Here is an 82,833-nt window from a genome sequence, read left to right on the forward strand (position 1 = left end):
GGGGAGGGGGCAGAACCACTCCCCCTTCCCTCAAGGGCGGAACAGGACCCCACCGGTCATGGGCGCGGGCGCACCGGTGGTGGTCGGATAGGTCAGCGGCAGGCCCTTGAGGGCGCGGGCGGCGAGAAAGCCGAAGGCGTGGGCCTCCAGCGCGTCGGCGGACCAGCCCACCTTGTCCGCCGTGCGCACCTCCGCCCCCAGCCGCGCCGCCAGCATGGCCAGCAGCGTCGGGTTGCGGGCGCCGCCGCCGGCGACGATCCAGCTTTGCGGCGGCCGGGGCAACAGCTGAACCAGCGCCGCCACGCTCGCCGCCGTGAGGGCGGTGAGCGTCGCCGCCCCGTCCTCCAGCCCCATGCCGGCAAGCCCCATGCGCTCGCCCACGAACAGGCGGAAATCGTTGCGATCCAGCGATTTCGGCGGCGGCTGGCGGAAGAAGGGGTGCTCCAGCACCTCGGCGATGCGCGTCTCGTCCACGGTGCCGCGCGCCGCCGCGCGGCCGTCCGCATCGAAGGGCACTTTCGTGCGGGCGAAGAGGAAATCGTCGATCAGCGCATTGCCCGGCCCGGTGTCGCAGGCCACAGGCGGGGCGTCACCGTCGATGACGGTGACATTGGCGACCCCGCCCACATTCAGCACCGCCACCGGATGGGGCAGCGCGAGGCGCCGCACCAGCGCACGGTGGAACACCGGCACCAGCGGCGCCCCCTGCCCGCCCGCCGCCACGTCGGCGGCGCGAAAATCCGCCATCACCGGCACGCGCAGGCTTGCCGCCAGCCGTTCCCCCGCGCCGATCTGCACCGTGAGGCGGGCGTCGGGGCGGTGGAACACGGTCTGGCCGTGGAAGCCCACGAGGTCGATGCCGGACGGGGTGAGGCGCAACTGGTCGAGAAGCTGGCGCACCGCCTGCGCGTGGAGGTCGGTGATGCGGATCTCGGCCTCGCGCAGCACGCCGGGCCGGTCGGTGCGATGGTTGAGGCCGCGCGCATCCTCCATGGCCAAAACCAGCAGCGCCCGCGTCTGCGCATCATAGGGGCAGGTGAGCGCGGCGCCGAGCCACTGCACCTCTTCGCCGTCGGTGTCGATCAGGGCGGCGTCGATGCCGTCCATGGACGTGCCGCTCATCAGGCCCACCACACGCATCCGCTCACCCCCAAAACGCGCGCCCTGTGCAATCTTGCGCCGGACCTGATACACCACCGCACCTTTCCGGCGCGTGAGCGCCCGCCCCAAGACCGATCCAAGAAACCGATCCAAAAGACCGATTGACGCGATGACCTCCCAGACCTTCCGCTCCGACTTCCTGCGCACGCTCCATGAGCGCGGCTACATCCACCAGTGCTCGGACCTCGAGCGCCTCGACGCCAAGGCCGCGGAAGGACCCATCACCGCCTATATCGGCTTCGATGCCACCGCCTCCAGCCTCCATGCCGGGCACCTGCTCTCCATCATGATGCTGCGCACGCTCCAGCGCACCGGGCACAGGCCCATCGCGCTCATGGGCGGGGGCACCACCAAGATCGGCGATCCGTCCGGCAAGGACGAGGCCCGCAAGATGCTGACCGACCAGCAGATTTCGGACAACATCGCCTCCATCCGCAAGGTGTTCGCGCGCTTTCTCGATTTCGATCGCGGCGCCATCATGGAGAACAATGCGGCCTGGCTCGACGAGCTGAAATACATCCCGCTTTTGCGCGAGGTGGGGCCGCACTTCACCATCAACCGCATGCTCACCTTCGATTCGGTGAAGCTCAGGCTGGAGCGCGAGCAGCCGCTCACCTTCCTCGAATTCAACTACATGATCCTGCAGGCCTACGACTTCGTGGAGCTGAACCGGCGCCACGGCTGCATTCTGCAGATGGGCGGCTCGGACCAGTGGGGCAACATCGTCAACGGCATGGAGCTGGGCCGGCGCATGCACGGCGCCGACCTGTTCGCCCTGACGACGCCGCTGCTCACCACCTCCTCCGGCGCCAAGATGGGCAAGACCGCCGGCGGCGCGGTGTGGCTCGATGCCGACCTGCTCTCGCCTTACGAATACTGGCAGTACTGGCGCAATGCCGGCGACGCGGACGTGGAGCGCTTCCTGAAGCTCTTCACCGAGCTGCCTTTGGACGAGATCGCCCGCCTTGCCGCCCTCGAGGGGCAGGAGATCAACCTCGCCAAGGAGGTGCTTGCCACCGAGGCCACCGCTTTGCTGCACGGCCGGGAAGCCGCGGAGAAGGCGAAGGAGACCTCCCGCGCCACCTTCGCCGACGGCGCGCTGGCCGTCGATCTGCCCACGGTGGAGGTGCCGCGCGACCGGCTGGCCGAGGGGCTCGGCGTCGCCAACGCCTTCGTGGAAGCCGGCCTCGTCGCCTCCACCAGCGAGGCGCGCCGCCAGATCAAGGGCGGCGGCCTGAAGGTGAACGACGCCGCCGTCGCCGACGAGAAGGCGACGCTCGACCTCGGCGCGCTGACGCCGGAGGGCGTGGTGAAGCTCTCGTTGGGCAAGAAGAAGCACGTGCTGCTGAAGCCGGTGTGAGGGCGGCTTCCGCGTCCCCCGACCCGGCCTGGCGCCCCCTCATCCCTCTCCTTTTTGGGGGCGAGGGGATAAGGCGGTTCTTTCCCGTCGTCATGCCCGGCCTTGTGCCGGGCATGACGACGTGCCGCTTGCCCTCCGTTTTGGAGCCTTGCGCCCAGCCCGACAGCGTGGACGGCCGGGTCAAGGCCGGCCATGACGGCCTGAAGTCTTCCTGCCCTCCGCAGGGCGGCCGGGAGCGGAGCGGCTCCCGGTCAAGGGGACCACGCACCGGCGGCCCTCCCTCCTTCGGCCACAAAGTCGCGGGATTGACGGGGCGCGGGCGCTCGGTTACGCGCCAGCCCTTCGCACAGCCTCCCGGAAAGAACGCCTGCGCCCCATGGCCGACACCGCCCTGAAACCGTCGCCCCGTATTTCCTTCGTCTCGCTGGGCTGCCCCAAGGCGCTGGTGGATAGCGAACGCATCGTCACCCGCCTGCGCGCGGAAGGCTACGAGCTGACCAAGACCCACCAGGGCGCCGACCTCGTGGTGGTGAACACCTGCGGCTTCCTCGACAGCGCCAAGGCCGAAAGCCTCAACGCCATCGGCGAGGCGCTGGCCGAGAACGGCAAGGTGGTGGTCACCGGCTGCATGGGGGCCGAGCCGGAGGAGATCCGCGCCGCCCATCCCGGCGTGCTCGCCATCACCGGCCCGCAGCAATATGAGAGCGTGCTCGCTGCCGTGCACGAGGCGGTGCCGCCGGCCCACGACCCCTTCCTCGACCTCGTGCCTGCCGAGGGCGTGAAGCTCACGCCCCGCCACTACGCCTATCTCAAGATTTCCGAGGGCTGCTCCAACCGCTGCACCTTCTGCATCATCCCCAGGCTGCGCGGCGACCTGGTCTCGCGCCCGGCGGGGGACGTGCTGCGCGAGGCCGAGCGGCTGGTGAAGGCGGGCGTGAAGGAACTGCTTGTCATCTCGCAGGACACCTCGGCCTATGGCGTGGACCTGCGCTACGCCGCCAGCCCGTGGGGCGACAGGGAGGTGGCGGCCCGCTTCCTCGATCTCGCCGGCGCGCTGGGGGACCTTGGGGCATGGGTGCGCCTGCACTATGTCTATCCCTACCCGCACGTGGATCAGGTGATGGAACTGATGGCCGCCGGCAAGGTGCTGCCCTATCTCGACATCCCCTTCCAGCATGCGAGCCCCACCGTGCTGAAGCGCATGAAGCGCCCAGCCTCGCAGGAAAAGACCCTCAACCGCATCCAGGCGTGGCGCGCGGCGGTGCCGGACCTGACCCTGCGCTCCACCTTCATCGTCGGCTTCCCCGGCGAGACCGAGGCCGAGTTCGAGGAGCTGCTCGGCTTCCTCGAAGAGGCCGAGATCGACCGCGCCGGCTGCTTCAAGTTCGAGCCGGTGCGCGGGGCCGATGCCAATGCGCTGGAAAACCCCGTCCCCGACGAGATGAAGGCCGAGCGCTACGACCGCTTCATGCGCACCCAGCAGAAGGTTTCCGCCCGGCGCCTCAAGCGCAAGGTGGGCACCCGCCAGAGCGTGATCATTGATACGGTGACCCCCGACGGCGGCATCGGCCGCACCAAGGGCGACGCGCCGGAGATCGACGGTACGGTGAAGGTGTTCGCCCGCCGCCCCCTGCGCGTGGGCGAGATCGCCACTGTGAAGATCGAGGCCGCCGGGCCCTATGACCTCTCCGGCACGGCCGTGGGGTTCTGAGGGCCGATCCGATCGCTGAACGTTCCGGACCCGCCGACCCGCCCGCCCCCCTTCACGGCGCGGGCGGGATGACCACGCCGCCGGAGAAGCCCTGTATGGTCCATTCATAGGGCGCGGCGCTGGTGCGGAAATTGCCGAGGCGCGGCGCCGCGAGGTCGAGAATATCGACGATCACGACCGTCCACATGAACATCAGCAGCACCACGAGCAAAGGCTTGCTCCTCCCCCTCAGTCCGAGCTGGTAGCCGACCGAAGCCGTGCTCAGTAGCGTCATCAGGATCAGAAGCCAGAACAGCTGGGGTGGCAGTCGCGTCTCCATGGCGAGCCGCTCGGCGGTGCTCATGTCGAACGTATCGTTGATCGCCGCCATCAGCGAGGCCGACACCGGATTGGGCTGCTCCCGGACGATGGCCGCCACGTGCCCCCATATGGTTGACTGCAACGCGCTGGTCTTCTGGTTCAGCGCATTGATCCGGGCCGTGTCGAGGCCGGCCGTCACGAAGTCCGCGCGGACCTTCGTGTACTGCTCCAGCAGGGTGGCGATCGCCTCGGCGCGGGGCGTCCCGACCGCCTTGGCCCGCAGCCAGGCGGTGCCGATGGCGTTGGCCTCGGCGAGCGTTCCCGTGCGGCGCTCGCTGAACCTTGTGTTGGCGAAGGACAGCGTCAGCGCCAGCACGAAGGCCATCAGGGCCAGCATGCCGCCGACGACCACGCCCACGCCCTCCATCTGCGTCGTCGCCCGGGCCTTCTCCCGCCGCCCCATAAAGACGCCGATCCTGTGGGCGACGAGCTGGGCCACAAGCAACAGCGCCCCGAAAGCGACAATGCTCTGCTCGGCAATTCCGGCAAGAAACGCCATCGCCCCGCCTCCCGGCCTGCCGCTCCTCGTCGCGCCCTGGGGCGCTTTCGCGATTGGCCTATTGCGGGGGCCGGTTGTCAATCAAAGTCCGGCGAGAGGGTATTTATGCACCGCGCTGCGTATCCGCCTCACGCCGGCTCGTGCGCCATGCCGGCCACCACCGCGTCGAGCAGGTCCCCGGCAGCGGCGATCTGCGCCTCCGTCACGTCGAGGGACGGCAGGAACGCCAGCACCTCGCCGATGGCGCGCACGCTCACGCCCCGCTGCCCCAGCTGTTCCGCAAGCGCCTCCGCCTCGGCGGGGCCGATGCAGACAAGGCCCTGCATCAGGCCCGTGCCAACGACGTTGCAGAACAGGTCGGTCCGGCGCCAGCGCAGGGGGGTGAGCCGGTCCTCCAGCTGCCAGCCCAGCGCCTGGATCCGCCCCTCGAAGCCGGGCGCCAGCGCCGCGGCGAGGATGTCGCGTGCGAAACCCAGCGCCTCATCGGCCACGGACGGGCGGCCATTGGGCAGCGCGCGCGCCCATTTCGCGGTGAGCACCAAGGCGGCCAGCGGCAGGCCGGCGCCCTCGCCCACCAGCATCAGATCCGGCGTCACGCCGGTCCATTCATGGGCGAAGGCCATGCCGGTGCGCCCGAGGCCGGCGTCGGTCTCGTCGAAGACCAAAGCGATGCCATATTCGTCCGCTGCCTCGCGCAGCTCGGCGAGGAAGGAGCCCGGCAGCATCTCGATGCCCGCCGCAAGCCGCACCGGGGCGACGAACAGGCCCGCCGTCCTCGGCCCGATGGCGGCGCGCACCGCGCCGATCTCGTCGGGCATGCGGCTGACCTCCGCATCGCCGGCAAATTCCGGCGGCAGCGGCGCATCCCCGGCGCAGACCAGCAATTCCCGCCGCTTGGGCCGTCCGGCGACGCGGTGCTGGGCGCGGACGGTGTCGAGGATCACCCGTCGCGCCGCGGCGGCCGAGGGCAGCAGCACCGCCGTGTCGCCGAAGGAGTGGGCGACGAGGAGGTCCACGAGCCCGCCCGCATCCGGGGCGGCCGCCTGCTCCAGAGGCGCAGGTGCCCCGACGAGACACGCGCCGGAAAAATCGACGGGCGCGGCGCCTTCCTCGGGCGGTTCTGGCGCAAGTGTGGACATGACACCTCCGGCGCCGACATCCGCCGGCGGCTTCAACGACAGCGTGCGCCCGCAGGGGGGCGGCCTCAAGCGGTCACAGCACCGCAGGGCCGGCGGCGGCCGGCCCGGCCCCTCCCCCTGCGCCGGACTGAAACCGCCCGGCTCAATCGTACTTCAGGTACGAGAAACGCAGATCGTGCTGGGGCGTGCCCTCCAGCGGAGCGTCGGGCGCAGCGCCCGGCTGCCACATCACCACCTCCTCGATCTTCTGCGCCAAAGCGAAGTCGCGCACGGTGATGCCCTTGGCGTCGTGGGACTGGAGGCGCACCTCCACCCAGGCGTAGGAGGCTGTGAGGTCGGGATGATGCCAGGCCGCCTCGGCGAGATGGCCCACGGCGTTGATCACCATAAGCGTGCCCTTCCAGCTGTTGGTCTTGTAGGTGCGACGGATCCAGCCGTCCTCCAGGCGCCAGTGGGGAAGATCCGCCTTCAGGCGGGCCTCGATCTCCTCCGGGCTGAACGTCTTCTTGCGGTCGATGGTCTGGCTTTGGGTGGTCATATGCGGTCTCCCGAAGCCGGCGCGGCGGCACGGTTGGAAACGAAACGCAGGATTGATCTGCCACAGGGCGCGGGGCGCCGGCGAATGCTGTATATCCACAACGCCGCAGGGCCCGCCGCGCCGGTGCGCGGGCCGCAGCCGATGGGAGCATCATGTCGACCCCTCTCGCCGTTTTCGTCAACATGCTCATCGTGATCGCCACGGTCGCCGCCATGGAAGGGGTGGCGTGGGCCGCGCACAAATATGTCATGCACGGCTTCGGCTGGGGCTGGCACAAGTCGCACCACGAGCCACGCGAGGGCGTGTTCGAGCGCAACGACCTTTATGCGCTGCTGTTCGCCGGCATCGCCATCGCCCTCATCTACGCGTTCCGCAATGGCGGCGCGCTGCTGTGGGTGGGCGTGGGGATGACGGTCTACGGCTTCCTCTATTTCTTCGTGCACGACGGCATCACCCACCAGCGCTGGCCATTCCGCTACGTGCCGCGCAACGGCTATCTCAAGCGCCTGGTGCAGGCCCACCGGCTGCACCACGCGGTGGAAGGCAAGGCGGGCTGCGTCTCCTTCGGCTTCATCTATGCGCCGCCGCCGGCCGCCCTGAAAGCGAAGCTGAAGAAGCTCCATGGCGGCAGTCTGAAGCACAACGAGGCGGCGGAATAGGCGCCTTCGGCCTCCTCCCGTTCCCTGCACCACACCCCCCAGACGAAAAGAGGCGGCCGAAGCCGCCTCTTTCTTTTTGTCGGGTGCCGGCGCGGCGCTCAGGCCTTCACCAGCGGCAGCTTGGGAACCGGGCTGCCGGAGCGGCCGGGGCCGCCCGACTTCGGCCCCTTCGGCCCGCTCTTGGGGCCCTTGGGGCCGGGCCGGGAGGCCTTGGCCTTGGCCGCCGGCTTGCGGCGCTTGGCCGGCTCCGGCGCGATCTTGTCCGGCTTGGGGGTGACGGGGCCCTCGGGGAACTCGAAGCCGAGCTTCGAGTCCGTGCCCTCGCCTTCCACCACCACGCGGACATGGCCGCCATTCTTCAGCGCGCCGAACAGGACGAGGTCGGCGAGGGGCGTCTTGATGTGCTCCTGGATCACGCGGGCCATGGGCCGCGCGCCCATCTGCTCGTCGTAGCCGCGATCCACCAGCCACGCGCTCGCCTCGTCGGAGAGCTCGATGGTGACATTGCGGTCCGCCAGCTGGGCCTCCAGCTGGAGCACGAACTTCTCCACCACCTGGGTGATGACCTCGGGCGGGAGATGGCCGAACGGGATCACCGCGTCGAGCCGGTTGCGGAACTCCGGCGCGAAGGTCCGGTTGATGGCCTCCGAATCGTCGCCCTCGCGCTTGGTGCGGGTGAAGCCGTAGGCGGGCTTCGCCAGATCCGCGGCGCCCGCATTGGTGGTCATGATCAGGATCACGTTGCGGAAGTCGATCTGCTTGCCGTTGTGGTCGGTGAGCTTCCCGTGGTCCATCACCTGCAGCAGGATGTTGAAGAGGTCCGGATGGGCCTTCTCGATCTCGTCCAGCAGCAGCACGCAGTGTGGGTTCTGGTCCACCCCGTCGGTGAGCAGGCCGCCCTGGTCGAAGCCCACATAGCCGGGAGGCGCGCCGATGAGGCGGCTCACGGTGTGGCGCTCCATATATTCCGACATGTCGAAGCGCAGCAGCTGCACGCCCAGGATGGAGGCGAGCTGCTTGGCCACTTCCGTCTTGCCGACGCCGGTGGGCCCGGAGAACAGGTAGGAGCCGATGGGCTTCTCCGGCTCACGCAGGCCCGCGCGGGCGAGCTTGATGGAGGCGGCGAGGGCGTCGATGGCCTTGTCCTGCCCGTAGACCACGCGCTTGAGGGTGGTGCGCAGGTTGGCCAGCACCTCGGCATCGTCCTTGGAGATGGTCTTGGGCGGGATCCGCGCCATGGTGGCGATGGTCGCCTCGATCTCCTTCAGGCCGATGGTCTTCTTGCGCTTGGCCTCGGGCAGCAGCATCTGCGCCGCGCCGCTCTCGTCGATCACGTCGATGGCCTTGTCGGGCAGCTTGCGGTCGTGGATGTAGCGGGCCGAGAGTTCCACCGCCGCCTTGATGGCGTCGTTGGTGTAGCGCAGCTTGTGGTAATCCTCGAAATAGGGCTTGAGGCCCTTGAGGATCTCGATGGCGTCGGGCACGGACGGTTCGGCCACGTCGATCTTCTGGAACCGGCGCACCAGGGCCCGGTCCTTCTCGAAATACTGGCGGTATTCCTTGTAGGTGGTCGAGCCCATGCAGCGCAGGCTGCCGGAGGCGAGCGCCGGCTTCAGAAGGTTGGACGCGTCCATGGCCCCGCCCGAGGTCGCGCCGGCACCGATGACCGTGTGGATCTCGTCGATGAACATGATGGCGTTCGGATAGGCCTCGATCTCCTTCACCACCTGCTTCAGGCGCTCCTCGAAGTCGCCGCGATAGCGGGTGCCGGCGAGCAGCGCGCCCATGTCGAGGGCGAACACGGTGGCGGTGGCCAGCACCTCCGGCACGTCGCCGTCATTGATGCGCTTGGCGAGGCCCTCGGCGATGGCGGTCTTGCCCACGCCCGGGTCGCCCACGAACAGCGGGTTGTTCTTCTGCCGGCGGCACAGCACCTGGATGGTGCGGGTGATCTCGGCGTCGCGGCCAATGAGCGGGTCGATCTTGCCCTCGTGCGCCTTCTTGTTGAGGTTCACGCAATAGGCGTCGAGCGCGTCCGCTTTCTTCTGCTTGTCGTCGCCGGACTTGGTCTCGGTCTCCTCGTCGGCGCCGCGCACGGGGCGGCTCTCGGACATGCCGGAGCGCTTGGCGATGCCGTGGGAGATGTAGTTGACCGCGTCGTACCGCGTCATGTCCTGCTCCTGCAGGAAATAGGCGGCATGGCTCTCGCGCTCGGCGAAGATGGCGACGAGCACGTTAGCCCCGGTCACCTCCTCCCGGCCGGAGGACTGCACGTGGATGACCGCGCGCTGGATGACGCGCTGGAAGCCCGCGGTGGGCTTGGAATCGTCGGAGCCGGACTGGACGAGATTCTCCAGCTCCGTGTCCACGTATTCGATGAGATTGCGACGGAGCTTCTCCATGTCGACGTTGCAGGCCCGCATGACGGCGGCGGCGTCCTGATCGTCCACCAGGGAGAGAAGCAGATGCTCGAGGGTCGCGTATTCGTGGTGGCGTTCGTTGGCGAGGGCCAGAGCGCGATGGAGCGACTGTTCGAGGCTGCGTGAGAAAGTAGGCATCGACACCTCGTTTCGCGCGTCGCTCCCGGCCCTCGGAGACCCCGCCGGCTTGAGGAACGCGTGCGCCATTCACACAAACTTCGTACCGGATGCCGCAGTGCGCAAGCCCCTCCTGCGCGGGAAAAACGCTTCCCTTAGCCGCCGCCCGTCCGCAGCACAAGACACGACCTCGCATTCCGGGCCGCGCGGAACCCGGAACATGGCCATCACGAATTGTCGCGGAAGCCCCGGTCGGCTTTGCGCCGGCTTACTTCTTCTCCATCACGCACTGGAGCGGATGCTGGTGCTTGCGGGCGAAATCCATCACCTGCGTCACCTTGGTCTCGGCGACCTCATAGGTGAAAACGCCGCACTCCCCCACACCGTGATGGTGGACGTGAAGCATGATGGTGTTCGCCTGGTCGCGGTTCTTGTTGAAGAAGCGCTCCAGCACATGCACCACGAACTCCATGGGCGTGTAGTCGTCGTTCAGCAGCAGCACCCGGTAGAGCGAGGGCCGCTTGGTTTGCGGCTTGGTGCGCGTGATGACCGCCGTGCCGGGACCCTCGCCGCCCTTGCGGGGCGGCGTGTCGGGGCCGGCCATGGCCGGTACCTGAAAATTGGAGATTGAAATATTCATCATGTCCGTCGCGCCCTGTTCCGCTGCTCCGGCCGTCGCACGGAGTTTGGCGCAGCTCCCTGAATGATGGGAATAATAGGAAACGCTCGGCCTCTTCGCCAGTGCCGCGCCGTCACGACGGCGCGCGGAGCCCTGCATGCGCGGCCGGGCGCACCTGCGCGGAGCCACCAACGACGAAGGCCCGGCACTGGGCCGGGCCTTGTGACGCAACACCTGTACGCAACTGTTACGCATCTACGCATGGCTCCCAAGGGAGCCGGCGCGCCGGGGGACGCGAGGACAACCTCCCGGCGCAACGCCCGGTACGGGCGAAATCAGTGGCCTCAGCCGGGGAACTTGAAGGCGGACTTGCCGAAGCTCGCCTCGAAGGGCTTGTAGGCTTCCTTCGCCAGCTCGGTGTAGAGCTCGCCGAGCTTGGTGGCCTGGGCCACGGCGCCTTCATAGGCCGTCTTCAGGTAGGACTGCTGGATCTCGATCGCCTGCTCGACGGTCTTGGCACCGAGCAGCTTCTCGAGGGCAGCGGTGCCCTGCTCGAAGGAGGTCTTGGTGTAGTCGGCGATTTCCACCGCGATCGCCTGGGCGCTCTTGGAGAGCGTGCCGAAGCTCTTCATGGCGGATTCGATGTTGTCCTTGCTGATCTTCTGCAGCTCTTCAGCAGTCTGAACCATTGGGAGTCCCCTTTTGCCGGCGAATGGGGCCGGCCCCGCGCAGAGTGGTTATTGCCTCCGCTCGGTTGTGGATAATATGCACTGCAGCACGCCCGTCAAGCGTTTTTGTGCACCGCACAATATGGCAACGCTGCCAGGTTTACGCCTTGGTAACTCCGCGTTTTTAGGCTCAGGACTCGGTCGCTTCCCCCAAACCTCGGTGCGACGCACAAGCCTTTCACGAGGCTCCCAGGTCACAACGGGCGCGGGAACTGGATCGGGTTTGCGACCTTGGACACGGGACAAATGTGCATGCGTAGATCGTCGGCCGGCCTCTCCTTCACCACGAAAGCCCTTGCTTTTGCGGTGCTTGCGGCGTTTTCGCTGACCGCTCCGGCGGCCGAGGCGAAGCCCCGCAAGAAGGCCCAGGTCGAGCGGTCCAAGGAGCGCTCCAAGCCGCGCTCCCGGCAGATCGCCAGTCCTCAGGACAACGACGACGCCAGCCGCTGGCGCTACGGCTCCTCCGCCATCATCGTGGACGCGAATACCGGCAAGACGCTCTACGAGGACAATGCGGACGCCCTGCGACATCCTGCCTCAGTCACCAAGATCATGACCCTTTACCTCCTGTTCGAGCAGCTGGAGGCGGGCAACCTGAAACTTGACAGCGACCTGCAGGTTTCGGCCAAGGCGGCGTCGCAGCAGCCGTCCAAGCTCGGGGTCAGGCCCGGCTCCACCATCGAGGTGGAAGACGCCATCAAGGCCCTGGTGACGCGCTCGGCCAACGACGTGGCGGTGGTGATCGCCGAGAACCTCGGCGGCACCGAATCCGAATTCGCGGAGATGATGACCCGCAAGGCGCGGGCGCTGGGCATGAGCCGCACCGTGTTCCGCAACGCCTCCGGCCTGCCCAATCCCAACCAGGTGACCACCGCGCGAGACCTCTCCATCCTCGGCCGCGCGGTGCAGGACCGCTTCCCCAAGCAGTACAAGTATTTTGCCACCCGCACCTTCTATTATCGCGGGCAGGCCATCGGCAATCACAACCGCCTGCTCGGCCGGGTGGAGGGCGTGGACGGCATCAAGACCGGCTATACCCAGGCCTCCGGCTTCAACCTCGTCACCTCGGTGAAGCGCGACGGGCGCTATCTGGTGGGCGTGGTGCTCGGCGGCTCCAGCGGCGGCTCGCGCGATGCGCGCATGACCAGCCTCATCAGCCAGAACCTGCCCGTGGCCTATGCCGGCGGGCGCACCGCGCCCAAGGTGACCGAGGTGGCCGACGCCGCCATCCCCATGGGCCGGACCGCACCCCTGCCGGTGGTGGCGCAGCGCGAGGAGGAGACGCCCCACGCGGTGGCGCCCCTGCCCAAGCCGGCCGCCGTGCAGCTCGCCGCCGCCGAGCCCGCCACCACCGCATCCATTCCGCAGGCCGCCGGCCATCAGGTGAAGCCCGGCTCGGCCGAGCCCATCCGCCCGGTGGCGGTGAAGACCGTCGCGGTCCAGCGCCCGGCGCAGGCTGCCGCCGCTGCCGCGCCGACCCCGGCCAGCTTCAGCGCCCCCGCCGGCGTGCTCGGCTATCTCGGCCCCTCCGGCGCCACCCTCTCGCCCGCGGCCTCCGCGGTCCAGGCCGTGGCCCAGGGCCAGGCGCGCGCGCCCCAGCCCGCGCCCGCACCGGTCCAGCAGGCCACGGCGCCGACCGGCAAGGACACGTCCCGTCTCGCCTCGGCGGTCGCCAGCGGCGCGTCGGAACAGGCCCTGCGCGCGGCCCGCATCGCCGCCATGGAGCCGGACGACACCTACGCCCAGGCCATACGCGCCGCCCAGCGCGCCAACGCCGCGGCCCAGAACCCGGCGCCGGTGGCCGTCGCGCCGGCCCGGCCGGTGCGCACCGCGTCCCTCGTTCCCGTGGCCGCCCCCGAGCCTGCTGCACGGCCCGCCCCGGCCAAGGCGGCCCCGGTTCCGGCCTCCGCCCATTCCGGCTGGCAGATCCAGATCGGCGCGTTCGGCGGCGAGCGGGAGGCGAGGGCCAAGCTCGATGCCGCCAAGGCGCGGGCCAGGTCCGTCCTCGGCAATGCCGATCCCTATACGGAGAAGGTGCAGAAGGGCTCGTCCGAGCTGTACCGCGCCCGCTTTGCCGGCCTGGACGAAAAGGGCGCCCGCGAAGCCTGCCGTTTACTCAAGCGTAATGACTTCGACTGTATGACCTTCAAGAATTGAAGTCATGCACGAGACTCAGCCATGCTTGCGCAAGATCACGTCCTTGGCGCGATTTATCCTCGCAGCGAGATAGCTGGATCCGCCCAGATCGGGGTGGAGCTTCTTCATCAGGGCGCGGTGCGCCGCGCGGACGGCCTCGGCCTCCGCGCCCGGCTGAAGGCCAAGGATCTCATAGGCCTCCTCCTCGGTCATCGCGTCACGGCCGGCGCTCCCGCCCGCATCGCCCATGCCCCCCGCACCCGCGTCAGCCTGAGCGTGCTCACGCCAGGCGGGCGCCCGGCGGTCGAGATAAGCTTCGAGTAGAGACAGGGACTGCGCGTCGCAGATGCGGCGCAGCGCCAGCAGCGACGGCACGTCGAGCGCGTCCAGCGCCGTGCCGGCATAAGGTCCCGCCAGGACCTGCCCCCTCATGTCCCCGCTGGACAGGTCGAGCTCCATTTCCAGCAGCGCCGTGCGCACCTTCGAGACCTGCGGCGCGCCCCGCTTGCGGAACAGGCTGCCGAGATAGCCGCCCACCCCCTGCGGATCGAGCCGGCCCAGAAGGGCGATGCCCACCGCCGCCAGCGGGATCGCGGCCGTGAACCGCCCCATCACCAGCGCTCCGGCCGCGCCCAGCAGCGCGGCATAGGCCAGCGAGCGCATGAGGATGGCCACCAGGACCTTGGGATCGGCGCGGGTCCACGTCTTCAGTCCGTAGAGGGCGAGGATCAGCAGCAGGGCGCCGGCAATCAGGCTGATCACGAAAACCACCTCACAGGTCGAACGGATTCAAGGCTCGGGCACATGGCGTTCGGAAGGCCGCCCTCAGCCGCCGAGCGCTGCGATGAGAAGGCGGGCCCCGGCGTCGCGCCGGGCGATGAGCGCCGGACGCCCGCCCGCCGCATAGGCCGCCACCGCAGAAAGCAGCTGGCGCAACTCGTCGGGCGCGCGGGCGTCGAACCGGCAATAGGCGCCGGAGGTGACATCCGCGAGGCTGCGGAACACCTCCTCCACCCGGCTGTCGCTGCCCTCCTGGAACATGAAGAGCCGCACCCCGCGTAGCGCCAGCTGCCCAGCCGCCTCCATGAGGCGGGCGGCATCCTCCTCCATGGCGTCGCCGACGAACACCGCCGCCCTGAGCCCGGAGCGCTCCGCCTCCCGCGCGAGGTGCTCCAGCACGCGATGGATCTGGGTGAGCCCGCCCTGGCAGGCGATGCGGCGCATGAGGGCGCCCAGGGTCGCCGCATCGGTCACGAAGGGCGAGGCCCGGCATTCCCCCTGCCCCCGGTAATAGACGATCTGCATGTCGAGCCCGCCATGGGCGGCGGCGGAGGCGAACATGTCGGCCTGGATGTCGCAGGCCAGCGCCCAGGTGGGCTGGCGCGATCCGGTGGCGTCGAGGGCGAAAGCAAGGCGTCCCCGCCCGTCCGCCGGCCGCGCCGGAGGCATGGCGCGGGCCGCCGCGAGGAAGCGCGCCACCGCGTCGGCGTCGGAAACCACCGGGGCTACGGTCTCCTTCGCCTTTGGCAGGTGCGCATTCTTGTCGTCGGTCTTCGCCATCGGAGCCTCTTGGTCCACACATAAGCCGCCCTGCCTGCCGAACCAAGGGGCGGGGCGGCCACGCAAGGAAACGTCAACTCAACGGTTGATGACGGGACACCGACGCCCTATCTCCTCCCGGCGCTGCCATCCGGGAGGCGGAGCCCTGGCTGCATCGGCCTCGGCGACGGCCCCGGCGCCACAGATGTTCCGGCGGGCGGCAGGAGAGGGCTGGGATCATGGCGACATTGCCGAAGGTGGTGGGGCGCGTGCGCGACCTCAGGGCACAGGTGGCGGGCTTCCGCGCGGAAGGCGCGCGCGTCGCTCTGGTGCCCACCATGGGCGCTCTTCATGCCGGCCATGTGGCGCTGGCCGAAAAGGCGCGCGAACTGGCGCCACGCACCGTGGTCTCCATCTTCGTCAACCCCACCCAGTTCGCCCCGCACGAGGACTTCTCCCAATATCCGCGTTCGCTGGAGAGCGACCTCTACAAGCTGGCGGACGTGGGGGTGGACCTCGTCTACGCCCCGACCCCCACGGAGATGTATCCCTCCGGCTTCGTTACCCGCATCGCGGTCGGCGGCCCCTCGGAAGGGCTGGAGACGGACTTCCGCCCGCATTTCTTCGGCGGCGTCGCCACCGTGGTGGGCAAGCTCTTCATCCAGTGCGCGCCGGATTACGCCGTGTTCGGCGAGAAGGACTATCAGCAACTCAAGGTGGTGACCCGCCTGTCGCGCGACCTCGACCTCGGCGTCGAGGTGGTGGGCGTGCCGACCATCCGCGAGGAGGACGGCCTCGCCCTGTCCTCCCGCAATGCCTATCTCGACGAGGAGCAGCGCAAGGTCGCCCCGGTCATCTTCACCGCCCTCAGCCGCGCCGCCGAGGCGATCCGCGCCGGCACGGCCACCGATGCGGCCCTCCTGACCGCGCGCGGCATGATCGAGGCGCTGGGGCTGAAGGTGGACTATGTGGCCGCCCGCAATGCCGAGACCCTCGCCCCCCTGAAGGAGGGGCCGGATGCCGGCCGCGAGCCCGTCCGCCTTCTCGCCGCGGCCTGGCTCGGCGAGACCCGGCTCATCGACAACATCCCGGTGTGACGGCGCGCCGCCTCACACCGCACCGATGTAGCCCGCCGCAAAGGCGATCACGACCAGGACGAGGCCAACCACCAGCACCGTCAGGACGCGCCCGGTGGCGAGGCCCTGGCGGGCCTTGACCGCCGGCTTCACCGGCGCCCCGTCCGCCGTGCGCGCGTCCGGTTCCAGGAACGCGCGCTCCTGCTCCAGTTCAGCGGGATCCTGCATCACCGCCTCCTTCCCGTTGCTCTCCCAAGAGAGAACGCGGGAACGGGGCCGGGGTTTCCGTTACAGCGGCATGAAGCCCTCAGGCCGCCGCGCGCATCCGGGCGAAGGCCTGGTCGAGGTCGGCTTTCAGGTCGGCCACGTCCTCAAGGCCGATATGCAGGCGCACCGCCGGGCCCTCCACGTCCCAATCGGTGGCCGTGCGATAGTCGCGGCAGTCGAAGGGAATGGCGAGGCTCTCGTAGCCGCCCCACGAATAGCCCATGCCGAACAGGGTCAGGCTGTCGAAGAAGGCGGCCACCGCGCGCTCCGGCACGTCCTTCAGGATGAGGCTGAACAACCCGCTGGCACCGCAGAAGTCGCGTTTCCAGATGGCGTGACCGGGATCCGAGGGTAAAGCCGGGTGCAGCACCCGCGACACTTCCGGCCGATCCTGGAGCCACTGCGCCATCTCCAGCCCCGAGCGCTGGTGCTGCGCCAGCCGCACCGCCAGCGTGCGCAGGCCCCGCGCGCCCAGCGCCGCATCGTCGGGGCTGATGGTGATGCCCATGGTGCCGTGGGTGGCGATGACCTTCTTCCACGCCGGCCCCACGGCGGAGATGGTGCCGAGATTCAGGTCGGCATGGCCGCCGATATATTTGGTGCCGGCCTGAATGGAGATGTCCACGCCGAAGGCATGGGGCTTGAAGAAAAGCGGCGTCGCCCAGGTATTGTCGATGAGGGTGGTGATGCCCCGCGCCTGCGCCACCGCCGCGATGGCCGGTACGTCCTGCATCTCGAAGCTCTGCGAGCCGGGCGATTCGAGGAAGATGGCACGGGTGTCGGCGCGGATCAGCTCGGCGATGGCGGCGCCGGCCAGCGGATCGTAATAGGTGGTCTCGACCCCGAGGCGCCTGAGCACCTGGTCGCAGAAGGTGCGCGTGGGGCGGTAGGCGGTGTCCACCATCAGCAGGTGGTCGCCCGCGCCGAGCACGGAGAGGAGCGAGATCGACACCGCGGAGAGGCCGGACGGGGTAAGGGCGATTCCATCTCCCCCTTCCAGCGCCTTCAGCGCGGCCTCGAAGCTCTCGGTGGTGGGATTGCCCCGCCGGCCATAGCTGTAGCGGCCGCGATGGTGGATGAGATCGTCGTAGGTTGCCGAAAGAACAGTCGATCCGCGCACGACCGGCGTATTCACGAAACCGTCGAAACGCCTGGGATCGCGGCCTGCATGCACGACTTTCGTCGCGGGCCTCAGGCCGGTGTCGCTGCCTGTTCCATCACCTTGCCCATGCGACATGCAAATCTCCTGTGCCGACGGTTGGCCGCGGCCGGTGTCCTGCTATTGACCCGCCCGCGCCAAGGGGCTGTGATGGGCGGGATAGACGTCTTGTGTCGCCCCGTCGAGCCTGAGCCGTCATCCCGGCGACGCGAGCGGACGGCGGGGAGAAGACAGGCGTCATCTCAGAGAAGGAACCTTCCGTGAAACGCATCCTCTTCGCAGCAGTTGGGCTTTTGTCTCTGGCGGGTGCCGTCAATGCCGCCACGCTCGACGAGGTGAAGGCGCGCGGCGCCGTCAACTGCGGCGTCTCGCAGGGCCTGCCCGGCTTCTCGAGCCCCAACGACAAGAATGAGTGGAGCGGTCTCGACGTGGACTTCTGCCGCGCCATCGCGGCGGCGATCTTCAACGATCCCACGAAAGTGAAGTTCAGCCCGCTCTCCGCCAAGGACCGCTTCACCGCGCTGACCTCCGGCGCCATTGATGTCCTGTCGCGCAACACCACCTGGACCATGTCGCGCGACACCACGCTGGGCTTCAACTTCGCCGGCGTCATCTATTATGACGGCCAGGGCTTCCTCGTGCGCAAGGCGGTGGGCCTGAAGTCGGCGAAGGAGCTGCAGGGCGCCTCGATCTGCGTGCAGACCGGCACCTCCAACGAGCTCAATGTGTCCGACTTCTTCCGGGCCAACAACATGAAGAACGGGGAGGTGATCGCGTTCGGCACCATCGACGAGACGGTGAAGGCCTATGAATCGGGCCGCTGCGACGTGTTCACCGCCGACCGCTCCCAGCTCGCCGCCGTGCGGCTCAAGCTGACCAATGCCGCCGACCACGTGATCCTGCCCGAGACCATCTCCAAGGAGCCCCTCGGCCCGCTCGTGCGCCATGGCGACGACCAGTGGTCCGACCTCGTGAAGTGGGTCTATTTCGCCCTCCTCAACGCCGAGGAGCTGGGCATCACGCAGAAGAACGTGGAAGAGCAGGTCAACTCCCAGAACCCGGACGTGAAGCGCCTTTTGGGCACGGACGGCAAGTATGGCGAGGGCATCGGCCTCACCGCCGACTGGGTGGTGCGCATCGTCAAGGCCACGGGCAATTACGGCGAGATCTACGACCGCAATGTGGGCCCGGCCACCCCGCTCGGCATTGATCGCGGGCTCAACAACCTGTGGACGAAGGGCGGCATCCAGTACGGCATGCCCGTGCGCTGATGCGCGCGAGCGGCCATCATTGAAACCACCGGTGGCGGACGCCGTGCGCGGCGCCCGCTGCCAGCAAAGATAAAAGGGCTCAAAAGCCCGCACTTTTCGGGGGTACCATGTCGGATGCTCGCCTTTCGGGGCCACCGGCGGCGTCACGCCGTCGCTGGTCGTGGACGGATCCCAAGCTGCGCTCCTCGGTGATCCAGATCGTCCTGGCGCTCATCATGGTGTGGCTGGTCTGGTCGTTCTATGCCAATGCGACGGCCAACCTCTCCCGGCTCGGCATCGCCTCCGGCTTCGGCTTCCTCGACAATCGCGCCGGCTTCGCCATCAGCCAGTCGCTCATCCCCTACAACGAATCCATGAGCTACGGCCGCGCCTTCGTGGTGGGCCTGCTGAACACCCTCCTGGTGGCCTTTCTCGGCGTCATCCTCGCCACCCTCATCGGCTTCGTGATGGGCGTCGCCCGCCTGTCGAAGAACGTGGTGATCAAGGCCCTCGCCTCCGCCTATGTGGAAGTCACCCGCAACCTGCCGCCGCTGTTCCAGATCATGTTCTGGTACCTCGCCGTGCTCTCGACCCTGCCCGGCCCGCGGCAGAGCTGGGGCTTCGGCCTGCAGCCGCTGCTCGGCTCCATCGGCTCCGGCCTGTCGGCCATCGGGCTCGGCTTCCTCGGCAACCCGCTTTCCGGCTTCGCGGCGGGCCTGTCGGCACCGTCCGTGTTCGTGAACAATCGCGGCCTCGTCCTGCCCCGTCCCATCTTCGAGGACGGCTCCATGGCCATCCTCTACGCCCTCGTGGCGGCGGTGGTGGCGAGCGTGCTCATCGGCCTGTGGGCGAAGAAGCGGCGCGAGGCGACGGGCAAGCCGTTCCCGGCATTCTGGACCGGCCTCGCCCTCATCATCGTGCTGCCGCTGGCGGCGTCCTACGCCGTGGGCAATCCCGTCAGCATCGAGACGCCGGAGCTGCGCGGCTTCAACTTCGTCGGCGGGGTTCGCGTCATCCCCGAATTCGTCTCGCTGCTTTTGGCGCTCGCCATCTATACCGGCGGCTTCATCGCCGAGATCGTGCGCTCGGGCATCCTCGCGGTCTCCAAGGGCCAGAGCGAGGCGGCACACTCCCTCGGCCTGAGGAGCGGGCCGACGCTGCGCCTCGTCATCATCCCGCAGGCCATGCGGGTGATCGTGCCGCCGCTCACCAGCCAGTATCTCAACCTCACCAAGAACTCCTCGCTGGGCGTCGCGGTGGGCTATCCGGACCTGTTCGCGGTCTTCGCCGGCACGACACTGAACCAGACCGGACAGGCCATCGAGATCATCGCGGTGACCATGGCGGTCTACCTGACCATCTCCATCGTCACGTCCATGATCATGGGCTGGTACAACAAGCGCGTCGCGCTGGTGGAGCGGTGAGATGAGCGACACCACCGCCCCCCTCTCCCGCCCCGGGGTCTCCCCGGCCCAGGCCTTCGTTTCCGCCGCCTTGCGCGAGCCGGAGCCGGCCCCGGTCTCGACCCGCGGCCCCGTGCTGTGGGTGCGCCAGCACCTGGTCGGCTCGGTGCCGCAGGTGCTCCTGACCCTGTTCGGCATCTGGCTGGTCTATGTGACCGTCCCGCCGCTCATCAAATTCTTCCTCATCGACGCGGTGTGGACCGGCACCAGCCGCGAGGCCTGCCTGCCCGAGAAGGTGGGGCGGCCCGTCGGTGCGTGCTGGCCCTTCATCTGGGCCAAGATGGACCAGCTGCTCTACGGCTTCTATCCGGCGAGCGAGCGCTGGCGCGTGAACGTGGTCTATGCCCTCGGCGCCATCCTGCTGCTGCCGCTGCTGATCCAGAAGCTGCCCGGCAAGCGCCTCAACGCCATCGCGTTCTTCGGCGTGTTCCCGGTGGTCGCCTTCGTGCTGCTCACCGGCGGCAATCTCGACATGCAGCGCTTCCTGGTCGGCTCGATCGGTTCGATCGGCTTCGGCGACCTGTTCACCTCGGGCGGCTCGGTGCAGGGCCTGCGCGCCAGCTTCTGGATCGACTTCGTCGTCTCCACGGTTATCGTCACCGCCATCGCCTTCCTGGTCTCGCGCTTCGTCGCGGGGCCGGAAGCGGGGCCGGCCGCGGCGAAGGCCACGCTCAGCATGCTCGGCCTGCTCGGCCTCATCATCTTCGCGATGGATATCGACCTCGGCCTGCCGCAGGTGGAAACCCGGCTGTGGGGCGGCCTGCTCGTGACGCTCGTGATCGCGGTCACGGGCATCACGGTGTCGCTGCCGTTCGGCATCCTTTTGGCGCTCGGGCGGCGCTCCAAGCTGCCGCTGGTGAAGGCGCTGTCCATCATCTTCATCGAGTTCTGGCGCGGCGTGCCGCTCATCACGGTGCTGTTCTTCGCCACCTACATGCTGCCCTTGTTCCTGCCCGGGCGCTTCACCATCGACGGCCTGCTCCGGGCGCTGGTGGGCGTGGCGCTGTTCGCCTCGGCCTACATGGCGGAGGTGGTGCGGGGCGGCCTCCAGGCCATCCCCAAGGGCCAGTATGAGGGCGCCATGGCGTTGGGCCTCAGGCCGGGGCTGATGATGCGCCTCGTGGTGCTGCCGCAGGCGCTGAAGATGGTGATCCCCGGCATCGTCAACAACTTCATCGGCCTGTTCAAGGACACGACGCTGGTGCTGATCGTCTCCATCTTCGACCTGCTCGGCTCCATGCGCGCGGCCTTCACCGATCCCAGCTGGGCCTCGCCCACCACACTGTTCACCGGTTTCGGCTTCGCCGGCATCATCTACTTCGTCTTCTGCTTCGGCATGTCCCGGTATTCGATGGCGCTGGAAAAGCGCCTCGACCGGGCCCAGCGTCACTGATCGAAAGGGCGACCCATGAGCACCGACCCCATCATCGCCCAGACCGAGGCCACCGCCCCGAAGATCGCCGTGGAGCTGGTCGGCGTGAACAAGTGGTACGGGGATTTCCACGTGCTGCGCGACGTGAACCTCACGGTGGAGCGCGGCGAGCGGCTGGTCATCTGCGGGCCTTCGGGCTCGGGCAAGTCCACCCTCATCCGCTGCATCAACCGGCTGGAGGAGCACCAGAAGGGCCGCATCGTCGTGGACGGCATCGAGCTGACCGACGACCTCAAGCACATCGACCAGGTGCGCCGCGAGGTGGGCATGTGCTTCCAGCACTTCAACCTGTTCCCGCACCTCACCATCCTCGAGAACTGCACACTCGCGCCCATGTGGGTGCGCAAGATGCCGAAGAAGGAGGCCGAGGACCTCGCCATGCACTTCCTCGAGAAGGTGAAGATCCCCCACCAGGCGCACAAATATCCCGGCCAGCTCTCCGGCGGCCAGCAGCAGCGCGTGGCCATCGCCCGCGCGCTCTGCATGCGTCCGCGCATCATGCTGTTCGACGAGCCCACCTCCGCCCTCGACCCCGAGATGGTGAAGGAGGTGCTCGACACCATGGTGAGCCTCGCCCATGACGGCATGACCATGCTGTGCGTGACCCACGAGATGGGTTTCGCGCGGCAGGTGGCGAACCGGGTGATCTTCATGGATGCGGGCCAGATCATCGAGATGAACGAGCCCAATGCCTTCTTCTCCAACCCGCAGCACGAGCGCACCAAGCTGTTCCTGAGCCAGATCCTGCACTGAGGAGCGGCCGGGCCGTGCGCGGCAGGGCGGGCGCGTGGCGCCTCAACGTGAAACGCGGCACCGGCGGTGACCCGGCGGAGTGCGCGCCGGCCCCTCACGACAGGGCCCGGACGGGGCCCTTGAGCGCGCCCCGCGCAGGCCCGCGACGGCATCACCCTCAACCCGCCGCGGCATCGGCGGCACCTGCCTGCCGCCAATCCCCCGGGTCGCGCGGGCCGGACGACACTGAACTCCCTCGGCCTCGCCGGCGCGCGGGCATCGGCGCGCATCCCCGCCCGTGCCGCGCTCCCGTCCCTCCGTCTCGGCTGCTGCCGCGATCGCGCTCTCGCCCCGCCAGCGACGGCCATCGGCCGGATCTCCCCCGGCCACGGGTTCGGGCCCGCCCACCAGCACCGCCGAAACTCCCCATCCAGCCGCCTCACCACCCGCTGACAGATCCGCAGCCCTTTTCCACCCAGCGCGCGGTGGCCAGCACCTGTGCCGGGAGTTGATCTTCGGACACTGATGTATTACTCAAGGACTATGAAGCGGTATTCTAGTATTGAATGCTTCTAAACTGGCCCTGAAGTCCCGATTGTGCTGACGGGCGCACCTGCTGATCTGGAGCGATTCAAAAATGAGCAGGCATGAACATGGTGGCGCCGGCCTCTTCGGCGTGCAGGTGGGTGAAGACGGAGCGGTGAGGGGCGCGCAGCGCGCCTGCCGCACCATTCCCATGACCGATACACAGCTCGACAGCCGCGACCTGTTCGCCGCCGGACGGCTCGTGACCATCACCCATGGCGAGCACACCTATCAGTTGCGCCTCACGGCCCAGAACAAGCTCATCCTCACCAAATAGCCCGTCCCCGCCCCCTGCGGCGGCACGCCGCCACGAGGCGGCCGGGCGCCGCCGCGAGGGCTCGCCCCGTGCCTTTCCTTTGCCGCCTTTGGCCTGCATCAGGGCCGCCCCCGGCGAAAGGCGCGCCGCGCGCCGATCGTCCGGCCCTTTTCGGCACGGGCGTTTCTGCTATTGTCCGCGCCGATTTCAGCGGATCCAGACAGAAGCATGGCCATCTCAGAGCCCGCGTCCAACACGCGCCGGGCGTTCGACCTCGACCTGCCCCGGCGCCTCGTTCGCCTCCTGGACGTTGCCTCGGCGCGCCATGGCCGCGCCAGCCTGCTGCTCGTGGCCGTGGCGCTTCTCGCCTTCCTGCCCGGCTTCTTCCAGCTCTCGCCCATCGACCGCGACGAGGCCCGCTTCGCGCAGGCCACCAAGCAGATGCTGGAGAGCGGCAATTTCGTGGACATCCGCTTCCACACCCAGGCCCGCCACAAGAAGCCGGTGGGCATCTACTGGCTCCAGGCCGCGACGGTGAAGGCCGGCGAGGCGGTCATCGGTCCTTCCGCGCTCTATTCCATCTGGCTCTATCGCCTGCCGTCCCTGTGCGCCGCCATCGGCGCGGTGCTGCTCACCTACTGGACCGCCCTCGCCTTCGTCACCCGCCGCGGGGCCCTCCTCGCCGGCCTGATGATGGCGGGATGCGTGCTGCTTGGGGTGGAGGCGCGCCTCGCCAAGACCGATGCGGTCCTGCTCTTCACCATCATCGCCTCCTTCGGCGCGCTGGCGCGGGCCTATATGCGTCCGGCCGCGGAGCGCGCGGGCGACCTGAAGCTCGCCGCCATCTTCTGGACTTCGCTGGCCGCCGGCATCCTCATCAAGGGGCCCATGGCGCCCCTGTTCGTGGGCCTCGCAGTGGCGGCGCTGGCGGTGGTGGAGCGCTCGGGCGGCTTCCTGAAGCCGCTGAAGCCGCTTCCGGGCCTCGCCTGGTGCCTGCTGCTGGTGCTGCCCTGGTTCGTCGCCATCTATTATGTGACCGACGGCGCCTTCTACCAGCACGCCGTGGGCGTGGACATGCTGGGCAAGGTGGCCGACGGCGCCGAGGGGCACTGGGGCCCGCCCGGTACCTATTTGCTGGCGGTGTGGGGCACCTTCTGGCCGTCCGTGGCCCTCGTCGCCATGGCCGCGCCCTTCGTCTGGCGCGCCCGGCGCGAGGAGAAGGTCCGCTTCCTGCTGTGCTGGCTGGTGCCGGGCTGGCTGGTGTTCGAGATCGCCGCCACCAAGCTCCCCCATTATGTGCTGCCGCTCTACCCCGCGCTCGCCATCCTGGTGGCGCTGGCGGTGGAGCGCGGCGCCATGGCCAAGGCGGGAAGCCGGCTCGGCGGCCTCGTCTGGCTGTGGCCGGTGCTCGCCATCGTGCTGTCGCTGGCGCTCGGCGGCGCCTATCTGTGGTTCGGCAGCGGCTTCGGCCTTGCCGCATGGCCGCTGCTCATCCTCGCCGTCGTGCTGCTGTGGAGCGCGGCGCGGGCGTTTGCGCGCGTGGGCATCGAAGGCGCGTTCCTCACTGCCTTGGTTGGGGCCCTGGTGCTGTTCATCGCGGTCTATCAGGTGATGCTGCCGCAGATGCGCGCCCTGTGGATCTCCGAGCACCTCGCCCAGGTGGCCCGCGACGAGGGCTGCCCGGCCGAGAAGATCGCCTCCTTCCCCTACCAGGAGCCGAGCCTCGTCTTCCTCGTGGGCACGAAGATCAACTACATCCTGCCCGACGCGGCGGCGGTGCTGCTGAAGCAGGGCGGCTGCGCCCTCGCCTTCATCGACACCCGCTTCATTCCCTTCTTCGAGACCAAGGCCACCGAGATCGGGCTGAAATATCACGCCGTCGGGACGCTTTCGGGCTTCACCTACAATGGCGGGCGGCAGGTGGCGATCACCGTGTTCCGCTCGGACGAGGCCGCCCCGTGACGGCTGAGGCCGCCCCCGGAGGGGTGCCGCACGCGCCGGTCCGCCATGCGATCACGCAGGCGGCCGAGGGGGTGCGGCTGCTGGTCTTCTCCATCGGGCAGGCACTGTCCTATCTCGTGCGGCGCCGGATCGGCACTCCCCTGCCCCGCCTCGGCTTCGCGGGCCGGTGGGAAATCCTCGCCTTCATCCTGCTGGCGGCAGGGCTGACGGCGGCGGCCATGATCCTGGTGGACCCGATGGTGGCAGGTCTGCGTCACAGGCTGCCGGTATGGCTTATCGTCCTGTCCGAGCGCCTCACCGATCTCGGCTTCAGCGGCGTGGTGCTGTGGCCGCTCGGCATCGGCCTCGCTTATGCGCTGCTCCTGACCCATGCGGGCGATGCCGTGACCCGGCGCATCGCCGCGAGCGTCGCCGCGCGCATCGGCTTCCTGTTCCTCGCCGTCGCGCCGGTGGGGCTCGGGGTTTCCATCTTCAAGCACATGCTCGGCCGGGCGCGGCCCCACGCCGCCCTGGCCTTGCCGGGACCCAATCCCGAGCTCACCTTCCATGTGCTGGCGTGGAAATCGAGCTTCGCCTCCTTCCCCTCGGGCCATTCAACCACCACCTTCGCCGCGGCGATGGCGTTTGCCGCGCTGTTTCCGCGCGCCCGTGCCTGGCTGCTCGCGCTCGCCGTCCCGGTGGCGGCGACGCGGGTTGCGCTCGGCTCCCATTTCCCGAGCGACGTGATCGCCGGCGCCGCTGTCGGATCGGCCTTCGCCCTGTGGATGATCCGCCTGTTCGCGGCGCGCCGGCTGGTGTTCCAGGTTGACGCCGCGGGCCGGATCGCGCCCATGGCGGGTCCATCCGCGCGCCGGCTCGGTCGCCTTGTGCCCCGCGCCGCTTTCAGCTCCGCCGTTCCAGTCGAAGAGGCGAGACCGTGACCTCTCCCGTTGCCAATGCGTCCGCGGCCCCCCGATTGTCGGTGGTCATTTCCGTGAAAGACGAGGCGGACAACGTCCTCCCGCTGATCGAGGAGATCGACCGCGCCCTCGTCGCCGAGGCGTTCGAGCTCATCTTCGTGGATGACGGCTCCACCGACGCCACCCTCGCCAACCTGCGGAAGGCGGCGCAGACGCGGCCCTATCTGCGCATCCTCGTGCACGAGAAATCCTGCGGCAAGACCGCGGGTGTCGACACCGGCGCCCGCGCGGCGCAAGGCGACATCCTGCTGCTGCTCGACGGCGACGGGCAGAACAATCCGGCCTACCTCCCCGAGATGGTGCGGGTGATGGACGAGGGCGGATCGCGCATTGGCATGGTCCAGGGCGAGCGGCAGGGGCGCAAGGACACGCGCTTCAAGCGCTTCCAGTCGCGCCTCGCCAACCGCATCCGCAACAGCCTGCTGAACGACGGCTCGCGCGACACCGGATGCGGCCTGAAGGCGGTGCGGCGCGACCTGCACCTGCGCCTGCCCCTGTTCGACGGGCAGCATCGCTTCATGGCGGCGCTGGTGCGGCGCGAGGGCTATGAGACCCGCACCGTGAAGGTGGTGGACCGCGAGCGCTGGTCCGGCGTGTCCAAATACGGCTTCTGGAACCGCTTCGGCGTCGGGATCCTGGATCTCTTCGGCGTGTGGTGGCTGGTGCAGCGCCGGCGCGTTCCGCACGTGGTGGAGCGTGGCTGATGATCTATTACCTCAGCCAGATCGGCGATTACCTGCACGACGTCTTCATCGACCAGTTCGACTGGTGGGTGGTGCTGGGTCTCGTGGCCCAGATCATGTTCACCATGCGCTTCGTGGTGCAGTGGATTGCCAGCGAGAAGGCGCAGCGCTCGGTGATCCCCTTCGCCTTCTGGACCTTTTCGCTGGGCGGCGGCACGCTGCTCCTGATCTACGCGCTTTACCGGCGCGATCCGGTGTTCATCGCCGGGCAGGCGCTGTCCACCTTCATCTATATCCGCAACCTGCAATTCGCCCTGCGCGAACGCCGCGCCGCCCGCTCGGTGACCTGAGGGGGAACCGGGAGCGCCCGCCCTACTCCGCCGCGATCCGCTCCGGGACGGGCTTCGGCGCCGGCTCGGCGTGGCGGCCAGAGATGGCGTGGTGCACCACGCCGTCCAGCCGGTCGAGATAGAGATAGATCACCGGCGTGATGTAGAGCGTGAGAAGCTGCGACAGCAGCAGCCCGCCCACCACCGCCACGCCCAGGGGCTGGCGCAGCTCCGAGCCCGCCCCCGCCCCGAGCGCGATGGGCAGCACGCCGAAGATAGCGGCGAGGGTGGTCATCATGATGGGGCGGAAGCGCAGCAGCGCCGCCTCGCGGATGGCGTCCGCGGCATCGGTCCCGGCGCGGCGGCGCTCCAGCGCCACGTCGATCATCATGATGGCGTTCTTCTTCACGATGCCCACCAGCATGATGATGCCGATGATGGCGATCACCGACAGTTCCATGCCCGCCACCATGAGCGTGATGAGCGCCCCGATGCCCGCCGAGGGCAGTCCAGACAGGATGGTGATGGGGTGGATGAAGCTCTCGTAGAGGATGCCCAGCACGATATAGATCACCACCACCGCCGCGAGGATGAGCAGCGGCTGGTTGGAGAGCGAATCCTGGAACACCTGGGCATTGCCCTGGAATCCCGTGCTGATGCTGGCCGGGATCGAGGCCGCCGCCGCCGCGGCCTCGATCTGCTCCACCGCCTGGCCCAGTGCCGTTCCGGGGGCGAGGTTGAAGGAGATGGTCACCGCCGGCTGCTGCTGCTGGTGCTGCACCGAGAGCGGCCCCACCGTGCGGGTGATGTTGGCCACCGTCTCCAGCGGCACCACCCCACCCGACGAGGTGCGCAGATAGACCCGGCCGATGTCGCCCGGCTCGCGCTGGAAGCGCGGCTGCACCTCGGCGATGATCGCGTACTGGTTGGTGGAGGTGTAGAGCGTCGCGATCTGCCGGGTGCCGAACTGGGTGTAGAGGGCATCGCGCAGCTGCTGCTCGGTGATCCCGAGCGCCGCCGCCTTGTCCTTGTCGAGGACGATGGTGATCTGCGGATTGGTGATCTGCAGGTCGGAGGTCACGTCGCGCAGGCCCGGAAGCGTGGCGAGGCGCTGCTCCATGTCCTTGGCGACGGTGTAGAGGGCATGGGTGTCCGCGCTCTGGAGCGTGTACTGGAACTGGCTCTTGGAGGCGACGCCGCCCACCGAGATGTTCTGCACCGGCTGGAAGAACACGTTTACGCCCGGCACTTGCGCCACCCGGCGCCGCAGGTTCTGGATCACCCCGTCGGCCGAGAGCAAGCGCTCGGAGCGCGGCTTCAGAGCAATGAACAGGCGGCCGGTATTGGTGGTGCGGCTGATGCCGGTGGCGCCGGCGGTGGAGACCAGATAGTCCACGTCCGGGTCGGCGCGCACGGCGGCCGCCACCTGCTTCTGCCGCTCCACCATGGCGTCGAAGGATGAATCGGTGGCCGCCTCCACCGTGCCGGTGATGAAGCCGTTATCCTCCTGCGGGAAGAAGCCCTTGGGGATGATGATGTAGAGGTAGACCGAGAGCCCCACCGTCGCGAGCGTCACCAGCAGCATGAACGGCCGGTGCCGCAGCACGAAATCGAGGCTCACCCGGTAGGCGCCGAGCCAGGCGTCGAACATGCGCTCGGTGAGGCGGAAGAAGGCGGACGGCTTCCTGGTGTGGTCCGGCGCCTTCATCACGCGGGCGCACAGCATGGGCGTCAGCGTCAGCGAGACGAAGCCCGAGACCAGGATGGCGACGGAGATGGTGACCGCGAACTCGCGGAACACGCGCCCCACCACACCGCCCATGAACAGAACGGGGATGAACACCGCCACCAGCGACAGCGTCATGGAGATGATGGTGAAGCCGATCTCCCGCGAGCCGCGTATGGCGGCGCGGAAGGGCTTCTCGCCATTCTCCACGTGGCGGTAGATGTTCTCCAGCACCACGATGGCGTCGTCCACCACGAAGCCGACGCACAGGGTGAGCGCCAAGAGCGTCATGTTGTTGATGGAAAAATTCATCAGCCACATCACCGCGAAGGTGGCGATGATGGAGAGCGGCAGCGCCAGCGAGGGGATGATGGTGGCGCGCACGTTGCGCAGGAACAGGAAGATCACCAGCACCACGAGGACGATGGCCTCGAACAGGGTCTTCTGCACGTCCGCCACCGCATCGCGGATGGAGACGGAGCGGTCCATCAACACGTCGATGCTCACCGCGCCGGGCAACTGGGCGCGGAAGGACGGCAGGCGCGCGCGCACCTCGTCCACCACGCTCACCGTGTTGGCATCGGGCTGGCGCACCACGGCCAGGACGATGGCGCGGGTATCGTTGAACCAGCTCGCCACCCGCTCGTTCTCGACGCCATCGCTGATGGTGGCGATCTCCTCGAGCCGCACCGGCGCGCCGTTGCGCCACGCCACCACGATGCGCCGGAACTGGGACGCATCCGCCTTGGTGGAGCCCATGTCGATGGTCTGCGACTGCTTGGGGCCGGAGATGACGCCGAGCGGGGTGTTCGAGGCGGCCGCGGCGACCGCGCGCTGGATGTCGTCGGCGGAAATGTTGCGCACGCCCGCGGCAGCAGGATCCACCCGGATGCGCACGGCATATTTCTGCGTGCCGTAGATCTGCACCTGCGCCACACCCGGCAGCTGGGAGATCTGCTGGCCGATCAGCGTGTCGGCATATTCGTTCACCGCCGACAGCGGCAGGGTATCGGACGACACCACCAGCAGCAGCACTGGCGCGTCGGCGGGATTGACCTTGCGGAAGCTCGGCGGCGTGGTCATCTCGTCCGGCAACTGGCGCTGCGCCACGGAGAGGGCCGACTGCACGTCGAGGGCGGCGGCGTCGATGTTGCGGTTGAGGTCGAACTGCACCGTGATGGAGGTGGACCCCTGCGTCGACGACGAGGTGAGCGAGGAGATGCCGGCGATGGTGGCCAGCTGGCGCTCGATGGGGGTGGCGACCGCCGTCGCCATGGTCTCCGGATTGGCACCGGGCAGGGACGCGGAGATGTTGATGGTGGGAAAGTCCACCCGCGGCAGCGCCGCCACCGGCAGCTGGCGGTAGGCGAACAGGCCCGCCACCACCAGCGACAGCATGATCAGCGTCGTCATGACCGGACGGCGGATGCACAGTTCGGCGAACATGGCGGTTCAGCTCCCGGCCACGGGCTGGGCGCGGGGGCGCACGTTCACGCGGCTGCCGTTTCTCAAGGAGAGCTGGCCGTCGGTCACCACCGTCTCGCTGCCGGAAAGCCCCCTGGTGATGACCGTGCGCCCGTCCACCGTGCGCGCGGCGGTGACGGGCCGCACATGGGCGATGCCGTCCTCGACCACGAACACGAAGGTGCCGTCCTGGCCGTTCTGGACCGCCTCGCTGGGCACGGCGACGATGTCGTTCTCCACCCGGAGCGTCACGGTGACGGAACCCAGCGTGCCGGGCCACAGCCGCTCGTCGGCATTGGGGAAGATGGCACGGGCGGTCAGGGTCCCGGTCTGGGGGTCCACCGTATTGTCGATCACCGCCACCCTGCCGTCGGAGATGGTCTCGCCCGAGCCCTGGAGCATGATGGAGACCTTGGCGTCCTGCGCCGCCCGGAGGTCGCCGATGTAGCGCTCCGGCAGGCCGAAGGCCACATAGATAGGCTTCAGCTGGCGCACGGTGGCGAGAGTATCGTCCACCCTTATCACCGCGCCGGGCCGGACCGTGGATACGCCGATGCGCCCGGAGGCCGGGGAGCGGATGTCGTAATAGCCGCGCTGCACCTTGAGGGACTGAAGGTTCGCCTCGTCCTGCGCCACCACGGCCCTCTGCACATCGGCGGCAGTGCGGGCGTCGTCAACCTGCACCTGCGAGACGGCGTTGCGGGTGACGAGGCCGGTATAGCGCTCCACGTCGCGCAGCAGCTTCTCGAGCTGCACCTTGTCGCGGGCGAGAGTGGCGTCGGCCTGGCGGATCTCGGCGTCGATGACGCGGGAATCGAGCCGGTAGAGGAGGTCGCCCTCCTTCACGAAGGCCCCGTCGGAAAAGCCGACCATGTCCACCGCGGCGGCAACTCGGGAGCGGATCGGCACGGTGACCATGGATTCCACGGTGCCCAGCGCCTCCACCCGGACCGGAAGCGCCGTGCGCTCGGCCTTGGCGGCGAGCACGGCGACGACGCGGCCCTGCGGGCTCTGCTGCTTCTGCGCCGCGGCGCTCATCCACGGCTTCCTGTCCCACACCCAGGCGCCTGCGCCGAGCAGTGCGAGACACAGGACGGCCGTTACGATCCGTCCTTTACGCGATCCCTTCTGGGCGGACATGCAAACCTCGATCGACACCGCGCCGGAACCGGATTCAGCCGGGCCCGCTCAGCCCAGGCCGTTCGTCTCCAGCCTTCCAGAAGCCTTTATACCGCTCTGATCGGGACACAATCCGAACGGACGGGCAGGGCCCGGCCTCGCCGCGATGCAACACTAAACCGTTGGTTCGGTCCAATTAAGGTTTGGTCAGGTCCGCTCCCGGTGCGCCATGACGGCATGACGCACTCGTGATCAGCTCAGCGCAGCAACGGAACCTGGGCCAGCCGTTCCAGCGCCCGGTCGATGGTCTCGTCGCGCTTGGCGAAGCAGAAGCGGACCACGCTCTTCACCGCGTCCTGCGCATAGAAGGCCGAGACCGGGATGGTGGCGACCCCAAAGGTGCGCACCAGGTCGAGGCAGAAGGCCTCGTCGTCCGCCGCGTTGGTATGGGCGGAAAGGTCGATGGAGAGGAAGTAGGTGCCCCGCGAGGGCAGGACCGAGAAGCCGAGACCGGCGAGCCCCTGCGCCAGGCGGTCGCGGGAGCGCTGGAGGTCGGACCGCATGCCGGTAAAATAATTGTCCGCCTTGCCGAGCCCGTAGGCCACCGCCACCTGCAGGTTGGGCGGGGTGGTGAAGGTGAGGAACTGGTGCGCCTTGGACAGCACCTTCATCAGCGCCGGCGCGGCGAAGACGAGGCCCACCTTCCACCCGGTCATGCCGAAGATCTTGCCGGCGGAGGAGATCTTCACCGTCCGCTCGCGCATGCCGGGCAGGGCCATGAGCGAGGTGAAGGCGACGCCGTCGAAGATGACGTGCTCCCACACCTCGTCGCACACCGCATAGGCGTCGAACGCCACGCAGAACTCGGCCAAAAGGGCGAGATCCTCGCGGCCATAGACGACGCCGGTGGGGTTCTGCGGGTTGTTGAACAGCACCAGCTTGGTGCGTTCGGAGAAGGCGGCGGCAAGTTTCTCCCGCGTGATGCCCCAGGACGGCGGCTCGAGCCGCACCAGCTTCGGAATGCCGCCGGCCCGCTTCACCAGCGGCAGGTAGGCGTCGTAGAGGGGCTGGAACAGCACCACCTCGTCCCCGGGCTCGATGAGGGCGAGGAGCGCGCCGGCCAGCGCCTCGGTGGCGCCGGAGGTCACCATCACCTCGGCGTCGGGATCAAGCTCCAGCCCCTGCCAGTGGCGATAGTGCGCGGCGGCGGCGGCGCGCAGCTCCGGCTGGCCCATCATGGGCGGGTACTGGTTCCAGCCGTCCACCACCGCGTCCGCCGCCTTGCGCCGTACGTCCTCCGGGCCGGGATCATCCGGGAAGCCCTGGCCCAGATTGACCGCCTCGTGGGTGCGGGCGAGCTGCGACATCACCTCGAAGATGGTGGTGGGCAGCTGCGCGTAGATCGGGTTGAGCGACCGGGCGGGGCGGGCGGACGGAGAGGAAAGAAGGGACATGGAACGGTCACGACAAGGGAAAAAGGCTCTGGCCGTTTAGACCTTCTCGCCGTGGGACGGAAGCCCGGTGGAGACCGCGGCCTCCCCGGCCATCAGCGGCTTCAGGGCGGCCACCAGCGCCTCCGGCGTCACCTGGCCCATGGGCATGAGCACTTTTGCGGCCTGTGTGCGCACGCCCGGCCGCATCACCAGCACCACCGTCTCGGAGCCGCCGCAGGCGGGATCGCCGCAGGAAATCTCGGAGACGGAAACCGTGGCGTCGGCATCGAGCTTCAGGGTGTCGCGCACGAGATCCGCCAGGGTGCGGGCGGCATCGCGCGCGGGCCCCGCCTCCCCCCGCCGGCGCATGAACAGCCTCATCCCCGTCTCCCCGATGGATTCCCGGCGATGTTTGAACCGCCCTCGCGGCGCAAACATGACGGCGCCTCACTCCTCATCGTCCTCCCCCTCGGGCTGGAGGCCGAACAGCCGCCGCACCTTCGCGATGGACCGCTTGAGCCGGCCCGCCTCCAGCCGCAGCACGGCCCAGGTGACGCGGCCATCCACCACCTCGCGCACCTCGATCACCGCGTGCCCGTACTTGATGCGCATGCCCCGCGCCGGATGGTCGTCCGAGCGGTCGGCGAAGGCCTCGGCGATGGTGAGGCCAAGCTCCGAGTCGGGCACCGTGAGGCCGTAGAAGCTCATGAGGTCGCCGAGCCGCACCTCGCCCACGAAGGGGAAGGCGGCGCCGTCATCCATGGGCGTCGCCTCCTGCGGGCGGAACAGGCGGTCGAGCTGGTGCACCCGCTTGGGCGGCGCCAGCACATAGCCGTAGTCGCCGACCTTGAGGTGGCCGGCGGCTTCCGGCGTCAGGGTCTGGCCGGCGCGCACCACCATCATCAGCCGCGCCCAGGTGGGCAGCGCGGCCTGCCCGGTGGCGGGCGTGCCGGCCACCACCGGATAGGCCACCAGCTCCATGTCGGTCTGCCCCGGCAGGTCGATCTCGAAGCGGCGGATGCCGGGGGCGGGATCGGACAGCGCCACGTCGAGCCGCCGCGCCACCGCCGCCATGGTCCAACCGTGGAGGATCAGCGACACCAGCACCACCGCGAAGGCCACGTTGAAATACACCTCTGCCTGCGGAAGGTGCGCCAGCATGGGAATGGTGGCGAGGAAGATGGACACCGCCCCGCGCAGCCCGGCCCAGGAGATGAACAGCTTCTCCTTGAGCGAGAAGCGGAACGGCGCGAGGCAAAGGAACACCGCCGCCGGGCGCCCCACCAGGATGAGGAAGGCGGCGACCCCGAGGGCCGGCAGCGCGTAGAACACGATCTTCTCGGGCGACACCAGAAGGCCCAGCATCACGAACATGACGATCTGGCACAGCCAGGTCACGGTATCGAGGAACGAGGTGATGGAGGCGATGGCGCGCACCGGCCGGTTGCCCAGCACCAGCCCGGCCAGGTAGACCGCCAGGAAGCCCGAGCCGTGCAGCAGCGAGGTGACCGCGAACAGCAGCACCGCGACGCCCATCACCATCACCGGATGGAGTCCGCCGGGCAGGTCCACCCGGTTGAGCAATGCGACCAGCGCATAGCCGCCCGCCACGCCCAGCACGGCTCCGACCGCCATCTCCCGCATCACGCCGATCACCATGGCGATGCCGGGATTGCCCATGTTCGTGGTCAGCAGCTCCACCAGCAGCACAGTGAGGAACACCGCCGCCGGATCGTTGGTGGCGGATTCGATCTCGATCACCGAGCCCACGCGGCGCCCGAGATGCAGCCCCTGCGCCCGCACCAGGAACAGCACCGCCGCCGCATCGGTGGAGGCCACGATGGCGCCAACCAGCAGGCTCTCCAGCGGACCGAGGCCGAGCAACGGCGCCGCCACCAGCGCCACCAGCGTCGCCGTCATCACCACGCCGATGGTGGACAGGCCCACCGCCGGAATGATGGCCCCCCGCATGCTGGCGATGCGCATGCGCAGCCCGCCATCGAACAGGATCACCGCCAGAGCCGCCGAGCCCACCATGTAGGTGGCCCAGTAGTCATTGAAATGGATGCCGCCGGGCCCGCCCTCCCCCGCCGCGACGCCGATGACGAGGAACACCAGCAGGATGGGCGCCCCGAATCGCGCCGCGAGCAAGCTCGAAAGGGTGCCGACAACCACCAGGGCGGCAACCACAAGAAGAACAAGATTGGAAACGAAGACGGAACCCATCACATGCCGGGCCACCCGCCCGCCCTTCGCAATTGAGATGCAACAGTAGCGTCTGTGGAGCCGAAGGCGTAAGCTTTTGATCGTCGCGGTCGCGAGGTCAGGCCGTCCGTGATGTGAACCGTAAGCCGATCCGGGGGCGGAAAGGTTCAGGAAATGTCGTTGAACGGCATTCCCGCCGCGTATCTCGTCATGTCGATGGTGCGTTCGCGGGGCAGTCTCGTTCTTGAGAGCGAGACCGTCTGCTTTGACCGTGATCTAGCCGTCGCCATGGCGATGGACGATTGCAGAAGCTGCTCATGGTCGGGCGTGTATCCGCTCGACGCGGAAGGACGTTGCGTTGCCGGGAGCCCGATCTTCTGCATGGGCTCGCTGAGCGCGGCGCTGCGGTCCGAACGGGACGGCGCCTACACCGCGGAGCGCGCCGAAGCTGCGCAGTCAGCGCCCTGATCCGCGCCCCGCGATGAATGCCATCGCCTGGAAGGGCGAGGCAAACTGGACCACGCTCACCCGCCGGCTGCCGCACACGTCGCAGCGCAGCGCGAGAGTCTCGCTCGCGGGTTCAGGTGTTTGGCTCGTGAGCTGACGCTCAGCAGTGTCCTGTCGCGGGGACAGGAGGGAGCGCCGCCCGCAGCGGCCGCATTCGGCACAGATCATCGCCCGCATCAGCCTCCAAATCACGGTGGCATGATGGCGATGGTCCGCGCCTAGAGCACGCGCCGATCTGCTTGCATCGCAAGCTGATCGGCGAACGCGTTCTCTTTCTTGCGTTTAGAGGGCGATTCACCGAGCAAATTGATTCAATTTGCTCGGATCGCGCTCTGGCTCAAAGAAGCGCGCGGGCGTGGAAAAACAGGCGCACCCGCCGTTCCGCGAAGGCCACATCCTCGGGCCGGCCCGCCTCGGCGGCGCCGATCAGCGCCTTCAGTGCGGAATCAAGGCCCGGACCGCCCTCCCCTTCGGCGAACCGCTGGAGCAGGAGGCGACCGCAATCGGAGAGGTTCTCAAGCTGCGTGCCGTCGGGAAGGCAGATGGGACGGTTGAGTGGCGTAAGCCAGAATCGCGTCATGGTGACCTTCAAACGCAGGGAAGACGGCCCCGGCTTCGCACCCGGACACCCTCTTCGGTTCGGCCCCCAAACTCGCGCCCGCCCGGCGGGATCGCCCCCTCGGTCTCACGCCCTTTCCCCGTCACGCTCCAGAGCCGCAACCGCAAACCAGCCCCTGGTATCGGTCCACACCCGCCGTTTCTGCCACCCGGCGCGACGCGCCATGGCGAGGAAGGCTTCGGCGGAGAACTTGTAGGAATTCTCCGTGTGGATGGTTTCGCCCATGCCGAAGGCGAAATGGTGGCGGTCGATGCGTACCGCCTGCTCCCTCACGCTTTCGAGATGCATCTCGATGCGGCTTTCCTCCGCATTGAAGAAGGCCCGGTGCCGGAACGCCGCCGGCTCGAAATCCGCGCCGACCTCGCGATTGATGCGGGTCAGCAGGTTGAGGTTGAAGGCGGCCGTGACGCCCTGCCGGTCGTCATAGGCCGCTTCCAGCACCGTGCGCGCCTTGGCCAGATCGAAGCCGATGACGAAGAGGGCGCCGGCACCGAGCACCTCGCCCACATGGGCGAGGAAGTCCGTTGCCGCCTCGGGCGTGAAATTGCCGATGGTGGAGCCGGGAAAGAAGCCGACCCGCCGGCCTTGCCCCAGCGGCGGCAGGCGCACCGGCTGCGTGAAGTCCGCCTCCACCGGCACCATGGCGACGGCGGGATAAGCGTCGGCAAGGCGCGCCACCGCCGCGCGCATGTGCGGGCCGGAAATGTCAATGGGCACATAGGCCGAGGGCTCGGCCATGGCATCGAGCAGCAGGCGCACCTTGATGCTCGATCCCGAGCCGAACTCCACGAGGCTCGCCTCGGGTCCCGCCAGCGCACCGATCTCGCCGGCGCGGGCCTTGAGGATCTCCAGCTCGCAGCGCGTCGGGTAATATTCCGGCAGGCGGCAGATATGGTCGAACAGGCGCGAGCCGGCTGCGTCGTAGAAATATTTGGGCGGGAGCGCCTTCTGGGGCCGGGAGAGGCCGCAGATCACGTCGGCGCGCAAGGCGGCGACGGCGTCGTCCGCCCGGTCGCTCCCGGTGCCGGAAAGGGACGCCGCGCCTGACGCGTCGAGCAATGTCGGGACCGTTCCAGCGGCCGGCTGGGCAATAAGATGGACCGCCATCAGGCATCCTCCGCAAGTCTCAGGCCGGCGAAGGGCCAGCGCTGGTGGGGGTAGAAGAAGTTGCGATAGGTGGCCCGGACGTGCCCGTCCGGCGTGGCGCAGCAGCCGCCCCGTAGTACCATCTGCGAGGACATGAACTTGCCGTTGTATTCCCCGAGCGCCCCCGGCGCCGGCCGGTAGCCGGGATAGGCGACGTAGGGGCTCTGGGTCCATTCCCACACGTCGCCATAAAGCTGGGCGGGATGGCCGGACGACGCCCCCGCCGCCAGCGGGCGCAGCGCTCCGGATTCCAGGAAATTGCCGGAGACGGGCACATGGCGCGCCGCCACTTCCCACTCCGCCTCGGTGGGCAGCCGCCGCCCGGTCCAGCGGGCATAGGCATCGGCCTCGTAATAGCTCACATGGACGACGGGGGCGGCAGGATCGACCGGCCGCTGGCCGCCAAGGGTCATGGCTTCCCAGCCGGCGTCGGTCTTCTCCCAATAGAGCGGCGCGTCGTACTCGCCCGCCTTCACCCGCGCCCAGCCGTCCGCGAGCCACAGATCGGGACGGCCATAGCCGCCATCCTCCATGAAGGCGATCCACTCGCCATTGGTCACCGCGCGGCTGGCGAGGCGAAACGGCCGCAGCAGCACCGCCTGGCGCGGCCCTTCATTGTCATAGGCGAAGCCGGTGCCCGCATGCCCGATCTCGAAGATGCCGCCGGGATAGTCGAAGAAGGACAGGTCCGGCGCGGCTCCCGCCGGGGCGCTCGCGCCGGGCCGGTAGGCCGGGCGCAGCGGGTTGGCGGCGAACAGGTTCAGGAGGTCCATCAGGATCAGCTCCTGATGCTGCTGCTCGTGGTTGATGCCGGTCTCCACCAGCGGCGCGATGGCGGAAAAGGCACCCTCCCCCGCCGTCGCGATCAGCTCGCCCATGGCCTGCGTCACCCGGGCGCGATAGGCCGCGACCTCCTCCACCGTCGGCCGGGTGATGAGGCCGCGCGCGGACCGGGCATGGCGGGCGCCGGCAGCCTCGTAATAGGAGTTGAACAGGTAGGCGAACCGGGGATGGGCGACGGTGTAGCCCGGAAGATGCGGCACCAGCAGGAACGTCTCGAAGAACCAGGAGACGTGGGCAAGGTGCCACTTGGTGGGGCTCGCGTCCGGCATGGACTGCACGGTCTGGTCCTCGGGATGGAGGTCCCGCGCCAGATCCTCGCTCAGCGCCCGCACCCTGCGGAACCGGCCCAGCCATTCGCTGCGCGGGACGCCGTGCGCGCGCATCTCGTGATGGATCGTCATTTCACCTCGCCGTTGGACGGCTCGAAGGTCAGCACGCGTCCGCAGCGCGATCCGGGCAAACCGTACCAATCTGCCCGGTGAACCGCCCTTTAGCCCAAAGAAGGAGAACGCGTTGCCCGATCAGCTTGCAAAGCAAGCCGATCGGCGCGTGCTCCGGAGCGATAACGCCGGCGGACACGTGTTGGTTCTGCAAGCAGGTACGCGCGAGCGTGGCCGTTCGTTACGTCTGGCTGGACACGATCGCGAGAGCGGCCCTCACCCGGCGGCGAGCGCCACCACCGCCTCGATGGAGCGAAGGGAGGGGCTGGCTCCATGCCAGACGGCCATGGTGCGCACCTGCGGCCCGGCGATGGCGCGGGTCTCGATCTCGCCCAGCGCGCGCCAGCGCTCCACCGCCGCCTCCGGGAGCAAAGTGCGGCCGAGCCCGGCCGCCACGCAGCCGATGATGCCGTCCAGCGTGCCCAGTTCCAGCATGGGCAGGTCGCCCAGCACCTCGCGGCAGCGCTCGCGGTAGCAGCAGCCTTCGCGGAACACGATGGCCGCGCTCTCCGGCGGCGCCCCCCTCGGCACCACCTCCACCAGCCGCTCGCTCCACAGCGGCGCGGAGGCGAAGCGATCGTCCACCACGTCCTCGGCGACGAAGATGAGGTCGAAGGCGCCGCGCCTGAGGCCCGCCATCAGCTCGCCGCTGGTGCCGCTCTTCAGGGTCAGGCGCAGGGGGGAAAGGGTGTCGCGGATGCGTTTCAGCACCGGCGGCAGGCGGACCGCCGCGGTAGTCTCCATGGTGCCGAGGCGCAGGGGCGGCCAGTCCTGCGCCGAGGCCTTCAGGCGCGCTTCCGCCTCGGTGGAGAGGCTGACGATGCGCGCGCCGTAGTCGAGGGCGAGGCTGCCGGCGGCGGTGGGCACCATGCGCCCGTCCATGCGCGCCACCAGCTTCTGGCCGAGGCGCTCCTCCAGCTTCTTGAGGCGGGTGGTGACATTGGACTGCACGCAGCCCAGCCGCTCCGCCGCGCGGGTGATGCTGCCGGTCTCGGCCACGGCCTGGAGGAACTGGATGTCGCGGATATCCATCATCAAAAGTGAACGATAATATCATAATGTTTCAATTTCAATGAAGATAGCGCGCGCCATAATGGGATGAGCGAAGGACGCCCGCCCATGACCCACGTTACGCATCTTCCGGATCACCCCGCGCAGACAGCGCCCTGGCCCGACCGCCGTCTTCTCGATCTGTTCGGCATCGTGCACCCCATCCTGCTCGGGCCCATGGCGGGCGCGGGCACGCCGAAGCTCGCCATTGCGGTGGGCTGGGCGGGCGGCCTCGCCTCCCTGCCCGGCGCCATGTACCAGCTGGACGACCTGCGCGCGGCCATCAAGGAGGTGCGTGCCGGCCTCCCCGGACGGCCGCTCAACGTCAATTTCTTCTGCCACACCCCGCCGTCGGCCGATCCGGTGCGGATGATGCGGTGGCGGGCGCGGCTCGCGCCTTATTACGTGGAGCGGGGCCTCGACCCGCAGGCGACGCCCCCGACTGGCGGGCGCGCGCCGTTCGACGCCGCCTTCTGTGCGCTGGTTGAGGAAGAGCGGCCGGAGGTGGTGAGCTTCCATTTCGGCCTGCCCGATCCCGCGCTGCTTGAACGGGTGAAGACGACGGGGGCGAAGGTGATCTCCAGCGCCACCACCGTCGCCGAGGCCAGATGGCTGGAAGCGCGCGGCTGCGACGCCATCATCGCCATGGGGCTGGAAGCGGGCGGGCATCGCGCCACCTTCCTCGGCGACGATGTCGCGGGTGACATGGCAGGCGACATGAGCCGGCAGGTCGGCACCTTCGCCCTCGTGCCGCAGGTGGTGGATGCGGTGCGCGTGCCGGTGATCGCCGCCGGCGGCATCGCCGACGGGCGGGGCATGGCCGCCGCCCTCACCCTCGGCGCATCGGCGGTGCAGGTGGGCACCGCTTTCCTGTTCTGCCCGGAAGCGAAGATCCCCGCCGTCCATCGCGCCGCGCTGGAGGCGGCGGGAGACGACGGCACCGCCCTCACCAATCTCTTCACCGGCCGCCCGGCGCGCGGCGTCATGAACCGGGTGATGCGGGAGGTGGGCCCCCTCTCCGACGATGCGCCGCCCTTCCCCCTCGCCGGTGGCGCCCTCGCTCCTCTTCGGGCAGCGGCGGAAGCCGAGGGACGCGGCGACTTCACCAACCTCTGGGCCGGGCAGGCCGCGCGCCTCGCCCCCCGGCTGCCGGCGGCCGACCTGACGCGCAAGCTCGCCGTCGACGCCCTCTCCCGGCTCGGTCCTGCGGCCTGAACCGGCGCAGCTCTCCGGTACGGCAGCGCCCCCCGAGGATCCGGCGCCCCGCCCGACCGCGCGGGCGCGCGCCTGGAGGGTGTGCGATCTTGGCGGTGTGCGATCTTGGCGCTTGGCGCCGGCCCTTCCGCGTGGTCATCTCCCGCAAACCATGGACGGCCGAAGCCCGGCCGGATGAAGCGTGCGGACGGGACACAGGATGCCGGGTCGAGGGAGCAGAGGGTGAGTGACGCCTTCCTCAAGGACGCGTTCGTCTATCTCCTCGCCGCCGGAATCCTCGTTCCGCTGTTCCACCGCGCCCGAATCGGCGCCGTGGTGGGTTTCATCGCCGCAGGCGCGCTCATCGGCCCCCATGGCCTCGGCCGGCTGGCCGACAGCCTGCCCTTTGTGAGCTTCATCACCATTTCCAGCCCGGAGCGCGCCGCCCCGTTCGGCGAGCTGGGCGTGGTGTTCCTCCTGTTTCTGCTGGGCCTTGAGTTTTCAGCCCCGCGGCTGTGGAAGCTGAGGCGCGAGGTGTTCGGCGTCGGCGCCCTCCAGGTGCTGTTCTGCGGCGTCCCCTTGGCCCTCGGCCTCGCGCTGGTGGCGGCGCCGGGGCCGGAGGTGGCCCTGGTGCTGGGCTTTTCCCTCGCCCTGTCGTCCACCGCCCTCGTCACCCAATTGCTCATCGACCAGCACCGCTCCCTCGCGCCTTTGGGCCAGCTGGTCATCGCCGTGCTGCTGTTCCAGGACCTGATGGTGGTGCCCATCCTGCTCGCGGCGGAGTTGCTGAGCGGGCCGGCTACCGATGTGGTGACCCTCGCGGTGGGGGCGCTCGCCAAGGCCACGGGCGCGGTGGCGCTCATTCTGGTGGCAGGGCGCTTCGTGCTGGCGCCGCTGGTGGCGGTCGCCGCCTCCACCCGCTCGCGCGAGCTGATCATGGCCATCACTCTCGTGGTGGTGGTGGGCTCGGCGGCGGTGACCCATGCGGCCGGGCTGTCCAGCGCGCTCGGCGCCTTTCTCGCCGGCATGGCGCTGTCGGAAACCGCCTATCGCCACCAGATCGAGGTGGACCTCGATCCGTTCAAGGGCCTGCTGGTGGGCGTGTTCTTCGTCACCGTGGGCATGAGCCTCGATTTCGGGGCGGTGCTGCCGCGCGCCCTGTGGGTGGTGGCGGGCGTCGCCGGGCTGATCGCGGTGAAAGCCGCATGCACCTATGGCGCCGCCCGGCTGCTGCGCGTGAGTGCGCCCGCCGCCGCCGAGGCAGCCCTGCTCCTTTCCCAGACCGGGGAGTTCGCCTTCGTGGTGCTGGGGCTGCTCGCCGCCAAGGGCGTGCTGGGCGCGCAGGACGCCGCCACCCTCGTCGCCGTGGTCAGCCTCAGCCTTGCCGCGACCCCGGTGCTCGCCCGCATCGCTGCAAGGCTCGGGCGCTCGCTGGATGCCAGGATGCACGATACGCTCGCGCCGGTGGCCAGCACCGCGGCCGACCATGTGATCATCGCCGGATACGGCCGCGTCGGCCGCACCATCGCCGACGCGCTGGAGGAGGAAGGCGTCCCCTATGTGGCGGTGGATGCCGATCCGCGGCGGGTGGCGGAGGCGCGCGCGGCGGGGCGCCCGGTCTTCTTCGGCGATGCCGGCCGCGCCGAAATCCTCGACCGCCTGGGCGCCGACCGCGCACTCGCCTTCGTCGTGACCATGGACGCGCCCAATGCCGCCGAACGCATGGTGACGGCGGTGCGCCAGCACTGGGCCGCAACCGCCGTGGTGGCCCGCGCCAAGGATACCGAGCATGCGCGGCGCCTCGCGGCTCTCGGCGTGGCCGGCGTCATTCCCGAGGCGGCGGAAGCCAGCCTCCAGCTCATGGCCCAGCTTCTGTCCGCCCTCGGGCTTCCCGACGAGGCGGTCTCCACCCGTACGGAGCAGGCCCGCTCGCGCATCCGCGACGACATCGAGCGGAACGCGACCGGGGAAGGGATCTGACCGCATGAGCACGGAAAAGCAGCGTCCGCAAAGGCTGCGCCGCCGCCTGTTCGACATCCTGGAGCGGGACCTGCCCGGTGACCACATTGCCGATGCGGTGCACTATTTCCTCATTGCGACGGTGCTGCTGTCCGTCACCGGCGCGGTGCTCGCCACCGTTCCCTCGCTGGCGCTGCGGGAGAAATGGTGGTTCCACTGGGGCGAGTTCACTGCCCTCGTCGCCTTCACCGTGGAATATGGCGCGCGCCTGTGGGTAGCGCCGGAACATCCGCTGCGGCGCCAGCTGCCGCCCCTTGTGGCGCGGGCGCACTACGCGGTGACGGTGCCGGCGCTGATTGATCTCGCGGCCATCCTGCCCTGGCTGATCTCGCTCACCACCGAACTCGACGTGCACGCGCTGCTGGTGCTGCGGCTGGTGCGCTTCCTGAAGCTCGCGCGCTATTCCTCGGGCTTCAACGCGCTCTACCTCGCGGTGCGGCGCGAGCGCTACGCGCTGTTGTCCTGCTTCATCATCCTGTGCGCGGGAGTGCTGATCGCCGCCACCGCCATGTATCTCACCGAGCGCGACGTGCAGCCGGACAAGTTCGGCTCCATCCCGGAAGCCATGTGGTGGGCCATCACCACCCTCACCACGGTGGGCTATGGCGACGTGGTGCCTGTGACCACGTCCGGCCGCGTCATCGGCGCCCTCACCATGGTGTCTGGCCTCGTCATGCTGGCGCTGCCTATCGCCATCATCGCCAGCTCGTTCTCCGAGGTGATCGCGAAGCACAATTTCGTCGTCACCTTCTCCATGATCTCGCGCCTGCCGCCATTCTCGGACCTCGACGCGCCGGTGCTCGGGGACATCCTGCCCCTGCTCAATTCCCGCAGCTTCGACCGGGGCCACCAGGTGGTGCGGCGGGGGGAGAGTACGGCGCATCTGTTCGTGGTGCTGCAAGGCCGCCTGGAGATGGAGGGCGAGACCGGCTTTCGCGCGCTGGGCCCCGGCGACGTGTTCGGCCTTCTGCCCGGCCACACCAAGGCGAGCCCGGTTCCGGTGCGGGCAGTGGTCAAGTCCAAGATCCTCGCCATCGAGGAAAACGAGCTTCACATGCTGGCGCTGCGCCATCCCGCGGTGATCGGGCGGCTGAGCGCCGCCGCGCGGGACCGGGACGCCGACGACACGGGCTGAAGCCGCCGGCGCCGGTCTTCGACCGATCCGGACCGGGCCTCGCGCGCCGGCCGGGGCGGGGATTGCCCGCGCGCCACTCTCTCCGCCCCCCGGAGCAAGGCAGCCGCCCGCGCAAAAAAGAAGGGGCCGCAGCGCGGCCCCTTCCGGATTCGAACGAGGGCGATGACCCCCCGCCTTGCCTCACGCGGCAAGATCAGGCCGCCATGGCCTTGGTGAGGTTCTCGGAGATCTTGTCGAGGAAGCCGGTGGTGGAGAGCCACTTCTGGTCGGCGCCGACGAGGAGCGCGAGGTCCTTCGTCATGTAGCCTTCTTCCACCGTATCCACGCACACCTTCTCGAGGGTCGCGGCGAACTTGGCCAGTTCCTCGTTGCCGTCGAGCTTGGCGCGATGGGAGAGACCGCGGGTCCAGGCGAAGATGGAGGCGATGGAGTTGGTGGAGGTCTCCTTGCCCTTCTGGTGCTCGCGATAATGGCGGGTGACGGTACCGTGGGCGGCCTCGGCCTCCACGGTCTTGCCGTCCGGCGTCATCAGCACGGAGGTCATCAGGCCGAGCGAGCCGAAGCCCTGGGCCACGATGTCCGACTGCACGTCGCCGTCATAGTTCTTGCAGGCCCAGACATAGCCGCCGGACCACTTGAGGGCCGAGGCCACCATGTCGTCGATGAGACGGTGCTCGTAGGTGAGACCGCGCTTGTCGAACTCGGCCTTGAACTCGGCCTCGTACACCTCCTGGAAGATGTCCTTGAAGCGGCCGTCATAGGCCTTCAGGATGGTGTTCTTCGTGGAGAGATAGACCGGATAATTGCGCAGCAGGCCGTAATTCAGCGAGGCGCGGGCGAATTCGCGGATCGACTCGTCGAGATTGTACATGGCCATGGCCACGCCGGCGCCCGGGAACTTGTAGACTTCCTTCTCGATCTTGGTGCCGTCCTCACCCACGAAGGAGATGGACAGCGTGCCCTTGCCCGGCACCTTGAAATCGGTGGCGCGATACTGGTCGCCGAAGGCATGGCGGCCCACCACGATGGGCTGGGTCCAGCCCGGCACCAGGCGCGGCACGTTCTTGCAGATGATGGGCTCGCGGAAGATCACGCCGCCCAGGATGTTGCGGATGGTGCCGTTGGGCGACTTCCACATCTCCTTGAGCTTGAACTCCTCGACGCGGGCCTCGTCCGGCGTGATGGTGGCGCACTTCACGCCCACGCCGTGCTTCTTGATGGCTTCCGCAGCGGCAACCGTGACCTGATCGTTGGTGGCGTCCCGGTTCTCGACGGAGAGGTCGTAATATTCCAGGTCGATGTCGAGATAGGGGTGGATCAGCTTGTCCTTGATGTACTGCCAGATGATCCGGGTCATCTCGTCGCCGTCGAGCTCGACGACCGGATTTGCCACCTTGATCTTCGCCATGGGACGGCCTTTCACGACTGCTCTGCGAGCCTTATGGAAAGAGGAGAAGGGCCGCCGACGCTGGCGTGCCGGCAATCCTTCAGCGCCGCCGCTATAGCATTGGCGTGGCGCAGTGCAACAGCCGCAAACCCGTGGTTTTGCGTGAGATGATTTCTCACGATGCGCGATGCCCGTTCCCCAAGGTCTCGACTTCCCCGCCCGCCTCGTGGCAGACAGCGCGAAACGGGAGACGACATGCCGGGTTCCGGTACCGACAGCACGAAGCCCTGGGCGTCCGGCGGGCCCCTGGTCATCCTGGTGGAGCCCCAGCTGGGCCAGAATATCGGCTCGGCCGCGCGGGCCATGGGCAATTTCGGCCTGTCTCGCCTGCGCATCGTCAATCCGCGCGAGGGCTGGCCCAATGAGCAGGCCCGCATCTTCTCCGCCGGGGCCGACCGCATCCTCGCCGAGGCGACCCTTTATCCCGACCTGCGCTCGGCGCTCGCAGGCGTCAACTATGCCTTCGCCGCCACGGCGCGGGAGCGCGGCATGGCCAAGCCCGTGCTCGGCGCCGACGCGGTCGCCCAGGAAACCCGCTCCCGCCTCGCCGGCGGGGAGGATGTCGCCCTCATCTTCGGCCGCGAGCGCACAGGGCTCTATACGGAGGAGGTCTCGCTCTGCGACGCCATCCTCACCCTGCCGGTGAACCCGGCCTTCGCCTCGCTCAACCTCGCCATGTGCGTGGCGGTGGCCGGCTATGAATGGTTCAAGGCGGAGAGCGAAGGCGCCCTGCCCTTCGCCCCGCCGGACCGCTCGCCGCTGGCGGACAAGGGCGACCTCTTCGCCTTCTTCGATCATCTGGAGGGGGCGCTGGAGCAGTCCGGCTTCTTCCGCTCGCCGGAAAAGGCGCCCTCCACCATCCGCAACCTGCGCAACATCTTCCACCGCCTCGGCCTGACGCGGCAGGACCTCGCCACCCTTCACGGCGCCGTCACCGCGCTGGAGGAAGGACGCGCCGGCCGGGAAGCGCGCAAGCTGGAGAACAACGCCCGAGCCGCCGCCCGCAAGGGGGGCGGGCCACAAGGCCCGGCTCCGAGCGCGCAGGAGGAGCCCTCCGGGCCGGCGGCTGGCGGCGAACGCCCGCCCGAACGAGATGCCCCCTGACCGGTCCACGCGCGCGCCTGCCCGCTCTTCGACCTGCGCCGAGGGCGCGCTGAAGCGCCCCGCAGGCGTGACCGGAGGCCGGAGAGAAGCGCCCTCCGGCCTCTGGTATCAGCCGCCGAGCCGCGGACCGAGGAAGGCACCCGCCTCCTCCAGCGCCCGGCGTCCCTCGGCGAGGCGGTGATACCAGATGGGCCAGGCGTGGATCATGTGCGGATAGACCGAGAGGCGCACCTCCCCATCGCAGGCGCCGAGCCGTCCGGCGATGCGCACCGCGTCGTCCAGCAGGGTTTCCGCCGACCCCACCTGGATGAGGATGGGCGGCAGGCCGGCAAGATCGGCGTGAAGCGGGCTCACCAGGGGATCGGTCCGGCGCCCTCCCCCGGCGAGGTAGGCCTCCGCCAGCATTTCGAGATAGGCCCGGTGGATGAGCGGATCCACGGCATCCTTCGCGTCGATGCTGGCGCCGGTCATGTCGAGGTCCACCCAGGGGGAGACCAGCCAGCCGCACGCCGGCAGGTCCATGGCCTTCGCCCGCAGCCTCTGGAACAGGGCCAGCGTCAGCCCGCCGCCCGCGCTGTCGCCGCCCACGGCGATGCTGTGAGCCGCATAGCCCTCAGCCAGCAGGAAGCCATAGGCCGCCTCGGCATCGTCGAGCGCGGCGGGAAAGGGATGCTCGGGGGCGAGGCGGTAGGCGATGGCGAGGGTGCGGATGCCGACGGCCCGGCCCGCCCCCGTCACCATGGTGCGGTGGCTCTTCAGCGATCCGGAGGAATAGCCCCCGCCGTGCAGGAACAGCAGCACCCGCGTCTGGTCCGCGCCCGGCGCCAGCGACCACTCGCCGGGAACGCCGCCCGCATCCACGGGCGTGACGACGATGTCCGGATCGACCGGATCGACGGCGGTGACCTGCTCCATCCGCTCGCGCCGCTCGGCGAGGCTTTGCGGCCGTGGGCTCGCCGCAAGGATCGCGCGCAGCGCATCGATATCGGAAACTCCCATCGCCCTTCCTCCCCACTCTCGGTTGCCGCCCATCCTGGGTGTTTTTCCATGGCCGGCAAGGGATAGCGTGGGGTCGGGGGGCCCGATGGAAGCCGCGTCGTCCACAGGGCGGCGGGCGACGGGGCATTTTTTCCCCTCCAGCCCTTTCAATCGGGAACGGGGGTTGCTACATACGCCTCGTCGACGGGCGGTTCGCCGGCTCGACAACTGACGCGGGGTGGAGCAGCCCGGTAGCTCGTCAGGCTCATAACCTGAAGGTCGTAGGTTCAAATCCTACCCCCGCAACCATCTCAAATTGCGATACCAAATCGCGCAAATCAGCCGCCCCCACCGGGCGGCTTTTTTGCGTTCGCAAGTTCTGATCAGAGCAGGTCCCCGCAACCATCTCGACTTGCGATCGGCCCGCCCCTCTGGCGGGCCGTTTGCTTTTGAGCGAAATCGCAAGAATTCCAGCCAGATCACCTCGCACGTCGACCCGAAGCTCGCCTCCTGCCGGCGTCAGGATGATCTCCTTCACCAGCGAGCGAATCAGGTCGGCCGCCGTCATCCGCTTTTCCTCCGAATCCTCCTGAAGCGCCGCATACAGCTCATCCACCTGGGCGTGGTAGTGATGCGCCATGTTTGGATGCAGGAGGGGCGGCGGCTCCTGGGCGTCCTGCAGGAACGCTTTTAGCTCCTTCTGGCGAGCCTCCAGCTCCTTCATCTGCTTCATCATCCGGGTGGGGGCGTCGTCGCTGTCGGACGCGAGGATGAGCTTCATCAACTTGTCGAGTTCCCGGTCGATTCGCTTGATCTCGGCCTCGGCCGCATCGATCGACGCTCGGCCTTCCATGCGCAGCCGATTCATCTCGCGGGTGAATTCCTCGCAGAATTCTTTGAACAGCGCTGGGTCCATCAGGTGATGGCGCAGCGCGTTCAGGACGCGCGCCTCGAACTGATCGCGCCGGATGTTCCTGCGATTGTCGCAAGTGCCCTTATTCCGGGCTGTCGAGCAGCCAACCAGGTCAGCCGAGATCATCGAATAGCCACCGCCACAGCAGGCGCACTTGGTCAGGCCCGAGAAAAGGTATTTGGGGCGCCGACGTTCCCGGAAGTGGTTCTCGGTCTCGCCGTTGTCGCTACGGTTCAGTTTGACCGCTTTCTGGCGATCCTTGACCGCCCGCCACAGCTCGTCGTCAAGGATGCGCAACTCGGGCACATCCTGGGTGATCCAGTCCTCCTCCGGGTTTATGCGCGCCTGGCGCTTGCCAGTGTCCGGGTCTTTGATGAAGCGCTGACGGTTCCAGACCAGCTTGCCAACGTACATCTCGTTGTTGAGGATTCCGTTGCCGCGCTTCGGATTGCCGTTGATCGTGCTGAAGCCCCATTCTCCACCGCCCGGCGCGGAGATGCCCTCCTTGTTCAGCTCGAAGGCAATTCGCTTCGCCGACTTTCCGGCCGAATAGTCACGGAAGATGCGGCGGATGACCCCCGCCTGAAACTCGTTGATGGTCCGGTCGCCGCGTATGGGCTCGCCGCCGGCGTCGAACTTCTTCACCACATCATAGCCATAGGCGTTGCCGCCGCCGGACTTGCCCATCTCGACGCGCCCGCGCTGGCCTCGGCGCGTCTTGTCGGCGAGATCCTTGAGGAACAGGGCGTTCATCGTGCCCTTCAGACCGACATGCAGATGCGTGACTTCGCCCTCGGAGAGCGTGACGATCTTCACGTCCGCATAGGCCATGCGCTTGTAGAGGCCGGCAATGTCCTCCTGATCGCGCGAAAGACGATCCATCGCCTCGGCCAGCACGTACTGGAAACGGCCGCGCGCTGCGTCCGAGATCAGGGCTTGGATACCGGGACGAAGAAGGGAGGCGCCGGAAATGGCGTGGTCGGTATATTCCTCGACCACCTGCCAACCCTGCTTCTCGGCATGGAGGCGGCAGATGCGGAGCTGGTCGGCGATGGAGGCGTCGCGCTGATTGTCGGACGAATAGCGGGCGTAGATCGCGACTTTCAAAGCGCACTCTCCTGAGGTGTCAGGAGCGCGTCGTGCTGCGTTCCTTCATCTGCTCTTCGAACACCTCCCGCGCAGCACGACGGGCGAGCAGGCGAGCCAACTCGCTCAGGCGCGGGTCGGGACCGTCGCCGCGGCGCACGAGCGACAGTTCCGGCTCGACGAGCCGAAGCGCGCTCCTTTGCTGCTGGCGTTTGTCCTGGTCCATCGTTGCGCCGTTCGATAGCGATTGCAAGTTGATCGGCTTCACGATTGTTGTGAATCGAAGTATAAGCAACGCAAATCAACGGAGAGTATTCGACGGCATTCGGCATATTGTTGCTGGTGCTGGCGCCATCCGGCGTAGAAAAGCGCATCACAGCAGACGGAAAATACCGGCATCGGATGGCGCGGCGATCCGCTCTCTGGCCAAGCCTGTCTGAAACGCGTTTCGCCATCGCGTCCTCACTTGTCTGCACAACAAATCTGGGCTATATATCCAGATATAGCATGGAGGGTGGCCATGGGCAATGCTGCACAGAAGAGAGCGATCCAGAATTACCGCGCCCGTCTGACGCAGCGCGGCTTCACGCGCTTCGAGATCATGGCGCTCGAATCCGATCGCGAGCTGATACGCGCTCTTGCCCGTCGTCTGGCTGAGGAAGGGCCGGAAGCGGAGCAGGTTCGCGCGGCCGTGAAGACAGTCGTCGCTGGCGAACCACCCAAGCCCGGCGGCATCCTCACCGCTTTACGCCGCTCGCCGCTGGTGGGCGCGGAGCTTGATCTTTCCCGCCCGCGTGAAGAGGGGCGTAAGGTCGATCTGTGACGCGCTATCTCCTCGATACCAACATCATCAGCAATATCGTCAAGCCGCAGCCGTCGGCGTCGTTGCTGGCTTGGATGGCAACACAGCGCGACGAGGACCTGTTTATTGCGTCATTGACCGTCGCTGAAATTCGACGTGGCATTCTGGAAAAGCCCCGCGGCAAGAAACGCGATGCGCTCGACGCCTGGTTTGTCGGGCCGGAGGGGCCGCAGGCCCTGTTCACGGGCCGCATTTTATCCTTCGACGCCAAGGCCGGCCTGATCTGGGCGCGGCTGATGGCGGAGGGCAAGGTGGCGGGTCGTCCCCGTAGCGGACTCGACATGATCATCGCCGCCGTCGCCGGTGCGAATGAATGCGTCGTGGTGACTGACAACGAGAAGGACTTCGCCGGGCTCCAGATCATCAATCCGTTGCGTGGCGGCCTGGAGGGGGAAAAATGAAGATGGCGCCGCCGCCTGTACCCATCGAGTACCAGCTCATCGGTCTGACCGAAGACGGCAATGCTGGAGATCTCCTGCTTGGGCTTGACCAGAAACAGGGGCGAGTTCGCCTCCAAGCTCTGATCTCCGAATGGCTACGCATGGAAAACCTCGTGGTTTTGACGGGTTCCGGTACGTCGGTTTCAGCCGGCGGGAAGACCATGGCGAATCTTGAAACCGCTGTCTTCGAAACGATCGAGGCCCTCCCGGATGTGCCTGCCTCAATCGGCCCCATCATCAAGGCGCGGAGGGACGCCGTCTGGCTGGCTAATTTTATCGATGAACCGACGCTAGGTTTCGAAGCTTGGCTATCCTTCGTCGCCAACGCCTTGGTCATTGGCCAGTCGAAAGACGCACCATTCTCCGGTGTCACCTGGCCGAGCACACCCGCACCAAGCTTTGACGATCTCCAGTGGTTCGTAAACCATCTGCGCATGTCGATTTTCGCAGAATGCGCGCTGTCCTTGCCCGATAAGGCCATGGCGAAGTCGATAAGAGAGACCCCGCCGCAGCTCGCATTTCTCTCCAAGCTCGTCGCCCGAGATAGCAATCTCGGGCGAACTCATCTTTTCACGTTGAACTACGACACCCTGTTCGAGCAGGCGCTGGAGTTGCTCGGCATCCAGTATTTCGATGGGTTCACCGGCCGCGCCGCAGCGCGGTTCGATCCCTCCGTCTACGGCCTTGACGTCTATTATCCGGGGGAAGTCGCCGAAGGCCGAGTCCGGCGCTTCGACAAGTTCCTGCATTTTTACAAGCTGCATGGGTCAATTCACTGGTTCGAGCAAGATGGCGAGATGCGGGCGCGGCACCCCGACCTCGCGCCGTTCCGAGCCTATGTGGACTTGAAGCCGGAGGAGAAGGCAGCCGCACTCGTTGATCTTGCCGAGGGAACCGCATCGATCGGTATTCTGCCGACCGCGAATAAGTTCACGCAGACGCTGACGATGCCGTATGCGCATCTCTTCCGATCATTCCAAGTGCGCCTCGGCATCCCTCAGACGTTCCTGCTCGTCCTCGGCTACGGCTTCGGCGACGATCATGTCAGCCGAATCATCGAGAGTGCCTTGATCAACCCGTCGCTGGTTATGCTGGTGGTGGAGCCCAATCCGGAGAGCCCGGTCGTCGAGCGCATCCGGCGGTACAAGGACCTTGGCAAGCGCGCTTTCGTGTTGTGCCCGACCGACGCAGCCTTTGCGGCTGCCACGTTCAAGCACGCGACCTTTGATGATTTTGCGCGGTCAGCGATGCCCGACGTCCAATGGCTCGACGATTTCTTGCGTCTGCGTCGTTTTGAAAAGCAGATCGCCTCGTCTGCAATGCCCGCCGAACCCGATACGGGGGCTTGACCATGGATAATCCTAGACTTGTCGGCCACATCGTCGCTGTTCAGGGGTTTCGGGTGAAAGTCGAGCTTTTGCCCGAAACCCGCTCGGCGCTTCGCGCGACCCTTGACGGCGTCCAGGTCGCGATCGCCATCAACGCCTACCTGACATTTTCATTGGGGGCGGGCGAAACCGTCATCGGCATCATTACCGACCTCGAGGCGCGCGAGAGCTTCGACCCTGCAAGTGGCGACGACCTCAGCCTTGAGTTGATGAAGTCTCGCCGGATCGCCAGCGTGCAGTTGCTGGGCACGATCGAGAACATTGATGACGACGCCTCCTTCAGCCCGGGCATATCCGTTCTGCCAACCCTCGATACCCCTGCTGAGATCGGATCGCCGGCCGTGCTGCGCGCTGTGTTCGAGCTTCCGCCGCGGCGCAATAGGCCAGAAGGCTATGATGACAAGGACTTCGACTACGACCTGAAAATCGGGTTTCCAACGGGCCAGACGCGCAATGTCGTGCGCGCCTCCTACAACGATCTGTTTTCGCGCCCTCTGGCGATCGTCGGCAACACCGGCTCGGGCAAGTCCTTTTCCGTTTCCAGCCTGATCCAGAAGGCGATGAAGGCGCTCGATGGTGCCGCCGAGGAGCCGCATGTCTTTATCCTCGACATTAATGGCGAGTATGAAAAGGCATTCCCAACAGGCAAGACCGTCACACGATTGCCCGATCGCATCTACCTCAACGGTGAAGAATTCGGCCTTCCACTCTGGTTTCTCAATGCTGAAGAGATCTGCGCTTGGTTGAGCGCTGCCGAACAAACGCAGGAGCCGGTCCTGAAGGATTGGTGGGCGATCGCGAAGGGCGGGAATGCTGATGAGGTTTCGAATCTTAATACATTCCAGAGTGCTTTAAGCTCAATCGAAAAGCTGCTTTCCGATCTCCAAAAGATACAACGGAAGTCGGCTGGTTCATATTGCGATCTGATTGTAGGCTATCTGGCGAATTCCGACATCGATACAGCCTCATTTGAAACTCTGTTCGCATCGCACAAAGCGATCACCGGTTTCAATCAAGAGGTCCTCGCGAATGCTGCTCAGATCGAAGCCGAGGCTCGAAAGCTCCAGGATGAAATCCGCGCAAAGATCATCGGCGGCAGCCATGTCGCCGAGACTGCCGTTCGGACAGCCGATTCACCGTTGCGCATCTCCCGTTCGACGTTGACAGATCCATCCCTGATCAATCGAGCGGTGTCCAAGGAAGATACCATAAGGGTCGATGCACACCTCACGACGTTGAAACTGAGGTTGAAGACGCGCCTCGACGATAAACGCTGGCATTCGTTTCTCAATTATGAGAACGCCGAAACTAGCATCCCGGATCTGGCATCGTGGTTTTCCCGTTTTGGTCTCGGAAATGCGGGCGGGCCTAAGGTGTCGGTGCTCGACTTATCCATGTTGGGAAACGAGATTCTCCCTTATGCTTGCGCCGTCATCGGGCGCGTACTCCTCGAGGCAAGGGAGCGATTGCCGGCGGCATCACGCTATAAGCATCCTTGGGTGCTCGTCCTGGAGGAGGCGCACAACTACGCGCGGCCGGCGCGATCGGACGAAGACCGCGGCCATCGCCTCGCACGTCTCGCCTATGAGCGTATCGCCAAGGAGGGACGGAAGTTTGGCCTCTCACTGATCATCGCCAGCCAGCGACCGAGCGAGATCAGCCAGACAATTATCAGCCAGTGTGCCAACTTCATCAGCCATCGTCTGCAGAACCCGGACGACATCGACCATTTCCGACGCATCATCCCGATGCAGGCGCGGCGTTTGCTCGATCAGGTGACGATTTTGTCGTCGGGCGAGGCGATCGTTTTCGGAAGCGCGTTCCATATCCCGGCGCGGGTTCAGTTCGATCGACCGGAGCCTGGCCCCTATAGCCAGACGGCAGCGCCGTACCACGAATGGTCGAAGGAAAGAGCTCCGTTTCCTCTGCGCCAAATCATTGACGCTTGGGGCGCATAGCTCAGAGGAGCCATCTGCCCCATGTCTCTCAAGCCATTCGACTCCCTTCTCGAGCCCGATCCCCGGTTCGCTGACCTCTATGTTATTGAGCAAGATGTCGCGCGTCGAATGACGCTTCGAGACCATCATGCCGGAATAGTTGATGTCGGCTTGAAGGGTGCGGCACCCGTAGAGGTTCAAAAGGCCTTCGACAGAGCGCGTAGCATCATGCTTTACGCCTTTTTTGACTACGATCTCTTCGTGGTGGGAGAAATCCAAGCATTCGGAGCTTTCGAGCTAGCGCTCAAATTTCGTTTGAGTGGGCATGGTGGAGACGCACGCGGCACGCTGCGCAATCTGGTCGATCGAGCACGCAAAACGGGCGCGTTGCCGCCAATGGTCGAGGGCAGCATGCTGATGGCCGATCCTGTCGAGGCGCTTATCGCATTACGTAATGGTCTGTCCCACGGCAGCGCTGAAATTCATTCCCCCGGCATGGCGCTGAAGATCCTGGCGGCTTGCGCCGACTGGATCTATCTCCTGTTCCCGAGCCGGCCTGAATGAATCCGGCTCTTCTGATGTGACGCTGCTAGGGGAAAGCCTTCCCCTGCGGCCGAGCCAGGTCTCGGCCGACCCCATCGAGCGGGGAGCCCCCGCAACGCCCCTCAAGAGTCAGAGGGTGGACCGGTTTTCCGTGACGGGTTGACTGCCGGGAGAGAGGCTGCCGGCGCCCGTCATGGAGAACGATCCCATGAACGAACAGGTTCTGGACGCCCGCGGTGATCCGAGCGGCGGGTATAAGGTGGATGTCAATCGCGGCGAGCGCGTCGGCCGCGTGTCGTCGGAGTGGTTCTCCCGGCCGGCGGACGAACGCTATCTGTCCCTGTCGGAGCTGTATGGCGCGGTGCGCGGCCGGTCCGACCGGAGCCGGACCCGGACGGTGGAGAGCGCGGCTATCCGCGTCAAAGCGAGCCGAGAGGCGCCGGACCGGCTGACGCTCGCGCTGCCGGGGACGGAGGCTCCTGTTGCGCCGACCCACTGGAGCTTCGGCCAGCTTGCAAGCCTCATCGGCGCGCCGGCGGCCTACCTGCGGCAACTCCCGGCTCCGCTCGCCGGCATCAATCTGCAGCACGGCCTGCTGACGCACCGCGCTGAGCAGGTGAAGACGCTGGAGGTGGAGGACGGCCGCGTCGAGCTACGGGCCGTGACCGGTCCCGACTACGGCCGCATCTACGACCACGAGCTGGTGGATGCCGTGCGCCGCATCGCCGGCAATGGCACCGGCGACACCCGCTGGAAGGTGCCGGGTGTGCTCGACTGGTCGACAGGCATCTACAATCCCCGCGTCGACATCACCAAGGACACCACCACGCTCTACGCCTCGGATCGGGACGTCTTCCTGTTCCTGGTGGATGATCTCAATCCCATCGAGGCTGGCCGGCTGCCGGACGGCTCTCCGGACCTGTTTTTTCGGGGCTTCTATTGCTGGAACTCGGAGGTGGGCGCCAAGACGCTGGGGATCGCCAGCTTCTACCTGCGGGCCGTCTGCCAGAACCGCAACCTGTGGGGCGTCGAGGATTTCGAGGAGATCACCATCCGGCACTCCAAGTATGCCGCATCTCGGTTCGCCCATCAGGCGGCGCCGGCTTTGGAGCGCTTTGCTAACTCCTCCCCCATGCCCTTCGTCAACGGCATCAAGGCGGCACGCGAGCGCATCGTGGCGCGCACCGACGAGGACCGCACCGAGTTCCTGCGCCGCAAGGGCTTCTCCAAGGCGGAGACGCAGAAGGTGATCGAGACCGTGCTGGCCGAAGAAGGTCGCAAGCCGGAGAGCATCTTCGACTTCGTGCAGGGCATCACGGCCGTGGCCCGGGACAAGCCCCACCAGGATGCCCGCCTCGATCTGGAGGCGCGGGCGAAGAAACTCCTCGACCGCGCCGTCTGAGATCCGCGAAGCCGGAGATGCGGAATGTCGTGTCTCCGGCTTCGTGTTGTTCCGGATTTCCGGATCATCGGTTCTGCGGCGCTGCCCTCAGAGGAAGAGGGCGGCGCCGTCCTTCGTGACGGGTTGGAGGCCAGAGAGAGGTTCTCTGGCCGCCCGTCGCGGAGAAATATCCCATGGCCACGGCCGTTCAGAAGATCACCCTTTCGTCCTCCCGCGACATCCCTTTCAACAAGCTGGTGCTGAGTCAGGCCAACGTCCGCCGGGTGAAGGCGGGCGTCTCCATCGAGGAACTCGCCGAGGACATCGCCCGGCGCGGCCTGCTCCAGGGCCTCAATGTCCGAGCCGTGGTCGATCCCGACGGCGTCGAGACCGGCATGTATGAGATCCCGGCCGGCGGGCGGCGCTATCGGGCGCTGGAGCTGCTGGTGAAGCGCAAGCGCCTCGCCAGGACGGCCCCGGTGCCATGCATTGTCCGTGAGGGCGGCATCGCCGAGGAGGATTCCCTCGCCGAGAATGTCCAGCGCGCGCCGCTCCATCCCCTCGACCAGTTCCGTGCCTTTCTCGCTCTGCGGGAGAAGGGCCAGTCCGAGGAGGAGATCGCCGCCGCCTTCTTCGTCTCGGTCGCGGTGGTGAAGCAGCGGCTGAAGCTCGCCTCGCTCTCTCCGACGCTCCTCGACACCTATGCCGAGGATGGCCTCACCCTCGACCAGCTCATGGCCTTCACCGTATCGGGCGACCATGAACGGCAGGAGCAGGTGCTGGAGCGTCTCGCCCAAGCTTACGACAAGCAGCCCTATGTCATCCGGCGCATGCTGACGGAGGGCGCGGTGCGGGCATCCGACAAGCGGGCCCGCTTCATCGGCATCGAGGCCTACGAGATGGCCGGCGGCACGGTGCTGCGCGACCTGTTCCAGGGCGATGACGGTGGCTGGCTGCAGGATGTGCCCCTCGTCGACCGGATGGTGGCCGAGAAGCTCGTCGCCGAGGCCGACGTGATCCGGAGCGAGGGTTGGAAGTGGATCGAGGTCGCGCCGGACTTCGCCTATGGCCACACCTATGGCCTACGCCAATTGCGGGGCGAGCCCATGCATTTGACCGAAGCGGAGGAGGCTGCGCGGGAGGCAGCCCAGGGGGAATACGATCGTCTGTCCGAAGAACATGCCGATGTCGACGAGCTTCCCGAAGAGGTCGACGCGCGGCTCGGGGCACTCGAGGCGATGCTGGAGGCCTTCGAAGCGCGTCCTCTCGCGTTCGATCCGGCGGAGGTCGCCCGGGCCGGCGCCTTCGTCAGCATCGCACAGGATGGAAAGCTCCGGGTGGAACGGGGTTTCGTCCGCCCGGAGGACGAGGTGCCGGTCGAGGAGGACCATGACCCTTCCATCGAGACCGACGGTGCCAACCTCGTGGCCTCATCCCCTCGGCAGGAGGCGGCAGCAGGCGATGCTCCTGGCGAGCCCGAGGAGGAGGACGGCCTCACCCCCATCTCCGACCGGCTGCTCACGGAGCTGACCACCCACCGCACCCTCGGCCTGCGCCATTCGCTGGGCGAGCAGCCTGACGTCGCCTTCCTTGCCGCGGTCCATGCCCTGACGCTGAAAGCTTTCTACGCCTATGGCTCGGACAGCTGCCTTGAGCTCGATCTCAAGAGCGTCTCGTTCAATGCCCAGGCGCCGGGCCTCAATGACAGCGTCTCCGCCGAGTCCATTCGTGTCCGGCATGAGAGCTGGGCCAAGGCTCTGCCGAAGGAGCCGGGCACGCTCTGGGACACCTTGAGCGGGTGGGACCACGACAGCCGGGCCGCACTGTTCGCCCATGTGGTGAGCCTCTCGGTCAATGCGGTGCATGAGGCCTGGAACCGCCGTCCCCGCGCCTTCGCCCATGCCGATAGGCTGGCGCAGGCGGTGTCGCTCGACATGGCAGCCGTCGGATGGAAGCCCACGGTGGACACCTTCCTCGGCAGGGTCACCAAGGCCCGCATCCTGCAGGCGGTGACCGAGGCCAAGGGGGAGCGCCCGGCCGAGCGGATCGCCCACCTCAAGAAGGGCGACATGGCCCGGGAGGCCGAGACCCTCCTCGCCGACAGCGGCTGGCTCCCGGAGGCGCTGCGGACCCAGCCCTTGGACACCGTCGGCGAGGAAACGGCGGAGACCGACGGCGAAACGGCCATGGCCGACAGCGAAGACCTCGCCGACACTGAGGAGCCCGAAGCGATCTCCTCCTCGATCGCTGCCGAATAATCCTCCCCGGGCAACCTGGCCCGCCGTCTGTGGCTCCGCGATCCCCCCTATCGCGTGGCCCGGACGGCGGGCCATTTTCTTGGAGCGTCCCCATGACGGATGTGACCCATGATCTGGCCCGGCAGTTGGGGCGGCAGGCGGAGGCAGTCTGCCGCCATTATCTCTCCGCGGGCCGACGGCAGGGGCACTATTGGCAGGTCGGCGATGTTCGCAACTCTCCCGGCCGCTCCATGTTCGTGCGGCTGACGGACACCGCGAAGGGCCCAGCCGGAAAATGGACCGACGCTGCCACGGGCGAGCACGGCGACCTCCTCGACGTGATCCGCGAAAGCCGGGGCCTGCTCAACTTCACCGATGTGGTCGCAGAGGCTCAAGCATTTCTGCGCCTTCCACCAATCTCACCAGACGCGGAAGCTCCTCATGGCGGAAAGCAATGTTCCTCACGTGATCCGGTCATCTCGGCACGACGGCTGTTCGCCGCTGCAGAGCCGATTTCGGGCACAATCGTAGAGGCGTATCTGCGGACCCGCGGCATCTCGGCTTTGCACGAAACCGGAAGCTTGCGCTTTCATCCTCGCTGCTTCTATCGCCCGGCTGCGCACGGGCCCATTCAACCCCTGCCGGCCATGATCGCTGCCGTCACCGACCTCAGGGGACGGATCATGGGCATCCACCGGACGTGGCTCGCTCCGGACGGATCGGACAAGGCGGCAATCGCCACGCCCCGGCGGGCCATAGGTCACCTGCTGGAGCATGCCGTTCGCTTCGGCCGAGTTGATGACGTGATGGCTGCCGGAGAGGGCATCGAGACGATCCTTTCCCTCCGCGGCGTGTTGCCAAGCCTCCCGACGGCAGCGGCGCTCTCGGCCGCCCACCTTTCCGCCATCGCCTTTCCACCCGGGCTACGGCGGCTCTACATCGCCCGCGACACCGATCCGGCCGGCAACAGGGCACGGGACAGCCTCATTGCACGAGCGAACTCCACCGGGATCGAGGCCATCGTGCTCTCGCCGACGCTTGGCGACTTCAACGAAGATCTGCGCGCCTTTGGCGTTGACGCCTTGCGGGCGCAACTCCGATGTCAGCTTGCTCCCGAGGACGTCGCCCGCTTGTCCGTGACGAGCCCATGATCTGGAGTGGCTGCGAGCGGGAATGCTCTTCCGCCACGCTCTGATACCCACCGCCGACAGAGAACCCGCAGCCAGGCCTTCCAGAGGGCGATCGGCCGGCAGTCGTCCCGGACCGGCAATGGCTCCGGCCGGTGATTTTCCGTCGCCGGTGTTTCCCCACGACGCAGGCGTCGCAGGGCCCCGACACGCGGCGTTCCATCGCGAAGCAAAATCCCCGGCCTTCGCCATCCTCCGCTCACGCTCCGGCCCCGCGCTTCCCGCGGGGTGCAGGTCCGTCCCGCCCGCCGGCTTCGTCGCCATGAAGGCCGCAAGGCTGCGGTCCAACCGACGGAGCCTCCCATGAGCACCGAGCACGACGGACCCCGCCACGCTTCCTCTCCCACCGATCACCTGCTGCAGGAACTTCAGCTCTATGGCTACCGTCCCTCGGACGACGAAACGGATCCGCGGCCGCTTCCCGATGCCGACCGCATCACCGGCGCAATTGCCGACATCTTCGATGCCCTCATCGCGACGCTGCAAGACACTCGCCTCGAGCCGGACCTTCCCGATCTCCTGTGGTCGACCGTCCATCTCTTCCACCGTGCCGCCGGCCGTATCTCGGGCACCCTTGACGACAACGAGCAAGGCCAGCGCCGCAGCCAGCAGGAACAGGACGGCAGCGAGGTGCGCTCGGCGGAGCTGGAGCGACTCATCGCCGAGGGCCAGAGCCTCATGGAACGCCGCAACACCTTCGAGCTGATGCGCGACGAGGCTGCCGATGCCTTCGAACGGCACACCGGCTCAGCCTGGCGCCCGCGCTCCGGATCCCTGGTGAACCATCGGCACCTCACCGCAGCCCTCATCGACAGCCGCGATTTCCTCGCCGCCCGCAGGCGGGCTGAGACCGAGGTGATGATGCCCACAGGTCCGAAGATCGCCTTTTCCGGCGGCGACACGATGGACCACACGCACATCTGGGCGAAGCTCGATCAGGTCCGCGCGAAGCACCCTGACATGGTGCTGCTGCACGGTGGCTCGCCCAAGGGTGCCGAGAGGATCGCCGCCTGCTGGGCCGATGCCCGTAAGGTGCCGCAGGTCGCGTTCAAGCCCGACTGGACACGGCACGCCAAGGCCGCCCCCTTCAAGCGCAACGACCAGATGCTCTCGGTCATGCCCATCGGGGTCATTATCTTCCCCGGCACGGGCATCCAGGACAACCTCGCCGACAAGGCCCGCAAGCTCGGCATCCCGGTCTATCGGTTCGGGTCAGGCGGCGCATGAGCGCTGCCCCCTTCTCGACCATCGGAATCGAATTTCACGAGCCCTGAACGTTTCTCATGAAAGTGCTGGCTCCATTATCGATTTTCACCGGACTGACGAGCAGGACCTGTACTCATCAGACGTGTAGCTGAACAAAGCCTCCAGAGTCAGCTTATGCAGGGAGACGGCCGCACCTGCCGATCTTCGAGCGACCATCCACCCCCGCTTTTTTTGCGCTGATCCTTGGTCCGGCCGAGGGCCTGACGCCATCAACCCGCAAGGGGTCGGCTACGCACCGCGTGCCGCCGCTCCGCTTCGCCGTCGCGGTGATTGCGGCCATCGGCCGGACCAATCGGGCGCCTGTCAGCGGGGGATGGTCCTCCGCTTCGAGCAGGAGCCGGACCCCATGTCCTCTACCGATGCGCAGGCCTTCGCCCTCAGCCTTGCCAAGACCCTGATGGTCGTCATCGTGATCTTTCGCGCCGGCGACGGCAGCCTCTCGGTCGTGCCGGCCGACGAATTCGACGGCGATGCCTCCCAGATCGTCTGGGAGATTGATCCCTTCGCCAGATAGCGGAGGGAGCGCGGAAGTCCCGAGCATCCCCATTGCAGGGATTCCGGCGGCTTTTTCCCTTGCTATGCTGGTGATCGCGCCGCGGTGGTGGTGGTGGAAGGCGCAACCGTCAGAGCTTTCCTTATGGAGATACCACCATGATTTTCCTCGGCATCCTGCTTGGTCTCGCCGCCATCGCGTTATTCTGCTGGCTGCTGTTTACGCTCGCGGTCTTCGCGCTGCCGTTCTTCGCCGCTGTCAGCGCCGGCACTTGGGCACACCAAACCGGCGCGGGCTGGCTCGGTGCGATCGTCGTTGGCCTGATCGCCGGGGGCATCACGCTCGGCATCGGCCAGGTTCTGTTCGCGGTCGTTCGTCCGATGTGGGCGCGGCTCCTCTTTGCGCTCGCCTTCGTCATCCCGGCCGTCATCGTCGGCTATCACGCCACGCATGGCATCGCGAAGCTCGCCATGCCGTCCGAGACGTGGCAGATCGTCTTCTCGATCATCGGCGCTATTGCCATCGGCGTCACGACGCTGTTGCGGGTCGCGGCCAGCGCGTCCAGTTGGGACCTTGCGCAGATCTGAGCACGCTCCATGTCATTCGGCAGGGCCGGAGCCGAAAGAGCCTTGCCATCCATGCTGTCCGAGGATGCGGATCGGTGGCGCCGTCCGGATTGTGGCAGAGGCCCAAGCGGCGGTCGATCGCGATTACTTGAGACGAGACGACGCCACGTGGTCGGTCGCGGACCAGCGCATGATGGGAGCTATCTTATCTGGTCCTACCCGTCGCGGCGGAAGTGCACGGAGCCGGCCCGGAACGGGGGACGTGAAGCCGAAGAGGATCGGGCCGGTCTTCTGTGAGGTTGCGGAGGCCGCCATCATCCCCGTTCGGCATCCGTCCGTCGACGCGCCAAGTCGAACAGAGCCATTATTCATGGCTCACCCGATACCGCCCGCAAGCCCATAGAGCAGTCCGAGCACTGAACAGCCTGCCAAAATCGTCATCACGCCGAGGTGGAAGCGGAACACGGCGTTGAGCGCGGCAAGGGTGAGGATCAGGGACGCTGGCCGGATCGACGCCAACATCGGCACCTCCAGGCCCAGTCCCAGCGTGTTCAGCGTGATGATCTCGCCGAACAGCACGTGCAACAGGTGACCTCGTCGGCGCCCGCGTTGATCCTGCTCAAGGCGGTCCTTTCATGCGCACCTATGATGAGGCATAGTTCGCCGGTGAGGCGATGAGGCATATGATCAGGCTCAGGTCGGCAGCGGGGTGGGTGAAGGTGCTGCCAGCGATCCTGGTGGCAATGGCCATGCTGTTCGGACCCATCGCGAGCGCCTATTCCGCGCCGTGCCATGACGAGGATTCGGCATACGCAGCTGCGGCGGATCATCCGTACCAGATCGCCTCGCTTGATCCCGCAGATCATCATCCGGACGAGCCGACCCAACCCGCTGAACACGGAAAGTGCTGCAGCGTCTCCTGCAGTGTCTATGTGCCCGTGGCCGACGGCGCGAGCCTGCACGTTCTGGATCTGACCTTTGTTCGAGAGCCCTTTGATCTCGCCAACCAGGCCGCGGACGGCTTGGCGGTCTTGCCCGGCCTCGATCCCCCGCGTTTCCAGAGCTGATACCGGTCTCAACGCATTTCAGGCGTGAGGCGGACGCGCGAAGCAGCGCCCGTTGAGGGCGCCGGCGCGTCGACGTGCCGCAAGATGCCCCCGAAATCAGCGTCGGCCTCGTGCCGATGGCGAAACGAGGACCTTTCCATGTATGGTCGCGACACGCTTGCCGAGCCTATGGCCGGCACGGCTGCGCTTGGACAATCCGGACCGACTGGCACCGGAACCCCGCGGCAAACCCGAAATGCCCAAGGGAGCGCCTTCTCCAGCGATCCCGGAACGTTCGCTCGCGATTTCTTGTCCTATGGCAGGGACGTGGCCGAGCGCTGGATCCTGTTCTGGGACACGCTGCGCCAGCGGGCCGACAACATGCTGGCGCACGAGCGCGCCGGTAAGCCGGCTCTGCTCGACTTCGACTATGAGGTCCTGCTCGATGCCCGCCGGCTCGAGCGTCCGGCAAACTATGCCCTCCTGCGCGTGACCCGCGTGGGGGACGAGTGCCTGGAAGATTGTCTGGACGCGGCCAAGCCGCCCGTGGTGATCCTCGACCCGCGCGCCGGCCACGGCCCCGGCATCGGTGGCTTCAAGCAGGACTCCGAGGTCGGCATCGCCCTGCACCAGGGGCACCCCGTCTATTTCGTCACCTTCTATCCAGAGCCCGCCGCGGGGCAGACGCTCGCCGACGTGCTTCACGTGCTGCGGCGGTTCGTCGAGGAGGTGTCATGGCGACATTCCGGCGCCGCGCCTGTGCTCTATGGGAACTGCCAGGCCGGCTGGGCGGTGACGCTGCTCGCCGCGAACTGCGCGGGGCTGGCCGGACCGGCCGTGCTGAACGGGACCCCTCTGTCCTACTGGGCCGGCGAGACCGGCATCAACCCCATGCGCATCGCCGCCGGCTTCGAGGGCGGGGCGTGGTTGACACACCTTCTCGCCGACCTCGGGGACGGACGCTTCGACGGCGCCTTTCTGGTGCAGAACTTCGAGGGGCTGAAGCCCGAGGCGGTATGGGAGAAGTACGCGAACCTCTATGCCCACATGGATACTGAGCGGGAGCGGTTCCTCGCCTTCGAGCGCTGGTGGGGCGGCTATTACTTCCTGAGCCGCGAGGAGATCCTCGCCATCGTGGAGAACTTCTTCGTCGGCAACAGGCTGGAGCAGGGCCGCGTCCGGATCTGCGAAGGGTGCCATGCGGATCTCAGGCGCATCCGCAACCCGCTCGTGATCTTCGCATCCTATGGCGACAACATCACGCCGCCCCATCAGGCGCTCGGCTGGTTACCGATCGTGTACCAGGATACGGAAGATCTCAAGGCGGCGGGCCAGCGCATCGTCTATCTCATCAACCGCCATGTGGGTCACCTCGGCATCTTCGTTTCCGCAAAGGTTGCGCGGCTGGAGCATCGGGCCATCCTCGAGAGCCTGCCGCGGATCGAGACGCTCCCGCCCGGCCTCTACGAGATGAAGATCGACAATCCGTCCGGCGATCCCGATTGCCGTGAGGGCGCCTATCAGGTCCGCTTCGAGGCGCGCGAGGTGTCCGACATCCGCTTCGCCCGGCAGGACCCTGCCTTCGAGCGCGTGCGCGACCTGTCGGAGCGCAACGAAGCCTTCTACCGCACGTTCGTCAGCCCCTGGGTACGGGCGCTGACGACGCCCTGGTCGGCGGCGATGCTTGAGACGCTGCACCCAATGCGCACCAGCCGCTACCTGTTGTCGGAAGGCTTTATGCCCTGGATGCGCGATGTCCGATGGCTCGCGGAGCAGGTCGCCGCCGACCGGCATCCGGCCGCAGCGGACAACCCCTTCAAGGTCGAGGAGGAGCACGTCGTCTCGCGCGTCGCCGAGGGGATCGAGCAGGGCCGGCGCCTGCGGGACGCCCTGTGGGAGCGCCTCTTCGACAGTCTCTATGACGGCGTGGGCAGTGCCCACCCAGCCGGTGCGGACCCACAGCACAGGAGTGAGGGCACAGGGCCACAGGATACACGGAGCGGTTTGGATTTCCAGGCGGCCGGCATCAGCCGGACCGCAGCGATAGGAGAGAACTGACTATGACGACGTTTCGCAATCTGATGCTCGCCGGCGCGCTGCTGCTCTCGACGCCGGGCTTCGCCGAGGACGCGCACCATCCGCCGGAGGCCCAGCCTGCTGCGCCCCAGGCTGCCGCGCCGGCACCGCAGCCATCTCAGGCCACGCCGACGCCAGGTGGCCCTCAAGGCATGATGGGGCCGGGCATGATGGGGATGATGGGCCAGGGTGGCATGGGCATGATGGGCGGCGGAAACGCAGGGGCCGGCATGGGGATGAGCCAGATGATGGACCCCGACCGCATCGCAGGGCGCATCGCCTTCCTGAAGGCCGAACTGAAGATCACTGAGGCGCAGCAGCCCCTGTGGAGCGCATTCACGGAAGCGCTCAAGGCCAATCGCGCCATGATGGGTGACATGCAGGAGATGATGATGGCCGCGCAGGGCGGCTCGGCGCCGACCCTGCCGCAGCGGATCGACGGTCACGAGCGCATGCTCGTCGCCCGCCTCGAAGCGGTGCGCCGCCTCAAGGCCGCGCTCGGGCCGCTCTACGCGTCGTTCGACGAAGCGCAGAAGCGCACGGCGGACCAGCTCATGATGCCGGGTGGAATGGGCCCCATGTGAGCGTCGAACCTCGCTGGCGGGTCGGCGATCGCAGCCGGCCTGCTTCGCTCAGGTGGAGGAGGACCAAATGTCCTTGCATGACGACACCGGCCATATGCCGCGGCCCGGCAATGACACCGGCACGCGCGCCCCGCACCGAAGCTTCTGGCGCTCGCCCGGCGGCATCGTCGCCATCGGCTTTCTTCTCGCGGTGGCCTTTCTTTTGTTCTCGGAGCACCGCGTCCATGCGCTGGGGTATCTGCCCTTCCTCCTGCTGCTCGCCTGCCCGCTGATGCACATGTTCATGCATCACGGCCACGGCCATCATGCGGGACACCAGCCAGGCGAACGGCCGCCGGGTCCCGATGGGGGCAACCGATGACCGAGACCTCCGCTTATGGCCTGTGGGGCCTCGTGATCATCAACTCGGCGGTCTTCATCCTGTTTGCGGCAAGCTTCACCCGGCTGCAGACACCGCGGGACTGGCGCACGCTCGGGGCGTTCTCGGCCTTCATCCTTGCCCTGTTCACCGAGATGTACGGCTTTCCGCTGACCATCTATCTCCTGTCGGGATGGCTCGGCCGGCAGTTTCCCGGTGTCGATTTCTGGTCCCACGACGCCGGCCATCTGCTGGAGACCCTGTTCGGATGGCGCGTGAACCCCCATTTCGGGCCGTTCCACATCTTCAGCAATATTCTGATCTTCGGCGGCTTCTGGCTGCTCGTCGCGAGCTGGAACGTGCTTTATGCGGCCCAGCGCGATCACCGCCTCGCGACCGAAGGTCCCTATTCCCGCGTGCGGCATCCCCAGTACGCCGCTTTCGTCGTCATCATGTTCGGCTTCCTGCTGCAATGGCCGACGCTGGTCACGCTCGCCATGTTCCCCATTCTCGTCTCGGTCTATGTGCGGCTCGCACGGCAGGAAGAAGCCGCAGCCCGCACTGAGTTCGGGCCGACGTGGGATGATTATGCCAGCCGCGTCCCCGCCTTTTTCCCCGTATCGGAATTTCATCCGCGACAGCCCCTCGCTCCGGAGACCGCCCTCATGACTGAGCACGACACGCACGCCGGCCACCATCACCACCACGACCATGCAGTTCACCCGCCCGAAGGCGCCGGGATCGCGCCCACGGAAATGGTCAAGGATCCCGTCTGCGGCATGGAGGTGAACCCGGCCACCGCCGGGTTCCGGTCGGACTACGGCGGCAAGAGCTATTTCTTCTGCTCGGCAAAATGCCACGACAAATTCGACGCAAACCCTTCTGCCTATACCGCCGGTGCGGCGGAAACGCCGCCCGCAGCGAAGGGTCAGCCTCAAGGCGTGATCTACACCTGCCCCATGCACCCGCAGATCCGTCAGCTGGGACCGGGCAACTGCCCCATCTGCGGCATGACGCTGGAGCCCGAGGTGGCGACAGGCAAAACCGGTCCCAGCGCCGAGCTCGTGGACATGACGCGCCGCTTCTGGATCGGCCTTGCGCTGGCGCTGCCGGTGCTGGCCCTGGAGATGGGCGGGCACCTCACCAATCTCCACATGCTGCTCGGCGCGCAAGCGTCCAACTGGACCCAGCTCGTGTTGGCAACACCGGTGGTGCTGTGGGCGGGATGGCCGTTCTTCACCCGCGCCTGGCAGTCGCTGGTCACCCGCCGCCTCAACATGTTCACGCTGATCGCCATGGGCACGGGCGTGGCGTGGGCCTACAGCGTGGTGGCGACCTTCGCGCCGCAGATCTTCCCCGCGACCTTCCGCGCCGCCGACGGATCGGTTGCCATCTATTTCGAGGCCGCTGCCGTCATCACAGTGCTGGTCCTGCTCGGCCAGGTGCTGGAGCTGCGCGCCCGCGAGCAGACCGGCGGCGCCATCCGCGCCTTGCTCGACCTCGCCCCCAAGAGCGCCCGGCGCGTGCGTGACGACGGCAGCGACGAGGACGTGGCGCTGGAGGCGGTCGTGGTGGGCGACCGCCTGCGCGTGCGGCCAGGCGAGAAGGTGCCGGTGGATGGCAAGCTGGTCGAGGGCCGCTCCTCGGTGGACGAATCCATGATCACCGGCGAATCCATGCCAGTCACCAAGGACGTCGGCGCGAAGGTCATCGGCGGCACGCTCAACCAGAGCGGCGGCTTCGTCATGCGCGCCGGCAAGGTGGGGCGGGACACCATGCTGGCGCAGATCGTCCACATGGTGGCCGAGGCGCAACGCTCGCGCGCGCCGATCCAGCGCCTCGCCGACGAGGTATCCGGCTGGTTCGTGCCGGTGGTGATCGCCATCGCGGTCCTTGCCTTTGCGGCGTGGGGCATCTTTGGGCCGGAGCCGCGCTTCGCCCACGGGCTGATCGCCGCCGTGGCGGTGCTCATCATCGCCTGCCCCTGTGCGCTCGGGCTGGCGACGCCCATGTCCATCATGGTGGGCGTCGGTCGCGGCGCATCCATGGGCGTGCTCATCAAGAATGCCGAGGCGCTGGAGCGGTTCGAGAAGGTGGACACGCTGGTGGTGGACAAGACCGGCACCCTGACGGAAGGCAAGCCGAAGGTGGTCGCGCTGAAGACGGCCGGCGCCTTGGAAGAGGACGCGCTCCTGCGGCTTGCGGCGACGCTCGAGCGGGCGAGCGAGCACCCGCTCGCGGCGGCCATCGTCGCCGCGGCGGAGGAGCGCGCCCTGCCTCTCGGCGAGGCCCAGGATTTCGACAGCCCGGTGGGCAAGGGCGTGACTGGCACGGTGGACGGCCAAAAGCTCGTCATCGGCAGCCACCGCATCATGGGCGAGGAAGGCGTGGACCTCTCCCCCCTGTCGGCCGAGGCCGAGGCGCTACGCGCCGATGGTGCCACCGTGATCTTCGTTGCAATGGACGGGCGCATCGGCGGCCTCATCGCCATCGCCGACCCGGTCAAGGCGACCACCCCCGTGGCCTTGGCGGCGCTCCGGGCCGCCGGGGTCCGCGTCGTCATGCTCACCGGCGACAATCGGACGACCGCCGAGGCGGTGGCCCGGCGCCTGGGCATCGACGAGGTGGAAGCAGAGGTGCTGCCGGAGAACAAGGCGCAGGTGGTGACGCGGCTGCGCCAGGAAGGGCGGATCGTCGCCATGGCCGGCGACGGCGTGAACGATGCGCCCGCCCTCGCCGCGGCGGACGTCGGCGTCGCCATGGGTACCGGGACGGACGTCGCCATCGAGAGCGCCGGCGTGACGCTGCTGAAGGGCGATCTCCAGGGCATCGCCCGCGCCCGGCAGCTGAGCCACGCCACCATGAGCAACATCCGCCAGAACCTGTTCTTCGCTTTCATCTACAATGCGGCCGGCATACCGGTGGCGGCGGGCGTGCTCTATCCCCTGTTCGGGCTTCTGCTGTCGCCCATCATCGCCGCCGCGGCCATGGCGCTGTCATCGGTCAGCGTCATCGCCAATGCCCTGCGCCTGCGGCGCACGCCGCTTGGCTAAGGCGTCCTCGTTCTTGGACTGCAGAGACGGATCCGGCTCCAGGGAGGGAACCATGCTGAATTTCGACGGAATGATGGGCTCCGGCATGTGGGGGATGTGGCTGTTCGGCCTCCTGATCCTGGTCCTGGTCGTCCTCGGGATCGCGGCGCTCCTCAAGTATCTCGGCCGATGAGAGTGCGTCCCGGGGACGAAAGGGGTGGGCAGGCCAAGCCTGTCCACCGCCCCCTGTCGGACAGGACCAGCGCGCCTCCCGCGACGATGGTCGGCGGGACCGCCTCAGGACTTCCGGCTGGGATCGAAGGTGATCACGAGCGCGGATGCGAGGAGGGCGAAGACGGCGCCGACGATGAACGTCGCCCGGGCGCCACTGATGTCCCACAGCAGCCCGGCGGCAAGGCTCGCCGCCAGCGTCGCGAGGCCAGTGGCGAGGTTGAACAGGCCGAAGGCTGATCCGCGCAGCGCCGCCGGGGCGTTCTGGGCCACGAGCTTGGCGAGAAGGCCCTGGGTGAGCGCCATGAGCGCGCCCCACAAGCCGATGCCGAGGAACGCCCCCCACAGGCCCGGGACGAAGGCGAGGGAGAGGTCGGCCGCCACCAGCACGGCAAGGCCGCTGAGCAAAAGCCGCTCCGGCGGCGCCTGATCCGACCAGGCGCCGGCGGGTTAGGCGCCGAGGGAATAGACGACATTCATCGCGACGAGCACGAACGGAGCGAGCGCCAGCGGCAGTCCCTCGTCGTAGGCATTCAGGACGAGGAAGGCCTCGCTGAAGCGCGCGAGCGTGAAGACGACACCGATGGCCACGACGACAAGGAAGGGACGTTCGAGGCGCCTGAGATCCGCGATCCGCACCGGTGGAGGCCGGCCTGTTCCAACCGTGCCCACGGACCTGTCCTCGACGCCGAGGACGACGCAGAGCACGGCAAGAGCGCCGGGAACGAGGGCGACCCAGAAGACGGCCCGCATGTCGTCGGCGAACAGCGCCATCAGCGCGACGGCAAGCAGCGGCCCGACGAAGGCGCCCACCGTGTCGAGGGCCTGGCGCAGGCCATAGGCGCGTCCGCGGATCTCGGGCGGGGTGACGTCGGCCGCAAGCGCATCGCAGGGCGCGCCCCGGATGCCCTTGCCGACGCGGTCGGCGAAGCGCGCGGCGAACACCATCGCCGGAGCGCCGGCCAGGGCAAAGAACGGCTTGGATGCGGCGCCGAACCCGTAGCCGAGCAGGATCAGCGGCTTGCGCCGACCGAAGTGGTCCGACAAATAGCCCGAGAAGACCTTCGCGATCTGCGCGCTGGATTCCCCCACGCCCTCGATCATGCCCATCATGGCGACGCTCGCACCGAGGGTGCCGGCGAGGAAGAGCGGCAGCAGCGCGTGGATCATCTCGGACGAGATTTCCATGAACATGCTGACGAAGCCGAGGGCCCAGACGGTCCTCGGGATGGCGGGGCGCGGACCTGCAGCCTCCCGCCAGGCTTCCTGCTGCTTCCTGTCCACCTCGATCGTCAAGCCACCTTCACCACCGCCATCATCCCGGTGGCCATGTGATAGAGGTGGTGGCAGTGCAGGAACCACTCGCCCCTCTGCCCGGCATCGAAGGCGATGGTCACGGGCGTGTGCGGCGGCACCATCACCGTGTCGCGCAGGGCGCCTGCAAAGCGGCGCCCGCCGATGCCCACCACCTGGAAATGGTGGCCGTGCAGGTGCATGGGATGGCTCATGCCGGTGGGGTTCAGGAAGGTCATCTCCACCCGCTCGCCCTGCTGCACGCTGAAGGGCACGTCCTCCCCGTGGATGCGGCCGTTGATGGTCCAGCGATAGCCCGGCTCCTCGCCCAGCATGATGGGGAAGACCTTGTCCGCCCGCCGCGCCGGGAGAGGATTTAAGGCGGAAAGCCGCCCCTCGAAGGCGAGGTCGAGAAGCCCCTGCGGTCTGTCGGCCGTCTCCCCGAGGCGGGCGATGGCAGCACCGGCCGTCGCCAGCACGAAGCCGGTGCGACGGGGCGAGGCCTCCACCTGCGCCAGCACCGGAAAGGCACCGCCCCCTGCCGGGATCTCCACGAGGAGGTCGATGCGCTGTCCCTGGGCGAGCGGAAAGGCATCCGCCACCAGCGGGGCGCAAGGCGTGCCATCGACCGCGATGCAGGTCGCCTTCAGGCCCGGCACGGTTATGAAGAAGGCGGTGGCGGTGCCGCCATTGATGATGCGGAGCCGCACCCGACCGCCCTTCTCCACCTGCACCACCTCGGGATCGGCGAGGGTGCGGCGGTTGGCAAGGAAGGCGTCGTAGGCAACATCGTTGGCGTGCACCATCATGCCGCCGCCTTGCATACCTCCCCCCTGCATCGCGGCGCCCATTCCAGCGCCCGGCCCGGCACCCATTCCCCCCATGCCGTGGCCGGAGTGGTCCATTCCCGGCATCGCCATTCCCGGCATGCCTTGCATCTGCTGGCCCATGCCGTGACCACCGTGGCCGCCGTGTGCGTTCGCTCCGCCGAGTTCGGCCAGGATCTCCTCCGGGCTGCGGAAGGAGAAGTCGTGCAGCATCACCACCACGTCCTGGACATCGCCCGCGTCCGCCTCCCGGGTGACGAGGGGCGCGGCGAGCAATTGCTGCTCGCTCAAGGTGTGGGAGTGCATCCAGTGGGTGCCCGGGGTAAGGCGGAAATCCACCTGATCGATGCCCCCGGGGGCAAGTTCGCCGCCATTGGGACGGGCGAGGTCCTGGTCCGGCGGGGCGAAGATCTGGCCGTGCCAGTGCATCACCGCAGGGCTCTGCGAGGCGTTGAGCACCGCGCCGGTGAGCCGGTCTCCCTCCTTGGCGAAGAGGCCCTCGCCGGAAGGGCCCTTAACGGCGAACACCTTCGCCGCCTTGCCGTTCACGTCGAGGGTGAGGCTTTCCACCGTGAGAAGCGGAGCCGCAAGGGCGCGCTGCCAGCCGCTGGAGAAGGCGAGGGCGCCGAGCGCCGCGCCACCGGTCAGGACGGCGCGGCGGGAGAGGGCGGATTGGAACACGGGTCGGGTCATGATCGGCCTCTTTGGCTCGTCGCCGGGCAGACGAGGCGAAGCGAAGGGGTTTCGGGCGGTCTTCAATATTTGGCCTGAGCGGAGGCGCCGTCGGGCGCGGAGATCTGGACCACGCCCTTCACGCCCTTTGGGATGGCAACCGCCGCCGTCCCGGCGAGCCGGTTGCCGCCGGCGGGCGAGAGGGGAAAGCGCTGGGCCTTGCCGTCCACCACGAGGATGGCGTTGGCCTTGAAGCCCTCGGCCGCCACCGGCTTGTCGGCGCCGTCGCTCAGATAAAGCGCGACATTGGGCGTGCCGTCGGCCACCAGCTCCGCGTGGTAATGGCCGGCATCCACCCGCACCCCGCCGTTCGCCCCCGCGCCGGGCTCGTGGGCCAGGACGGGCAAGGCGACCAGCGGGAGACTGAGGACGGCCGGCAAAAGGCGGCGAAAGATCATGACAGGCTCCGGTCAGAAGGCGTCCGCGCGGGCGGCGGCGGTGGAGGGGGCGGTCTCCCACGCCGCTGCCACCAGCCGCTCCAGCGGGCGTCGGCCATGGCGCAGGACGAGGACGGGGGTGAGAACGGCGTCGAGCAGCGTGGCACTGACCAGGCCGCCGAAAATGGTGATGGCGACGGGGTGGAGGATCTCCTTGCCCGGAACCTCGGCCCCGCTCATGAGCGGCAGCAAAGCGATGCCGGCGGACGCGGCGGTCATCAGCACCGGCGTCAGCCGCTCCAGGCTGCCGCGCATCACCAGAGCGGGGCCGAACGCCATGCCCTCGGCGATGGCGAGATTGATGATGTGACTGATCTTCAGGATGCCGTTGCGCGCGGCGATGCCGGTGAGCGTCACGAAGCCGATCATGCTCGCCACCGACAGGGGCTGCCCGGCGATCCACAGCGCCACCACCGCGCCGATGAGCGCCAGCGGCACGCTCCCCATGATGATGGCGGCGAACAGCGCCGAGCGGTAGCGGCTGTAGAGGAGCGCGAAAACGAGTAGCGCCGACACTGCGGACAGGCCGCCGATGGTGCGCATGGATTGCTCCTGCGCGGCGAAGGTGCCCTCAAGGCTCGCGGAGATGCCGGCCGGCAGTGCGGTCGCCGCGATCACTTCACGCATGTCGGCCACCACCACCGCCACGTCGCGCCCGCCGGAGGTGTTGGCCAGCACGACGATGCGCCGGCGCCCGCCCTCGCGCAGGATCTGGTTCGGCCCGTCCGTCTCCGTCACCTCGGCGACCTGCGAGAGCGGCACCCAGCCAGAGGGCGTCTCGATCAGCAGGCCCGAAAGTCCCTCCGTGGTGCGCGCCGCATCGGGCAGGCGGACCACCACGTCGAAGCGCCGCGCGCCGTCCACGAGGCGGGAGACCACGCGGCCGTTGGAAAGCCGCTCCAGCGCGTCCGTCACCTGCGCGGGCTGGAGGCCGTAGAGGGCGGCGCGGCCATAATCCACGCGCACCGTCACTTCCGGCACGCGCACCTGCCGCTCCACCTGCAGGTCCGCAAGGCCGGGAATGCCGGCGAGGCGCCCCCGCAGGTCTTCCGCCGTAGTTCGCAGGGTATCGAGGTCGTCGCCGAACAGCTTCAGGGCGATCTCGGCCCGCACGCCGGAGAGCATGTGGTCCAGCCGGTGGGAGATGGGCTGGCCCAGGTTGAAGGCGGCCGGCAGCACCGCGAGGCGGTCGCGGATGTCGGCGGTGATCTCGGCGCGGCTGCGGGCGGAGGGTCCTAGATCCACCTCGATCTCGGAGGCATGGACGCCCTCGGCGTGTTCGTCGAGCTCGGCCCGGCCGGTGCGCCGACCCACCGCCTTCACCTCCGGCACGTCCAGGATGAGCTTTTCGGCGACAAGGCCCATGCGATGGCTCTCGGCGAGGGAAAGGCCCGGCCGGAAGGACATGGAGATGGTGAGCGAGCCCTCGTTGAACGGCGGCAGGAAGGCGCGCGGCAGGCCCACGGCGGCCGCCACCGCCGCGAGGAAGAGAAGCGCGGCTGCGCACATCACGAGGCGCTGGTGGCGGAAGGCGGCGGCGAGCAGGCCGGCGTATCCGCGCTTCAGACCCCGCACCAGCACGCTCTCCCGCTCCACATGGCGGCTGAGTGCGGGGAGCAGGTAAAAGGCGAGCACCGGCGTGAGCGTGACGGAGGTGACAAGGCTCGCGAGGATCGAGACGATATAGGCCTGCCCCAGCGGCGCGAACAGTCGCCCCTCGATGCCCGGCAGCGCGAACAAGGGCACGAACACCAGCACGATGATGAGCGTGGCGTAGACGATGCCGGAGCGCACCTCCCGGCTCGCCGCCACCACCACGTCGAATACCGGCCGCGGCGCCGCGGCGGCGGCATTCTCGCGCAGGCGGCGGAAGATGTTCTCCACGTCCACCACCGCGTCATCCACCAGCTCGCCGATGGCGATGGCGAGGCCGCCCAGCGTCATGGTGTTGATGGAGAGGCCGAAGGCGTGGAACACGATGGCCGTGGCGAGGATCGACACGGGTATAGCGGTGAGCGAGATGAAGGTGGTGCGCCAGTTGACGAGGAAAAGGAACAGCACCACGGCCACCACCGCCATGGCCTCCATCAGCACCTTTTCCACGTTGCCGATGGAGGCGGCGATGAAGTCGGCCTGCCGGAACACCGGCGGCGAAATGCGGATGCCGTTGGGCAGCGTGCGGTTCAGGTCGTTGACCGCGTCCTCCACCGCGCGGGTGAGGGCGATCGTGTCCACCTCCGGCTGCTTCTCCACCGAGACGATCACCGCCGGCCGGCCCATGTAGCCGGCATCGCCCCGCTTCATGCGGGCCGCGTAATCCACCTGCGCCACCTGGTGCAGGAAGACGGTGCCGCCGGCGGGGCGGGGCAGCACCAGCCCCTTCAGGTCGTCGAGGCTGAGGGTGCGGCCGATGTTGCGGATCAGGAACTCGCGCCCGCCATGGTCAGCAAAGCCACCGCCCGAATTGGTGCCGAACTGCGCCACCGCCTTTTCCAGCGCATCGAGGGAGATGCCATGGGCGCGCATGGCCGCAGGGTCCGGCGAAACGCGGAACTGCCGCACTTCCCCGCCCATGGGGATGACCTGCGCGATGCCGGGAATGGCGAGCAGGCGCGGGCGGATGATGAAGTCCGCCGCCTCGCGCACCGCCATGGGGGACGCAGTGTCGCTCGTCACCGCGAACATCAGGATCTGCCCCATGATGGAGCTGATGGGCCCCATCTGCGGGGCAACGTTCGCCGGCAGCCGGTCCCGCACCAAAGCGATGCGCTCGGCGATCTGCTGGCGGTCGCGGAAGATGTCGGTGCCGAAATCGAACTCCACATAGAGGACGGAGAGCCCCACCCCCGAGACCGAACGCAGGCGGATGAGGCCCGGCAGGCCGTTCATCGCCGTCTCCAACGGGAAGGTGACAAGCTGTTCCACCTCGGCCGGGGCAAGGCCCTCCGCCTCGGTCATGATGGTGACGGTGGGCCGGTTGAGGTCGGGCAGCACATCCACCGGCAGGCGGGTGACCGCAAAGGCGCCGGTGACCACCAGCACGAGGGACAGCGCCAGCACCAGCAGGCGGTTTTTGAGGGACTGGGTGACGAGGAAGCTGAACATCGGCCGGCCTCAGCGGATCTGGTCGATGAGTTCGGCGCCCTCGGTAACCACGCGGCGATCGGGCGGCAGGCCGGCCACCACCAGCACGCGGCCGGCATCGAGGGGCTCCGTCTTTACCTCGCGCGCAACGAAGCGCTCGGCTGCGACATGTTCATAGACGATGGCCTGACCGTTCGCCCCGCGCACCACCGCCGTGCGGGGGATGGCGATGCCCATGCGCGGGGCGCCGGCCTCCGCGAGGACCGTGAGAAACTGGCCTGGACGCAGCCCCTCGGCACCCGCGGTGACGGAAAACTGCAGCGGAACGGCCTGGCTGCGGTCGGACATCCCCGCGCCCAGAAAGGTGAGCGCGACGGAGCGGCCATCGGGCAATCGCCCGGAAGCCCCGGAGCGGCCCATGTCCGGCGAGAAACCCAGCGCCTCCACCCACAGCCGATCCGGATCGATGATGCGGAACACCACAGTGTTCGGGTCCGCCATCTGTCCCGCCACCGCGTCCGAGGTGGCGATGATGCCGGCAACGGGCGCGCGCAGCGCCTCCGGCTCGCGCTGCACCCGCTCCAGCGTGGCGCGGCGAGTCTGTAGACCCTTCAGCTCAATCTCCGTCTCCTCCACCTCGCGGCGGGTGACCGCGTTCTGGATAGCCGACAGGCGCTCATAGCGGCGCTTCACGATGGCGATCTGCTGGTCCAGCTCAAAGCCCTGCTGCTCCAGGTCCTTGAGGTCCGAGGCGCCGATGGGCGGGTGCACGAACGCGAGGATGTCGCCCGCCGCGACCTTGGTGCCGAGCGGCTTGAAGCCGCCCTGCGGCGGTGCCAGCCGCCCACCCACCGCCGTCTGCACGAGCCCGCTGGCATTGGCATCCGGCACCACCCGCCCCGGCAGTTCCACCGCGCGGGCATGGCTGGCGGAAGCCGTGACGATGGTGCGCACGCCGAGGATGCGCTGGCTGGGCTTCGGCACGATCACCGAGCCGTCGGGCAGGCGCTGGGCCGCATCGCGTGCGGAAGGCTTCGGCGTATCCGCGGCCTGCGCATCCGGCGGGAGCGCGGCGGAGGCAAGCCCCAGACCGGCAGCGAGAACGAGTGCCGCCGTGCGCCGCCGCAGCGACATCAAGAGCACGGCCGCGAGAAAGCCGATAACGACGCCGGCACCCAAGCCCAATTGCGATCCGCCCAGCAGCGCCAGCGCCGCCGGCGCAGTGGCTCTGGGGTCGGCCGTCACCGAAGCCGCAGGCACCGTGAGAGTGGTTGCGAGCACGTCCACCGTGCCGCCGGCCGTGACCGTGAAAGCGAGGTCGTGCGTGCCCGGCTTCGCGGCGAACGGAGCGGCAACCACATAGGTGCCGGGCTCCTCGGGCTTTGCGGTCTGCGCGCCTTCGGGCGTGTCCATTTCGATGGTCGCGCGGTCCACCGGCGCGTTGTCGGTGAAGCGGTCGAGGTGGATGGCGAGGATGCCGTCGCGCAGCACTGCCACCAGCTCGAAATCGGCGGAGGCGGCCTCGGCACGGGGGGCGAGAGACGTTACCTGAGGCGCGGCAGGCGCGCCGTGGTCGTGGCCTTCGTGCGCCATCGCGCCCGTCGCCAGCACCAGGCCGGCGAGAAGGGCCCACGACCCAAGGCCAACTCTCCGCATGAAATGACGCACCATCCTTCAACCCGTCCGATCCTCAATCCGGTACGGGAGCCAGATAGCGCACGGGCTGTCACGCCGCGTATCGCTTCTGTATCAGTTTGTTTCAGTCTGGAGCTTGGGCAGGCGCACTGTCGCGACGAGGCCGCCGCCGGCGCCGTTGGCGAGGGTCAGCGTGCCGCCATGGGCCTCGGCCACCGCACGGGCGATGGGAAGGCCGAGCCCCACCCCGCCGGTGGACCGGCTGCGCGAGGTGTCGAGCCGGACGAAGGGTTCGAGCACGGCGGCGAACTGGTCCTGCGGAATGCCTGGGCCTTCGTCCTTCACCGTCAGCACCGCCTCGGCGCCCTCCTCCGCGAGCACGACATGCGCGGCGCCGCCATAGAGAAGCGCGTTCTCCAGCAGGTTCGACACCATCCGCTTCAGGCTGACGAGGCGGCCTGCCACCACCAGGCGCGGCGGGGCTGCAAGATCGGCGGCAAGGCCCCGGTCGCGGGCATTGTCCACCAGCGTCTCCACCAGCGCCACGAGGTCGAGCGGGCGTACCGGCTCCTCGCTGGCCTCGCCGCGCAGGTAGGACAGGGTGGCGTCCACCATCTGCTCCATCTCCGCCACGTCCGCCGCCATGGCCTCGCGCAGGGCGGGGTCGCCCACGTCCTCCATGCGGAAGCGCAGGCGTGTCATGGGCGTGCGCAGATCGTGGGAGACGGCGGCGAGGGCCTGGGTGCGCCGCTCCATCAGCTCCGCGATGCGAGCCTGCATGCCGTTGAAGGCGTGGGCCAGCTCCCGCACCTCCGTCGGGCCGGTCTCCGGGAGCCGCACCAGAGGGGCGTCCGGAGGCAGGGCCGCGACGGTCCGCGCCATGGCCCTGAGCGGCCGCGTCAGCCAGGCGGCGATGGCGAGCGACAGCAGCAGCACGCCCGTCGCCATGAGGGTCGTGGAGAGCACCGATCCGTGCGTCCCGGCCGCCTGCGGCATGGAGGCGAACAGGCGGGCGTTCAGCCAGCTGCCGTCCGGAAGGCGCACGGCGACCAGGCTGAGGTGCGGATCGGTGCCCGCGCCCACCAGCACATCCTGCGGTCCGAGGTCAGGCGCCAGCGTGCGCACGTCGTCGGCGAGGCGCTGCCATCCCTCCGCGGCATGGGGGCCGGGTGCGGCCATGGCTTCCCGGCTCCAGTGCGCGTCGATGGCGCCGCCGGACAAGTCATGGGCCACATCCTCGCGGCTTTCCGGCGGCGCTGCTGCCAGCGACCGGCGCAGCGCGACGATCTGGTCGGCGAGGCGGATGGCATGGGCCGCATGGCGCTCGCGCTCCATGGCGTGCTCGTAGGTCCACAGGCTCAGCACATGCACGACGACGATGCCCAGCACCGCCACCACGGCGGTGCGGACGGCGAGGCTGTCCGATGCGCGGATCAGGGCGCGGATCACGAGCGTTCCACCTCCGGGACGAAGAAATAGCCGGCGCCGCGCACGGTCTTCACCATCTCCGGTCCGCCATGGGACTCAAGCTTCTTGCGCAGCCGGCTGACCTGGATGTCGATGGCGCGGTCGAAGCCTGTGGCGGTGCGGTTCTTGGCAGCGTCCATCAGCTGGTCGCGCGTCAGCACCCTTTGGGGATGTTCGAGGAAGGTCAGGAGCAGGTCATATTCGCCAGTCGACAGATCCACCACCACGGCTTCGGGATTGGTCAGCTCGCGCCGGCGGGTGTCGAGGGTCCAGCCGGAAAAGGCGAGCAGGGTGCCCCCGGAAGCCGTGGCGTCGCCCGAAGGCCGCATGCGCCGCAGCACCGCATGGATGCGCGCGAGCAGCTCGCGCGGATTGAAGGGCTTCGACAGATAGTCGTCCGCACCGAGCTCCAGCCCCACGATCCGGTCCACGTCGCTGCCGCGCGCGGTGAGCATGATGATGGGCACGTCCGACGTGCGGCGGATGTCCCGGCATAGGTCGAGCCCGCTCGTGCCGGGCAGCATGATGTCGAGGATGATGAGATCCACCGCCCCCGCCTTCATTGCCTCGCGCATCTCGCGCGCATCCTGTGCCGCGGTGACCTTGTGCCCGTGCTCGCGCAGGAACTTGCCGGCGAGGCGTCGGATCTCGGCATCATCATCGACGATCAGGATATGGCATTCGGGAGACACGGGGTGACGCACTCCTGCGAGGCCGTCCTGCGGGCGCGACGGCTGCTCTGCGGACAAGCCCTTTTATCCCAGCCGGCGTGCTTCGCCATACGAAGTTGGCGCAGGCAAGAAATCGCCTTGCACCGCGCCCGCGCTGATGCCGGCCGACGGAGCGTGCTCCCGTGAAAGACCATGCCAGCCGAGCCAGCCGGTGTAGAGGCCGACCATCAGGATCAGCGCGGCCGAGGCATAGGGCGCGCGCCGGGCGAAGGCGCTGAAGCCCGACCAACGTTGCGAGACGTGCCGGACGCTGAGGGCCGCGAGCACGCCGGCCGACACCAGCGTGAGCGCCAGGCCGATGCTGAAGCACAGGACCAGCACGAAGCCGAGGCTGAAGACCTTCAGCTGCATGCAGATCAGCAGCACGGTGATCGCCGCCGGGCACGGGATCAACCCGCCCGTCAGTCCGAAGACGATGATCTGCCAGGTGGTCACCGGGCGGCCGGCAAAGCGATTGCGGATATCGGCGGCGTGGGCGCGGGCGTGGGCGTCGTCCTCGTCGCCGAGATTCATGTGGGCATGGTCATGCTCCTTGAACACGAGGGCATGGACCTCCTCCCCGCCGTCGGCGAGGCGCATGCGAAGCTCCACTGAAAAGGCATGGGGCTCGGGAATATCGTGCGTGCTCTCGAGGAATTCACCCCGGTGCACGAACGGGAAGACCTGACGGCCGCCGCCGGGCCGCAGGGTTTCGAGAAAGACGCGCTCGGCGTCAGGAAGCATGCGCCCGCCGGGGCTGGAGATGCGCCACCGCGGCGGCACGCCATCCTCGAAGATGTCGAGCGCCAGTTCCCCTTCTGCGGTCGAGAGGAGACGGGTCTTGTCCTCATGGTGGTGATGCGCGTCGCTCTGCTCGCGCCACGTCCGCCAGGCCATCCAGGCGGCGATGGTGATGATCGCCACGGCTGAAGCGAGCTGAAAATAGGGTTCGCTGGCCTCGCCACCCCATTGCTGCCCGAAATACAGCCCCCCGAGGGCAATGAGCCAGACCACCGCCGTGTGCGAGGCCGTTGCGGCGAGGCCCAGCAGGACGGCCTGGGTGAGCGTGCCGCGGATGGCGATGATGAAGGCGGCCATCATCGTCTTGGAATGGCCCGGCTCAAGCCCGTGCAGGGCACCGAGCAGGATGGCCGAGGGGATGAACAGCCAGGCGTGCGCGGCCCCCTGCTGGAGCAGGTCTGTAAACGCAGTCATCTTGCTCTCAGATCACTTGAGGTAGGTGCGGACGACCTCGATCAGGTCGGCGGCGCCTTTGGCACGCTCGGGGTCCGGCTCGGCGTCCGGGTTCACCACGTGATGGCGGATGTGGTCCTCCATCAGCTCCGCCGTCAGTCCGTTGATGGCGCCGCGCATGGAGGCGACCAGCATCAACACGTCGGTGCAGCCGATCTCGGCTTCCAGCGCGCGCTCCACGGCTTCGGCCTGCCCCTTGATTCGGCGGATGCGGGCGAGAAGCTTGGTCTTGTGCTTGATCGTGTGTGCCATCACGGGTTTATAATATAGGGGGGTACCCTATATAAATCGTTCCTTTCGCTCGGCGGCAGGGCCAAATACGGGAACTTGCGGAACCGGCCGCGGACATCGGGGCGGACGGGCTTTTGGCAATCTGCGCAATGACCCCGATGTGGTGGAACGGCCCTCGGGCTGATAGACATAGCTGGGGATGGATGCCGACGGCATCCTCTCCTTTTTGTTGCTGGTGCTTCTGACAGTTGGGATCGTTGCGCTTGTCCTCTCCTTCTTTGGAGGCGCCGTGCGGATCGGTAACGATCGAAGCCTTTCGCGAGGCCTCGACATTCTCGGTGAGTACTGCGCGAAGGGAGAAATCCAGCGCGACGAATACCTCCAGGAAAAGCGCGACCTCAGCGCCTGATCCGGACCGGGTGACGTCGCGGAGCCATGACAATGAGCAAGATGGCGATCTCATTAGCGGGTGCGATCATTCTCATCGCTGGAGCAGGTTTACTCGCCATGACGGGAGCCTCACGGGGACAATCGGATGGCGCGCGCGCAGGCGACCCGGCGCTAGGAAGCCATGTGGCCGATGCCAAATGCGCCGAGTGCCACGGCGCGGATTGCAATAGCAGCGAATCGCAATTTCCGAAACTGGCGGGTCAAAGTCCGGCTTACCTTTATCGCCAACTCTGGGCCTTCAGGAATGGGACTCGCAGGTCGGACATCATGGCGCCAATCGCGGCAGACCTCGGCGACGCCGACATGGCGAATGCGTCGAGCTTTTATGGCAAGCAGTCGCGCAAGGCGGACGCGGTCAAGGACCAACGCTTGGCGGCGATTGGAGAGCGCATCTTCTTCGCGGGAATGCCCGCTTGCGCCATGTGTCACCGTGCGTCCGGCCAACGCGGCATGCCCGTGACGGGCATGATGGGAGGCGGCATGATGGAGCGGATGCCGATGATGGGCATGATGGCCGACGCTCCCTATCTGAATGGACAGCATGCGGCATATATCGTCGATCAATTGGATCGCTTCGCGAGTGGCGCGCGTCCGTCGTCGACAATGATGGGCCGTATCGCGGCGGCGCTGAGCGAAGCCGATAAGAGGGCCGTGGCCGAATATCTCTCCGGCCTGCGTTGAACTTTCCTATATTCGCGTCTTGCAAGAACGCCTTGGGAGTGAACCATGAGCTATTATTTCGCCAAAACGCTTGCGCTCGGCTTCGATGACGCCGTGCGGCTGACGACTGAGGCGCTCAAGCGCGAGGGTTTCGGCATCATCACCGAGATCGACGTCAGGGACACTCTCAAGAAGAAGATCAATGTCGATTTCCGTCCCTACCGCATTCTCGGCGCCTGCAACCCGGCGCTTGCCCACGAGGCGCTTGAGATTGAGGACAAGGTAGGCACGATGCTGCCGTGCAACGTCATCGTGCAGGACAAGGGGGACGGCAACACCGAAGTGGCGGCGATCGATCCCGTCGCCTCAATGCAAGCGATCGACAATCCGCGGCTCAAGCAGGCGGCCGAACACGTCCAGGCGAAGCTCAAGAGCGTGATCGGTTCGCTCTGACACGGTTTCGGGCGCATTGCATCCTCATGGGTCGCTCCCGGCGCCTGGATTTATTTAGGCTTACTGGAAAGGGCGCGTCGCCGCATTATCACGTTGAATGCGCGGACTATTCCGCGCAAATGGATGATAGCATCTCGGTTCCAGAGAGATCTTCCTTGCTTCGATTTTCTGCCTTCGGCTTGGCTCTGGTCGCGGCGGATCGTGCAGCGGCGCAGGATTCGGGCAAGAAGACGCCGATCGATACGGCACTGATCGTATAGGTCAATCTGTCGGGCTCGGTCGGCGGGGGTTCTGCTCCGCATAATTGCGAGGGTGGAAGGCGGGCGCCCCGCGGGAAGCGGAGCGCCCGTGGCCGGTCATCGCGACCAGATGAGCTTGTGCTCGCCCTTGTCGCCCTGGACCAGGG

71 protein-coding genes, 1 tRNA gene and 2 pseudogenes are annotated in these 82,833 nt (G+C 67.6%); 40 read left to right on the forward strand and 34 right to left on the reverse strand.

The window, feature by feature from the left end:
- Positions 1 to 30: 30 nt before the first annotated feature.
- Complete coding sequence (locus tag K9U40_RS02735; protein ID WP_282888712.1) at positions 31 to 1,140, reverse strand: anhydro-N-acetylmuramic acid kinase; 1,110 nt, start codon at positions 1,138 to 1,140, stop codon at positions 31 to 33.
- A 130-nt stretch (positions 1,141 to 1,270) separates the two neighbouring features.
- Here K9U40_RS02735 and tyrS point away from each other — a divergent pair, with 130 nt between their 5' ends.
- Both tyrS and rimO read left to right on the forward strand, forming a co-directional pair.
- Positions 1,271 to 2,521 (forward strand): tyrosine--tRNA ligase, encoded by a 1,251-nt coding sequence (gene tyrS / locus K9U40_RS02740; RefSeq protein ID WP_282888713.1) that lies wholly within the window; start codon positions 1,271 to 1,273, stop codon positions 2,519 to 2,521.
- A 376-nt stretch (positions 2,522 to 2,897) separates the two neighbouring features.
- Positions 2,898 to 4,232 (forward strand): 30S ribosomal protein S12 methylthiotransferase RimO, encoded by a 1,335-nt coding sequence (gene rimO / locus K9U40_RS02745; protein WP_282888714.1) that lies wholly within the window; start codon positions 2,898 to 2,900, stop codon positions 4,230 to 4,232.
- 52 nt (positions 4,233 to 4,284) lie between these two features.
- On the opposite strand, the gene K9U40_RS02750 is transcribed toward rimO, so the two are convergent.
- The 3 genes from K9U40_RS02750 to K9U40_RS02760 form a co-directional block, all read right to left on the reverse strand.
- Complete coding sequence (locus K9U40_RS02750; protein ID WP_282888715.1) at positions 4,285 to 5,091, reverse strand: hypothetical protein; 807 nt, start codon at positions 5,089 to 5,091, stop codon at positions 4,285 to 4,287.
- 128 nt (positions 5,092 to 5,219) lie between these two features.
- The gene (locus K9U40_RS02755) at positions 5,220 to 6,230 is read right to left on the reverse strand and encodes an aminotransferase class III-fold pyridoxal phosphate-dependent enzyme (protein WP_282888716.1); all 1,011 of its coding nucleotides are present in this window, start codon (positions 6,228 to 6,230) and stop codon (positions 5,220 to 5,222) included.
- A gap of 142 nt (positions 6,231 to 6,372) precedes the next feature.
- A complete protein-coding gene (locus K9U40_RS02760; protein ID WP_282888717.1) occupies positions 6,373 to 6,768 on the reverse strand; it encodes a 4a-hydroxytetrahydrobiopterin dehydratase in 396 nt (131 codons plus the stop codon).
- A 152-nt stretch (positions 6,769 to 6,920) separates the two neighbouring features.
- On the opposite strand from K9U40_RS02760, the gene K9U40_RS02765 reads away from it, so the two are divergent.
- Positions 6,921 to 7,427, forward strand: a complete 507-nt coding sequence (locus K9U40_RS02765) for a sterol desaturase family protein (RefSeq protein WP_282888718.1) — start codon at positions 6,921 to 6,923, stop codon at positions 7,425 to 7,427.
- 98 nt (positions 7,428 to 7,525) lie between these two features.
- On the opposite strand, the gene clpA is transcribed toward K9U40_RS02765, so the two are convergent.
- The 3 genes from clpA to K9U40_RS02780 all read right to left on the reverse strand — a co-directional run bounded on the left by clpA (position 7,526) and on the right by K9U40_RS02780 (position 11,272).
- Entirely contained in the window at positions 7,526 to 9,985 is a 2,460-nt protein-coding gene (clpA, locus tag K9U40_RS02770) for an ATP-dependent Clp protease ATP-binding subunit ClpA (RefSeq protein WP_282888719.1), read from the reverse strand.
- Between the two features lie 247 nt (positions 9,986 to 10,232).
- Positions 10,233 to 10,568: an ATP-dependent Clp protease adapter ClpS gene (gene clpS / locus K9U40_RS02775; RefSeq protein ID WP_282888752.1), complete on the reverse strand. Its 336-nt coding sequence runs from the start codon at positions 10,566 to 10,568 to the stop codon at positions 10,233 to 10,235.
- Positions 10,569 to 10,927: 359 nt separating this feature from the next.
- Positions 10,928 to 11,272 (reverse strand): phasin family protein, encoded by a 345-nt coding sequence (locus K9U40_RS02780; RefSeq protein ID WP_282888720.1) that lies wholly within the window; start codon positions 11,270 to 11,272, stop codon positions 10,928 to 10,930.
- A gap of 291 nt (positions 11,273 to 11,563) precedes the next feature.
- On the opposite strand from K9U40_RS02780, the gene K9U40_RS02785 reads away from it, so the two are divergent.
- A complete protein-coding gene (locus K9U40_RS02785) occupies positions 11,564 to 13,468 on the forward strand; it encodes a D-alanyl-D-alanine carboxypeptidase family protein (RefSeq protein ID WP_282888721.1) in 1,905 nt (634 codons plus the stop codon).
- Between the two features lie 15 nt (positions 13,469 to 13,483).
- Here the strand turns inward: K9U40_RS02785 and K9U40_RS02790 are convergent, their stop codons facing one another.
- Entirely contained in the window at positions 13,484 to 14,209 is a 726-nt protein-coding gene (locus K9U40_RS02790; RefSeq protein ID WP_282888722.1) for a DnaJ domain-containing protein, read from the reverse strand.
- A gap of 63 nt (positions 14,210 to 14,272) precedes the next feature.
- The gene (locus K9U40_RS02795) at positions 14,273 to 15,007 is read right to left on the reverse strand and encodes a VWA domain-containing protein (RefSeq protein WP_282888723.1); all 735 of its coding nucleotides are present in this window, start codon (positions 15,005 to 15,007) and stop codon (positions 14,273 to 14,275) included.
- A gap of 218 nt (positions 15,008 to 15,225) precedes the next feature.
- Between K9U40_RS02795 and panC the strand changes: the two genes are divergently transcribed.
- Positions 15,226 to 16,083 (forward strand): pantoate--beta-alanine ligase, encoded by an 858-nt coding sequence (gene panC, locus K9U40_RS02800; protein ID WP_282888724.1) that lies wholly within the window; start codon positions 15,226 to 15,228, stop codon positions 16,081 to 16,083.
- Positions 16,084 to 16,095: 12 nt separating this feature from the next.
- Here panC and K9U40_RS02805 read toward each other — a convergent pair whose 3' ends face one another.
- Entirely contained in the window at positions 16,096 to 16,290 is a 195-nt protein-coding gene (locus K9U40_RS02805) for a hypothetical protein (protein WP_282888725.1), read from the reverse strand.
- A gap of 79 nt (positions 16,291 to 16,369) precedes the next feature.
- Complete coding sequence (gene metC, locus K9U40_RS02810; protein WP_282888726.1) at positions 16,370 to 17,566, reverse strand: cystathionine beta-lyase; 1,197 nt, start codon at positions 17,564 to 17,566, stop codon at positions 16,370 to 16,372.
- A gap of 182 nt (positions 17,567 to 17,748) precedes the next feature.
- On the opposite strand from metC, the gene K9U40_RS02815 reads away from it, so the two are divergent.
- From K9U40_RS02815 to K9U40_RS02855, 9 genes are all read left to right on the forward strand, one after another.
- Positions 17,749 to 18,759 (forward strand): amino acid ABC transporter substrate-binding protein, encoded by a 1,011-nt coding sequence (locus K9U40_RS02815; RefSeq protein WP_282888727.1) that lies wholly within the window; start codon positions 17,749 to 17,751, stop codon positions 18,757 to 18,759.
- A gap of 107 nt (positions 18,760 to 18,866) precedes the next feature.
- Positions 18,867 to 20,162, forward strand: a complete 1,296-nt coding sequence (locus K9U40_RS02820) for an amino acid ABC transporter permease (RefSeq protein WP_282888728.1) — start codon at positions 18,867 to 18,869, stop codon at positions 20,160 to 20,162.
- 1 nt (position 20,163) lies between these two features.
- Positions 20,164 to 21,594, forward strand: a complete 1,431-nt coding sequence (locus tag K9U40_RS02825) for an amino acid ABC transporter permease (RefSeq protein ID WP_282888729.1) — start codon at positions 20,164 to 20,166, stop codon at positions 21,592 to 21,594.
- Between the two features lie 15 nt (positions 21,595 to 21,609).
- Complete coding sequence (locus tag K9U40_RS02830; protein WP_282888730.1) at positions 21,610 to 22,386, forward strand: amino acid ABC transporter ATP-binding protein; 777 nt, start codon at positions 21,610 to 21,612, stop codon at positions 22,384 to 22,386.
- A gap of 616 nt (positions 22,387 to 23,002) precedes the next feature.
- Positions 23,003 to 23,227: a hemin uptake protein HemP gene (locus K9U40_RS02835; protein ID WP_282888731.1), complete on the forward strand. Its 225-nt coding sequence runs from the start codon at positions 23,003 to 23,005 to the stop codon at positions 23,225 to 23,227.
- A 207-nt stretch (positions 23,228 to 23,434) separates the two neighbouring features.
- The gene (locus K9U40_RS02840) at positions 23,435 to 25,168 is read left to right on the forward strand and encodes an ArnT family glycosyltransferase (protein ID WP_282888732.1); all 1,734 of its coding nucleotides are present in this window, start codon (positions 23,435 to 23,437) and stop codon (positions 25,166 to 25,168) included.
- The gene (locus tag K9U40_RS02845; RefSeq protein ID WP_282888733.1) at positions 25,165 to 26,088 is read left to right on the forward strand and encodes a phosphatase PAP2 family protein; all 924 of its coding nucleotides are present in this window, start codon (positions 25,165 to 25,167) and stop codon (positions 26,086 to 26,088) included. The genes K9U40_RS02840 and K9U40_RS02845 overlap by 4 nt, the downstream gene beginning before the upstream one ends.
- Positions 26,085 to 26,831 carry a glycosyltransferase gene (locus K9U40_RS02850; protein ID WP_282888734.1) on the forward strand — a complete coding sequence of 249 codons (747 nt, stop codon included), beginning with the start codon at positions 26,085 to 26,087 and terminating at the stop codon, positions 26,829 to 26,831. Before K9U40_RS02845 ends, K9U40_RS02850 begins: the two co-directional genes overlap by 4 nt.
- Entirely contained in the window at positions 26,831 to 27,160 is a 330-nt protein-coding gene (locus K9U40_RS02855) for a lipid-A-disaccharide synthase N-terminal domain-containing protein (RefSeq protein ID WP_138398401.1), read from the forward strand. The genes K9U40_RS02850 and K9U40_RS02855 overlap by 1 nt, the downstream gene beginning before the upstream one ends.
- Positions 27,161 to 27,182: 22 nt before the next feature.
- Here K9U40_RS02855 and K9U40_RS02860 read toward each other — a convergent pair whose 3' ends face one another.
- From K9U40_RS02860 to K9U40_RS02880, 5 genes are all read right to left on the reverse strand, one after another.
- Positions 27,183 to 30,311, reverse strand: a complete 3,129-nt coding sequence (locus tag K9U40_RS02860; protein ID WP_282888735.1) for an efflux RND transporter permease subunit — start codon at positions 30,309 to 30,311, stop codon at positions 27,183 to 27,185.
- Between the two features lie 6 nt (positions 30,312 to 30,317).
- Positions 30,318 to 31,367: an efflux RND transporter periplasmic adaptor subunit gene (locus K9U40_RS02865; RefSeq protein WP_282888736.1), complete on the reverse strand. Its 1,050-nt coding sequence runs from the start codon at positions 31,365 to 31,367 to the stop codon at positions 30,318 to 30,320.
- A gap of 338 nt (positions 31,368 to 31,705) precedes the next feature.
- Positions 31,706 to 32,902 carry an aminotransferase gene (locus tag K9U40_RS02870; protein ID WP_282888737.1) on the reverse strand — a complete coding sequence of 399 codons (1,197 nt, stop codon included), beginning with the start codon at positions 32,900 to 32,902 and terminating at the stop codon, positions 31,706 to 31,708.
- Positions 32,903 to 32,938: 36 nt separating this feature from the next.
- The gene (locus K9U40_RS02875; protein ID WP_282888738.1) at positions 32,939 to 33,262 is read right to left on the reverse strand and encodes a hypothetical protein; all 324 of its coding nucleotides are present in this window, start codon (positions 33,260 to 33,262) and stop codon (positions 32,939 to 32,941) included.
- Positions 33,263 to 33,328: 66 nt separating this feature from the next.
- Positions 33,329 to 35,107 (reverse strand): potassium/proton antiporter, encoded by a 1,779-nt coding sequence (locus tag K9U40_RS02880; protein ID WP_282888739.1) that lies wholly within the window; start codon positions 35,105 to 35,107, stop codon positions 33,329 to 33,331.
- 159 nt (positions 35,108 to 35,266) lie between these two features.
- Here K9U40_RS02880 and K9U40_RS02885 point away from each other — a divergent pair, with 159 nt between their 5' ends.
- Positions 35,267 to 35,554: a hypothetical protein gene (locus K9U40_RS02885; protein ID WP_282888740.1), complete on the forward strand. Its 288-nt coding sequence runs from the start codon at positions 35,267 to 35,269 to the stop codon at positions 35,552 to 35,554.
- Between the two features lie 376 nt (positions 35,555 to 35,930).
- On the opposite strand, the gene K9U40_RS02890 is transcribed toward K9U40_RS02885, so the two are convergent.
- The 4 genes from K9U40_RS02890 to K9U40_RS02905 form a co-directional block, all read right to left on the reverse strand.
- The gene (locus K9U40_RS02890) at positions 35,931 to 36,173 is read right to left on the reverse strand and encodes a hypothetical protein (RefSeq protein WP_282888741.1); all 243 of its coding nucleotides are present in this window, start codon (positions 36,171 to 36,173) and stop codon (positions 35,931 to 35,933) included.
- Positions 36,174 to 36,278: 105 nt separating this feature from the next.
- Positions 36,279 to 37,319 (reverse strand): L-histidine N(alpha)-methyltransferase, encoded by a 1,041-nt coding sequence (egtD, locus tag K9U40_RS02895; protein WP_282888742.1) that lies wholly within the window; start codon positions 37,317 to 37,319, stop codon positions 36,279 to 36,281.
- On the reverse strand, positions 37,319 to 38,602 hold the full coding sequence (gene egtB, locus K9U40_RS02900) for an ergothioneine biosynthesis protein EgtB (RefSeq protein ID WP_282888743.1): 1,284 nt from the start codon (positions 38,600 to 38,602) through the stop codon (positions 37,319 to 37,321). Before egtB ends, egtD begins: the two co-directional genes overlap by 1 nt.
- Before the next feature lie 255 nt (positions 38,603 to 38,857).
- A complete protein-coding gene (locus K9U40_RS02905; protein ID WP_282888744.1) occupies positions 38,858 to 39,676 on the reverse strand; it encodes a LysR family transcriptional regulator in 819 nt (272 codons plus the stop codon).
- An 84-nt stretch (positions 39,677 to 39,760) separates the two neighbouring features.
- Here K9U40_RS02905 and K9U40_RS02910 point away from each other — a divergent pair, with 84 nt between their 5' ends.
- The 3 genes from K9U40_RS02910 to K9U40_RS02920 all read left to right on the forward strand — a co-directional run bounded on the left by K9U40_RS02910 (position 39,761) and on the right by K9U40_RS02920 (position 44,039).
- Complete coding sequence (locus K9U40_RS02910) at positions 39,761 to 40,906, forward strand: NAD(P)H-dependent flavin oxidoreductase (RefSeq protein WP_282888745.1); 1,146 nt, start codon at positions 39,761 to 39,763, stop codon at positions 40,904 to 40,906.
- Between the two features lie 222 nt (positions 40,907 to 41,128).
- A complete protein-coding gene (locus K9U40_RS02915; protein WP_282888746.1) occupies positions 41,129 to 42,865 on the forward strand; it encodes a cation:proton antiporter in 1,737 nt (578 codons plus the stop codon).
- Positions 42,866 to 42,869: 4 nt separating this feature from the next.
- Positions 42,870 to 44,039: a cyclic nucleotide-gated ion channel gene (locus K9U40_RS02920; RefSeq protein ID WP_282888747.1), complete on the forward strand. Its 1,170-nt coding sequence runs from the start codon at positions 42,870 to 42,872 to the stop codon at positions 44,037 to 44,039.
- 193 nt (positions 44,040 to 44,232) lie between these two features.
- On the opposite strand, the gene K9U40_RS02925 is transcribed toward K9U40_RS02920, so the two are convergent.
- Entirely contained in the window at positions 44,233 to 45,447 is a 1,215-nt protein-coding gene (locus tag K9U40_RS02925) for an NADP-dependent isocitrate dehydrogenase (protein ID WP_282888748.1), read from the reverse strand.
- Positions 45,448 to 45,681: 234 nt separating this feature from the next.
- On the opposite strand from K9U40_RS02925, the gene K9U40_RS02930 reads away from it, so the two are divergent.
- Positions 45,682 to 46,590, forward strand: coding sequence for an RNA methyltransferase (locus K9U40_RS02930; protein WP_282888749.1), 909 nt, complete (start codon positions 45,682 to 45,684; stop codon positions 46,588 to 46,590).
- 108 nt (positions 46,591 to 46,698) lie between these two features.
- Here the strand turns inward: K9U40_RS02930 and K9U40_RS02935 are convergent, their stop codons facing one another.
- Positions 46,699 to 47,589, reverse strand: a complete 891-nt coding sequence (locus K9U40_RS02935; protein WP_282888750.1) for an alpha/beta hydrolase — start codon at positions 47,587 to 47,589, stop codon at positions 46,699 to 46,701.
- A 211-nt stretch (positions 47,590 to 47,800) separates the two neighbouring features.
- Between K9U40_RS02935 and K9U40_RS02940 the strand changes: the two genes are divergently transcribed.
- Positions 47,801 to 47,877: transfer RNA gene (locus K9U40_RS02940), tRNA-Met, on the forward strand.
- On the opposite strand, the gene K9U40_RS02945 is transcribed toward K9U40_RS02940, so the two are convergent.
- On the reverse strand, positions 47,834 to 49,588 hold the full coding sequence (locus K9U40_RS02945; protein WP_149577467.1) for a recombinase family protein: 1,755 nt from the start codon (positions 49,586 to 49,588) through the stop codon (positions 47,834 to 47,836). The genes K9U40_RS02940 and K9U40_RS02945 overlap by 44 nt on opposite strands.
- 19 nt (positions 49,589 to 49,607) lie before the next feature.
- A complete protein-coding gene (locus K9U40_RS02950) occupies positions 49,608 to 49,835 on the reverse strand; it encodes a hypothetical protein (protein WP_229644185.1) in 228 nt (75 codons plus the stop codon).
- A 252-nt stretch (positions 49,836 to 50,087) separates the two neighbouring features.
- Between K9U40_RS02950 and K9U40_RS02955 the strand changes: the two genes are divergently transcribed.
- The 11 genes from K9U40_RS02955 to K9U40_RS03005 all read left to right on the forward strand — a co-directional run bounded on the left by K9U40_RS02955 (position 50,088) and on the right by K9U40_RS03005 (position 61,888).
- The gene (locus tag K9U40_RS02955) at positions 50,088 to 50,390 is read left to right on the forward strand and encodes a hypothetical protein (RefSeq protein ID WP_012116544.1); all 303 of its coding nucleotides are present in this window, start codon (positions 50,088 to 50,090) and stop codon (positions 50,388 to 50,390) included.
- The gene (locus K9U40_RS02960) at positions 50,387 to 50,830 is read left to right on the forward strand and encodes a type II toxin-antitoxin system VapC family toxin (protein ID WP_012116545.1); all 444 of its coding nucleotides are present in this window, start codon (positions 50,387 to 50,389) and stop codon (positions 50,828 to 50,830) included. Before K9U40_RS02955 ends, K9U40_RS02960 begins: the two co-directional genes overlap by 4 nt.
- On the forward strand, positions 50,827 to 52,218 hold the full coding sequence (locus K9U40_RS02965; protein ID WP_188079547.1) for an SIR2 family protein: 1,392 nt from the start codon (positions 50,827 to 50,829) through the stop codon (positions 52,216 to 52,218). The genes K9U40_RS02960 and K9U40_RS02965 overlap by 4 nt, the downstream gene beginning before the upstream one ends.
- Positions 52,219 to 52,220: 2 nt before the next feature.
- Positions 52,221 to 54,215 carry an ATP-binding protein gene (locus tag K9U40_RS02970; RefSeq protein WP_012116547.1) on the forward strand — a complete coding sequence of 665 codons (1,995 nt, stop codon included), beginning with the start codon at positions 52,221 to 52,223 and terminating at the stop codon, positions 54,213 to 54,215.
- Between the two features lie 21 nt (positions 54,216 to 54,236).
- Entirely contained in the window at positions 54,237 to 54,758 is a 522-nt protein-coding gene (locus K9U40_RS02975; RefSeq protein WP_012116548.1) for a hypothetical protein, read from the forward strand.
- Positions 54,759 to 54,945: 187 nt separating this feature from the next.
- Positions 54,946 to 56,139 (forward strand): hypothetical protein, encoded by a 1,194-nt coding sequence (locus K9U40_RS02980; protein WP_012116549.1) that lies wholly within the window; start codon positions 54,946 to 54,948, stop codon positions 56,137 to 56,139.
- Positions 56,140 to 56,312: 173 nt separating this feature from the next.
- Positions 56,313 to 58,376, forward strand: coding sequence for a ParB/RepB/Spo0J family partition protein (locus K9U40_RS02985; protein ID WP_012116550.1), 2,064 nt, complete (start codon positions 56,313 to 56,315; stop codon positions 58,374 to 58,376).
- 92 nt (positions 58,377 to 58,468) lie between these two features.
- Complete coding sequence (locus tag K9U40_RS02990) at positions 58,469 to 59,506, forward strand: DUF7146 domain-containing protein (RefSeq protein ID WP_149577259.1); 1,038 nt, start codon at positions 58,469 to 58,471, stop codon at positions 59,504 to 59,506.
- Between the two features lie 339 nt (positions 59,507 to 59,845).
- Positions 59,846 to 60,769, forward strand: a complete 924-nt coding sequence (locus K9U40_RS02995; protein WP_012116552.1) for a DUF2493 domain-containing protein — start codon at positions 59,846 to 59,848, stop codon at positions 60,767 to 60,769.
- 385 nt (positions 60,770 to 61,154) lie between these two features.
- Positions 61,155 to 61,322 carry a hypothetical protein gene (locus K9U40_RS03000; RefSeq protein ID WP_188079546.1) on the forward strand — a complete coding sequence of 56 codons (168 nt, stop codon included), beginning with the start codon at positions 61,155 to 61,157 and terminating at the stop codon, positions 61,320 to 61,322.
- Between the two features lie 137 nt (positions 61,323 to 61,459).
- The gene (locus K9U40_RS03005) at positions 61,460 to 61,888 is read left to right on the forward strand and encodes a hypothetical protein (RefSeq protein WP_012116554.1); all 429 of its coding nucleotides are present in this window, start codon (positions 61,460 to 61,462) and stop codon (positions 61,886 to 61,888) included.
- 354 nt (positions 61,889 to 62,242) lie between these two features.
- On the opposite strand, the gene K9U40_RS03010 is transcribed toward K9U40_RS03005, so the two are convergent.
- Entirely contained in the window at positions 62,243 to 62,452 is a 210-nt protein-coding gene (locus K9U40_RS03010) for a hypothetical protein (RefSeq protein WP_012116555.1), read from the reverse strand.
- Between the two features lie 128 nt (positions 62,453 to 62,580).
- Here K9U40_RS03010 and K9U40_RS03015 point away from each other — a divergent pair, with 128 nt between their 5' ends.
- From K9U40_RS03015 to K9U40_RS03040, 6 genes and pseudogenes are all read left to right on the forward strand, one after another.
- Complete coding sequence (locus K9U40_RS03015) at positions 62,581 to 62,934, forward strand: hypothetical protein (protein ID WP_232847539.1); 354 nt, start codon at positions 62,581 to 62,583, stop codon at positions 62,932 to 62,934.
- 138 nt (positions 62,935 to 63,072) lie between these two features.
- Positions 63,073 to 64,971: a DUF3141 domain-containing protein gene (locus K9U40_RS03020; protein WP_149577258.1), complete on the forward strand. Its 1,899-nt coding sequence runs from the start codon at positions 63,073 to 63,075 to the stop codon at positions 64,969 to 64,971.
- A gap of 2 nt (positions 64,972 to 64,973) precedes the next feature.
- Positions 64,974 to 65,573: a Spy/CpxP family protein refolding chaperone gene (locus tag K9U40_RS03025; protein ID WP_149577257.1), complete on the forward strand. Its 600-nt coding sequence runs from the start codon at positions 64,974 to 64,976 to the stop codon at positions 65,571 to 65,573.
- A gap of 67 nt (positions 65,574 to 65,640) precedes the next feature.
- A complete protein-coding gene (locus K9U40_RS03030; protein WP_188079545.1) occupies positions 65,641 to 65,934 on the forward strand; it encodes a DUF2933 domain-containing protein in 294 nt (97 codons plus the stop codon).
- 152 nt (positions 65,935 to 66,086) lie between these two features.
- A pseudogene (locus K9U40_RS03035) lies at positions 66,087 to 66,443 on the forward strand (methyltransferase family protein); the annotation flags it as partial.
- A gap of 153 nt (positions 66,444 to 66,596) precedes the next feature.
- Positions 66,597 to 68,984: a heavy metal translocating P-type ATPase gene (locus tag K9U40_RS03040; RefSeq protein ID WP_232847551.1), complete on the forward strand. Its 2,388-nt coding sequence runs from the start codon at positions 66,597 to 66,599 to the stop codon at positions 68,982 to 68,984.
- Positions 68,985 to 69,260: 276 nt separating this feature from the next.
- Here K9U40_RS03040 and K9U40_RS03045 read toward each other — a convergent pair.
- The 9 genes and pseudogenes from K9U40_RS03045 to K9U40_RS03085 form a co-directional block, all read right to left on the reverse strand.
- Positions 69,261 to 70,388: pseudogene (locus K9U40_RS03045) on the reverse strand (MFS transporter).
- 98 nt (positions 70,389 to 70,486) lie between these two features.
- Positions 70,487 to 72,007 (reverse strand): multicopper oxidase family protein, encoded by a 1,521-nt coding sequence (locus tag K9U40_RS03050; RefSeq protein ID WP_149577255.1) that lies wholly within the window; start codon positions 72,005 to 72,007, stop codon positions 70,487 to 70,489.
- A gap of 62 nt (positions 72,008 to 72,069) precedes the next feature.
- Positions 72,070 to 72,444 carry a hypothetical protein gene (locus K9U40_RS03055; protein WP_149577254.1) on the reverse strand — a complete coding sequence of 125 codons (375 nt, stop codon included), beginning with the start codon at positions 72,442 to 72,444 and terminating at the stop codon, positions 72,070 to 72,072.
- 12 nt (positions 72,445 to 72,456) lie between these two features.
- Positions 72,457 to 75,588: an efflux RND transporter permease subunit gene (locus K9U40_RS03060; RefSeq protein WP_209483290.1), complete on the reverse strand. Its 3,132-nt coding sequence runs from the start codon at positions 75,586 to 75,588 to the stop codon at positions 72,457 to 72,459.
- A gap of 9 nt (positions 75,589 to 75,597) precedes the next feature.
- Positions 75,598 to 77,160 carry an efflux RND transporter periplasmic adaptor subunit gene (locus K9U40_RS03065; protein ID WP_394026695.1) on the reverse strand — a complete coding sequence of 521 codons (1,563 nt, stop codon included), beginning with the start codon at positions 77,158 to 77,160 and terminating at the stop codon, positions 75,598 to 75,600.
- 156 nt (positions 77,161 to 77,316) lie between these two features.
- Complete coding sequence (locus K9U40_RS03070; protein ID WP_209483288.1) at positions 77,317 to 78,651, reverse strand: ATP-binding protein; 1,335 nt, start codon at positions 78,649 to 78,651, stop codon at positions 77,317 to 77,319.
- On the reverse strand, positions 78,648 to 79,361 hold the full coding sequence (locus K9U40_RS03075) for a response regulator (protein WP_149578547.1): 714 nt from the start codon (positions 79,359 to 79,361) through the stop codon (positions 78,648 to 78,650). The genes K9U40_RS03070 and K9U40_RS03075 overlap by 4 nt, the downstream gene beginning before the upstream one ends.
- A gap of 63 nt (positions 79,362 to 79,424) precedes the next feature.
- Positions 79,425 to 80,594: a nickel/cobalt efflux transporter gene (locus K9U40_RS03080; RefSeq protein WP_282888751.1), complete on the reverse strand. Its 1,170-nt coding sequence runs from the start codon at positions 80,592 to 80,594 to the stop codon at positions 79,425 to 79,427.
- A gap of 12 nt (positions 80,595 to 80,606) precedes the next feature.
- Positions 80,607 to 80,885 (reverse strand): metal/formaldehyde-sensitive transcriptional repressor, encoded by a 279-nt coding sequence (locus K9U40_RS03085; protein ID WP_138399103.1) that lies wholly within the window; start codon positions 80,883 to 80,885, stop codon positions 80,607 to 80,609.
- Between the two features lie 178 nt (positions 80,886 to 81,063).
- Between K9U40_RS03085 and K9U40_RS03090 the strand changes: the two genes are divergently transcribed.
- The 3 genes from K9U40_RS03090 to K9U40_RS03100 are packed head-to-tail and all read left to right on the forward strand — an operon-like array spanning position 81,064 to position 82,427.
- A complete protein-coding gene (locus K9U40_RS03090) occupies positions 81,064 to 81,273 on the forward strand; it encodes an SHOCT domain-containing protein (RefSeq protein ID WP_149578544.1) in 210 nt (69 codons plus the stop codon).
- Positions 81,274 to 81,305: 32 nt separating this feature from the next.
- Positions 81,306 to 81,995 (forward strand): c-type cytochrome, encoded by a 690-nt coding sequence (locus K9U40_RS03095; protein ID WP_245327175.1) that lies wholly within the window; start codon positions 81,306 to 81,308, stop codon positions 81,993 to 81,995.
- A 45-nt stretch (positions 81,996 to 82,040) separates the two neighbouring features.
- A complete protein-coding gene (locus K9U40_RS03100; protein WP_149578546.1) occupies positions 82,041 to 82,427 on the forward strand; it encodes a DUF302 domain-containing protein in 387 nt (128 codons plus the stop codon).
- Positions 82,428 to 82,833: the final 406 nt, after the last annotated feature.

This window comes from Xanthobacter autotrophicus, from assembly GCF_030015065.1.
Taxonomy (GTDB): domain Bacteria; phylum Pseudomonadota; class Alphaproteobacteria; order Rhizobiales; family Xanthobacteraceae; genus Xanthobacter; species Xanthobacter autotrophicus_D.

Excerpts from the sequence above, each read along its gene's own strand:
- K9U40_RS02765 (WP_282888718.1), top strand. The coding sequence starts at position 6,921 with ATGTCGACCCCTCTCGCCGTTTTCGTCAACATGCTCATCGTGATCGCC.
- tyrS (WP_282888713.1), top strand. The coding sequence starts at position 1,271 with ATGACCTCCCAGACCTTCCGCTCCGACTTCCTGCGCACGCTCCATGAG.
- K9U40_RS02965 (WP_188079547.1), top strand. The coding sequence starts at position 50,827 with ATGAAGATGGCGCCGCCGCCTGTACCCATCGAGTACCAGCTCATCGGT.
- K9U40_RS02930 (WP_282888749.1), top strand. The coding sequence starts at position 45,682 with ATGCCGGGTTCCGGTACCGACAGCACGAAGCCCTGGGCGTCCGGCGGG.
- panC (WP_282888724.1), top strand. The coding sequence starts at position 15,226 with ATGGCGACATTGCCGAAGGTGGTGGGGCGCGTGCGCGACCTCAGGGCA.
- clpA (WP_282888719.1), bottom strand. The coding sequence starts at position 9,985 with ATGCCTACTTTCTCACGCAGCCTCGAACAGTCGCTCCATCGCGCTCTG.
- K9U40_RS02735 (WP_282888712.1), bottom strand. The coding sequence starts at position 1,140 with ATGCGTGTGGTGGGCCTGATGAGCGGCACGTCCATGGACGGCATCGAC.
- K9U40_RS02985 (WP_012116550.1), top strand. The coding sequence starts at position 56,313 with ATGGCCACGGCCGTTCAGAAGATCACCCTTTCGTCCTCCCGCGACATC.
- K9U40_RS02780 (WP_282888720.1), bottom strand. The coding sequence starts at position 11,272 with ATGGTTCAGACTGCTGAAGAGCTGCAGAAGATCAGCAAGGACAACATC.
- K9U40_RS02840 (WP_282888732.1), top strand. The coding sequence starts at position 23,435 with ATGGCCATCTCAGAGCCCGCGTCCAACACGCGCCGGGCGTTCGACCTC.
- K9U40_RS03055 (WP_149577254.1), bottom strand. The coding sequence starts at position 72,444 with ATGATCTTTCGCCGCCTTTTGCCGGCCGTCCTCAGTCTCCCGCTGGTC.
- egtD (WP_282888742.1), bottom strand. The coding sequence starts at position 37,319 with ATGGCGGTCCATCTTATTGCCCAGCCGGCCGCTGGAACGGTCCCGACA.
- K9U40_RS03090 (WP_149578544.1), top strand. The coding sequence starts at position 81,064 with ATGGATGCCGACGGCATCCTCTCCTTTTTGTTGCTGGTGCTTCTGACA.
- K9U40_RS02955 (WP_012116544.1), top strand. The coding sequence starts at position 50,088 with ATGGGCAATGCTGCACAGAAGAGAGCGATCCAGAATTACCGCGCCCGT.
- metC (WP_282888726.1), bottom strand. The coding sequence starts at position 17,566 with ATGTCGCATGGGCAAGGTGATGGAACAGGCAGCGACACCGGCCTGAGG.
- K9U40_RS03085 (WP_138399103.1), bottom strand. The coding sequence starts at position 80,885 with ATGGCACACACGATCAAGCACAAGACCAAGCTTCTCGCCCGCATCCGC.
- K9U40_RS02830 (WP_282888730.1), top strand. The coding sequence starts at position 21,610 with ATGAGCACCGACCCCATCATCGCCCAGACCGAGGCCACCGCCCCGAAG.
- K9U40_RS02890 (WP_282888741.1), bottom strand. The coding sequence starts at position 36,173 with ATGACGCGATTCTGGCTTACGCCACTCAACCGTCCCATCTGCCTTCCC.
- K9U40_RS02935 (WP_282888750.1), bottom strand. The coding sequence starts at position 47,589 with ATGGGAGTTTCCGATATCGATGCGCTGCGCGCGATCCTTGCGGCGAGC.
- K9U40_RS02760 (WP_282888717.1), bottom strand. The coding sequence starts at position 6,768 with ATGACCACCCAAAGCCAGACCATCGACCGCAAGAAGACGTTCAGCCCG.
- K9U40_RS02860 (WP_282888735.1), bottom strand. The coding sequence starts at position 30,311 with ATGTTCGCCGAACTGTGCATCCGCCGTCCGGTCATGACGACGCTGATC.
- K9U40_RS02855 (WP_138398401.1), top strand. The coding sequence starts at position 26,831 with ATGATCTATTACCTCAGCCAGATCGGCGATTACCTGCACGACGTCTTC.
- K9U40_RS03005 (WP_012116554.1), top strand. The coding sequence starts at position 61,460 with ATGATTTTCCTCGGCATCCTGCTTGGTCTCGCCGCCATCGCGTTATTC.
- K9U40_RS03060 (WP_209483290.1), bottom strand. The coding sequence starts at position 75,588 with ATGTTCAGCTTCCTCGTCACCCAGTCCCTCAAAAACCGCCTGCTGGTG.
- K9U40_RS03065 (WP_394026695.1), bottom strand. The coding sequence starts at position 77,160 with ATGGCGCACGAAGGCCACGACCACGGCGCGCCTGCCGCGCCTCAGGTA.
- K9U40_RS03040 (WP_232847551.1), top strand. The coding sequence starts at position 66,597 with ATGACTGAGCACGACACGCACGCCGGCCACCATCACCACCACGACCAT.
- K9U40_RS02980 (WP_012116549.1), top strand. The coding sequence starts at position 54,946 with ATGAACGAACAGGTTCTGGACGCCCGCGGTGATCCGAGCGGCGGGTAT.
- K9U40_RS02825 (WP_282888729.1), top strand. The coding sequence starts at position 20,164 with ATGAGCGACACCACCGCCCCCCTCTCCCGCCCCGGGGTCTCCCCGGCC.
- K9U40_RS02970 (WP_012116547.1), top strand. The coding sequence starts at position 52,221 with ATGGATAATCCTAGACTTGTCGGCCACATCGTCGCTGTTCAGGGGTTT.
- K9U40_RS02795 (WP_282888723.1), bottom strand. The coding sequence starts at position 15,007 with ATGGCGAAGACCGACGACAAGAATGCGCACCTGCCAAAGGCGAAGGAG.
- K9U40_RS02750 (WP_282888715.1), bottom strand. The coding sequence starts at position 5,091 with ATGGCGTTTCTTGCCGGAATTGCCGAGCAGAGCATTGTCGCTTTCGGG.
- K9U40_RS02910 (WP_282888745.1), top strand. The coding sequence starts at position 39,761 with ATGACCCACGTTACGCATCTTCCGGATCACCCCGCGCAGACAGCGCCC.
- K9U40_RS02995 (WP_012116552.1), top strand. The coding sequence starts at position 59,846 with ATGAGCACCGAGCACGACGGACCCCGCCACGCTTCCTCTCCCACCGAT.
- K9U40_RS03080 (WP_282888751.1), bottom strand. The coding sequence starts at position 80,594 with ATGACTGCGTTTACAGACCTGCTCCAGCAGGGGGCCGCGCACGCCTGG.
- K9U40_RS03030 (WP_188079545.1), top strand. The coding sequence starts at position 65,641 with ATGTCCTTGCATGACGACACCGGCCATATGCCGCGGCCCGGCAATGAC.
- K9U40_RS02865 (WP_282888736.1), bottom strand. The coding sequence starts at position 31,367 with ATGAGCGCCGCGGCGCAGAAGCAGCAGAGCCCGCAGGGCCGCGTCGTC.
- K9U40_RS03000 (WP_188079546.1), top strand. The coding sequence starts at position 61,155 with ATGTCCTCTACCGATGCGCAGGCCTTCGCCCTCAGCCTTGCCAAGACC.
- K9U40_RS02820 (WP_282888728.1), top strand. The coding sequence starts at position 18,867 with ATGTCGGATGCTCGCCTTTCGGGGCCACCGGCGGCGTCACGCCGTCGC.
- K9U40_RS02875 (WP_282888738.1), bottom strand. The coding sequence starts at position 33,262 with ATGAGGCTGTTCATGCGCCGGCGGGGGGAGGCGGGGCCCGCGCGCGAT.
- K9U40_RS03020 (WP_149577258.1), top strand. The coding sequence starts at position 63,073 with ATGTATGGTCGCGACACGCTTGCCGAGCCTATGGCCGGCACGGCTGCG.
- K9U40_RS03025 (WP_149577257.1), top strand. The coding sequence starts at position 64,974 with ATGACGACGTTTCGCAATCTGATGCTCGCCGGCGCGCTGCTGCTCTCG.
- K9U40_RS02785 (WP_282888721.1), top strand. The coding sequence starts at position 11,564 with ATGCGTAGATCGTCGGCCGGCCTCTCCTTCACCACGAAAGCCCTTGCT.
- K9U40_RS03100 (WP_149578546.1), top strand. The coding sequence starts at position 82,041 with ATGAGCTATTATTTCGCCAAAACGCTTGCGCTCGGCTTCGATGACGCC.
- egtB (WP_282888743.1), bottom strand. The coding sequence starts at position 38,602 with ATGACGATCCATCACGAGATGCGCGCGCACGGCGTCCCGCGCAGCGAA.
- K9U40_RS02835 (WP_282888731.1), top strand. The coding sequence starts at position 23,003 with ATGAGCAGGCATGAACATGGTGGCGCCGGCCTCTTCGGCGTGCAGGTG.
- K9U40_RS03095 (WP_245327175.1), top strand. The coding sequence starts at position 81,306 with ATGAGCAAGATGGCGATCTCATTAGCGGGTGCGATCATTCTCATCGCT.
- K9U40_RS02805 (WP_282888725.1), bottom strand. The coding sequence starts at position 16,290 with ATGCAGGATCCCGCTGAACTGGAGCAGGAGCGCGCGTTCCTGGAACCG.
- K9U40_RS02880 (WP_282888739.1), bottom strand. The coding sequence starts at position 35,107 with ATGGGTTCCGTCTTCGTTTCCAATCTTGTTCTTCTTGTGGTTGCCGCC.
- K9U40_RS02920 (WP_282888747.1), top strand. The coding sequence starts at position 42,870 with ATGAGCACGGAAAAGCAGCGTCCGCAAAGGCTGCGCCGCCGCCTGTTC.
- K9U40_RS03050 (WP_149577255.1), bottom strand. The coding sequence starts at position 72,007 with ATGACCCGACCCGTGTTCCAATCCGCCCTCTCCCGCCGCGCCGTCCTG.
- K9U40_RS02990 (WP_149577259.1), top strand. The coding sequence starts at position 58,469 with ATGACGGATGTGACCCATGATCTGGCCCGGCAGTTGGGGCGGCAGGCG.
- K9U40_RS02870 (WP_282888737.1), bottom strand. The coding sequence starts at position 32,902 with ATGTCCCTTCTTTCCTCTCCGTCCGCCCGCCCCGCCCGGTCGCTCAAC.
- rimO (WP_282888714.1), top strand. The coding sequence starts at position 2,898 with ATGGCCGACACCGCCCTGAAACCGTCGCCCCGTATTTCCTTCGTCTCG.
- K9U40_RS02755 (WP_282888716.1), bottom strand. The coding sequence starts at position 6,230 with ATGTCCACACTTGCGCCAGAACCGCCCGAGGAAGGCGCCGCGCCCGTC.
- clpS (WP_282888752.1), bottom strand. The coding sequence starts at position 10,568 with ATGGCCGGCCCCGACACGCCGCCCCGCAAGGGCGGCGAGGGTCCCGGC.
- K9U40_RS02975 (WP_012116548.1), top strand. The coding sequence starts at position 54,237 with ATGTCTCTCAAGCCATTCGACTCCCTTCTCGAGCCCGATCCCCGGTTC.
- K9U40_RS02925 (WP_282888748.1), bottom strand. The coding sequence starts at position 45,447 with ATGGCGAAGATCAAGGTGGCAAATCCGGTCGTCGAGCTCGACGGCGAC.
- K9U40_RS02905 (WP_282888744.1), bottom strand. The coding sequence starts at position 39,676 with ATGATGGATATCCGCGACATCCAGTTCCTCCAGGCCGTGGCCGAGACC.